The sequence below is a fragment of the Lentibacillus juripiscarius genome (assembly GCF_042685205.1).
Lineage (GTDB): Bacteria > Bacillota > Bacilli > Bacillales > Amphibacillaceae > Lentibacillus > Lentibacillus juripiscarius.
The window spans coordinates 57,672-141,377 of record NZ_JBHUNA010000030.1 but is presented as its reverse complement, the minus strand read 5'-3'; the positions used below and the strand labels follow the sequence as shown (position 1 = coordinate 141,377).

Genomic DNA, 83,706 nt, shown 5'->3' with positions numbered 1-83,706 from the left:
ACGAAGAAATCAGCCGATCACTTGGTTACGGAAGTGGCTTTGATTACTCACTTAACCTTGCGGATCGCAAAACCATTAACAAATTCAGGTCTGGCAGCGATAGTGGAGAGGACACACCTGTTCCCATGCCGAACACAGCAGTTAAGCTCTCCAGCGCCGATGGTAGTTGGGGCCTTGCCCCTGCGAGAGTAGGATGCCGCCAGGCAAACAAAAGCCAGTGTACGAAGATTTCGTGCACTGGCTTTTTTAGTATAACAATTTATTCCCCATATAATCTGACCCATAAAGTATTTCATGAACAGAAACTTTCTCTCGATAGGACGAAATATTTATTTTTACTGTAATAAATAGAATTGAAACCATATAAAAGCGCTCACCCATAAGATTCTGGAATCTTTGCTGCATAAAGACGAAACCCCGCCTTTCCAAGCTAATCGGCAAATCGGGGATGATATACCCTTATTTAAAGGCTGTTTTAGTAATCTTCGTTGTTTTTTCATCGTAGTTGATATAAGCTACGACACACTGAAAATTTCATTAGTGCTGTTCTGATTACCGTTAAGTGCTCAGAGACGCTCCGGCAGAATACTTGGTGCTCGTCGTGTTGCAAGTTTTTCGACGAAGCAGCACTCCTCGCAGGTTGAAGCGTACTCGGTGAAGCTTTGCTTTGTGCTCGTCGTGTTGCAAGTTTTTCGGTGAAGCAGCACTCCTTGCACAAGGGGGGGATTTTCATCCATTGATTTGGTGAAAAGTCTCCCATTTTTTCTTTGAATTAATCAACATTTGAAAAAAGGGGCACCTTTTCAGTGGCCTCGACTTTTAGTTTTAAGAAACCTTCTCTCGAACTTTTCGGCCTATTTTTGGGTGACTTTTGGCCTTGAGAAGCCTTCTCACGGACTTTTCGGCGCGCTTTTGGATGGCTTTTGGCCTTGAGAAGCCTTCTCACGGACTTTTCGGCTCGCTTTTAGGTGGCTTTTGGCCTTGAGAAGCCTTCTCACGGACATTTCGGCCCGCTTTTAGGTGGCTTTTGGCCTTGAGAAGCTCCCTCACGGACATTTCGGCCCGATTTTGGGTGGGTTTTGGCCTTGAGAAGCTCTCTCACGGACATTTCGGCTCGCTTTTAGGTGGCTTTTGGACTTGAGAAGCCTACTCTCGGACATTTCGGCTCGCTTTTAGGTGACTTTTGGTCTTGAGAAGCCTTCTCTTGGACTTTTTAGCCCGCTTTTGGATGACTTTTGGCCATGAGAAGCCTTCTCTCGGACTTTTAGCGGCGCCTTCCCGCGTAGGAGGCTGAAGCTGTGCCCGCGGTAAAGAAGACACTGCGAAAAGCGTGAGGTTGAGCAGGTGTCGCACTTATGCCTGTGGTGAAAGCGACTGCCCGGAGTGGAAATCAACGTAGGCAGTTACGTCGCAGTTTAGACAAATTGTTAAACAGGCATTCTTTAGAATGAACAAAAGGCAAAAAACGAAGGTCTATTTAAAAAATGCATGTATCTCGTTTGCTGGAAGGAGATGCCCGATATAGAAGCTTCCAAAAATGGCATACTTGGCGCTTACCTCGTCAAACCGTGTATCATAAATGAGCTTTTTAAACCGGAGCGGGTCGTCACAGAACAAGGAAACGCCCCATTCGTAATCATCAAGTCCGATTGACCCGGTAATGATCCTTTTAATATCTTGTGTATATGGCTTGCTTGTGGCAATATGCTCATACATCATCCGGCCACGTTCTTCTTTTGGAAGTGTGAACCAATTGTTTATCTCTCCACGGGATTTGCTCATAGGGTAAAAGCAAATATAATCTGATTTAGGAATCACGGGGTACAATTTCTCCAGCATTGCGGGATCCTTGTATGGATCTGTTTCCCGTTTGGAATAAGTGCTCTTTTCAATAATGGATACATATGAATAGACAGGCTGAGTGTAGTGAGCCATTGCTGTTTTGTTGAATTGATTCTCTAATATATTTATGTCCTTCATGCTTGGCCGAAGCACCATGAACATCAAATCAGCTTTTTGTCCGACAATGGAGTACAGTGCATGGCTGCCGTTTTTTGCGTCTTCAATGTCTTGCCATTGCTCCAGCAGTGTGCTGAATTCTTCTAATGCAGCTTGCTGTTCGCTTTCTGTTGCTAGCTGCCATTTTTCCCAATCCATATTTCTGAAATCATGAAGTGCATACCATCCATCAAATGTTTCAACAGATTCTGGCATAAAAAGCCCTCCTAAGTAAGATTATCATTCGATTCAATGGTACAGCTGTAAACAGGTTTCTGGTGTGATGAATATCACGTTTATTAACTGTCCATGTGACTAACATGTGATTTTTAAGTTAGAAAAACTGAGTTCTGAAAGTCATTCTTACCGGTTCATCATAAAAAAAGCGCACCAATAATTGGTACGCTTTTGGAAGCTGCAAACACCTGGCCTAATCATTAAAACGGCTGATTATTTTTGTTCATCTGGGAAACGACAGGAATCATTTGCTGCATGGCTTGTCCAAAGTTGTTGTTATTTCTCGTCATACTGTAGTACGTTGCCGCTCCGACACCGACAGAAGCAATCAGTGGCAGCCACATATTGTTATTTTGCTGCATTATTACATTCATTCCTTTCCGTTTGATGAAGTCCCCTCATTCCTAGCATTGCTGAAATAGCTTAAAAAATGCCCGGAATCAACTGCCAGCGGGACAAGCCTCTATTGCAGCGTTCATCCCAGCAATGCGGCCAGTGACTAATGCAGATGTGATGTTATACCCGCCAGTATAGCCATGAATATCGAGAATTTCGCCACAGAAATAAAGCCCATACATCATTTTTGACTGTAAGGTGTTTGGAACGACTTCTTTAATGGAAACTCCACCACCGGTAACAAATGCTTTACGCAATGGAAGTGAGCCATGGACGTTAAAATGGAATTTTTTCATTTGTTGGACGAGGCTGCGGATTACCTCGCGGGAGATATTGGCAGCTTTTTGATCTGTGCCAATATCATTGGATGTCAGCATGTAATCTAAAAATCTTTCCGGTATCATTCCTTTTAACACATTTCGAATTGATTTTTTAGGATTGTTGCTGATTTCAGCCAGGATGGACTGTATTACTTGTTCCACTGATTCGTCCGGGAACACATCGAGCTGCATTGGTACAGCTTCGCGTCCTTTCATAAGCTCTTTTACGGCAAATTGGGAACACCGCAATACAGCCGGTCCAGAAAAGCCAAAGTGTGTAAAAATCATATCCATCTGATGGGTAATGATCGGCTTATTTTTTTTATTTAAAACGGACAGGGCGACATTTCGTAATGATAATCCCTGCAGGCGTTTTTGCTGGATAAATGCTTCATTGGACGTAAGCGCCACTTCTGTCGGATATAATTCTGTGACCGTGTGACCGGCTTTTTTTGCCCATGCGTAGCCATCACCGGTAGAGCCGGTGTGTGGGACAGCTTTTCCCCCGACGGCGATGATCAATGATTTGGCCTGGATTTTTTGCCCGGAATCCAGAATGATGGTATGGTTGTTTTCGTCGTAATGAATTGCCTTTACCGGTGTATTCATTCGGACTTCGACATGAAGTTCGTCCAATTTACCGACAAGTGCATTCACTACTGATTTGGCTGAATTGGAAACAGGGAACATTCTTCCGTGGTCTTCTTCTTTCAAATGAACGCCCATGTTTTCAAAGAACGAAATGATATCGTAATTATTGAAAACAGAGAATGGACTGTACAGGAACTTTCCATTTCCGGGGATATGCCGAATGACTTCTTCTTCCGGAAGCCGGTTCGTCACGTTACAGCGTCCCCCACCGGAAATGGCCAGTTTTGTCCCGAGCTTTTTACCTTTTTCGAGTAGTATTGTGTTGGCTCCATATTCGGCGGCAGCTATGGATGCCATTAATCCGGAAGGCCCTCCGCCGATCACTGCTGTATCGTAAGACAATTCGCTTCATTCCTTTCCGTTTGTATTTTAGCATGGATTCTGTTAAAAAACGACCGGAGGAGTCTTTTGAATTTGTAGTGCTATATGATGTTTTCCGTATAATCTATGATAAAATAGCGTTATATGTAATTTACAAGTGATGCAGGTGAAAAAATGTCGAATATTGTCAAAGGAACGATGCTGCTTACAGCTGCAACATTTTTATCGAAATTTTTGGGAATGATTTATGTCATCCCGTTTCATGGGCTTGTTGGGGAAACGGGCGGAACGTTGTTTCAGTTTGCCTATACTCCTTATAATATTCTGATCAGCATTTCGACTATTGGTGTGCCATTGGCTGTTTCCAAGTTTGTCTCTAAATATAATGCACTTGGTGATTATGAAACAGGCATGCGCATGTTTAAAGCGGGCATGATGTTAATGGCTGTAACAGGTTTTATTGCTTTTCTGGCGCTTTTCTTCAGTGCAGGTTTGCTGGCTGATCAAATGATTACCAATGAGGAAACAGGTCATATTAGCACGGCCGATGTCACGCTGGTTATCCGAATGGTAAGTGTTGCGTTATTGATTATACCGGCGATGAGCATTGTCCGCGGGTTTTTCCAGGGGTATGAATCCATGGGGCCGACCGCCGTTTCACAGGTTGTGGAACAAATTGTCCGGATAAGTTTCATTTTAATCGCAACGTTTATTATTAAAGTGCTGCTGGACGGGGAAACAGTCACTGCGATAGGTTTTTCTACTTTCGCAGCATTTGTTGGTGCTTTGGCGTCGTGTATCGTTCTGTGGGTTTACTGGCGGCGGCGCAAACGGCATATTTACACACAAATAAACCAGCAGCAGTATACATACGATTTGCCGATGAAAAGCCTATTCGTTGAATTGTTCCAGTATGCCGGTCCGTTTGTGCTGATTGGGGTTGCTACACCACTGTACCAGCTGGTTGATCAGTTTACATTTGAGCGCGCAATGACAGCAATTGGAAAGAAAGACATATTTGAAACAGCGTATGCGGTGATCAATTTTTACGGCCATAAGCTAATTATTATTCCAGTGACGATTGCGACGGGCTTGTCAATGGCTATTATTCCCGCATTAACCAAAACATTTACACAAAATAATCAATCGATGCTGAATCAGCAAATCCATCAGGCATTGCAAATTGTGCTTGTTCTGGTCGTTCCGGCAGTGGCCGGGCTGTCCATGCTGTCTGATGTTGCGTATGGTTCTCTATATGGCATGGATAATATTAATATTACCGGGACATTGTTGGGGTGGTATGCACCGGCAGGCTTATTGTTTGCCATGTTTACAGTGACAGCGTCCATTCTACAGGGCATTAATGAACAGCGGTTTGCCCTGATCAGTTTAAGCGGTGGCTTGCTGATGAAAGTGCTGTTCAATATACAGCTAATTCATGTCTTCGGTGCGAAGGGATCCATTTTCGGCACGATGCTTGCTGTGGGAACCGCTGTTGCCTTGAATTTATGGCGCATACGAAAAGCTATCCAATTTCCATATAAGCAAACAATCAAGCGCTTTTTACTCATTGGCATTTTTACTGTGATTATGTGCGTCTCCATTTGGATTGTAAAAGCAGTATCCGGCCATTTTCTGGCTTATGAAGCGGACCGGCTGTCAGCAGTTCTGGTGCTCATAGCAGGTGTTGGTATCGGAGGCGGTGTTTATTTATGGTTCAGTTACCAGTCTACATTGCTTGAACGTGTGCTGGGGGACCGCGTGAAAATACTGGATCGTTTATTTCGTAAATAAAGGAGGCAGACAGCATGCGTCTGGATAAATTGCTGGCAAATATGGGCTATGGAAGCAGAAAAGACGTGAAAGCGCTGATTAAGAAAAAACAAGTAACTGTCAATGGAGAGATAGTAAAGAACACAGCCTTTCAGCTAGACCCGGAAAAAGACACGACTGCTGTGCATGGGGAAGTGGTTGAGTATCGGAAACACATCTATGTAATGATGAACAAACCACAAGGCTATGTTTCGGCTACGGTTGATGACCGCGATAGAACGGTCATTGACCTATTGCCATCTAAATATCAGGTTTTTAACCCGTTTCCTGCTGGCAGGCTTGATAAGGACACAGAGGGACTTCTGCTTATTACCAGTGATGGTGAGCTGGCCCATCAGCTGACCTCTCCAAGGAAAGATATAGAGAAAACGTATTACGCCAAAGTCCGGGGGCGGATGACAGAGGAAGATAAGCAAAGCTTTACAGATGGAATTGTATTGGATGATGGCTATCAGGCCAAACCGGCAGTACTGACTATTATGCAGAGAGGAGAACTGTCGGAAGTTGAGATAACAGTCACGGAGGGAAAGTACCACCAGGTGAAAAGAATGGTAGAGGCAGCAGGTAAAAAAGTAATTTTTTTAAAACGGATTCGGATGGGAACCCTAACACTTGATTCGGCTTTACAAACTGGTGAGTACCGCGAACTAACGGTTTCTGAAGTGGAAATGCTGCAAAATGGTGAAAACAAAGCTGACAGTTGACAGCCAGCCGTATTTTCACAACGGGGACGGCCGAACGTCCTGGAAAACATTCTAAAACACCCGCTGCTGTGGGAGAAAACATCCGATGGGACTACCCTCAGGACAAATTGACGGGTTTATCTGTGATTGTCCATTTTCCGCGAATGGGGCTTTCTACAAGTCCATTATAGGTCAGGATGTTCAAGTCACGCTGAATAGTCCGGTCGGTTGTCCCGAATTCATCCGCAATGTCCCTGGTTGAAACCGTCCCTTTCTCTCTAATGTAAAGGTAGACAGCTTTTACTCGCGTCAGCATACGTGATGTTGTCTGATTCAAAAAACCACTCCTTAATGATTTTCATTATCTTGTGGTGCTCGTGAATCTTTGCCGTAAGTTAATTTTACACCTGTTTTCATTTCAATAAAAGTGAAAAATCTTTTTGTTAAGAAAACTCTTTAACAAAGTATACGATATAATTAACAGAAAAATGAGGGGTGCCGATGAATTTACCGCATTATTTCGTTGCTGTCCCGTTGCCAGAAGAGCTTAAACAATTTTTTACTGAAAGGCAGTCCGTGTTGAAGGGACATTTGCCGTATAAACAGTGGACACACCGGGAGGATTTCCACGTGACACTGAAATTCCTTGGGGCGGCGGTAAAAAGTGATCTTGATATACTTTTGGGAGAACTTAAGCGAATCGAAACTATACCTGCTTTTGAGGTGCGAGCCGGGGAGCTGGGCACGTTTGGTAATCCAGACAAACCGCGTGTTTTATGGGGCGGTGTGGAAAGGAAACCAGAGTTGCTCCAATTACATCAGCTTGTCGAAACGGCTGCGGCCAAAGCAGGTTTTCAAAAGGAGAACCGCATGTTCAGACCGCATATCACACTGGCGAAGAAATGGAATGGCGGAAAGGTGGACCTGAAAAACTGGAAAGAACAATACAGCGGTCAGCATGCATTTTCCGTTAATCAGGTTATTGTATACCAAATTTTTCCGAGTCAATCACCCAAATATAAACCTGTCCGAACGTTTGAATTGGTGGAGGAGGGGAGTTAATTGGCGCAGCTGATAAAGCTGGAAGATGATGTTTCAAGGTATGAGTGGAATATGTACCGCTACCCAGGGCAGTTTATGCGGCTGAAACAGGATCAGTGGAGTAAACTCCATTGTCTTTGGACGACGAATTACCCGTTGATGAAATGGAAGTAGAGGAGCTGCTTCGGTGAAACGGCTGGAATGGGAAGAAGATGAAGATGCGTTTGCGATGGGGGACAAGGGAAAATAGATGCATCCAGGGGGAAAATGTTTTACTTGAAAATGAGACGGATTTTCGATAATCTGATTTTATGTGTCTGTTTACGATTGGAAAACTCGAATGATTTGAGGTATGTGCGGTGAATTGGCTTCAACAAGCAGTAGGAAAAGAATGGAATATTACTCCTGCCGGCGGACTGACAGGGGACGCTTATATTGCGGAAAAGAACGAGCAGCGTCTTTTCCTGAAAAGAAATTCATCACCCTTCCTTGCAGTTCTGTCTGCCGAGGGGATTGTTCCAAAGCTTGTATGGACAAAGCGTATGGAAAACTGCGATGTCATTACTGCTCAGGAGTGGCTTGAGGGAAGGGAACTGAAGCCGGAAGAAATGCAGCATTACCGGGTTGCCGCGCTGCTGCGGAAAATCCACAAGTCATCAGAATTGCTGCATATGCTCATGCGGCTTGGCAAAAAGCCGGTGACATCGGATGAACGTTTTGATGAAATAACCAGCCAATTAAAAAAGAATGAACTAATTGACCGTCATGAAGAAATCCGCGATGCAATTGACTATTTACAGCGCCTGCTTCCTGTCACTCGTAATCAGCAAAAAGTTGTCTGCCATTGCGATTTGAATCATCACAACGTTATTTTAACCGATAAAGGGCAGCTCTACCTTGTGGATTGGGATAATGCAATGATTGCTGACCCGGCGATGGACTTCGGGTTCGTATTAAAATGGTATATACCGCAGGAGGATTGGAATGAGTGGCTTTATCGATATGGAGCCACCCGTGACAGCCAATTGACCGAGCGAATCCACTGGTATTTAATTATGGATGCTCTTTTCTATTTTAATTGGCATTATGAGCGGGCTGAAATCAATAAAGCCTATGAACGACTGGCCGACTTGCGGAAGCTGAATGAGCATGTCAGCACGACTATTCTTGACTGAGTCCGCTGATTGCATTCACCCATGTGTCAATGTTCGTTTGGTTGGTACGGACATGTTCTTCATCATTATGGGCAATTTCACCCTGACGGCCATAATTGTATATTTCAGGAAGAAGCTGCAGCAATTGGTCATCTGAAATACTGTTGTCGGCCATCATGGACTGCACCAGCCGCTTAATCTGCTGGTATTCGGAAATGGCGCCACAGCAATCCTCTGTCTGTTCTGTCAAAATATCGTGCAGAAGCTGCAATTGATTGTGTACAGTCAATGTCATTGAACTCACCTCAGCAAATAGTTTGAACCAATACATGATATCTATGCTTATCGAAAAGGAGGTACTTAGGAAATGCGGGAGCGCCATCGAGCGTGGGCAGATGACTTTCTGCGGGACAACACCAGCCTGATTATTACGGATGCGGAAGAAAGGAAAGGCCGGTGGAAAGAATTATTTGGAAATGATCATCCAATTCATTTAGAAATTGGAACGGGAAAGGGTCAGTTTATCACCGGGATGGCCGAAAAAAATCCGGATGTTAATTTTATTGGAATTGAACTGGCTAAAAGCATTATTGTCATGGCTGGCGCAAAATTGAAAGAATCCGGAGTGACGAATGCACGTTTATTGCATGTGGATGCCGCTGACTTAAAAGAACTGTTTGCTCAAAATGAAATTTCGGCCATTTATTTGAACTTTTCCGACCCGTGGCCAAAGAAACGGCATGCTAAAAGGCGACTTACCTTTCATACATTTTTAGAGCAGTATGAGCATATTCTGCAGCCTGGCGGGGAAATCACCCTTAAAACGGATAACCAGGGACTGTTCGAATATTCGCTGGTTAGTTTTTCCGAGTTTGGGCTGAAACTGAAAGAAGTGCATCTGGACCTGCACAGTGCAGAAGTCCCGGAAAATGTCATGACCGAATACGAAGAAAAATTTTCAGCAAAAGGGCAGCCGATTTACCGGTGCCGAGCTGAATTCACCTAGAACCCCACATCCGGGTTCTTTTTTGATATGTGTTGCAATCGTTTACAATAAAACGTTAATCCGCTACACTTGAGATATAGGCAAAGGAGGAGTGACTAGTGGAATCACTGCAGATTGGACGGGCAAAACTGACATGGCTGAACGGCGGTGTGAACTTTCTGGACGGCGGAGCCATGTTTGGGGTTGTGCCGAAACCCCTTTGGGGAAAGAAATATCCGTATAATGAAAGAAATCAAATTGAGTTGCGTACAGATCCGATTTTAGTACAGCTTGATGGAAAGAATTATGTGATTGATTCCGGAATGGGCAATGGAAAACTGACGGACAAACAGATTCGCAATTTCGGTGTCCGCGAAGAATCGTCTATTGATCAGTCGCTTGCCGAATTGGGGCTGTCCACAGATGATATCGATGCCATGCTGATGACCCATTTGCATTTTGACCATGCATGCGGGCTGACGAAACCTGCTGGTGATGGCTATACATCCGTCTTTAAAAACGTAGCTATTTACGTTTCCCAGGTTGAATGGGATGAAATGCGCAATCCCAACATCCGCTCAGCCAATACATATTGGGAAATGAACTGGAAGCCGATCCAGCAGCAAGTCATTCCGTTTGAACAAGAACTTACCATCACGGACGGACTAAAAATGATTCACACTGGCGGGCATAGTGACGGACATTCCATACTGCTGTTTGAAGATGGCGATGACACATGGATTCATATGGCTGATATCATGCCGACCAACGCACACCAAAATAAATTGTGGGCCTTAGCCTATGACGACTATCCGGTTACATCGGTCCACCAGAAAGAAAAATGGATGGATTATGGATATAAGAACAAGGCGTGGTATACGTTTTATCATGACGCCTATTTCCGGGCGATTAAATTTGATGAAACCGGAAGCCGGATTGATCAAGTTGAGCGGGAGCGGTATGAATACGATTAAAGAAAAAAGCCATTTGCGCTGCAGATGGCTTTTTTCGTGGGAGTAGAAAGTGAATAAGTTGGATGGCCTTATAAGAAATATCGGCACCCGCTATAAGATGAGGCGGATGCCGAGTTTTCAATCGAACAATTTATTAAGCTGTTTCCGCTGAGTCAATAACGGTACCCGTATCAGCGTCAATATAGAACTCGTACTGCTTGTTCTCACCGTCCATATTTCGTGTGACACCACCGCGGTAGGCATGGTACAGCAGGCCATTTTTTTCATATTCTTCAGGCTTCATGTAAATCCATGAGCCACTGATTGGCCCTTGCTTTTTAAACGTTTCTTTTGCTTTTTTCAGTGCCTTCTCCGGTGTGACTGACTGATTGCGGTCAAGCTGCTGTTTTACGACATATCCTGCTGCAATCCCGGCCGCAGCGGCAATAACAATGTTTCTGGCTTTCATATTACGATCACCTCGGAAAAAATTTTTTAAACGCTTTCCTTATTATATCCTTAAGTATAACGGAAAAAAATCAAAATAGAAACCAATAAATGGCTGATGGTGGAAAGATGCAGTGTATTTCCGTTATACTTGTTTCAATACATACAAAAAACGGAGGAGGAACCATCATGGACCAGGAAACAAAAAATTTGTTCAAAAACCTGACAGAGTTACAGGGAGCCCCAGGAAATGAACACGCTATCCGAACGTTTATGCGTGGAGAGCTGGAAAAATATGCAGACGAGGTAATCCAGGACAATTTGGGCGGTGTATTTGGTGTCAAAAATGGCGACGGGCCGCGGGTCATGGTTGCGGGCCACATGGATGAAGTAGGCTGTATGGTCACCCAAATTACGAAAAATGGCATGATTCGTTTTCAGACACTGGGTGGCTGGTGGAGCCAGGTACTTTTGGCACAGCGCGTACAGATTATGACCGATGAGGGACCGGTTATCGGTGTCATTGGGTCGACACCACCACATAATTTAACACCTGAGCAGCGGAAAAAACCAATGGATACGAAAGATATGCTGATTGACATTGGAGCAGATGATCGTGCCGATGCTGAGAAGATTGGTATAAGGCCAGGCCAGTCGGTTGTTCCGATTTGTCCATTTACACCAATGGCGAACGAGAAAAAAATCCTGGCCAAAGCGTGGGACAACCGGTATGGCTGCGGACTGTCGGTTGAATTGTTGAAAGAACTGCAGGGAGAAACAGTTCCAAACAAATTGTATTCCGGTGCAACTGTGCAGGAAGAAGTGGGCTTACGCGGGGCCAAAGTTGCGGCCAACATGATTCAGCCGGATATCTTCTATGCGCTTGATGCATCTCCTGCGAATGACATGTCCGGTGATGATAAGGAATTCGGTCAGCTGGGCCAGGGTGCTTTATTGCGTATTTTTGACCGGACAATGATTACGCATCGTGGTATGCGGGAGTTTATTCTCGATACGGCTGAGTCGAATGACATTCCGTATCAGTATTTTGTTTCACAAGGCGGTACGGATGCAGGAAGTGTTCATATTGAGAATGATGGCATTCCATCAGCAGTTGTTGGCATATGCTCCCGCTATATTCACACGTCATCATCGATTATCCATGTGGATGATTATCAGGCGGCGAAAGAATTATTGGTGAAGCTTGTTAAATCGACGGATAAAAACACGGTTGAAACCATTCAAGCGAAGTAAGGTGTCATAATGGACATAATTGTTGGATCAAAAAGTCCCACCAAAATTGCTGCGGTTAAGGAAGTCTTTCTACAGGATAATGTGACAGCAAACGATACGCCTTCCCTTGTCAGTGATCAGCCGTTTTCTGATTCTGAAACAAGACAGGGTGCCATCAACCGAGCTTCAGGCAGTCTGGAAACAGCATTGCCCGGAACTGTTGGCATTGGACTGGAAGGCGGTGCAATGTACGTTGGTAATGAGTTATATTTATGCAACTGGGGTGCACTCGTAACAGCTGATAGTCACACTTTTACAGCAAGCGGGGCGCGGATTCTGCTGCCTGAAGAAATAAAGGATGCATTGATCGCCGGTGAAGAACTTGGCGATGTGATGGATAGGTATGCACAGCGGGAAAATGTACGAAAAAATGAAGGTGCTATTGGGATCTTTACGAATAAACATGTTTCACGGAAAATGATGTTCACACATGTTGTTAAGCTGTTATATGGGCAGTGGGAGTATTGGACGCGAGGGTAAAAACCTGCGGGAGGGGGTCGGCTTGTGCAGCCGCCCCCCTCTAAATCCGGATTTAGTACCCGGGTGCAGGACTGGAAGAATAATATGGATTATTCGTACAGGTAGTTCAGAACATCAAGTGCCTGGTCGATTGTTTCAACAGTGACATTCGCTTTATTGGATAATTCTTTTAACGGGTGGATCAATGATTCAGGTCGTACAAGAATTGTTGGTTTGTTCATGGTAATGGCTGCACTGGCATCCATTGCCGTGTTCCACTGTTTATATTTTTCCCCGAACAAGGCAATGACGACATCCGCTTTCTGAAGCAGTACTTCTGTACGGAAGTTGTTAATGGCGGATGCTGCATCATCCCTGTAAATATTCCCCGGCTGTTTGCCCAGTACGGCCTCACCGATGTCATCGGAACGTTCATGATTTGTCTGTGGAGCCACAAATGTCAGCGGGAGCTTTTTTTCCCTGACTTTTGCTTTGAGCTGTTCCCGCCAGTCATCGTGAATTTGTCCTGCCAGATAAACCGTCAATTCCATGAAAATCCCCTCCATTAGTAGTATCTATTTCCATCTTATCTGTTTTTACAGGCAACGCAAATGAAAAGGGTATAGCTGGAAAAATATTTCCTTGTCAAAATTTAAAATCGTAGTATGATGTAATGAGGAAAAAGTACTATGCTTGGAGGAAGAACGTTGCGAAGGATATATGTAGTAATGATTGTTTTATTCGGTATACTTGTGCTGACGGGCTGCAGCATGATTCAGTCAGAGGAGGAAGCAATTCAGCATGCCGGGGAGGCGGCTGAAAAGCAGTTTCATGCAGACGATGCCGCCGAAGCCAACCAGGAGCTGGATATATTGTCCATGTATGTACCTGCTGGATTAGAGGTGGACAAAGAAGAGGCGAGCAATATCATTCTGAAAGATGGAAGTCAGACTTATATCGTTTTTTATAATGAACTGGAAGGACCGAAAAGCAAACTGAGCTATAAGGCAGCCGCTGCAAAGGAAGACGAGGCCTTGCTCCTGGAAACCTTTGAAGATAAAGATAAATTTGGCTATATCCGGATTATGCCTGCTGATGAAGAAGACAAGTATGAATTGCAGTTGGGTGTGGGCGGGGTGAAAATCACTACCTACACACCAAAAAGCAGCATGGAAGATGATGCTGAGGCAATGATGAAAATGTCCCGATCCATTGCCTTTGAAAACAGGGAATCGGCAAGCGAATGAGGCAAAGAAAACAGCCTATCAGCAAAACGGCGGAATGAATGTTCATTCTGCCGTTTTTGCTGTGAGCCGGAGTTCTGCATCAAGATAATTGAATCAAACTGGAATGAAAGATATGATGGTAATGGACAATGGAGGTAGATAAGATGAAAGAACTTGAATCTGTGGAGCAATTCCATCATCATATTCATAATGGAAATGTTATTACTGTATTTTCAGCTGACTGGTGCCCGGACTGCAGGGTAATTGAGCCGGTATTGCCGGAAATAGAAGCAGCTTATCCCACTTGGACATTTCTTTCCATCGACCGGGATACGTTTATTGATCTCTGTCAAGAATATGGCGTATTTGGCATACCCAGCTTTATTGCATTTAAAAATGGTGAAGAAGCAGGCCGATTTGTAAGCAAGGACAGGAAAACGAAGGAAGAAATTATGACCTTTATAGAAGAAGTGAACGGCTAAAAGGGGGTGCCAGCAAATGGCAAAAATGACCAGCATTAAAATGAAAAAAATGATAGAAGGTCGGCTGGCCAAGCCGGAATTCCGAACATCGTACAACCGGGATAAAGATACATTCCGTATTGAGTGGAAAGATACGGGACAGGGGATGACGATTACGCTTCCTAACGTTGTTGCCAAATATAATGAGCGTGGAGAAGCTGCTTTAGACGATTTGGAGGAACATGTGCAGGAGGCTATGAAAATCATGCATGAACAGCATGATTTATCAGGCAAGGAAAAGCAAATTTATCCCGTTATCCGCGCCACATCATTCCCGACAGAAACGAATGCAGGATCGAAACTTGTTTTTAAAGAGCATACAGCCGAGACGCGTGTTTTTTATGCTTTGGACCTAGGAAAGTCTTATCGGCTTATTGATGAACCAATGCTGGAGCAGGAAGGCTGGTCGTACGGCTGGATTGATGAAATTGCGTCGTTCAATGTGCGGTCACTGTCAAATGATTATAAACAAGATACTGTAGCGGATAATGATTTTTACTTTGTAGCAAAACAGGATGGCTACGATGCCAGCAGGATTTTAAATGAAGCGTTCCTTGAGGAAATGCTGGCGAATGCGAAGGGGGAATTGGCTGTAGCTGTTCCCCACCAGGATGTGCTGATTTTTGCGGATATCCAGAACAAGGCCGGATACGATATACTGGCACAAATGACGATGAAGTTTTTTGCGGAAGGCCGGATACCAATCACATCCTTGCCATTCATCTATGAAGACAAAACATTGGAACCGGTTTTCATCCTTGCAAAAAACCGGCCGGAAAATAAATAGAATTGCAACAACCAGAAAGGATTGAATCGAATGGATATCTTTTACAACCCAAAAGCTGCCGGAGATGTACTCATTATTCCAATAAAAGATGGCGACCGTTACACCATCAGACATGAAAACTATGGCGATGTAACAAAAATAACCGATGAACAAGGTGATATACTGGGCTATAATCTATTTTCTGCTTCCACCTATGTTGATTTGAACGCTACCGGCAAAATAGCGATGAACGAATCATTGCTCCATCAGCTGAAAGAAGCTTTCACAAAAAATAATCTGCATGATTCGCTTGATTTTGACTTAAGTTCATCGTTTGTTGTTGGCTATGTTAAGGAAAAAGAACAGCATGAAAATGCCGATAAACTGAGTGTTTGCCAGGTGGATACAGGGGATGAACAGCTGCAGATTGTTTGCGGGGCACCAAATGTCGAAGCAGGACAGAAAGTCGTAGTTGCGAAGGTTGGAGCTGTCATGCCAGGCGGAATGAAAATCAAAGCAACAGAGCTCCGCGGTGTGCCTTCCAATGGTATGATATGCTCGCAGAAAGAACTCGGACTGCCCGGTGCCCCTGAGGAAAAAGGCATATATGTCCTAGACGAATCCTATGAAACAGGTCAGCCATTTGAATTTTAAACAAAAACAACCTGCGTCTTTTTGACAAGGGTTGTTTTTTTATGGCTCCTTTCGTAAACTTGGTTGTTTTTCCAGTACAGATGTAGATAGAAAGTGAAAATTCATTAAGTGGGGGGTTCGACGCATAGTACGTGCTAGTGCAGGCGTTGCGACAAGGACTTCGCGATTTTAGCCTGCCCCTTCCTCCCAGACTGAATGTTAGTTGAACGAATCAGGAATTTACGACGCACAGGACAGGGAAGGCTTTGACAGCAACACATCGCGCGAAGAAAAAGCGATTTTCTTTTTCAAGGACGTGCTAGTGCCGATAATGCGACAGGACGTCACGTTATTATCGGGCGGGCTTTTGGCCTTGAGAAGCCTTCTCACGGACTTTTCGGCCCGCTTTTGGATGGTTTATGGCCTTGAGAAGCCCTCTCACGGACTTTTCGGCCCGCTTTTGGGTGGTTTATGGCCTTGAGAAGCCCTCTCACGGACTTTTCGGCCCGCTTTTGGGTGGTTTATGGCCTTGAGAAGCCTTCTCACGGACTTTTCGGCCCGCTTTTGGGTGGTTTATGGCCTTGAGAAGCCCTCTCACGGACTTTTCGGCCCGCTTTTGGGTGGTTTATGGCCTTGAGAAGCTTTCTCTCGGACTTTTTGGCCCGCTTTTGGGTGGCTTTTGGCCTTGAGAAGCTTTCTCACGGACTTTTCGGCCCGCTTTTGGGTGGTTTATGGCCTTGAGAAGCCCTCTCACGGACTTTTCGGCCCGCTTTTGGGTGGTTTATGGCCTTGAGAAGCCCTCTCACGGACTTTTCGGCCCACTTTTGGGTGGTTTATGGCCTTGAGAAGCCCTCTCACGGACTTTTCGGCCCACTTTTGGGTGGTTTATGGCCTTGAGAAACCTTCTCACGGACTTTTCTGCAGCTTTTTCGCTTTTCCGCGAGGAGGCTGAAGCCGTGCCCGCGGTAAAGAAGACGCTGTGAAAAGGACGTCGGCTATATTCGTCAAGTCCTATGACAACGCCGACCCTGGAACATCCTGTTCGTCGGAGAAGACGTCGCGCTTATGCCCTATGGGTGAAAGCGACTGCCCGGAGTGGTCTGCTGTGTCGCAGTTTATACAAATTGTTCAGCAGGGCTTCATTCTCTGGATACAACAATCTTTTAGAAAACAGCCCTTTTTATCCTCCCATTCGACACAAAAAATTGGTAAACTGAAGACAGTGCTATTTTGATAGAAATGAGTGGATACATATGTGGGATCGATTGAAAAAGAAACTCAGCAACCTTTTTTTTGAGGAAATTGATGATAAAGAAGATGAAGCACCAGTGGAATGGAACGACAGCAAACAGGAATTGCGCACCAAAATGACATACCAATATCCGGCAAGGAAGCCATTCCGTTTTCCTGTCATCCCTGATGCTTCCTCTAAAGAATCAAATGATTCGGAGTCGGAAAAACCAGCATTTTCCCGAAAACAATCAGGAAGCAAGGAAAAGGCTAATCCGGAGCAGCAGCCGGAGCAAGAAACACAGCAGGACAGGAAAGTTTATAAACCGGATTATGGTGAGCCGTTCACCCCTAGTGATGTACCGTCACCGATTTACGGTTTTCAGAAGCGTGACAAATCGGAAGAAGAATATAACGAAATTCCAGCGTTTCAGCGAAAACAGGAGCGTGAGCGTTCATCATCAATGCTAGAAGAAGAGGTACCTTCAGAACCGGCGGTGGAACAACCACAAACGGAACCATCTGAAGCCGTTATAGAAAATACCGCCGTCTCGAGTGATGATTTGCCTTTTAAAACTAATCAGGAGGAGGAAGAACAAGCTAAACCGGAAACAGAAAAACGTGAGCCGGATAACCAAACAAGGCAGCCGAAGCCGCAACGGCAAAAAAACCGCAGACAGAAAGACGACCAGCCGAACAGTCAAAAACCACTGCCATTCAACGTTATGATGTCGGCAAACGATAAACGGAAACAGACACAAAGTCGGAGAAAGCCAGAGCCTGTCCGTTCACCTGTACCAAAAGATGAACCGGCAGAAGCAAGCACCATTCCATACCATTTACTGGATGATCCGGAGCCGAAAAATACCCAGGACCAAGCATGGATGAGCAATGAAAAAGAACTTCTCGAAAAGACGCTGAAGCATTTCCATGTCCGGGCAAAGGTGGTTCACACAACCCAGGGGCCATCGGTAACAAGGTTTGAAGTGCAGCCGGAACCGGGAGTAAAAGTGAGTAAAATTAAAAACCTGAGTGATGACCTGAAACTGAATATGGCGGCAAAAGACATTCGGATGGAAGCACCAATTCCAGGAAAAAGTACGATTGGGATTGAAATCCCTAACCAGCATGCACAAAAAGTGGGGCTGCAGGAGATTTTCGATTCGGAACCTTTTCAAGCGAGCACATCTTCGTTGACGGTCGGTCTTGGGTTAAGCATTGAGGGGGAGCCGCAAGTAACGGACATTCAAAAAATGCCGCACGGGCTAATCGCAGGCGCAACCGGATCAGGTAAAAGTGTCTGTATCAACGCTATTTTGATCAGCCTTTTGTATAAAGCAAACCATGACGAAGTGAAATTTTTAATGATTGACCCTAAAATGGTTGAACTGGCACCGTTCAATGGCATTCCGCACCTTTTATCACCTGTGATTACGGATGTCAAAGCGGCAACAGCTTCTCTGAAATGGGCGGTAGGCGAGATGGAAGAACGATATGATAAGTTTGTTCAGGAAGGTGTCCGGGACGTCAAACGATTCAACCAAAAAATGGCCCGGGAACATCGTCAAGAGGAAAGAATGCCGTTTATCGTCATTGTAATTGACGAACTTGCCGATTTGATGATGGCTGCACCACAGGACGTGGAAGATGCCATTAGCCGGATTGCCCAGAAAGCACGTGCTTGTGGCATACATTTGCTGCTTGCCACTCAGCGCCCGTCCGTTGACGTTATTACAGGCCTGATTAAAGCAAATATTCCGACTCGCATCGCCTTTAGTGTGTCGTCACAAGTCGATTCCAGAACGATTCTGGATGCCAGCGGTGCCGAAAAATTGCTTGGTAATGGCGATATGCTGTTCACGGAAAACGGTGCAGGCAAAAGTGTACGAATACAAGGCGCATTTGTTTCGGATGATGAAATTGATCGGGTGACCGACTATGCACGATCCATTGCTGAGCCGGAATACCAATTTGAGCAGGATCAGCTGCTGGCTCAGATAACGAAGGATGACGAAACAGATGACTTGCTTGAGGATGCGATTGATTTTGTTGTGCAGCATGACAGTGCGAGCACGTCGCTCCTGCAGCGGCAGTTCAAAATTGGCTACAACCGAGCTGCCAGACTGATGGATGCTATGGAAAACCAAGGCATTATCGCACAGCAAAACGGCAGCAAACCGCGCGAAGTTCTTGTGACTGCTGCGCAAATAGAAAACTAAAAAGCCACTTGTCTAGTTCCCCTTCTTTTTATATGATAAGGGAGAATGTATTTTTTAAAAATCTTTTTGTATACGAGGAGAAACGGTATGAAGGAAATCACCAAAAAATTGAATGGCGACATTAAGCGCTTGACGAATAAAACATTCAAGTTCGATGAACGGATTAAAGAAGGATGGTTTTCAGCTGTTTACTTTCTGAAAACGAAAGAAATAGCAGAAAAAAAGCAGCCAAATAATCATGTGACCATGCAGTTTTTTCAAAAAACCAGTGAAGCGGTGCTGTGTGGCACAGACGAAGCGATAGCACTCGTACATACCTTCGCTGATGAGCCGGAAAAGCTGGAAATTCACTCATTGAAAGATGGAGATAAAATCGGCCCGTATGAAACAGTACTGACCATCTCCGGCGCTTACCAGCAGTTCGGGTTTTTAGAAGGAATTATTGATGGAATTTTGGCAAGAAGAACATCAGTGGCTACGAATGTATATAATGTGGTAAAAGCGGCCAATTCATCAAGAAAACAGAAACCGGTTATTTTCATGGGTGACCGTGATGACCATTATACACAGCAGGCCGGTGATGGTTATGCAGCATTCATTGGCGGCTCAACTGCACAGGCAACCCATGCAATGAATGAGTGGTGGGGAAAAGAAGGGATGGGCACCATGCCGCATGCTATGATTCAGATGTTTCGCGGCGATGTCGTTGCAGCGTCAAAAGCCTATCATGAAATATACCCCGAAGATGAACTGGTTGCACTGGTGGACTATAACAATGATGTGATCACAGATTCGCTAAAAGTGGCCCACGCCTTTGGGGAGGAACTTGAAGCAGTACGTATCGATACATCCAGAACACTTGTTGATAAATACTTTTTGCGGAACCATCATTTAATGGGCACCTTTGATCCGAGAGGCACTAATCCCGAACTCGTTTTTGCCTTGAGGAAAGCACTGGATGATGAGGGTTTTTCCCATGTGAAGATTATGGTTAGCGGTGGATTTACGGAAAACCGGATCAGCTATTTTGAGGAAAAAGGTGTACCTGTCGACATGTATGGCGTCGGGGGCAGCCTGCTGAGAATCAACATAGGGTTCACCGGGGATAATGTGTTGTTCAATGGTGTTCCCGAGGCTAAAGAAGGACGGCGCTACAGGCCTAATCAGCGGATGGAAAAAGTCGAATACTTCCCGCAGGATGCTGACGAATGAATGACGGTATAAAATAAACCAGGCATTTGGTCCTGTTGCTCTGGCTGTTGTTTCATTCTTTGCGGCAATTTGCTATAATAGCTGAATAGCTGTTAGCGTCAACGCTAGTTGCGGAAATTGTTTCAGACATATTTTTGGAGGTTCTTTTTTATGACAACTTACCATTTTATTGGTATAAAGGGAACCGGAATGAGTGCACTTGCCCATATCCTTCATGATTCCGGGGAAAAAGTGCAGGGGTCTGATGTTGAGAAGCGATTTTTCACACAAAAAGCATTAGAGGAAAAAAACATTCCAATCTTCCCTTTTTCAGAAACAAACATCAAGAACGGCTGCACCATCATTGCGGGTAATGCTTTTTCAGATAATCATCCGGAAATAAAAGAAGCACAACGAAAAGGATTAACTTTTTATCGCTACCATGAATTTTTAGGGGAATGGCTGAAGCAATATACGAGTATTGCTGTCACAGGAGCACATGGAAAAACATCGACGACTGGTTTACTGGCCCATGTTCTTGATGCGTCCTATCCCATTTCCTATTTGATTGGTGATGGTACCGGCAAAGGTCATGTGGACAGTAAATATTTCGTGTTTGAGGCGTGTGAATACCGCCGCCACTTTCTCAGCTACAAACCGGATTATGCGATCATGACAAACATAGATTTTGATCATCCAGACTATTTCACAAGTATTGATGACGTTTTTCACGCCTTTCAGGAAATGGCGGATCAAGTTAAAAAAGGTATCATTGCCTGTGGGGATGACGAACAGCTGCAGCGAATACAGGCCAAAGTACCAGTGGTATACTACGGGTTTTCCAGTACGAATGATTTCCAGGCACAGCACGTAAGGGAAACAGCTGAAGGCACGGAGTTTGATGTATTCGTCCGCAATACGTATTATGATACATTTGAAATCCCGATGTATGGCGAGCATAATGTGCTGAATGCACTATCCGTGATTGCCATTTGCCACTATGAGGATATGAAAACCGAAACGATTAAAAAACTTAACAGCTTTGAGGGTGTTAAACGCAGGTTCACGGAAAAACAGATCGGCAGTCAGATTCTGGTTGATGATTATGCACATCATCCAAAGGAGATAACAGCGACGATTGATACAGCTCGTAAGAAATTTCCCGATAAACAAATTACTGCTATCTTTCAGCCGCATACATTCACCCGAACGAAAACCTTTCTGCAGGAATTCGCCGACAGTCTAGATCTGGCCGATCAGGTTTATCTATGTGATATATTCGGCTCCGCAAGAGAAGACAGCGGAAAACTGACGATTCACGATTTGCAGGAACGAATTGATGGAAGTGCTATTTTGGAGCTGTCTAATACAGAAGTGCTGCTGAATGCAGAAGACAGTGTACTGCTTTTTATGGGAGCAGGGGATATCCAGAAATTCCAGGAGGCTTACGAACAGGAGTTAGCATCACAGAGATTGGCATCTCAGAGAAATGATATAATGAACGCTTAAAGAAAGAGCCTGTACCCCAGGCTTTTTTTATAATGTCAGAAGTTATAAGTATGGATGACCTGATAAGTGCAGCTTGGCTTGTCGCCATTAAACCTGGCGACAAGCCAAGTTTTCTAATGTTTTTGAAAGGATTTTCCTGCATATTTGTCGAAATGAAAGAAATAATCCGTTATAGTAGGGATAAATGGGTGTATGGAATGCGTGGACGATCCGGGTGATGTTTTTAATCATTGGCAGTGGGGAATAGCTGAAAAGGTCTCTTTGCATGTGTCTGCCATTCCACCTACCGATTGCTGAAATGAAGGAGCTGATAGTGTAATGGAAATCATGTTGTACATTGCTGCATTAATTGCCGCAGTTGCTTTGGCAGTGCTTGTTATTTACACGGTTATAACGCTGAAAGCTATGCAGCGCACCATGACCAATGCGACCGATACGCTGGAGAATCTGGAAGTCCAGATGCAGGGGGTCACAACAGAAACAGCCGAACTGTTAAAGAAAACAAATAAATTGGCCGATGATGTAAATCAGAAATCGGAAAAATTGAATGGTTTATTTGATAGTGCTCAAGGGATTGGGGAAACAGCAAATAACCTGAATGGTTCATTACGGAGATGGTCAGACAGTGTTTCCAGAGCAGCTGCACACGATCAGGAGAAGGCCTCGGAAGTACTGAAATGGGGAAATGCAATTGTTGATTTCTGGAGAAAGAAAAAGAACAAATAGGCTACATTGATTATTTTTGAACGACCTTTAAAGAGGAGGAATTCGGATGGAAAACAACGAAGCAAAAAGTTTCAACGGGAAGGATTTTGTTCTTGGCTCTATCATTGGTGCCCTTGGCGGCGCTTTGACAGCGCTGCTGCTGGCACCAAAGACCGGTACTGAATTGCGCAGCGATCTTAACTCTGGAACAGTGGAATTGAAGCATCGTGCGAGTGACTGGAAAGACAAAGCATATGTGAAGGGATCTGAATGGAAAGAAACAGCCGTTGATAAAGGATCCGAATGGAAGGACAAGGCATATGTGAAAGGGTCTGAGTGGAAAGAGAAAGCTAATGACTCCACAACCAGACTTGTGCAAAAAGCACAAAAACTATCACCTGTACAGGATACAGAAACTGGCGGAGACGGACAGAGCGAATCTGCCGCAGCTAATGACATAGCAGATCAGTAGAAAGAAAAACCGGTGAATGATTCACCGGTTTTGTTATGTAAGAGCCCGTTTTGTTCTATAAAATAAAAAATAATGAATTTAGGGGTGACAAAGAAAAGACTTTACTATATAATGGTCTCTAATTATTCAAATGTGGTCTATTTTCAGAATAAAACCGTAGCAGGAGGGGTTTCCATGAGTAACGAATTAGAGCAGCTTCGAGAGCAGTTAGACAGCATCAACGAACAACTGCTGGGCTTAATCAATCAGCGTGCTGAAATTGCACAGGAGATAGGAAAGGTGAAAAATAAACAGAGCATCAATCGCTTTGATCCGGTCAGGGAGCGTAAGATGCTGGATGAATTGACAAAGCAAAATGAAGGTCCTTTTGAAAATTCAACGATCGAACATATCTTTAAAGAAATATTTAAAGCAAGTCTCGAATTGCAGGAAGATGACCACCGCAAAGCATTACTCGTTTCCCGCAAGAAAAAGCCGGAAAACACGATCATTGATATAAAAGGGGAAAAAATAGGCGACGGAAATGTACACCATGTGATGGGACCGTGTGCCGTTGAAAGCTATGACCAGGTGTCAGAAGTAGCTAAAGCAGTAAAAAGCAAGGGAGTCAATCTGCTTCGCGGTGGTGCATTTAAACCGAGGACGTCACCATACGATTTCCAGGGACTTGGACTGGAAGGGCTGAAAGTATTGAAAAAGGTTGCTGATGAATCCGGGCTTGCAGTTGTCAGTGAAATAGTTAATCCTGCAGATATCGAAAAGGCAGCCGACTATCTTGATGTTATCCAGATTGGTGCCCGGAACATGCAAAACTTTGAATTGCTGAAGGCTGCAGGTGAGGTAGATAAACCTGTTCTTTTGAAACGCGGTATGTCTGCAACCATTTCTGAGTTTCTGAATGCTGCCGAATATATTATCGCAAAAGGGAATGGCAATATCATTCTCTGTGAACGAGGAATAAGGACTTACGAGAAAGCTACCAGAAACACACTAGATATTTCAGCGGTTCCGATCTTGAAGCAGGAAACACATTTACCTGTCATGGTCGATGTTACGCACTCAACAGGCCGGCGTGATCTCCTGCTTCCAGCGGCAAGAGCAGCTCTGGCCATTGGTGCTGATGGAGTTATGGCAGAAGTTCACCCGGATCCGGCGGTAGCCTTGTCCGATGCTGCACAGCAAATGGACATTCCGACTTTCGAGAAATTCATGGATGAACTGCAAGCATTTTCCGAATCTGGACGCAGTGCTTCCATGGTATGAAATTAAATGACAATTTTATGTCTGCGGTATCTGCCCTCCAAAAAGCGGGACAGATACCGTTTTTTATTGTCCTCACAAGTGTACAGCCTTTAAATTTTTTGTGTTTTATGGCATTGTAGAGTATTATAATGGGAAAAGGAATCGAATTAGTAATCTGGCTAGGAGGTCAAGCATGACAGTAACAATATACGACGTAGCAAGAGAAGCGAATGTTTCTATGGCAACTGTTTCACGGGTTGTCAATGGTAATCCGAATGTAAAACCGGTAACACGCAAGAAGGTTCTGGCAACGATTCAGGAACTTGGGTACCGTCCAAATGCGGTTGCCCGCGGATTGGCAAGTAAAAAAACAACAACGGTAGGTGCCATTATTCCAGATATTTCCAGTATCTTTTTTGCTGAACTGGCGCGGGGCATTGAAGATATTGCGACGATGTATAAGTATAATATTATTTTGAGTAACTCTGATCAGAACAAAGATAAAGAATTGCGCCTTATTAATGCCATGCTGGAGAAGCAGGTAGATGGAATTTTGTTCATGGGTGGCGATATTTCAGAGGAACATGTGGAGCAGTTCCAAAGTTCATCCGTACCGGTTGTTCTGGCAGCAACCTATGATGAAACGGACAAAATTCCATCGGTGAATATTGACTATGAAGCTGCAGCATTTGAGGCAACTTCTTATTTGATTGAGAAAGGAAACACCAGAATTGCGTTCATCTCTGGTGTCGATGATACGCTAATCAATAAACAGAAATATAATGGCTATGTGCGGGCACATGAAGAAAAGTCTGTCACTCTTGATGATGCGTACATTCTTAAAGGTGATTATTCCTATGACTCAGGTCTGGAGGCGGCGGAACAGCTTTTAGCCAAAGACGAACAGCCTTCTTCCGTATTTGTTGCCTCAGATGAAATGGCATTGGGAGTCATTCATGGGGCCCAGGACAGGGGCTTTCGAGTACCGGAAGATCTTGAGGTCTTCGGGTTTGACAATACAAGACTGGCAACCATGGTACGCCCGACACTGTCTACCATCGTACAGCCAATGTATGATATTGGTGCTGTTGCCATGCGTCTATTGACCAAATATATGAATAAGGAAGAAGTGGAGGAGAAAAAAGTCATTCTTCCGCATCGGATTGTCGAAAGAAACTCAACAAACTGATCAATATGCCGATATAAGAAGTAACCTGTCTCATAGGTTTCAACAAGGTTCCGGGGAGCGAGACAATGCGAAAAACAGATATACTGACACCAATCGGCATTACACTTGGGTTTATTATGATAATGCTAGCAATCCTTTCCAAGGGAGGAACGGAAGGAGTCTCTTCCTTTTTGGATGTTGCTTCTATTTTTGTGGTTATCGGCGGATTGACTGCATCACTCCTGATTAATTTTAAAATGGAGCAAATTAAATTAACCGGTAACGTCATCAAGGAAACATTCCATAAGAACGATCAGCGGATGACGGAACTTGTTGAGAAGTTTATCCATTTGGCGGAACGTGCCCGCCGGCAAGGTATTTTAGCGTTGGAAAATGAAATGGACGAAGTGGATGATGAATTTCTGAAAAAAGGAATTCTGCTGGCTGTCGACGGAATAGAGCCCGAAGTGATTTCAGATATCATGAATGCGGAAATTACAGCCATGGAGGAGCGTCATTATCGTGGACGGGCGATTCTTGAAAAGGCAGGAGAATACGCACCGGCCTGGGGGATGATTGGAACGTTGGTCGGGCTCGTCCTCATGCTTAATAGCCTTACTGACCCAGCAACACTTGGGCCGAATATGGCGGTTGCCCTTTTAACGACATTGTATGGAACTGTCCTGGCCAATCTTGTCTTTATTCCGATGAAAAATAAGTTGGAGCAGAAGACGGAAGAGGAAATGTTTATCAGACAAATCATCATTGAAGGTGTTATTGGTGTTCAGTCCGGGCAAAATCCAAGGATCCTGGAGGAAAAATTGCGTGCATTCCTTTCCAATGAAACCGCGAAGGAACCGAATGAGGACACTAAAATGACTGGGGAACATGTCAATGAAACGTAGACGTCTGAAAAAACGGGACAATGGCAGGGCGCCAAAATGGATGGTCACGTATTCGGATATGGTGACACTGATTCTGGTCTTTTTTATCTTGCTCTTTTCCATGTCTCAAATCGACATGGTTAAATTTGATGCCCTTTCCGAATCGTTCAGGAATCGGATGATCTTTGACTTTCATCCATCTCCGGTACCGATGGAAAATCCGACTGAACATACAAGTGACGAGGAAAGTGGAAAAAACACCAATGAATTCGAAAAACCGGCGCAGCGTGAGCGTACCGGTCAGACAAAAGAAACGGAACAGGATTCATTGGACGACCTGATGGAAAGTGTAAAGCAATATTTGCACAACAACGAACTGAATAATGTCATTTCCGCGAGCAGGACCGACCGCGGTGTCGTTCTTGTTTTACAGGAAAGTATCTTGTTTGAAACAGGGGAAGCGGAAATACTTGATTCCGGTAAACCATTTTTGGATAAAATCGGCAACCTTCTAGCGAATATACCAAATAATGTGAGGGTGGAAGGGCATACGGACAATCGGCCGATTTCCAGTTACCGATACCCATCCAACTGGGAATTGTCAGGTGCGAGAGCCAGCACTGTCATTCGCTATCTGATTTCCCGGAATGATTTTGCCCCGTCACGTTTTACAGCAGCAGGTTTCGGGGATACCAGACCGATTGTCCCGAATACATCTGAGGCTAATTGGAAAAAGAATAGACGGGTGGAAATGGTTATTATGGAGAAGGATGGTCAATCCTCCCAATAACGATGTGAAATTCTGTGCAAAATGATGCTGAGCATAATAAAAGAAAAGCAAGTGCCATCCCTTAAGGGTAGCACTTGCTTTTTATATATTAGCCGATCGGTCCTGAGCATATTTCATTGCACTGAGCAGAGCTTTTTCATTCTTTTCCGTGATGTCAGCCTTTCTGGGAATATTCGGAACAATGTCTTTAGGGTCTTCCCATGTATCCGGCAGTTTAACAGGGGATTCAGCCTGCCATTTCGCCAGCCATTTATCCGGGAGGGATGTTCTTTGTATATCACCAGTTTTCATGACACTCCAAATTTGTGCCCAAGCACGTGGTACAGCTCGCCACATGTCATATCCGCCTCCACCGAGGGCAATCCAGCGTCCATTACAGTACTGGTGTGCCAGTTCATGGGCAATTTGCGGAATGCGCTCAAATGCTGCTGCAGTGGTACATAAATGTGTGAGTGGATCAAGCACATGTGCATCGGCCCCATTCTGTGTCAAAATAACTTCAGGTCGAAAGAAAGCTGCCACTTTTCTGATGGCCGACTCATAAACAGACAGAAATGATTCATCTTCAGTAAACGCATCAATAGGAATGTTGAAGGAATGGCCATGACCTTCTTTGATACCGCGTTCGCTGATACTACCGGTACCCGGGAACAGGTAGCGTCCAGTCTCATGAATGGAAAGGGTGCATACATTAGGGTCATCGTAGAAGGCCCATTGTACACCATCACCATGATGGGCATCCGTATCAACATACAATACTTTTAAATCGTATTTCTCTCGGATGTATTTGATGGCAATGGCTCCGTCATTATAAATACAGAACCCGCTCGCTTTCCGTTTGAAACCATGGTGAAGCCCACCTCCCAGGTTGAGGGCATGGTCTGACTTGCCTTGCAGCACCTCATCTACTGCAGTTAATGTGCCCCCGACAAGATGGCTTGATGCCTCATGCATATGGGCAAACATGGGTGTATCCTCGGTTCCCAGGCCATGCTCAAGCCCTTCCTCTTCCGACAAGTGCCCATGTCCCGCTCTTTTGACTGCTTGAATGTATTCGGGGGCATGAAACAGCGCGATTTCTTTGTCAGTTGCCGTCCGTGGCTCTTGTATATCTTGAGCCAACAAGAGATTGCTTGCTTCGAGCAGGTCTTTTGTCAACGAAACCCGCTGCTGATTGAACGGATGATCCGAATGAAAGTGATAGGTTAAGAAGTCATCAGCGTATATAAATGATGAACGGCATGTCATAGTTTAGGCTCCGCTATGTTATTCGGCCACATCAATTCATAGCCGGCATCCCGTAAGTCCTGAATCAGTGGCACAGGATTCATGGTCTGGATGCGAAAGACCAGTATTTTGTAATTCGGATCATCGTTGAACGGGTACATGAGAACAGATGTTATATTTGTTTTGCGCTGTCCGAAAACGGCTGCTACTTCCGGAAGTATTCCCGGCTTATGGGGCACTTTCACTTCGATCTGGGAACTTTGGACATTGGTTCCTGTCAATAGAATCATAGTGTAGAGCATCTCTTTTTCAGTAATTATTCCAGTTAAGGTGTTATTGCTGACAACAGGAAGGCAGGCGATTGTCTCATCGTAAAAAATCCGGGCAACTTCTTCCACAAAATCCAATGGATGAACCGTTAAAACTGGCTGGCTCATGATGGACTGTATTTCATTATTTAGCTGGTACTGATTGCTTCCATCATCAAATATAGAAGGGGACGCATCACGAACATCACGGTCAGAAACAATGCCGATAACCTGATTGCTCTCCCTCACGATGGGAATATGCCGAATATGATTTTCCCGCAGCAGCTTCAAGGCATCTGCAATTGTTGCTGTTGGGGGAAGTGTTAACACATTTGTCTTCATAATTTCTTCGACGAGCATTTATAGCCCCTCCCTCATGTTACGGTATTGGTGCCGCTGCAAAAAACGCAGTTCATCAAACTGTTTAACGGATGCTTCCGGAACGCTGCTGCCGGTCCGGACCATCAGGCAGTTTGCCGGATGGGAAATAATTTCTGGATCATCGGTCGGTGCAGGCAGCAACCCCCCTGCGGCCATCATTTTCTCCATGACTTTCCGGTAATCCCACACACTTAGTCTTGTGCCATCAAGGTCCCAGTGCCAGTAGTATTCAGTAGAGATGATGATATAGTTTTCCATGTAATCATCCATCATGGAAACTTCCAGCAGGCCTGAGGCTATTTTTGCACCGCGGTATTTTGGAATGACCTCAACCGCCCCCAGTTCAATCAGATCTTCCATATTGAATTTCGACCAGCGTTCCATTGGATCAGGGTGTAGGTACGTAACATAACCAATGATGGTATCTTCTGTCCTGGCAATGATAATCCTGCCCTCGGTAAAGTCAGCAATGCTGCGGATTGCTTCAAATTGTTTTGATGCAGGTCGGAATGCAGTCAGGTGTTCATGGAAATAGTATTTGGTCAATGCCCCTGATGAAAGTGGCCCTTCAATAACAATAGGACCGTCTGGAGTATCGCGTACATTGGAGTAGTAGGTTTTCACGTGCTCCATTTATTCACCGCCTTGTTATAGCTGCTCACTGGTGTTTCTTACATCTTATTATACAGGAAAATAGTCTTATTTTTTAGTGATAACAGAAATTAAAAGTGAAAAAACGAAGGGGGAATTAACCCCCTTCGTTCTCACTGTCCTTTTTTTTGTCTTTGTCTTTGCTGCTGTCATTTTGATCATTATTTTTGTGCTTATCGGCGTTACCATTGTCGCTGGAATTGTTTCCGCCTTCGTCTTGCTTATTGTCATTCTGTTTATCATTGCTATCACTGTTGTTATTGTCGGACTCTGTATTATCACCGTTCTCTTTATCTGATTCGGTTTTGGAAAAATTCCCGACAACTGCTTGTTTTGATGCTCTCGATTCGAGTCCAAAGTAATCCACTGCTTTGACTCGATAGACACCTTTCTTTTCGGAGAAGGTGAAACTTGTTCCTGTTGTACTACCGATAAGGCTGAATGAACCATCCGGATTTCCAGCACGATAAATGCGGTAACCGACAACATCGCTGCTGCCTGATGCATTCCAAGATAGTTTGCTGCCGGAAGCGGAAACCGAACCAGGTGCAGATGGACGTTCACCATCATCTTCAATTGTCTGATTACTGATGTCTGATTGCGGCAGACCTATTTTCTCCCATGCATCCCGGTTGGTGCGCGGGAATAGACTGGAAAGATCGCCGAGACGGTCAAATCCTTTTTGTTCCAGAAACTCCGGATTGAAGGTGATTCCGTCTCCTTCGATAAACTCATCAGGTGTATTGTCTCCTGCTATGACAGCTTTTCCGTCAACCATTACATAGGATCCTCTTATGAGACTGTCATCTTTCTCTGTCGGTACATATTTTGCATTGAAAATATCTGTTTTTACCAATCCTGCTTCTTGGCAAAGTTCCGATGGCAGCTTACCCGAGATGGCGCAATAACTGCGGGACACAATTCCGTCCGGCCGTTCAAAACTTTTCTCTGGTGCTACTAATTCCGGATTAATGTCGGATGCTGCATTGATTAGCTCCGCCCAAAGTGTCTGGTTCCGCTGGCTGTAGCTTAGCGAACAGGAAGGGCATTGGATGTTTTTCCCTTCCCTATATCCGATCCAGACTCCCATGGACACATTTGGATTCACACCGACGAACCAGGCATCTTTATAGTCATCTGATGTACCAGTCTTACCCGCCCAGTCAACATGATTGTATTTCAACTGCGACTGCAGGTAGGTTGCCGTTCCGCGGTCGAGCACATCGCGCATCACATCCAGAGTTAGATACGCTGTCTGCGGTGAAAATACGTCAACTGGATCCGGCTCATATTCAAAGATAACATTGCCTTCCTGGTCGGTAATCCTCTCGATTATATGGGCGTCAACAAATTTACCCTGATTGCCAAATGTCGCAAATGCATTCACGTTTTCCTCAACGGTGACCCCTTCCGTAAGACCGCCAATTCCTAGGGAAAGGTTGGCATATTCATTTTCTCCGATAGTTGTGATTCCCATTGGTTCCAAGAATTCACTGACTGGATCCTGTCCCCTAATCCGATCATAAATCTCAATGGCCGGAATGTTATATGAATTATACAGTGCTTTCCGGGCCGGTACGATTCCGTGATAACCACCACCATAGTTATGCGGTACATAGGGACCCTGTGGTGTTGAATAGCTTTTTCTGACGTCGGCAATTGGCGTCCCTGGTTGTATGACACCTTTTTCAAATGCAGGTGCATAGGTCAGGATAGGCTTCATGGTACTTCCGTTTTGTCTTGTTGCCGATGTGGCATAATTGAACTGGCTATCTATACTATTGTCCCGGCCACCGACAAAACTGATGATCCGGCCGGTTTTATTCTCAATCAGGATGCCGCCTGTCTGGATTTGCTGGGTGATTTTTTTCTTTTCGCCGGTTTCTTCATCTGTCTCATATCCTGTCCAGTCAGGCCCATAATGCTCGTAGTTTTTGGCAGTTTTTTTAAAGGCATCGTGCGTTTTTTTATCAATGGTTGTATGGATTTCGTACCCATTCTGCCTTAGAGCACGATCGGCGCGTATGGCGTATTCTTCCATTAGCTTTTCGTTGTTTTGAAGGTCTTCCATTGTATAGCCGTCTTCTTTAGCCAGGTGCTCCTTGATAATCCCCTTGGCACGTTTCTGGGCTAAAAATGTCAGGTCTGGGTATGTTTCAATCGGTGATGGTGATTCGTCAGTAAAGTCAGCTGCGATATCATAATTTCGTGCTTTCTCATATTCTTCCTTCGTGATATAACCCGCCTCATGCATTCTGTCCAATACTGTTTTCATCCGGTTGATGCCGGGCTGGATTCCTTCCTCGCTTTTCAGTCCGCCTGCATTTGTAAACGGTGTATAGTATGACGGGCTTTGCGGCATGCCGGCAAGATAAGCTGCTTGAGGAAGATTCACTTCTGATGCATCAATGCCAAATATCCCCTGTGCTGCGGTCTGAATGCCGGCGATGTTGCCGCCTGAAGCGTCACGTCCGTACGGGACAATATTCAGATACGCTTCCAGGATTTCATCTTTGTCAAAAAAACGCTCCAGTCGCATTGCGATTAAAATTTCCTTTGCCTTTCGTTCGAAGGATACTTCATTTGTCAGTATTTGATTTTTGACAAGCTGCTGGGTCAATGTACTTCCACCTGATTGTGTCGGGGCACTTGTTACTTGCTGCATAAGGGCCCGGACGATGGCTTTTGGCACAATCCCGTTATGTTCGTAAAAATATTCATCCTCTGTTGCAATAACAGCATTTTTCAACACGTCCGGGATATTATCCAGTGCTACTTCTTCGCGGTACAAATCGGAGCGCACGTCGCCAATGTATTTATCACCGGCAAAGTAGAGCGATGAGGTTTCCTCGTAGTTATAAACGTTTTGTTTCATACTTTCATACGCCCGTACCGGTTCATCTTTCACAAGTGATGCGAAATAGCCTGCACCTATACCTCCAGCAAAGAATGCCCCGATAACGCCAATGATCAGGAAAAATAAGATGATATTCCAAACAACATCATAGCTAATCCTTGAAGTTTGTTGGATTTTCCCTGTCTGCCATGCTGATTGCACTCTTTCCGCGTATCGATGTGAACGTAGCTTCCCCCAGGCTGTTTTTAGTTTGTGTATGTATTTTTCTAATGATTGCTTGAAATTCACTATAAAAACCTCCCCTGAATCAAGCCTATTATAGCATAGCAGCAGAAACTGTGGCATAGAAAATTCACGTTTGAATATTGCATTTGTGTTACAGTTGTGGTATGAATAGAGAATAATGTTATATCATACGCGCTGAAGGATCGGAGTAGCTACGCAAATCGCTGTTAACAGAGAGCTGACGGGCGGTGGGAGTCAGTACACATTTGCAGGCGAATTACAATCTGGAGCTATCTTCTTTTGGAAACAGCCAGATTTTGGCCGGGGTCGGATTGTTTCCGGGGGAAGACGGTGGCATCACCGTTAGAAACCCTGAAGTGGCACAGGTATACATGTGTAACAAGGGTGGTACCGCGAGTACATACTCGTCCCTTAGCTTTTGCGAGGGGCGTTTTTTTATTTTGCCTTTTCGTAAGCTTTGTTGTCTTTCAGTGCAGTAGATATAAACTGCGACATAGTGAAAATTCTCATTAGCGAGGCTATCTCCTGTTCTAATTACTGTTAAGTGCTCAAAGACGCTACGGCAATAGACTTCGCTTTCCATGGGCACGGCCTCAGCCTCCTCGGAAAGCAAAGACCGCTTTCCTGCGGGGTCTTCGGACACGTGCTGTTCCCATAGGAGTCTGCGTATATTGCCTCCGCTGGCAATGAAGTTCTGCATATTGAATGTTGAAACCAATGAAATTAGTTCTAAAGAGTTTTCTCTCGCTAGGAAAGAACACGACACTAAGCTGCGGAAAAATGCGAGACCCCTAGGGGAAGAGCAGCAAGTGAAGACCCCGCAGTGAGCGTTTTTTGCTCCGAGGAGGCTGAGCTGCTGCTCCAGGCAAAGAAGACACTGTGAATGCACCCAAAGGAAGCTTGAGCAGATGTCGCGCTTGTACCCGGAGTGGTGAAAGCGAGTGTTTTTCCGCAGCGACGAGCTAGCACTCAGTCCCGATAGAATTGGGGAAAGGCATTCAAAAGGTTATGTCGCATTTTATATAAATTGTTCAGCAGGGTTTTATTCACTAGAGTGAGGCAAAAAGCAACCAGTCTTTTAGAAAATAGCCTTTTATTTTTATGTAAAACACTAAAAATTGGAGTGAAAGCAATGGACATTTTACAGGATCTTGAAAAACGCGGTCTAGTACAGCAGACGACAGACAAAGAAGGATTACAAACGCATTTAAACGAAAATCAAGTGACTTTATACTGTGGCTTTGATCCGACGGCCGACAGCCTGCATATCGGGCACTTGCTGCCGATTATTATGCTGAAACGTTTCCAGCGAGCCGGCCATAGACCGATTGCTCTGATTGGCGGCGGAACAGGGATGATTGGCGATCCAAGCGGCCGCTCAGCAGAACGTTCCTTGAATGAGGCATCCGTTGTTCACGGTTATAGTGACAAAATACGGCAGCAGCTGGCCAGGCTGCTTAATTTCGATTCCGGCTCCAATGCAGCACGTGCCCGGAATAACCATGACTGGCTTGGGAACATGTCGGTCATTGATTTTCTCCGTGATGCCGGCAAACATTTTGGAATCAACTACATGCTGGGTAAGGAATCGGTATCAGCCCGGATTGAAGAGGGCATCTCCTATACCGAATTCAGCTACATGATTCTGCAGTCGCTTGATTTTCTAAAATTGCATGAGCAGGAGAACTGCACCCTGCAAATTGGCGGCAGTGACCAGTGGGGGAATATAACGGCAGGCATGGAACTTATCCGCCGCTCCCGGGAAAATGAAGAAGAGGAAGTTCATGTTTTCGGTTTGACTGTACCGCTGATTACGAAAGCGGATGGCAGCAAATTTGGCAAGACGGCAGGTGGTGCTGTCTGGCTGGATCCGAAAAAAACAACACCGTACGAATTTTACCAGTTCTGGATTAATACCGATGACCGAGATGTCATGAAGTTTTTACACTACTTTACATTTCTTGAGCAAGACGAGTTGGATGAACTTCAAAATGAACTGGAAAACCGTCCGGAACAACGGCTGGCACAGAAGCGGCTGGCTGAAGAAATGACAGCAATGGTTCACAGCAAGGAAGATTTGCAGCAGGCGCAGAAAATAACGGATGCACTGTTCAGCGGAGATTTGAAAGATCTTTCCGTAGGCGATATCGAGCAAGGGTTTAAAGATGTGCCAACATATGAAGCTTCCAAAGCGGAAATCGGTCTGATTGAATTGCTCGTTGAAGCGTCTATTTCATCTTCCAAGCGACAGGCAAGGGAAGATATCAAAAACGGCGCAATCTATATTAATGGTGAACGCCAGCAGGATCTGCAGTATGCTGTAGATGAAACAGACCGCATTGATGATCAATTTACTATTATCAGACGCGGGAAAAAGAAATACTTCCTCGTGCGTTTCGGTTAAACTGAGACTTCCTTTATAACTATAATCGAAAAGAAATTGGATTTGGGGGCATGAAATTTATTATTATTTCATGCCCCTTTTGTTGATTTTATTTCGATTATAGAGGTAGAAGAGGGGGCACTAAGGAGAAAGATCGAATCGAGAAGGAAATATTAATCATTCAAACAAAGATACGAATGATTGCTGCGATGGCAGCTACAGAACTGATCCCGGAAGCTACTATCCATTTTAATAGTTTAACCTGATAGGCGTGCAGCATTGCTTCCATTTTCTTTTGAAAGTTGTTTAATTCCGATTTGGTGATAAGCTCTTTTTCTTTAATCAAGTCATCGATTTTTAGGATAACATCTTTTGTATCTGCCTTTGATTCTAATGATTGTTCTAATACGTTCAGCCGAGCCTCTAATTCGTATAACCTTGACTCATGACTTCTCTGTTCATAGTTTGTATTCTCAATCGTTATCACTCCTTTCCCTAATGATTCTTTATGTTTACAATACATTATTCGAGATGAATGTAAAATGGAAAGGCAGTTAACTGAAAGTGTTTGTCTAATTTCGGCCGGTCTTCTTTCTAGTTCAAACCAGCATATTTTTGATAGTTTTCATCGTCCTTTGTGCCTGATTATGATAAAATTTGACTATAACGACTATTTGAGGTGAAAGACGATGCCTGCCAAAGCAGATATTAATTTTCAAAAAGACTTGTTCGATGCCGCTACGAATATGCGTGGCAGTGTGGCACCGGCTGATTATAAACATTATGTGTTGCCTTTAATTTTCCTGCGCTATTTATCGAATCGTTTTGAACTCCGCAGGGATGAAATTGATAGTTTAGTAAAGGATCCGAAGAGTGACTGGTATGTACCTGATGAGGATACACAGCAATTTATGAAAGAGGATCCGGATATGTACATGGCGGAAAATGTGTATGTCGTACCGGAAGAATCGCATTGGTCCTACATATTAAAGAATGCCAAACAGCCGAATATCAAAGAAATTCTTGATAATGCGATGAACCGTTTAGAGGAGGAAAACCCAGATCTGGATGGTATGTTGCCGCGTATTTTTCAGGGGAGTAATTTGCCTGCTGAAAATGTCTCCGGCTTGATTGAAATCTTCTCCCGTGATGTGTTCAGTGCCCAGGATGAACGCAGTGTCGATGTGCTTGGAAGGGTCTATGAATATTTCATCTCGGAATTTGCCTCGACGGAAGGTCAGCGTGGGGGCGAGTTCTATACGCCATATTCCGTCGTTAGCCTGCTTGTGCGTATGCTTGAGCCGATTAAAGGGACGGTGCTCGACCCAGCGTGCGGATCCGGGGGTATGTTCATCCAGTCTGAAGAATATTCACCGAGGCGGCACGAGCTGTCTTTTTACGGGCAGGAAAACGTCACAACCACCGCCCGCCTTGGTAAAATGAATGTGCTCCTGCATGGAATGAACGCCGATATACGCCTTGGCAATTCGCTTCTGGATGATCAGTTCGCGGATGTTAAAGCAGACTATGTCATTGCTAATCCGCCGTTTAATCAGGACGGCTGGGGAGCAGATCGGGTTTCCAATGATGACCCGCGTTTAATCGGCCCTGTTACGGATTCGAATGCCAACTATATGTGGATGCAGCACTTCTTCCATCATTTGAATGAGGAAGGTTCAGCCGGCTATGTGATGGCAAATGGCGCGATGACAACGAATGCTAAGGGAGAAAAACCTGTTCGCGAATGGTTTGTGGACAATGGCCATATTGATTGTATCGTTGCTTTGCCGGAAAAATTATTTTTATCAACCGGCATTCCGTGCTGTCTCTTTTTCCTGAGTAAAAACCGTGATGGCAAAAGTGAGTACCGCGAACGGAAAAATGACATTCTGTTTATTGACGCCCGGCAGAAAGGATCACTGGTAAGCCGGAAGCAAAAAGCCTTGTCGGAAGAGGAAATCGATGAAATTGCCAACGTTTATCGTACGTTTAAGTATGACGAGAAAAAAGTTGAGGATGTCCCCGGTTTCTGCAAAGTCGCAACAATAGATGATGTGAAAGAAAACGACTATAAACTGACACCGGGAATCTATGTCGGTACAGAAGAAGTAGAAGAAGATGGTGTGCCATTTGAAGAAAAAATGGAAGAATTAAGGACGAAGCTGTTCGAGCAGTTTGAAGAATCCAACCGCCTCCAGGGGAAGATTAAGAAGGATTTGGAGGGGGTGTTGTGAGTGAGTGGAGAGATTTCAAATTGGATGAAGTTTGTGATGAGATAGTAGATTGTGTGAATAAAACGGCCCCAAAAGTAAACTATGAAACACCTTATAAAATGGTTCGTACAACTAATGTAAGAGATGGAAGAATAAATCTTTCGAATGTTAACCATGTAACAAAAGAGACATACCAAAAATGGACAAGAAGATCGATTCCGCAAAAAGATGATGTGATTTTAACCAGAGAGGCACCTTTAGGAGAAGTCGGAATAATAACTACAGATGAAAAGGTTTTTTTGGGACAAAGGTTGATGCAATATAGGGCAAATAACAGGAAAGTTGATCCCAAATTTTTATATTATTCCTTAAGGGGCCCATTTTTACAAAATCAGATGAAAGCACATGAAGGATCTGGCTCGACAGTAAGTCATATTCGTGTACCAGATGCAAAAAGATTTAAAATCAAATTACCTCCTATGGATATACAAAACAAAATCACTTCAATTCTTTGGTCGATTGACAAAAAAATTGAAACTAATACTAAAATCAACCATACACTTGAACAAATAGCCATGACGCTTTACAAACACTGGTTGTTGATTTTGGATCATTCCAGGACAGTGAGTTTGTAGAGTCAGAGTTAGGAATGATTCCAAAAGGGTGGGAAGTTGTATCCCTTAATCAATTTGCTGATATAAATATGGGACAGTCACCTAAATCTGAGTATTATAACAACCAAGGTAACGGATTACCTTTTCACCAAGGCATAAAGGATTTTGGCTTTAGATTTCCATCACACCAAACTTTTTCCACGATTGAAAAGAAAGTGGCTAATAGTGGGGATATTTTGTTAAGTGTCAGGGCTCCGGTTGGAAGAATGAATGTTGCTGATCAATCAATAGTCATTGGTCGTGGTTTATGTGGACTTAGATCCAAGTCCGGTCACCAGGCCTTTTTATATTATAAACTAAGAGATGTGTTTAAAGTAATAGATAGTATGGGTTCGGGAACTGTATTTAACTCTATAAATAAAAAAGATGTGGAGAATTTAAAAGTTCTTGTTCCTGAGGATAGTACTCTTCAGAAATTCGAGGAACTAGCCAGTAAGTGGGATAAACAAATAAAATGTAATACCGAAGAAAGTTTAATACTACAACAAACCCGCGACTACCTTCTGCCAAAACTCCTATCCGGCGAAATAGACGTATCCGAAGCCAAGGAAACGGTAGAAAGCGCGTTGCAGTAAAGAGAGGGGGATGAACATGGGGCGGTTAATGGAATCGGATTTTGAGGAAACGACGATCGAGCGGCTGGAGAATCTGGGCTATACGTATGCACATGGTCAGGAACTGTACCAGCGTGGGGAACGCGAGCGGAATCAGGAAGTTGTTTTGAGGGGGCGACTGGAATCCTTTTTGCAAAAGACGTATTCCATGATTCCCGACAGCGAGATCAGCGGACTGGCAAATATGTTTATTTTAAATGAAGGCGTTGGCTGGCAAGAGCGGAATTTTAACTTCCACCAAAAGAGCGTTAAAGGTGTCGAGTTTGTTTACGAAGACAAGAACGGAGAGGAAAAGGTGCAGCACGTCTATCCGATTGATTGGGAAACGCCGGAAAACAATGATTTTCTCGTCGTCAATCAGTTGGCCATCGAAGGGCGTATGCCGCGAAGACCTGATGTGATTATTTATGTGAATGGCTTGCCGCTCATTGTTTTTGAACTGAAGAATCCAAATATCGAAAATGTAACGGTCTATGATGCCTACAGGCAAATCCGCAATTATACGCATGACATCTCCCAGCTGTTTGAATACAACGCGTTCACGGTCATTTCCGATGGTATCGAAACGATGCACGGCATGCCGGATGCAGCCTATGATTTCTTTGCTTCATGGAAGACGATTGATGGGGTCAACGTCGATAATAACGTTGCCAATACGATGCGGACGTTAATCCAAGGACTGTTTCAAAAGGAGCGGCTGCTGGACTATATTCGCAACTTCATTGTTTACTTGGATAAAGGCGAATCTAAGGTGAAAATCGGCGCCAAATACCACCAGTATTTCGGGGTTAATTTTGCCGTGAAGGAAACTGTCCGTGCAACAAATCCAGATGGTGACCGGAAAATCGGGGTCATGTACCATACAACCGGTTCCGGGAAAAGTATCAGCATGCTGTTTTATGCGACGATTTTATCGAAACATCGGGATTTGGGTAATCCGACGATTGTGGTACAGGTGGATCGGAATGACCTCGATGAACAGCTGCATGACACATTTTCGGAAGGATATAGCCTGATCGGGCACATTCATCATGCACAAAAGGCGGATGAACTGCGTGATATTTTGAAAGGGGAGGGCGGCCAGATCGTTTTCTCGACGATTGAAAAGTTCCGCTTGAAAGAAGGCGAGGCCAAACACCCAGTCCTGTCTGACAGAAGCAATATTATTGTGATTTCTGACGAGGCGCATCGGACACAGAGCGGTTTTGACGGCGGCTATGCAGCCCAGCTTCGTTACGCACTGCCCAACGCTTCATTCGTCGGCTTCACCGGAACACCGGTTAATTTGCTAGGCAACAACACCGAAGCAATCTTCGGCCATGTGATCCACCAGTATGATATGGCACAGGCTGTTGAAGATAAAGCTGTTTTGCCCCTGTATTATGAAAGCCGGATGATCCCGCTTGATTTTGACGGAGCAGATATTGACAGCGAATACGCCAATTTAGTCGATGAAGTGGGCATGGAAGATGAAGAATCCCAGTCGTATAAGGTGAAATGGGCAGCACTTGAGAAAGTTGTAGGGACACCGAAACGGTTGAACAGACTGTCGCGAAGCATTGTGGATCATTTTAATCAGGCCGCAGATCCAGTTCAAAAAGGCATGATTGTCTGCATGAGCCGTTCCATTGCTGTTCGTTTATATGATGAGTTGAAAAGCCACGATGACTGTCCGGAAGTGGAAATTATCATGACCGGTAATGTTTCCAAGGATCCGGTATCATGGCGGGAGCAAAATCCGGGCAGCAACTATGCCCATATTAAAACGAAAGAAGAACAAGAAGAAGTCAAAAGCCGTCTGAGAGACACAGAGGATCCGCTGAAATTGGTCATCGTCGTCTCCATGTGGCTGACCGGTTTTGATGTGCCGAACTTATCGTTTTTATATGTCGATAAACCGATGAAAGGACACAACCTGATTCAGGCGATTGCACGGGTTAACCGTGTTTTTCCAGGCAAAGAAGGCGGGCTGATTGTTGACTTTATCGGAATCGCCACGTCCCTGAAAGAAGCTACCAATCAATATACCGGCGACGGCTCCGCTAATGATATGGACATTGATATTGATCAGGCAATCGGAATTTTCCATGAGAAGCTGGAAGAAGTACGAACCTATTTCGGCGAGCTTGAGCATCGTGATGACTGGCGGTCGCTTTCCAAGGTGAATCGGGATGATTTAATCGGGGATCTCGTCAACCAGCAGTTAAACGGTGAATCGGAAAATTTTGTGGAAGCGTGTACGAAGCTGGAAAAAGCCTATAAACTAGTGAAACATACTGACGGCGTTCTGCCTTTTGCCGATGAGGTGACACTCTATCAGATGGTGCGGATTCAAGTGAAAAAGTATCTGACCTCCCAACAAAGCAGTCCCAAAGCCAGTCAGACGGTGGAAGAGCGTCTCAATGCCATGATCGATCAGCACCTGGAAACGAAAGCCCCGGTGGATATTTATCAGGTGGCGGGCATTGAGAAACCTGATATCAGCATTTTGGATGAAGATTTCTTAAAAGATATGGAAGAGAAGGAGCAGCACGAAGATTTAAGGCTGAAACTGTTGAAGAAACTGCTGGAAGACCATATCCAGGTAAATTTTAAAAAGAACAGCCCGAAAGAAAAAGAAATGCGGGAATTGCTCGAGAAAACACTCTCCGATTATCATAACCGGATCATTCAGGCTGCTGATGTGCTCCGGGTAATGGTGGATATGAAAAAAGGTGTCGACACCGAAGCGGATTTTCGTAAAGAGCTTGGACTGTCTGACGAAGAAGCGGAATTCTATAAAGCTGTCACATCACTGGAAATGGACGCTTTTGACAATAAGTTTCTGGCTGACTTGATCCATAAAGTAGTCAAAGAGCTCAAAAAGAATCTAAGCCAGGATTGGACCAGTGAACATCGAAAAAGTATCTATGCGAAAGTGAGTATGTCGGTCAAGCACGTGCTGATGCGGGAAGGTATAAAGGGTCAGCAGCTGCAGTTTATTACAAAGGCAATCATGAAGGAAGCAGAAGAACAGTATAAAGACTGGCCACAACAGGCATGAGTCAGGTAGAGTTTACGAAAGCGGCTCCCATTTCACATCTTTTGCATTGGCTCTTTTCGCATATGTTGTTGTTTTTCGCAGTTGATATAAATTGCGACACAACTTTTTAGATGTCTCTCCCTAATTCTATCAGGACTGAGTGCTAGTTCATCGCTGCGGAAAAATACTCGCTTTCACCACTCCGGGTACAAGCGCGACATCTGCTCAAGCTTCCTTTGGTCGCATTCGCAGTGTCTTCTTTGCCGCGGGGAACGCTTCAGCCTCCTCGTTCGTCCCTCACTGCGGGGTCTTCAGACTGTTCGACGCACAGGACGTGCTAATGCAGGCGTTGCGACAGGACGTCGCGGTTTTAGCCTGCCTTTCCCGCAGGAGTCGCATTTTTCTGCAGCTTGGTGTTGTGTTCTGTCCAAGTGAGAGAAAAGACTGCTGAATTCTTTTTTCTTGGGCTTCATCTTTTCAATATGCAGAATTTCAGTGCCAGCGGAGGCAATATACGCAGACTCCTATGGGAACAGCACGTGTCTGAAGACCCCACAGGAAAGCGGTCTTTGCTTTCCGAGGAGGCTGAGGCCGTGCCCATGGAAAGCGAAGTATATTGCCGGAGCATCGCTGAGAACTTAATGGTAATCAGAACAGGAGATAGCCTCGCTAATGAGAGTTTTCAATACGTCGCAGTTTATATAGAATGTTAAGTAAGGTTCATCCTAACCTCTTGATGCGAATAGCAACAATCTTTTCGAAAACAACCTTTGCATGAAAAAGCTCCCAAACCTTTTATATAGTAAAGGTTTGGGAGCTTTATAAGTGCTGACCTTAACGAGAGTAGAACTCAACGATAAGCGGTTCGTTAATTTCGGCTGGAAGCTCGGAACGTTCAGGGTAACGTGCATACGTTCCTTCTTTTTTATCCTCATCAAACGTCAGGTATTCCGGTACGAAGTTGTTTACTTCGATTGCTTCCTGAATGGTGTCGAGGTTTTGGGAACGTTCACGCAATCCAATGACTTGACCTGGCTTCGTGCGGTAGGACGGTATATCAACGCGTCCGCCGTCAACCGTTACGTGACCATGGTTGACCAGCTGGCGTGCCTGACGGCGTGTGCGCGCAAGACCAAGGCGATAAACGATGTTGTCCAGGCGGGATTCAAGCAAAATCATGAAGTTCTCGCCATGAACACCTTTCATTTTGCCGGCTTCATTAAACAAACTGAGAAATTGACGTTCGTTCAGTCCATACATGAAGCGAAGTTTTTGTTTTTCCTGTAGCTGCAGACCATATTCAGACATTTTTTTGCGCTGATTAGGTCCGTGCTCTCCCGGGGCGTAAGGACGTTTATCAAGTTCCTTGCCTGTTCCGGTTAATGAAATGCCAAGGCGGCGTGATTTTTTCCAGTCTGATCCGGTAAATCGTGCCATAGGACATTTCCTCCTTTATAGTTTATTTGCATAAAATAAACGACCGTGTTCCTGATCATTGTCCATTTTGTTTTCATGTACCATCGCTCCAGCAGCAGAGAGTTACGTGATACACCTCTTCAGAAATTCTTCTGTTAGCTTGTCAAATAGAGTGTCGGATTGATTCATTGTTTCGTTTTGTCATTGCATCGTTGTAAGAGGAACAAAATGGGTGCAATGCCGGTTCACATAGGCTACCTTTTTATTTTACACAACCAATAGTATATAGGCTATGAAACAGGAAGTCAATAATCGATTGTTTACCTAATGAATCGTTTCAATTCCGCTGCAAACTTCTCAAGATAGATTTGATCTGTTTCATCAAAGCGGTTGGTGCTTGGGCTGTCAATGTCAAGGACACCAAAGATTTCCCCATCTTTGAGTAAAGGGACGACAATCTCAGATCTGCTTGCACTGTCACAGGCAATGTGCCCAGGGAATTCGAATACATCCGGAACCCGCTGTGTTGCATTCTCCTTAATTGCAGCACCGCAGACGCCTTTTCCGTAAGCGATCCGGATGCAGGCAGGGAGTCCCTGGAAGGGCCCGAGCACTAATTCATCATCTTTCCATAAATAGAATCCGACCCAGTTCACATTATCGAGAAATTGGTTTAATAATGCCGATGCATTCGATAAAATGGCAATGGTATCTGTTTCCTCTTCAGACAGTGCCACTAATTGTTTTATCAGCAATTCGTAATCGTTTGTTTTGTTACCTGAATAGGCGGTTGCTTGAAACATAATCATTTCCTTTCTTTCATAAAAATAGTCATCTGTTCGACAATAGCTGTGATATTTGTCGAGCGAAAATGGGAGGATTCTTGCTCATTTCGTCGTAAGAAGTAGGTAAGGAGTTGAATATGAATGAAAAAGAATCCAACGAAACAAAGAGTTATAGATGCGGCTTCATCGTTATTTTTTCAAAACGGTTTCCACGGAACGTCTGTAAGGGATATTGCGGCTAAAGCTACTGTCAACGTATCCCTGATAAGTTATTACTTCAAAGGCAAACAAGGACTGCTTGAATATGCTGTCACGCAATATTATGAAGCCTACCTGGAAACCATCGAAGCATGTATCGAAGAAAATGAATCATTGACACCGCTCGAAAAATTGAAGAAAATTGTTGAAGTCATTATACAGTATAAACAGGACAACTATCAATTATCATGTTTCATACATCGGGAGCTTTCGCTTGATTCTGTCTTTGTCAGGGAAATGACCGTTACCTATCTGGCTAAAGAAAACTATCTTATTAGCAATGCGTTCTATCAGATTCTTCCGGAGCAGACCAAAAGGAACCAGGAAAAACAGTTTTTCCTAATGCAATTTAAAGGGATGCTGACAACGCCATATCTAATGCAGAACGAATGGAAGGACAAGGTCGTGGGGGACTTTTCACATGATCAGTTTGTAAAAAATTACACCCGTACTGTGGAAAAATGGCTTGATTTTGTCGTTTGGGAAAGTGCACATGGGGTAAAGTGAAGGTTTTTTTGGATAGAGTAATAAAAAAAGTGTCGAATCGTATATTTATTTGAATTTTTTTAGCCAAAAATGCCAATAACATGGTATCATAGCATTATTACATACATCTGATTTACTAATGGAAAATCCTCTTTACTTTGGATTATGTTCAGGAGGCATTTTATGGCATACGTAATTGGAATTATATTGGCTGTGATTGCACTTATCATTATTGGTCTAATTTTGCGCAAACGTGTTTATGATGTCGTCGACCGTCTTGAAACGTGGAAAATGGATATCATGAACCGGAATGTGGCATCTGAACTGGGCCGGATTAAGCAGCTGAACCTATCAGGGGAGACACAGGATAAATTTGAATCCTGGAAAGCCCGCTGGGAGCAGATTATTGCCAAAGAGCTGCCGGATATTGAAGAGTACTTGTTGGATGCAGAAGAAGCAGCGGACAGATACCGTTTCTCGAATTCCAAAAAAATATTGCGGCATGCAGAGCAGACCATGCAAATGATTGAAAAGGACATTGAAAACATGCTGGGTGAACTTGAACAGCTGATGAGCTCCGAAGAATCCGCCCGCAAAGAAGTGGAAAAGATTGGGCCTGATATAAAAGCATTGCGGAAATACTTGGTTCATAATCGGTTTTCGTATGGAAAAGCGGACGTCCGGTTTGAGGTTGAACTTGACGAACTTGAGGAAGAGCTCAGTCAATACCACGAACTTGCTGAATCTGGTAATTATTCAGAGGCGAGAGAGCTGGCCGATAATGTAAAAGAGAAGCTTGACGCCCTCCAGACGGAGATGGAAGAGTTCCCAGCCATTTATAAAAAATGCAAAAATGAACTTCCGGAGCAGCTTGATGAACTTTTCAGAGGTCTGCGGGAAATGAAACAGGATGGCTATCGGATTGATCATCTTGGATTTGAAAAAGAAGTACACGATTACCAGCGCCGCTTGGTTGACTGTATGAATTCATTGGAAAAAGGCAATGTGGCACAAGCAAAAGAGATTATCCCGGAGATAGAGGAACGTGTTGAAGAAATGTATCAGCTCCTCGAAAAGGAAGCACTCGCAAAGAATTACGTCGAAACAAAAATAACGAATTATCGGGAACAGCTGCAATCATTGGAAGATAATTTCAATATGACAAAAGAAGAAATGGAAACATTAAAGCAAAGTTATTACGTTGAAGACAGTGATATGGAGAAGTACTTGTATCTGGACAAGGCTGTCGCTCATTTGAGAAATCAGATGGAAGAAATGATACACGGACTGGAAAAGGATAACACGGCACACTCAGAATTGCGAAATGAGCTGGAGCAAGGTTTTCAAGAGCTTGATGTGCTTCAGGGGCAACATGAAGTATTCAAGGAGCGTATTCAAAATCTGCGAAAAGACGAGACGGAAGCCAGGGCAAGGCTGGCGGAAATGAAAGATGAATTGTATAATGTGAAACGGAAATTAAAGAAAAGTAATATTCCCGGAGTTCCGAATCATATTTGGAATAGGATGGAGTCTGCTACTGAAAAAAATGCGCGGGTGTTTGAAACACTTGAAAAGCAGCCACTTGATATTACAGAGGTCCAGCAGGTGCTGTCGGAGGCAAAAGCAGCTGTCAATGAGGTAACTGAACAGACGGACGCCATGCTTGACCAGGCCCGCTTGACAGAACAAGTTATTCAGTATGCCAATCGGTACCGGAGCCAAGACCCAGCCCTCGCTGCTAAATTGGGTGAAGCGGAGCGGCTGTTTCGGTCGTATGATTATGAGCTGGCCCTTGAACAGGCAGCAAAGGCTGTAGAAGAGGTGGAGCCGGGTTCCTTGAAACGAATCGAAACATTCCAGGAGGCAGTTAACTGACTGAGTGAAAAAAGGAAAGTTTCAACCGAAGTTCTGCTCAAAAAACTGGAATTATATGAACAGTGACGGAAAAGGATGCCTTCTTGGAAAGAATAACAATACATTTTTTCACCTTGTAACGTCAGAAAGTATATAAATAGGATGACCTTATAATAAAAACGCCGGCATTCACTATAAGACGAAAGGTGAATGCCGAGTTTTTCTAGAAGTGCATGTTCAAAAAGGAGGATAAAAAGGACCAAGAAGTTCAAGGCGGCGATGCTTTTAGTAGTGGATAATACATGAGCACAAGGGAAGCCGCATCACACGCAGGAAGAGCGCTTTTCTTTTCCAAGGAACGGAAAAGAAAGCCAACGAAGAAATTCGAAGTGTCATTTTTACCGGACTTTTTGAACAACCTTTAAAGCCAGCCTTCTTGTTTTGGTGACCTTTATTAGCCAAAATATGACAACAGGGAGTTATGCGTATGATTTATTTGGATAACAGTGCAACGACAAAGCCGAACCCCGCGGTACTGAACAGTTTTCAGCAGGTCTCTGAACGCTTTTTTGCCAACCCTTCCAGCATTCATCAGTTAGGCGGGGAGGCAGAAAAATTGCTGCAGCGGTCAAAGGAACAAGCGGCACAGTTGCTGCAAGTGGAAACCGATGAAATTGTTTTTACGGCTGGTGGAACAGAGGGAAATAATCTTGCTATTAAAGGTATAGCACTGGAACATCAGAAGCGGGGAAGCCATATTATCACAACACAAGTGGAGCACCCTTCCGTTCATGAAGCTTTCCGCGGCTTGGAGCGGCTGGGTTTTTCAGTAACGTATTTGCCGGTGAATGAGAACGGTGTGGTGGCTGTTGAGGAATTACGGGAAGCAATTACGGATGATACAATTTTGATTAGTATCATGCACGTCAATAATGAGCTTGGGTCCGTACAGCCTGTAGAGGCAATCGGAGAGATTGCCAAAGAACACCCGAAATTATTTTTCCATGTGGATCATGTACAGGGGATGGGCAAGGTACCAATGAAGCTTGCGGACAGTGGGATTGATTTGTGTACGATTTCCGGTCACAAGTTGCATGGTTTAAAAGGAACGGGCATTCTTTATGTAAAAAAAGGTACAACCCTTTTTCCACTCTTCCACGGCGGCGGTCAAGAGAAGTCGTTACGATCTGGAACTGAAAATCTGGCAGGTGCTGTGTCGTTGGTTAAAGCTTTGCGTTTAATCAAAGAACGGGAAATAGCCGGAATCAGGCATATGTATCATCTGCAGACAATTATCAGGCAAAAACTCCGTACGATGGATGGTGTTTTTATCAATACACCGGAGCAGGCAGCACCGCATATAATCAATATCTCTGTGCCCGGATTGAAACCTGAAGTATTGATTCATATGCTCGGAGAGAAGGAGATTTACATCTCAACAAAATCAGCCTGTTCATCAAAGCAGACCGATGAGAGCAAGATACTAGCAGCATGCGGCCATGGCAGAGACCGGTCAACGTCGGCTTTAAGAATCAGCCTGTCGTATGACAGCACGGAAAATGATATTCATGTTTTCCTGCAGGAACTGCAAGAAGCCATCAACAGACTAAAAGCAGTAATGGAGTAGATAGGTATGCAATATGATCATATATTAATCCGTTATGGAGAAATGGCGTTAAAAGGCAAAAACAGAAAAAGTTTTATTCTTCAGCTGCAGAACAATCTGAAACTACAGCTACAAGATTTTCCAAATGCAACCGTGAAACGGACACAAGGAAGAATGTTTGTCCTTTTGAATGGCCATGATCCGGAAGCTATTATAGATAAATGCAAGAATGTTTTTGGAATCCAAAGCCTCAGTCCAGCCATTAAAGTTCACAACGATGAGGAGGAAATAAAAGCAGCTGTATTATGGGCATTACAAAATGAATATAGCGCCCGTACGTTTAAAGTTTCCGTAAAGCGAATTGACAAAAAATTTCCAATACGGTCACAGCAGATGAACCAGGTACTTGGCAGTCATTTGTTAAACCATACAACTGGATTTTCAGTCGATGTTCATAAACCAGATCTGGAGATAAAGGTTGAAATCAGGAAAGAAGCGACCTATATAACTTCCAGTGTCATTCCAGGGCTGGGCGGACTTCCGGTTGGAACATCCGGCAAAACGCTGCTCCTTTTGTCAGGGGGAATCGACAGCCCGGTTGCAGGATTTCAGGCGATGAAACGCGGAGTAGAAGTGGAAGCAATCCATTTTCATTCCCCGCCATTTACAAGTGAACGGGCTAGGCAAAAGGTACTGGATCTTGCGGAGAAACTGACACACTATGGCAATAAGGTGAATGTGCACATTGTACCATTTACGAATGTACAGCAGCATATTTTCCGTGAGATGCCTGAAAACTACGCGATGACGATTATGCGCCGGATGATGATGCGAATCAGTGAACAGGTCTGCAAAAAAGAATCGATTTTATCGATGACAACCGGTGAGAGTCTTGGGCAGGTGGCAAGCCAGACGATGGAAAGCATGAATGCAATTAATGAGGTGACGAATTATCCCATTTTACGTCCATTGGTTGCCATGGATAAAGATGACATCGTCAAGATTTCAAGAACAATTGATACGTATGATATTTCCATCCGGCCATACGAAGATTGCTGCACGATTTTTGTTCCAAAGTCGCCAAAAACAAGACCATCGAGAGAAAAGGTCAACCAATTCGAGTCACAAGCTGATTTTTCCGAGCTGATTGAGGAAGCTGTCAATGGTATTGAAGTCGTCACATTAACCGGCAAGGCAGAGGCTGAAGAAGAGTTTAATGATTTATTTTGAACCAATATGGGTAATTTACAACAAATACCAGTTTTAAAAAACCCTCCTCGTACACAATATATGGGTACAAGGAGGTGATTGAGAATGCCAAGCAACAACAGTTCAAACCAATTAGTCGTACCTGGTGCTGAACAGGCACTTGACCAAATGAAAACAGAAATTGCACAGGAGTTTGGTGTTCAACTTGGTGCTGACACAACTTCCCGCGCGAACGGGTCTGTTGGCGGGGAAATCACAAAACGCCTTGTAAACACTGCTGAACAGCAATTTGGTGGTAACACACCGCTGTAATTAACAACAATATATGAATGGCTGCGGGCTGCCCTGGATAGGGTAGCCCGCTTATTTTTTACGTTAGGTAAGTGTAAAACTTTAGCAAAAAAGATTACCCGGTGAAGTGAAAATGTAAGTGCAACTAAGGCAATAGTTAAAGGGGGATTCTAGGTAAGAATCGCCTTCTAAGAATCCCTTTAAGTGCATGTTCAAAAAGGAGGACAACCTTTTTACCTTATAAGAATGTTCTTTTTACGCGGTCCCAGTAGGAGTTGTTTTTAAGCTTGACTGTTTTGATTACGCTGTCACTTAAGGTAACGGTGAGATTCTGAATGTTGCGGATGGAATAGGCTTCATTATCCATACCAATAATCGGGTAATCATTCCCATCCTGAACGACTTCCAATGTCAGTGTCCGGTCCTTGTTCAATACGAACGACGAGCCTAGCGTCCGGTACCGGTTATTGTTAAGGGATGCAATTTCGGACACTTGATAGCAAGGAAGTTTCGGGTCGATGACAGCACCACGTGTAGATTTATTGTAACCGGTGCTTCCGGTTGGGGTGGCCACAATCAGGCCGTCACCCCGAAATGTTTCGAAATGCATATCGTCGATGTACACGTCCACGACCATTGTTTTTATAATGGTTGACCGTATGCTTACTTCATTCAAGCACTGAAATTCCGATTCCCCATTCACCTTAACATCAATAACCGGAAATCGGCGGACTTCCATTTCTTCATGCTGCATCGTGTGCAGCATTTCATCAAAATTATCTATATTAAAGTCACAATATAACCCGGATTCATCCGATCTGGTAATGCCAGTATATAAGCAATCTTGTCGGAATCCGGTCGTACGCACTGCCTGCAGAAAGGCACCATCACCACCGACACTTACAATAATATTTGCCTGCTCAGGATTGTCCACAATATGGAAATCATTCTCTCGGGCCAATTTGAACAACGGTTGCAGCTTTTTATCGAGATTATCATCATGTCTGTAGAAAAAATGAATGTTATTTCTTGTCTGCATTACAATCACCTCCGATTTTGTTTATGCCCACTTAAAGTGTAGCACGTTTCCATTTATTGTCCCAATTGTGCATACTTCTGACGTTGTAAAAAGCCAAAAAAACAAAGAGGATGACATTCATAAAAAAGGAAATTTGCGGAAACATAGACAAAAAGAGGTGAGGCCATGGTCATTGGATTGGTCATCGTGTTGATTGTGATTGGTATTGCCATCATATTGTTGTGTTCAAGGCTTAAAGCAGTTTGTACAATCAAGCTCAACCAAAAAGAGCAGACCCTTTATCTGGCGATTTATTTATACCGTCTGCCCCTTCTGCGGCGATCGGTTGATCTGACGGAAAGACCAGCTCCGGAACAATCATTTCAGGAAACCCTTTCGCTATTGCACCAATTCAGCAATGGTGCTGTGCAAAGGATGAGAGATATGCGTGTGATAACGTCGCTTATATTCGAGCGGATTCGTTTTCATAAAATCACCTGGAACACCGAGGCAGGTACTGGCAAGGCTGACACGACTGGGATGATTACCGGCGGAATATGGGGGATAAAAGGCATGGTAATGGGGGTGCTTGCTTCCAATAGCACATTCACCAGTGAACCTTCTATTTCAGTTACCCCATTCTTTAATCAGCAGAGAATAAGCTCTGTCTTTGATTGCATGATATCCATCCGATTCGGGCAAGCTATCTATGCATTTCTGAAAATGATTCGGAAACTTTCTGCCAAACGAGAAGTGACTACATGACAAGGAGGATTATACATGGATGAACATCCGATACAAGGCCTAATGACGACAGCAATGGAAAATCTGAAAGACATGATTGAGGTCAATACAATTATTGGTGATCCAGTCGAATCCCCGGATGGGAGTGTGATTATCCCAGTTTCCAAGCTTGGATTCGGATTTGCCGCTGGGGGCAGCGAGTTTACTTCTGGCAGTGACCAGGGTGATTCAGGCGGATCGATGCCCTTTGGAGGTGGCAGTGGCGGTGGTGTATCCATTACACCTGTTGCGTTTCTAGTTGTCAGTCAAAAAGGCATGAAGATGATTCACCTCGATGAGAATACGCACATATATGAAAAAATGATGGATGTTGCTCCTAAGGCTGTAGAAAAAATCCAGCAGCTGTTAAAAGAATCGGGACTGCAGGATAAAATGAAGCAGCAGTCCAAACAATCGGAAAATGGTGATGGACAGGAAAAAAAACAAGAGAAACAGGAACAAAAAAAGCAGGATTCCCAGCAGTCTAATGAAGATTCCGGTGAGCAAAACGACAGTTAGTTCGAAAAACTGTAACAAGTTTAGAGGGCGCTATTGTTGGACATATACTACAAGCCGATTCATAATAAAGATAGAGTCAAAAAATGGGAGGATGATTTATTATGGCAAATGTCACATTTAATCAGGATCCAGTGACACTTCTGGGAAATGAAATCAGTGCTGGTGATCAGGCACCGAATTTCACCGTGTTATCCAACGATCTTAAGGAAGTATCCTTGGACGACTATAAGGGTAAAGTAAAACTGATTGCTGCTGTTCCATCTGTCGACACGGGTGTCTGTGCCGAGGAGACAAGACGCTTTAATGAAGAAGCTGATAAACTTGACAATGTCCAAGTGCTGACAATCAGTATGGATCTTCCTTTCGCCCAGTCACGCTGGTGTGCAGCCAACGGAATTAAAAAGCTGGATACATTATCAGACCATCGTGATGCTGATTTCGGTGAAAAATACGGTGTGCTGATGAAGGAACTCCGCTTGCTGGCCCGGGCTATTTTCGTAGTCGATTCAAATGACAAAGTCACATACGTGGAATACGTAAGTGAGGTAACCAATCATCCCAACTATGACCGTGCACTAGAAGAAGCACAGAAAGCAGAATAACGGCTTTTCGTTCTCTCCTGTCCCGAGTATGACAGGGGAGATTTTTTGTGAGAACCCATTCTTCAACCTTTTGCCCGGACTTTTAAATGAATCCCAAACTTTTGACAGATGGCTGGCAACCTGTGCTCCCAGCCTCTTCCGATGTACAATGGAGCTGGTATTTTGGTACAATAGAGGCGCTTTTAGACAACGGATCGGAGGATTGGCACGATGGAAAAAACAGACGTAGAAATATTGTTTGAACAAATTGATAATATAACAGAAACTGTCCAACAATATAGTAACGAAACGTATTTGGACAGCCTTGCAGTAACACTTGAAGTAATCTTTTATCAACATCCGCCTGAAGGAATGGACGAGAAATTACAGGAACAACTCCAAAATTTCATTCCTCAGCTGGATGTTTCGAAATATAAAACCACTGAAATACGGAAGGCACTTCAGCTGGCCATGCTGAAAGGGATGAAAGGTGCAACACAGCAGCAGCATCTCATGACTCCGGAAACAGTTGCCCTGTTTGTTGGCTATCTGGCGGGGAAAGTGACTGCCGGGAAGAAGAACCTCCGTATGTTTGACCCGGCGAGCGGAACGGGAAATTTGGTTATGGCTGTTCTTGATCAGCTGGAGACTGCCGGATCTGTATTTGCAAGTGAAGTGGATCCGACACTTATTAACCTTGCCGTTCTTAACGCTAACCTGCAGAAAAAAGAAATTGAGTATTTCCACCAGGACAGTCTCCGCCCGTTTCTTCTGGATCCGGTCGATTTGGTAATCAGTGATCTTCCTGTTGGCTACTATCCAGATGACATCCGGGCGAATGATTTTGAACTGAAAGCAGATGAGGGACATTCCTATTCCCATCATTTATTTATAGAGCAAAGCATGAAATATACGACGCCGGGCGGCTATCTGATTTTTGTCATTCCGGAATTCCTGTTCGACAGTGATCAGTCAGACAAGCTGCATGCTTATCTTCAGGAAAATGCACATATTGTCGGAGTACTGCAGCTTCCGGAGACAGCATTTAAGTCAGAGAAGAACAGAAAGAGTATTCTTATTCTGCAAAAGAAAGGTCCCAATACGACGGCATTCAATCAGCCATTGCTTGTACAGGTCCCATCTTTTAAAGAAACAAAAGCGATGGACGATATTCTGGCGCAAATGAACGCTTGGTTTGCAGAGAACATGAATAGTTAACACCATGGAGGGAGACGACAAGAATGTCTAATATTTTGGCAATAAATGCCGGAAGTTCTTCTTTGAAGTTTCAGCTGATCCGTATGCCAGAAGAACAAGTGCTGGCAAAGGGGCTGCTGGAGCGAATTGGCCTTTCTGAATCGGTTTTTACTATGGAAGTAAATGGAGAAAAAGATAAGATGGTATTAGATATACCGGATCATGAAATAGCGGTAAAACATTTGCTGGAGAAGCTAACATCATCAGGCGTTATTCAATCGATGGACGAAATTGATGCTGTCGGGCATAGAATTGTTCATGGCGGCGAACGTTTCAGCGATTCCGTGCTTATCACGGATGATGTTATCCAGAATATCGAGGATGTGTCTGATCTGGCACCGCTACACAATCCAGCCAATTTGACTGGCATCCGCGCATTTCGGAGGTTGCTCCCGAATGTTCCGATGGTTGCTGTGTTTGATACCGCATTTCATCAGACGATGCCTGAGAAATCGTACTTGTACAGTCTGCCATACGAATATTATGAAAAATATGGAATTCGTAAATATGGATTTCACGGGACCTCTCATAAATATGTATCCCAGCGCGCCGCTGATCTGATGGGCGTGCCGCTTGAGCAACTTCGTCTTATTTCCTGCCATCTGGGAAATGGCGCGAGCATTGCTGCGATTGATAAAGGGCAGTCGATAGATACGTCCATGGGGTTCACGCCCCTAGCTGGGGTGACGATGGGAACCAGATCGGGTAATATTGACCCCGCTCTTATTCCATTTATAATGGAGAAAACAGGAAAAAATGCGGATGAAGTGGTTCACGTCTTAAACAAGAAAAGCGGAATGCTCGCTTTATCCGGCTTTTCCAGTGATTTGCGTGATATCGAGCAGAAAACAGATGAAAACGAACGGGCAGAACTGGCCCTGGAAGTTTTCGCGGCACGCATACACAAATACCTAGGTTCCTATGCTGCCAGAATGTCAGGTGTTGATGCCATTATCTTTACAGCGGGTGTCGGGGAAAACAGCGAGGTCGTCCGGAAAAAAGTTTTAACGGGACTCGAATTTATGGGAGTGTATTGGGACCCTTCCCGAAATCATGTCCGCGGGAAAGAAGCATTTATTAACTATCCACATTCACCGGTTAAAGTAATGGTCATTCCAACAAATGAGGAAGTCATGATTGCCAGGGATACGGTCCGGCTTACTGGCAAATAGGGGGAGATTGGTTTGTCAGTTGAAGAACATAAGCACAAACATGAACAGGTTCATTGCATGGTCGTGACTGTCAGCGATACAAGGACAGCAGAAACAGATAAAAGCGGCAGCTTGATGGTACAACTGCTGGAAGAGGCGGGTCATTATGTCACAGCCAAGGAGATTGTGTCGGATGAAAGCAGTGCCATTGCAAATAAAATGAAAGCCGGCTGTGAAAACACTGCGGTTGACGTTATTCTGTTAAACGGTGGTACGGGTATCGCGCATCGTGACGTAACGATAGAGACACTGGCGCCAATGCTTGATAAAGAAATAACCGGTTTTGGTGAACTTTTCCGTATGCTCAGTTACCAGGAGGACATCGGCTCGGCAGCCATACTCTCAAGGGCGATTGGCGGAGTTATTGGTGATACGGCTGTTTTCGCTGCACCGGGGTCGTCTGGTGCGGTGAAATTGGCGATGAATAAATTAATTGTGCCAGAACTGTCCCATGTTGTCCGTGAATTGAAAAAAGACATTCCTGGCTCTCCTCCGAAATGATAGCACTGGCGCTACGGAGTTCAATCGCGCCACTGCCATTTGTATTAAGGTAATGTAGGGAAATAATTTTCATTTTTATGTGGAGGATCTTCTCGCAATTGTTTTTCCATTACAGTTGATATAAACTGCGACGTAGTGAACAATTTGTGTGCTATGACCCAGCTACGGAAATACATTTGGTGCTCGTCGTGTTGCAAGCTTTTCAGTGAAGCGGCATTCCTCGCAGGTTGAGGCGTACTCAATGGGGCTTTTGCATGGTCTCGTCGTGTTGCAAAGCTTTCCAGTGAAACAGCACTCCTCGCAGAAGGGGGGATTTTCATCCATCGATTTGGTGAAAAGTCTCCCATTTTTTCTTTGAATTAATCAACATTTGAAAAAAGGGGCACCTTTTCAGTGGCCTCGACTTTTGGTCTTGAGAAGGCTTCTCTCGGACTTTTTGGCTCGCTTTTAGGTGGCTTTTGGCCTTGAGAAGCTTTCTCACGGACATTTCGTCCCGCATTTGGATGGCTTTTGGCCTTGAGAAGGCTTCTCTCGGACATTTCGTCCCGCTTTTGGGTGGCTTTTGGTCTTGAGAAGGCTTCTCTCGGACTTTTTGGCCCGCTTTTAGGTGGCTTTTGGTCTCGAGAAGCCTTCTCTCGGACATTTCGTCCCGCATTTGGATGGCTTTTGGCCTTGAGAAGCTCTCTCTCGGGCTTTTCAGCGGCGCTTTCCCCCGAGGAGGCTGAAGCCGTGCCTGCGGTAAAGAAGACACTGCGAAAAGGACGTCAGCTAAATTCGTCACGCACTGTGACAACGCCGACCCTAGAACATCCTGTTCGTGGGAGCAGACGTCGCGCTTATGCCCTGTGGAAAACAGCCTATGTGAAAATCAAATGAATCAAATGGCCGGGAGTTAATTTTGATTAACGGACAACTAAAACATCACAGCTGGCGTGGCGGGTGATGCTTTCCGATACACTGCCGATAAGGAACCGTTCGACAGCACCCATTCCGGTTGCGCCGCATATAATCAGATCTGCTTCAAAGGTTCCGGCGATATCTTTTGCAATTTTGACTTTTGGAGATCCGTATTCTACACACCTAACCAAGTTTGTTACTCCTGCAGCTTTAGCATTTTCTGCATAACTGTCCAGTAAATCCTTTGCATACTCCTCTGCACGTTCCGCGAGCGTCCGGTCATATGCCTCTGCAGTGGCAAATGTACGTGAATCGACGACATGGGCAAGAATGAGGCGGGCATCGTTCCGCTGGGCTATATCCATGGCCTTATTAAATGCCTTTTCAGACGCTTCCGATCCATCTACCGCCACAACAATTTGTTTGTATTCGAAGTCCATTGTCAATCCCCCTTTTTTTCTTACTATTCTAATACCCTTTTTAGCCTGCTTACAATCAAATTTACCGAAATTGGAAAGGGGAAAATGGATTTGATGACGTTCTTGTGAACATACTACAAATGGAGGTGGTAGCAATGGCAAAGAAGAAAAATAAGTTCACTGAAGACAAAAAGGGTATTGCAGCCGTTCAGAATCAACTGTTTGAAAGCTACCAGAGCGGTGTGATTGATGATAAAGAAAACCTCTCCAATAACAGGGGCATCCACCATTACAACAACCAGAAAAATTAATGCTTCATGTAATCCATCCTTTTCAGGGTGGATTTTTTTGCGCGGATTGGTGTCGAGGATTCCTTTAAATACCATCCTGTCAACATTGTATGTTATAATTTCATTCATAATAACCGTTCACCTTAGGATTTTGAAAGGGGAGGGACGATTCATGGGACATGCATTGATTACAGCGGGAACATCCGGGCTGGGGAGACAAGTGACGGAAAAATTTCTGGAAGCAGGGCACCGGGTGACAGCAACCTATTACCGTAATACGGAAAAAGCCCAGACAGTTGAACAGGAACTTGCCCAATATGGACAGATGTTACTTATTGAACAGGCTGATGTGACAAATAAACAGGATATCAAAACGTTACACGATAAAGCAGTGGCTGTCCACGGTGGGATTGATTATCTGATTAATAATGCTGGTCCGTTTGTTTTTGAACGGAAAAAACTTCTGGATTACTCCGAGGATGAATGGCATGATTTGATGAATGGTAACCTTGACGCTGTTTTTTATTTGCTGAAATTAACAGTACCACATATGAGGAACCAGCATTTCGGACGAATTGTCAACTACGGCTTTCAGGGGGCGAATAATGCTTCTGGATGGCTGTACCGATCTGCGTTTGCTGCAGCAAAAAGCGGGCTTGTTTCACTGACAAAAACAGTAGCCTTTGAGGAAGCACCGTATCAGATTACGTCCAATATGGTGTGTCCGGGTAATATTACGGGTAACATGAAAGAAGCCGGCATTGCTGATAGCAGGCGTGTGCATGATGAGACAACACCAATTGGCAGGCCGGGAACAGGGGAAGATATTGCCCGCACTATTATGTATTTGTGTGAACAGGATTCCGATATGATAACCGGTGCGATTATGGAGATCACTGGCGGACTTGATGTGATTAACCGGTATCGGTGAATGGCAGAAATCATCTCCACGAAAACAGCTATTTTTGACAATGACTGTTCTCCAACATTAAACATGATCGATTTAAGGAAAATGCCTCTCATTAATTGGGAGGCATTTTTTCATGTTGACTTTTGTCTGGAAGGCACCTATACTGAAAATTAATAATCCACTACATTACACAACTAATGCACTACACCTCTATGGAAAGAAGGGAGCGCATGCCCGATGTTTGAAATGGATGGGGCCAAACCAATTTACATCCAAATTGCCGAGTGGCTGGAAAATCAAATTCTGAACGGGTATTTCCGACCTCATGATAAAGTCCATTCACAATATACCCTGGCTGACATGTTCAATATTAACCCGGCCACGGCGGCCAAAGGGTTAAATGTGCTTTACGATGAACAGATTCTGTACAACAAACGTGGATTAGGAAAATTTGTGACAGACGCCGCGGTAACTACCATTCTTGAAAAAAGAAAAAATGATACATTGAAACGGATGCTTCGGGATGTGGTAATAGAAGCCAGACATTTGCATATTGAGGACGAGGAATTACTCGCTATGCTTAAAACCACCATTGATGAACAGAAGGGGGACCAAACATGAACGTCATAGAAACGACAGGCCTAACGAAGACATACAAAGGACTGAATGCTGTAGATGAATTGACGCTGCAGATTAAACCAGAAACCATTACCGGTGTGATTGGCCGAAACGGGGCTGGCAAAACAACGTTATTGAAAATGCTGGTGGGTTTTCTAAAAGAAACATCAGGTGAAGTGAAGGTGTTTTCCGAACGTCCGTTTAACAGCTTGAATGTTTCGGCTAATAGTATTGTCATTGATGACCAAATGGTGTTTCCTGATTCGCTGACACTGGAGGAACTGCTGAAAGAGGGGGAACGTTTTTATGATGGTTGGGATATGACGTTTGCGCGAAAGCTGTTCGAGTATTTTTCCTTTCGTCCGCACCAGCTTCTTAAGCAACTATCCAAAGGAAAAAAGACAACATTCAACGTGCTATTTGGCCTGGCCAGCCGTTGTGCACTGACGATTTTTGATGAGCCAACGACTGGGATGGACGCCGCGGTGCGGAAAGATTTCTACCGGGTCCTGTTAAAAGATTACTTGGCTCATCCGCGTACGATTATCATTTCAAGCCATTATCTGGACGAGATGGAACATATTCTCGAAGATGTGCTCTTGATTGATGAAGGACAGAAAGTAATGCATAAGCCGATAGACGATTTGAAAGAATATGCCGTCAGTCTGACCGGACCTGCAGCCGTTATGGAGCAATGGCTGTATGATAAAACGGTGCTTGCTAGAAAGCTGTCCGCTCCAGGGACGATGCAGGCCGTAGTCAAGAACGATTTCCCGATGGAGCACGCCGAGAAAATGGGGATACACGTGGCCCCAGTCGCTCCTGCTGATGTGTGTATTTACCTGACCGCTAAGTCGGAAGGAGGGATTGATGATGTCCTTGAATAAGGTGACGATGCCCCAAGTTGTTTTCAAACAATACCGTTATAAGCTGACGGCGTATCATCAAGTATTTACTTCACTTGTCGTGCTGCAGTTGCTCGCGCTATTCTTTTCGTTTGGTGGAGTCATGACAAACGGGGGTGGTGGCTATGGTGTGGATGCTAACCTAACTACGTACTCTGGCGATATTATCGTTATTTTTACTTTTCTGTGGGGATTGATTAATGCAATGGTCGTTACGACGAGAGCCTATAGGGAGGATGATTTTATATTTGTGACAAACCGGCAGAGTCAGCTTTTTTCCAATATACTGTTTCTGGTAACCGCGAGTGTCATCGGCGGGCTGACCGCAACCTTAGCAGGCTATTTGCTCCGGGTTATTCTTTTTTGGTCATCGGACCAAGGGACGTTTGCCGGTATGGTCGGTGAATCATCAACCGTTATGTCTCCAGTGATCAGCATTATCGCAATCGCATGTTACATGCTGATGTTTTGTGCGCTGGGTTACTTAATCGGCAGCCTCATTCAGCTGCACCGGCTGTTTATCGCGATTTTGCCTGTCTTGGCAGTTGGGGGTCTGTTCGTTGACAACTGGATGAATGGTGGCCCGCCAGCGATCATCTCGCTATTCCTATTTTTTGTCGGGGAAACGAATATGCTGCTCTTTCTGTTGAAAACACTGGTTACAGCTGTGGTACTGTTCGCCGGTTCGTTTGTCCTGCTTCCGCAAAAGGAGGTTAGACCATGAGTAACGTTCTGTTTAGCATTGTTCCCATTTTGCTCTTGTTGGCTGTAATAGTCTTGTTTCTGGTTATAGGCATGCGTCTTGCTAAATCTGATAAGCTATCAGGGGCAGTCAGGCGCTGGTTATTCCCGGTTTATTTGCTTATCCTTGTTATTGCGTTTGGACTCTCATTTATTTTGCCGCTGGAAGCTGGCTCTGATGCGTCGAACGCCCGGACGTTTGATAAGGAAAGACTGCCAGACTTGTACATGGTCCCGGAAATCACCGGACCGACGGACAAGATTGATGACTATCTTGTGGACACATGGACGCTGGAAACCGGGGAGGAAAAGCTGCATCTAGTCATTCGGGGCGAAGCTGACTTAAACAATATCGCAGTTGAGCGAAAAAAAGCGACTGATGGTGTTGTGGAAGCAGCACTTTATGTCACCCCAAAAGTAATTAATGGCATCGATATGATGACCGGGTTTGTTCCAAGGACACATATGGAAGTGGATGGACGTACGTTAGCCGTGTCAACACCGGATCGGAAACGGGTGAATGTATCGGTATTTCAAGAGGCATTTCCTGTCCAGCAGTTCACACAAAAGGAGTGGCTGGATTCTTTTGACGAAGGAGCAGGATTTGGTGTTTCCACTAGCGAGATTACCGGGGAAAGGAAATCCTCCCCTTGGATGTATAAAGACGAGGGACGTTTGTTTAGTACAGAATTGCTTTATCTGCAAATACCGGCTGATGTTGAGATTGAAGGGACAAACGATATGAACATCTTTATGGTGGGAGACGGGCAAATGCAATAGCGTTTGCATGAATGGCGGAAAGCGTTGCTATCTTCTTTCGTTATAAGCTCGACCCCTGCATAGATTGGTATGAAAAGGAAGGGGAATTATCCCCTTCCTTTCCCCGTTTAATCCACAATCTGCAAGTCTTTCGGAAACTTGGTTAATGTTTCGGCTCCGTTGTCTGTCATGAATACCATATCTTCTATCCGTACGCCACCTTTTCCGGGGACGTAGATGCCTGGTTCGATTGTGTAGCACATTCCCGGAGTCAGCGGCAGTTTATTTTGACCGTGCATGGACGGGAATTCATGTGTTTCAATTCCCAGCCCGTGTCCAATCCGGTGCGTGAAATAATCGCCATAACCGGCTTTCTCAATATGGCTGCGGGCTGCCTTGTCGATGTCACCGACAGCTGTACTTTTTTTAGAGGCCTCAACGGCTTTTGTTTCTGCTTCCAGAACTGTATTATAAATTGTTTTTTGCTCAGGTGTTATCGACTTATAGGCGACCGTCCGGGTGGTATCGGAGCAGTATCCTTCATAGACAACCCCAAGATCAAATAGCACCATATCCCCTTTTTCAATCTTTTTCATGGATGGTGTCCCGTGTGGTGAAGAAGTCTTTGTTCCCGACAGCGCCATAGTGGAAAAGGACATTTGCTGGATACCTTGTTTCTTCAATTCATATTCAATAGTTGCAATGATTTCAAGTTCGCTGACGCCTTCTTTTATCGCTTTTACACCTGTTTCGACACCGAAGTCGGCCAGTTTCGCGGCTTCTTTAAGCAGGGTATATTCCTGCTTGCTTTTGACAACCCTTAAATTGGCTAGTATTTCCTGCGCATCACTGATGACAGCATCAGGAAATACCGTCTTTACCTGTTCAAAGCGTTCCAATGTTAAATGGTTGCGTTCGACTGCAACAGATTTTGGCATACGGTCATTGCCCTTAAGAAATTGCTTTAATAACTGCCATGGATTTTCATGATCACTGTAAGCAATCATTTCATACTTCCAGCCTGCATTTTTGGCGTCTTCTTTTTCCATTGCCGGCAGGATTAATAGCGGGTCGTGGAGCTGACTGATATAGACAGCAATCACGCGCTCATGCGGGTCTGTATAGTAATTGCTCAAATAGTAAAAATTGGCTGTGGATGTAACAAGCATGCTGTCAAGGTCATTTTCTTTCAGTTTGCTAAGTAAAGTGTCCAATCGGTCTGTCATGACTAGTCCCCCATTTATCATAATTAGAGGTTGTTCAAAAAGTCCGGTAAAAAGGACGCTTCGAATTTCTTCGTGGCTTGCTTTTTCGTTACTCATGTACTAATTTGCATACACCCCGTTACTCAAAGCTACGCCGCCTCGGACTTCTCGGTCCTTTCTATCTTCCTTTTTGAACACACGCAATTAGTACCTATTATAACAAATATAGCCCAGACCGCACCATTTTACGTCTGACAGTGCCGGATTTTTAGACGAATGCATAAGAAAACTGCAAAACGGGTAAAGGATTCAGAAGGGTCTGTATCGAATGTATACAGTGCAGATAATAAATAAAAGGAGCGATATACATGAAAGTATCTTATCATGGACATTCTGTCGTTCGAGTTGAAACAGACAGTCATACGATTTTAATTGATCCGTTTATTTCCGGAAATGAAGCATGTGACCTTGACGCGGGGTCCGTTAAAACCGATGTCATCCTCTTGACACACGGCCACAATGACCATGTCGGGGACACCGAAGAAATTGCTAAACGTAATGAGGCGCTGGTGGTTGCTCCGAATGAACTGGCGGGTTACTTAGAGGGGAAAGGTTTGAACACCCATCCAATGCATATCGGCGGTGCCCATGAATTTGACTTTGGGAAAGTGAAATACACCCAGGCATTTCATGGTTCGTCGTTTACAGAAGACGATGGTACCATCATCTATACCGGCATGCCCGGTGGTATCCTGCTGACGATAAATGGCAAAACGATTTATCATGTTGGTGATACCGGGCTGTTCAGCGACTTGAAACTGATTGGCGAGATGAATGACATTGACCTTGCGTTTGTGCCGATTGGTGATAACTTCACCATGGGGCCGGAAGATGCACTGGTTGCAGCTGATTGGATAAATGCGGACACCGTTGTTCCGGTACATTACAATACCTTCCCTGTCATTGAGCAGGATCCAGAGGCCTTTGCATCTAAAGTAAAAACTGGTAAGGGACTGGCGATGAATATCGGGGATTCAGTCGACTTGTAGGAAAAACAACGTGAGCGATGTGCTCACGTTGTTTTTATCAGTCGATGAAAAAATATTTTAATGCAATATTTCTAACGTTGGATTTCTTTTTGAAACGAACCGGTGCACCGCAATGGATTTTTGTACCAGTTCCTATTATAATATTATTCAATTCCACTCTCATTTTTTAATAAGGTGCTAAGGAGTTGTACAATGAACAACCTTCTACTATTATTTTTCTTCCTGCTCGGGTTAATTTTCGGTTCTTTCTTTAATGTTGCCGGGTTGCGTATCCCCTTGAAACACCCTTTCGTCAATGACCGTTCCGCCTGTCCCCAATGTGGTCACTTGCTTTCATGGCATGAACTTATCCCATTTTTATCATACATAATGCAGCGCGGGAAATGCCGTCACTGTGGGAAAGCAATATCTTTTATGTATCCTGCCGTTGAGTTGGCTACTGGTTTATTATTTGCCATTAGTTATGTGATGCTTGGTCTCAATGCAGAATTCCTGACCGCGCTATTGCTGATGGCTATGCTTATGATTCTATTTGTGTCAGATATCGTCTATATGGTGATACCAAATAACATTCTATTATTCTTTCTTCCGCTTTTCATATTAATGCGCATAGTTGTACCGCTTGAACCGTGGTGGTCTTCGGTTGTTGGGGCTTTGGCGGGAGTGGGGCTGCTTGCATTGATCATTCTCATTAGTCAGGGCGGAATGGGTGCAGGGGACATGAAATTGTTTGGTGTGCTTGGTATTGTGCTGGGACTGAAGAAAACACTTCTTACTTTTTTTCTGGCAACCATAATTGGAGCGGTTGTCGGGATACTTCTCCTCTCGTTCAAAGTCATCCACCGGAAGCAGGCTGTTCCATTTGGACCATACATTGTTTTAGCGGCAGTGATTGCTTATTTTTATGGTGATAGCCTCGCAGACTGGTATGTTGCCATCTTGAATAAGAGCGGATGATTCTGCTTGGTCGTAAACAGACACCATTTTCGTGTTCATTCAGTTCTTATGGACTGCTTTTTGTCATAGATTATGGACAAAGGGGGAGATGTACTTGCGTCATTATGCAATATTACGATTATTATTAGCCGGATTTTTCCTTTATATGGCATGGCCAGTTATTCCGGAAGCTGTGACTGCGGAAGCATCCTTGTTCTGGGGCTTATGGCTTGGCTTTTTCCTGCTGGTGGCCGGTTCAAACTTTGCTGCCCTTTTACAGATGATTTCGCCGCCGGTAATGGAACAGGAAAATGCACAACGCCGTCAAAGCGCTTAATCATTGAGGCTAAAGCGTTTCAACTGTATAATAAATGATGAAGATATTGATTAGTAGTGCGTGTTTAAAAAGGAGGATAAAAAGGACCGAGAATTTCGAGGCGGCGTAGTTTCGAGCAGCGGAGAAACAAGCCAACGAAGAAATTCGATGTGTCATTTTTACCGGACTGTTTAAACAACGTCTAGTACAGTTGAAAGTCGGTGAAGGAATTGGCGACCAAACATGAACAGATACTGCAGCATATTCTATCATTGGAAATTGGCCATAAAATTTCAGTCAGGCAAATAGCGAAGGCATTGAATGTCAGTGAGGGAACCGCATACCGTGCCATCAAGGATGCTGAAAATCAAGGGATTGTCAGCACGATTGAGCGTGTAGGAACAGTGCGCATTGAAGAAAAAAAGAAAGATAACTTCGAGCGGCTGACGTTTGCCGAAGTTATAAAAATTGTTGACGGACAAGTTCTGGGTGGCCGGGCTGGTCTGCATAAGACGCTGAGCAAATTTGTCATCGGGGCAATGCAGCTGAATGCTATGATGCGCTATACAGAAGCTGGTTCATTGCTGATTGTCGGCAATCGGGTGGAAGCGCATGAGCTAGCTTTGCAGGAAGGGGCAGCTGTCCTCATTACCGGCGGGTTTGACACGGATGATTCAATTAAACAGCTGGCTGATGAGATGCAGCTGCCTGTTATGTCAACAAGTTATGACACATTTACGGTAGCAGCAATGATCAACAGGGCAATTTATGACCAGCTGATTAAAAAGGAAATTGTCTTTGTCGGGGATATCTATACGCCATATGACAGATCCTATTACCTGTATTCCAAAGATAAACTCGAACGATGGTATGAGCTGAATGAACAGTCGGCACACTCGCGTTATCCGGTTGTGGATGCGAAAGAGCGTGTTGTAGGGATGATTACGGCCAGAGACGTCCTGGACAAAAATAAAGATATTCCAGTCGAAAAGCTGATGACGAAAAACCCGATTGTCGTTCAGGATAAAACATCGCTTGCTTATGTTGCTCATATGATGGTCTGGGAAGGAATTGAGCTTGTTCCTGTTGCTGATGCGTCCAATCGGCTCAAAGGTGTTGTATCCCGTCAGGATGTACTGAAAGCACTGCAGGAAAGGCAGCGGCAGCCACAAATGGGTCAGACGATTGACGATATTGTTGCCAGCAGTCTGGTCTCTGCTGAAGATGACCAGAACACATTCCAAGCACACGTAACACCGCAAATGACGAACCAGCTTGGAACATTGTCCAATGGGGTGTATACGGCCTTGATGACAGAGGCTGGCAGCCGGCTGCTTCGCGATTATAAAAAAGGCGATCTTGTTGTTGAGAACTTGACTGTTTATTTTTTAAAGCCCGTACAAATTGACAGCAACCTCACTATTAAGCCGGAGGTACTAGAGGCGGGACGTATTTATGCGAAAATGGATGTGGAAGTGTTCAATGGGAAGAAAATGGTAGGAAAAGGGCTTCTGATGGCCCAGTTAATTGACAGGTGATGCGAGGCGATGAAGTTCGACTGTTAGTAAGCCGGCGCCCGCTGTCTTCCACGGCCGCCGGTCCCTTCTTATAAGGCTAATGCTCACGCATAAAGCCGCTTCCACTCTTTCCGGTAGTGTTTGGTTTCTTTCCATCCGACATAAAGGTTGATACCCCCAAAGAAAAGGAAAACTATTCCTACAAACAGGGAAAGCTGTGTTTCGTAAAATATATATTGATTAATGCCGAAGAAGAGGATAAGCGAACCAAGACAGACTCGGGATTTTGCGTTAAAATAAGCCTGTGTCAGTCCGTCTTTAGTTTTAAGGATCGCGACTTTATAATAGACCCAGAAAACCGCGGAAAGTACGATAATAATTGGAAAAATAATCATAGTTATCGGCCCCTAAACTTATGAATTAGAATGGATTGGCTTAATGGACTTGCAACTGTTCCATCGTTTTTTGAAATATGGATGACACAGTTGCATACATAAACGCCTGTATCCTATCCAATTGTAGCTTGTTTTGCTTCATCAGGAAAGTAAAAAATGTGACAAAGTAGGGAGAATACTATGCAGCATATACAATCCATTATCCAGGCAATTAAAGAATACGATACCATTATCATTCATCGGCATGTACGGCCAGATCCCGATGCATACGGTTCCCAAGCAGGATTGAAAGAAATGATTACCCATTCTTTTCCGTCTAAACAAGTGTACATCACCGGGGAGGAAGATCCGTCCTTGCTTTTTTTGGCTGACATGGATGACGTCACAGATGATACCTATCAAAACGCACTGGTTATCGTCTGTGATACAGCAAATGCCGGGCGCATCAGCGATCAGCGCTACCACCTGGGCGAAAAGCTGATTAAAATTGACCATCATCCGAATGTGGATGAATATGGGGATGTCATGTGGGTCGATACGGCAGCAAGTTCAACAAGTGAAATGATTTATGACTTATACCTCGATGCCAGGGATGAGGACTTTGTTATAAATGATGAAGCCGCTCGTCTCCTTTATGCCGGTATTGTAGGTGACACGGGCAGATTTTTGTTCCCTAGCAGTACGAAAAAAACATTCCAGCATGCAGCAGAACTCGTCACCTATAATTTTGACCGTCCAAGTCTTTATGATGGAATTTACCGTATTAAAGACAATATTGCCAGGCTGCGTGGCTATATTCTGCAAAACTTTAAACGCTTGGATTCAGGCATGAGCACTGTAGTACTGACTAAGGAGATGCTGGAAAAATTTGGTGTCAACCCAATGGAGACTGGGCAGCTGGTCGGAGTACTCGGTGATATTGAAGGTATGAAGGCTTGGGCTTTCTTTATTGAAGAGGAAGAGCTGATACGTGTTCGTCTGCGTTCGAAGGGACCAGTCATCAATGGGATTGCCGCAAAATATGATGGTGGCGGACATCCGATGGCGGCAGGTGCATCCATCCGCACATGGGAACAAATGGAGCACGTTGTTCAGGACTTGGATGAAGCTTGCCGGGGCTTTACTGACTAATGCAGTGCATAAAAAAAGAGCTATGACCTCTTCAACAGGTGAGGGGACATAGTTCTTTTCATTTAACTGAATTGATTGTCAGGAACTTTTTGCTTCGTTCAGCGGAATAAACCAGCATCCTGTGTTTGTTTGGTCATAGTGTACAAGCAGATTTTCACGTTGAATGCCACGTTTGATAAGTCGGATTAATTCTGCAGATTCAGCATATGCAATCTTGCCTTCCTTTAGCTGTGCAACCTTTTCATCCCGTAACCGGCTCTGATGGATTACCAGCATTTAATCCAACTCCTTTCTGCAAGGTATGTGAAAAATGTAAGCTTACCCTTTATATTATATCGTACAGAAGAATTTGTGACCACTATTAATTGTTTTTTTCATAAAATTTTCACAACGGACAAGGCGTTCAGATGCCACTGGAAACCTCAGCTTTCACGGATAATTTCACGGTTTTGGTAATGACAAGTTTCCGGACTTTGAACTTGAATTTAAAGTCATCAATCGAAAATTCCTTGTTTTCGACAGTTGCCTCAAGCAGTCCATCACTTTCAGCAATGATGGAAACCTCTTTACCTTTAATGTGATTGATTTCGTTCTTTATTAAATCTTCCAGTTGATGTATAATAAGTCTATCCGGCAGATCGTCTGGATTGGTGATTGTTATTCCAATTGACTCCACCTTGGCTGATGTTTTTGTTTTTTCATCAAGATCTTTATTGTCGTCAAGCAAAGCTTCGTTCTCGTTCTTCAGTTCGGTTACCTCTGATTTTAGTTCACGGTTTTCCTCAAGCATCTGGCCATACATCGAACCATACATATAGACGAAAATTAAATAGCCGATGATGGATCCTGCAAAGACCCCTACCAGAAATCGCTGCCATGTTGATTTTTTATAATACGGGGGAATATGCATTATCCGACATCCTCCTGTATCAGCCACCCAATGATTAACAGCGCTGTTTTCACACCACCCATTGCGGATAGTATCAACATAATTTGTTTGAACAGGTCGTATGTTGAACCATCCAAAATTCCCTTTTCAAAATTGGCAATAGCGTCGAAGGTTCCGCCGATTGCAGCCACGATTGCCCAAATCCGCAGACTTTTTGCAATACGGTTCATTTGGGTGAACGGGGCATCCCCAGTTGCAAAACTGCCGATGCTGCCGATAACGGTGCCACCTATAACCACACCGAAAGCGATAAAAAAACAATGAATGAATTGGGCAATAAACCGTTCTTCCATGATTTAGACTCCTTATGTGCGTACTGGTTCATTTTATGATAGATGTGGACAGGATATGTCAGGATGCTTGATTAGATGGATTCGTGCTGCATGCAGCAACAAAGCATATTCGGTATAATGGTTACGTGTGAGATGTCTCGGGGTATCCAGTTTGAGATGTTGTTCTTTTGAACATGCGATTTAAAGGACGGACTGGATATCCTACATTCTAAAAAAAGGTGGGGTAGTATGTCATTTACGCATTTGCAAGTGCGGAGCGGGTACAGTTTCATGAAAAGCACCATCGTGGTTGACAAACTGGCTGAGAAGGCGTGGGATATGCAGTTTGACGCTTTGGCACTGACGGATGAGGCAGTCTTATATGGCGCTATCCCTTTTTATAAAGCTTGCAAACGAAATGGGATAAAACCGATTATCGGCATGAGTGTTTCTGTCGTAAATGCACATGACGGAATGGATACATGCCTTCTTTTAGCTAAGAATAACAGCGGATATAAGAATCTGGTCAGAATAAGCACCAACCTTCAGACAGAAGGCGGAAACAGTATTAGCAAAGAACGTCTTGAACCACTATGCAGCGACTTGATCTGTATTGTTGTTACATCTGTATCTGAAACGGGGACACTGCTATTGAATGAAACCTATGACCGGGTGAAAGACTATTTGGATAACGAGTGGAATATTTTTAGCCCAGAAGACTTGTATTTAGGCGTACAGGACCACGGGATGGATAAGGAGCGGAAGGTGAATCAGTCCGTGAAGGCATTCCAAGAGCTGTATCAGATACCGGCTGTACTTTTGAATGATGTCCGCTACCTTGATGAAAATGATGATATAGCCTACGATTGTCTGCAAGCCATGAAGGATGGCAGAAAATGGCCAATGAAAATAACGGATGCGACTGTTAGGAACAGACACTTGCGAACGCAGGAGGAGATGGAGCAGCTGTTCGCGCGTGATTGGCCGGAAGTGATTCGGGAAACGGAACGAATTAAGGAACAATGTGATGTCACATTTGATTTCAGCAAGCGAATGCTTCCATCTTATCCGGTACCGGCACAGATGGATCCACATACATATTTGGAGAAAATCTGCTGGGAAAATGCAAACAAAATCTATGATGCTGTTACCGATGTGATAACACAGCGCCTGGCGTATGAGCTTGAAATTATTCAATCTATGCAGTTCAGTGACTATTTTTTAATTGTCTGGGATTTTATCGCTTATGCCAAAAAGGAAGGAATTCTGGTTGGGCCGGGCCGTGGATCGGCAGCAGGCTCTCTCGTTGCTTATGTGCTTGGAATTACAGAAATCGATCCACTTCAGTATGACTTATTGTTTGAGCGTTTCCTGAATCCTGAACGCACGTCTATGCCTGATATTGATATTGACTTTTCGGATCACCGGCGGGACGAAGTGATTGATTATGTGCGCATGAAATACGGCAGTGATCATGTCGCACAAATTATAACATTTGGCACGTTTGCAGCGCGATCCCTCATGCGGGAATTAATGAAAACCATGGAAGTCGAACAGCAGGATGCCCGTTTTATCCTGCAGGCAATCCCTGCCCAGGCACAACAAACGATAGTGGAATATGTGACGGGGTCAAAGGATTTACAGCAGTATATTAAGCAATCGGAAAAGTTGAAAGCCTTATTTACTGTTGCTGCAAAACTGGAAGGGATTCCAAAACATATGTCCACCCATGCGGCGGGTATTGTGATTAGCGATAATCCGCTAGTCGAATCAGTTCCGCTGACAGCCGGCACACATGATACAAAGCTGACGCAATATGCGATGAATGACCTGGAAGCAATCGGGCTTTTGAAAATGGATTTTCTCGGCCTGCGGAATTTGACACTGATGGAACGGATTCTAAAAACTATCCGTTATACAACCGGTGAGAAAATGGCATTGGCGTACATACCTGATAAAGATCCGGAGACATATAAATTACTGCAGCAAGGCCGGACCAATGGCGTGTTCCAACTGGAATCCCAGGGGATGAAGCAGGTGCTGATGCGCCTGAGGCCGACTATGTTTGAGGACATTGTGGCGGTCAATGCTCTGTACCGCCCCGGACCGATGGAACAGATCCCGGTTTATATCAGCCGCAAACATGGCACAGAACAAGTGGAATACCCGCACCCGGATCTGGAGCCGATTCTCAGTAAAACTTATGGTGTACTGATCTATCAGGAACAAATTATGCAAATAGCACATAAAATTGCTGGATTTTCAATGGGACAGGCTGATCTTCTCCGGCGGGCTGTCAGCAAGAAAAAACAGCAGCTAATGGACGAGCAGCGTGCAGCGTTTATCCAGGGCTGTCTGGATAACGGTTATTCGGAACAAATCGCGAAGAAAATTTTCCAGTGGATTGTCCAGTTTTCTAATTATGGATTCAACAGGAGTCATGCTGTCGCTTATAGTAAACTATCCTACCAGCTTGCCTATTTGAAAGCTCATTATCCTGCCAGTTTCTTTGCTGAATTATTAACCAGTGCAGCTGGCCAGCAGGATAAGGCGGATTTATACAGGAAAGAAATGAAAGTAGAGGGGATATCATTACTGCCGCCCTCCATCAATCGAAGCTTTGGCAAATACGCTGTGGAAGGCTCTGATATTCGAATGGGTTTTTTATCTATTAAGGGAATTGGCAATCAGGCGGTCAAAGAAGTGATTCAGGTCAGGAAAAATGGCAGGTTCAAGAGCCTTTTCGATTTTTGCATGCGAGTATCGCAGAAGGCCGTAAGCAGACAGACACTGGAGACATTGGTTATGGCGGGAGCGTTTGATGAGTTATATGGTAACCGGGCTAGTTTATTAGCGTCCATTGACCATGCACTGGAACAGGGCGAGTTATTCAAAGAATTCAGCGATCAGTCAAGTCTTTTCCAGGACGGGATTCATTTAGAAGAAACATATGTTGCAATGGAAGATTTCAGCCTGATGAAAAAACTGCAGGATGAAAAAGAACTGATGGGATTTTATATTTCCAGCCATCCATTGAAAAAGTTCCGGAATGCATTTCGGAGGGAAGGCTATGTTTCACTTGCAAGGGCGAAACAAATGACTGGTGTACGCGGCCTTTACGGTGCAGCGATTGTGCAGGCTGTTAAAGTCATCCGCACCAAACGCGGCGACCCGATGGCGTTCATGACGGTCGGGGATGAAACAGATGATATGGAAGCGGTCGTTTTTCCGGATGTGTACCGTCAAATTAACCGCTGGCTGTCGGAAGAGAAGATGATTACGTTTAGCGGTAAGGTGGAAAACCGGAATAATCGGCTGCAGTGGATCATGGATGATGTGCAGGAGCTTAGACAGACGGAATGGGAACAGAAACAGAACCAGCGACTGTTTCTTAAATTAACGGCAGATAATCGCGGCAATGCACTGGAAGCAATCAGAGATATTGCAGGTGAGCACCCTGGGAGTACACCAATCATTACGTATCACCAAGAGGAAAAAACGGCCTATCAGCTGGCGGAAGAATATGGGGTTGACCCTCAGGAACAGTGCCTGGAGAAGCTCCGGAACCGTTTTGGAAAGCAAAATGTTGTGCTGGAAGAACCGGGGAGCTTTGAAAAGGGAGACTAAGCAAAAATTCTTTCCCTTCGAAATGCAGCTTTATTTTATTCTTTACACGAAAACTCCATCTGTTATAATGAAACCGTTAAGTGGTCAGACCACCCGGCTGTTTTTTGCAATTCCTACTACATAAAGGAGTGAGCGTTTTGTCAAATTTGCGGGACGAAGCATTGCATATGCATAAAGCGAACAAAGGAAAACTTTCGACTGAATCAAAAGTGAAGGTACGTAATGCCAAGGATTTAAGCCTTGCCTATTCACCGGGTGTTGCAGAGCCTTGTAAAGAAATTCACGATCGTAAAGAAACGGTGTATGACTACACGATGAAAGGGAACATGGTGGCTGTTGTCAGCAATGGTTCAGCGGTGCTTGGTCTCGGGAATATCGGGCCGGAAGCTGCATTGCCTGTCATGGAAGGAAAGGCAGTACTGTTTAAGAATTTTTCCGGTGTCGATTCTTTTCCAATTTGTTTGGAGTCGCATGATACAGAGGCGATTGTACAGACAGTTAAGATGCTGGAGCCGACATTTGGCGGTGTTAATCTGGAGGATATCGCGGCCCCTGATTGCTTTGTCATAGAAGAACGGCTGAAGAAGGAAACCAGTATCCCGATTTTTCACGATGACCAGCATGGAACAGCTATTGTAACCGTCGCTGGATTGATTAACGCTTTGAAATTGTCCGGCAAATCGTTTTCGGACATTAAAGTGGTGGCAAATGGTGCAGGCGCAGCAGGAATTGCAATTATTAAATTACTGTACAATTTTGGTGTCCGTGACATCATCATGTGTGACTCGAAAGGTGCAATCTTTGAGGGCAGACCGTATGGCATGAATGAAGTAAAAGACGAAGTAGCCAAGATGACGAACAAGGATAAGCAAGAAGGCGACCTGGAAGATATGCTGGCAGACGCAGACGTATTTATCGGTGTTTCTGTGGGTGGCCTATTGAGTAAAGAAATGGTGCAAAAAATGAATGATGATCCGATTATCTTTGCGATGGCAAACCCGGATCCCGAAATCTTGCCAGGTGATGCCAAAGAAGTTGGTGTGAAAGTGATTGGAACCGGACGCTCGGACTTTCCGAATCAGGTTAATAATGTACTGGCATTCCCGGGCATTTTTAGAGGGGCTTTGGATGTACGGGCTACCCGTATTAACGAGCGAATGAAAATTGCTGCAGCGGAAGCAATCGCGTCACTGATCACCGAAGATGAACTGAATGAGGATTATGTCATCCCAGCTCCGTTTGACCCAAGAGTCGCTCCCCTTGTTGCATCGAGTGTTGCCAGGGCGGCGATGGAATCCGGTGTCGCCAGAATCGACGTCGATCCAGAAGAGGTAGCCGAGAAAACAAGAAAGCTGACACGGATTGATGAAGACTACTGATAGTCTGGGAAGCTTCATGTCCAAAAGGTGCCGGCTGATATAGAGCTTGTCTCTTCATTGCCGGCATCATTACCGTTAGTGTGCTGGTATAACCTATAAAAGTGTGTGTTTAAAAAGAAGGACCGATTTACCGGACTTTTTGAACAACCTCTAAAAGGAGTGACTCCGGCTGTGTCCATGTCACCAAGGCAAAAAGTATACCATGGGATTTTACAGGAACTGCGGAAGTATATTGAGGTGAACAATCTGCAGCCAGGGGATAAACTTCCATCGGAACGTGTGCTTTCAGAGAAGCTGCAGGCAGGACGATCCTCTATCCGTGAAGCTTTGCGCGCAATGGAACTGCTGGGACTGATTGAGACGCGGCATGGGGAAGGTACATTTTTAAGTGCGTACCGGCCCTACCATTCCGTGGAAGTGCTTTCCTCATTCATTCTGCAGGGAAATAACACAAGGAACGACTTGCTATTTGCGAAGAGAATTATTGAAAAAGAAGCGGCAAAGATTGCGTACGATTACATGCAGGATGAGGATATCAGCCAATTGCTCGAAATCGTTCGGGATCCATCACTGAATGAAAATGCGAAACATGTGGCCTTTTTCCAATATTTATTTCATAAAACGGAGAATTTATTGCTTGCGAAAGTCTGGCAGCTGATGGATGAATTTTCGTATACTATTTCCAGCCTGTCGTATGATCAGTTATTTTACCTCGAACTCATCAGCCTTTATCAATCTGAAGATTACGCGAAAATAGAGGAACTTTTTCATGACTTGCCGGTGGAAAAATAATTTGTCCTATCGACAGATTGTGACACCTTTTTTGCAACGTCAGAAAGTATAATTATGGATGACCTTGTAAGTAAAACTAAGGCATTCACTATAAAGGCTTGGTGAAAGCCAAGTTTTTCTAACAACGGGTTGTTTATAGTATACAGCAGTTTCGTGATTGTTCCGGGTTTGTAAGAAAAAGGAGGAATTCCCTTGCTTAAGGATTTTTTTGGCAAGAAGAGGAAATACGCTACCATTCCGAATGAGGAAAGCAAGCTTGATATTCCTGAGGGATTAATGAAAAAATGTGATAACTGCCATAAGATTTATTACCGGAAAGAATTGAACAAAAACATTAATGTGTGCCCAAATTGTGACTACCACCATACGCTTACTGCCTGGGACCGGATAGACAGCTTGTTCGATGAAGGAACATTTGAGGAATGGGACAGGCAACTTACGACGACGAATCCCCTGGATTTTCCCGGGTACGAGGAAAAAGTGGACAAAGACCGTAATAAAACGGGCCTTAATGAAGGAGTTGTCACCGGCAAAGGAATGATTGACGGACAGGAAACTGCTTTCAGTGTTATGGATTCCAGTTTCAGAATGGGAAGTATGGGCTCGGTTGTTGGCGAAAAAATCAGTCGTGCTCTGGAAAACGCAAAAGATGAATCACTTCCATTTATCATTTTCACTGCGTCCGGCGGTGCCAGAATGCAGGAAGGTGTACTAAGCCTGATGCAAATGACAAAAACTTCCGTTGCCGTAAAGCGGTTTTCAGAAGCGGGTGGTTTAATGATCTCCGTCATGACCCATCCGACAACCGGTGGTGTTTCTGCCAGTTTTGCATCTATTGGGGATTATAATTTAGCCGAACCAGGTGCAATGATCGGTTTTGCCGGACGCCGGATTATCGAACAGACTATCCGTGAAGAACTTCCCGATGATTTTCAGACAGCGGAATTCCTGCTTAAACACGGCCAGCTTGATAAAGTCGTGCATCGCCATGACATGAAATCCTTCCTGAGAGTTCTGCTTTCCATGCATGCGCAAGGGAGGGAGAAAGCATGAAACAAGTGCTGGATTTCGAAAAACCAATTGTGGACTTGAAAGAAAAGATTGCTGAATTAAAATCGTTTACAAATGACAGTGATATTGACCTGGAAACGGAAATCACGACGCTGGAAAACCGGCTGGAAAGATTGGAGAATGATATTTACGGAAATCTGCAGCCGTGGCATCGTGTGCAAATGGCTCGGCACCAGGAACGTCCAACCACATTGGATTATATTCAGGAATTGTTTACTGATTTTATTGAATTCCATGGGGATCGCTCATATGGTGATGATGAAGCGATTGTTGCTGGCATTGCTTTTTATGAGGACAAACCGGTAACCGTGATTGGTCATCAGCGTGGGAAAGATACGAAGGAAAATATTCGCCGTAACTTTGGCATGCCACATCCGGAAGGGTATCGGAAAGCTTTGCGGCATATGCGCCAGGCGGAAAAATTTAACCGCCCGATTGTTTGTTTTATCGACACCAAAGGAGCATATCCGGGTAAGGCTGCTGAAGAACGGGGGCAAAGTGAAGCTATTGCCAGGAACCTGATGGAGATGGCCGGTCTATCCGTGCCCATTATCTGTATTGTCATTGGTGAAGGCGGCAGTGGCGGAGCACTCGGATTAGGGGTTGGAGACCATATTCATATGCTGGAGAATTCCACCTATTCGGTTATTTCCCCGGAAGGAGCAGCCGCGTTGCTTTGGAAAGATTCTGGACTTGCCAGGCAAGCAGCAGAGACGATGAAAATCACCTCCTATGATTTGAAAGAGCTTGATATTATTGATCAGGTTATCCCAGAGCCAAGAGGTGGTGCCCATCGCGATCTGAAAGCACAGGCAGCGCATATTGATGCTGTATTGGCAGCGTCGCTGGAGGAATTAGCAAATCTATCGGCGAATGAATTGCTTGAAAATAGATGGGAAAAATATAAGCAAATTGGTGATTATCAGGAAATGTGACGATCTGTTCACGTGTCTTTTCACCAGGGAAGAGGTTGACAGCTGTCAGCCTCTTTCCTGTTTGGTAAACAGGAAGATAACGGAAACAATTGATTACATGCTGGTGATAGCTCTGTGCCGCCAGCTAAAATGATTGATATTTTCCAGGTTTACATTTATCTTGGAAGAAGACAACAACGTTAGAAGAGGTGACAGAATGAAGAAAATAGGCGTTTTAACAAGTGGTGGTGATGCGCCTGGCATGAACGCAGCGATTCGTGCTGTTGTACGGAAATCAATCTACCATGGAATTGAAATATATGGCATAAAAAACGGGTTCCAAGGGCTGATTGATGGATATATAGAGAAAATGAACACCGGTTCTGTCGGTGATATTATTCAGCGCGGCGGCACCATTCTGCACTCGGCCAGAAGTGAAGAATTCAAATATGATGAAGGACAGCAAAAAGGCATTGAACAAATGAAAAAGCATGGAATTGAAGGGCTGATTGTTATTGGTGGGGACGGAAGCTTCCGCGGTGCCCAAAAACTGACGGAAAAAGGGTACCCGTGCATCGGAATCCCTGGTACCATCGATAATGATATTGCCGGAACAGACTTTACAATCGGTTTTGATACCGCATTGAATACAGTCATCGAAGCAATTGACAAAATTCGTGATACAGCATCATCACATGAACGAACATTTATCATTGAGGTGATGGGCCGCGATGCAGGTGATTTGGCACTATGGGCTGGTTTGGCCGATGGTGCCGAAAGTATTTTGATACCAGAGAAAAAGGACGAGTTTGAGGAAGTGATTGACCGGCTGAAACGAGGACAGGAGCGCGGTAAAAAGCATAGCATTATTATTCTGGCAGAGGGCGTTGGTGATGCGTTTGACTATGCAGACAAAATCAAGGAAAAGGCAGATTTGGAAACGCGTGTAACCGTATTGGGCCACATTCAGCGCGGCGGTTCGCCATCGGCTGCAGACCGGGTGCTTGCCAGCCGGCTTGGTGCACAAGCTGTTGAACTGCTTCTCAGCGATGAAGCAGGAAAAATGGCAGGGATTCAGAACAATAAACTGGTTCGCCATAATATAGCAGATGTGCTGGAAGAAAAACATACAATTGATTTCAATATGTACCAACTATCGAAAGAACTATCGATTTAATGCACCAGAGGAGGATGGAAAATGCGGAAGACGAAAATTGTGTGTACAATTGGACCATCATCGGAATCCATTGATACACTAACACAACTAATCGACGCTGGGATGAACGTTGCTCGGCTGAATTTTTCCCATGGGGATTTTGACGAACATAGAGCACGCATTGAAAACATTCGGGAAGCTGCGACTAAAACCGGAAAAACGGTTGCCATTCTTTTGGATACAAAAGGACCCGAAATCAGGACAGGCTCCTTTGCCGGCGGGGAAGCAGAGATCCTCAAGGACAGCATTGTGTATGTGACAATGGATGAAGTAGAAGGGACAGCGGAGCGGTTTTCTATCACGTACAGCGGGCTGATTGATGATGTCCATCCAGGATCAAAGATTTTACTGGATGATGGACTGATTGAGTTGGAAGTGCTGGAAATCGATCATGAAAACCGTGAGCTAAAAACAAGAGCGCAGAATTCCGGCACCATTAAGAACAAAAAGGGCGTCAATGTGCCAAACGTCCGTGTTAATTTGCCTGGAATCACTGCGAAGGATGCGGAAGATATTAAATTCGGCATTGAACAGGAAGTAGACTTCATTGCAGCATCATTTGTCCGCCGAACGTCAGATGTGCTGGAAATTCAGGAATTACTTGAAAAATATGATGCTACCCATTTAAACATCATACCAAAAATCGAAAATCAGGAAGGCATTGACAATATTGAGTCCATTCTGGAAGTCAGTGACGGCTTAATGGTAGCCCGTGGTGACCTGGGGGTGGAAACGCCGGCTGAGGATGTGCCACTCGTCCAGAAGGAACTGATTGCCAAGTGCAACACAGCTGGAAAACCGGTCATTACTGCCACACAAATGCTTGATTCCATGCAGCGTAACCCGAGACCGACAAGAGCCGAAGCATCGGATGTGGCCAATGCAATCTTTGACGGTACCGACGCGATTATGCTTTCCGGTGAAACGGCAGCAGGTGATTACCCGGTTGAGTCAGTACAGACGATGAGCGACATTGCTATGAAAGCAGAAACAGCGCTGGACCATAAACTCATATTGGATAATCGTTCAAGGTCTTCCCATATGACGATAACCGACGCAATCAGTCAGTCGGTGACCCATACTGCTATGAACCTTTCCGTCAGTGCAATCATCACACCGACAGAAAGCGGCCATACAGCCAGGATGATTTCCAAGTATCGTCCAAAAGCACCGATTGTCGCCGTCACATTTTCCGAGGTTGTCAACCGGCAATTAGGCCTGGTTTGGGGTGTGCACGCTGTTATGGGCGGCAAAGCACATTCAACTGATGAAATGCTCGATATTGCTATTGATCAGGGACTGAGTACGAAACTCTTTGATCGGGGCAGCCGAGTAATTATAACAGCGGGTGTTCCAGTCGGTGAAAGCGGAACAACGAATCTGATGAAAGTTCATGTGATAGGTGATGTGATGGCGAAAGGGCAAGGGATTGGCCGCGGCAGTGCATACGGCAGAGCAGTGATTGCCAGGAATGCTGAGGAAGCACTCGAAAAGGTCCAGGAAAATGATATACTTGTGACGTATGGAACAGACCGCGATATGATGGAAGCTGTTGAAAAAGCAGCTGGGGTTGTTACAGAAGAAGGCGGACTGACATCCCACGCGGCTGTAGTGGGATTGAGTCTTGGCATTCCGGTGATTGTTGGAGTAAAAGACGTATTCAATCATATAGAAGATGGAACGGATATTACCATTGACGGTGCTAAAGGTGATATCTATCAAGGGCATGCAAGTGTCCTATAAGCCAGGATATAGAACGAATTAAACTTACCGGATCTTTTGCAGTCGGGCCGTATTACAATTGCTAGAGAAATGAGTGGTCCAAGATACCAACCGGTTCGTGAAAAGCAATGTAGCTTCTTGCTTTCATTAGAGCCGGGGAAAACTAAGGGTGATAATGTGCGTTGGCTATTACTAGCTTTATTGATTGTACCCGCAATGGAAATAGGTGTCTTTATCTGGGCAGGGAACATTATTGGTCCCTGGTGGGTTGTTGCACTAATCATTCTAACCGGGATTGTTGGTGTTTCCCTTGCGAAAAGACAAGGGATGGAGGCTTGGCAAAGGGCACAGCTGTCCATGAATCACGGACAGCCCCCGGCCGATGCAATAATAGATGGGATTTGTATTTTTATCGGGGGTGTATTTTTATTCTCTCCCGGTTTCATAACGGATGCGGTTGGTTTTGCACTTGTGCTCCCGTATACAAGGGGGCCTTTCAAACGAATGTTGCAGCAATTGTTGCGGCACTGGATGGATAACGGGAAAATTATATATCGGAGATGGTAGTCTAGGCCCCTTTGATAAATTGGCCAATCCAGTGGAATGCGCCTGCCTGATAAAGGCTTTTGCCGGCGATAGCAATAAATGGTCCCGCCAGCAGTCCGCCTGCTCCCCACAGCTGAAAGCCGGCAAACAGGGCTGTCAGTGAGGCAAGCGGGCTTAAACCTATCTGGTCCGATAATAGTTTTGGTTCAAGCAATTGCCGCTGAACAATTACAATTGCGTACAGGATGGCAAGAGTTGTCGTCATGGAATAACTGCCTGTCAGAAATGAATAGGCAATCCATGGAATGAAAATAGCACCTGTTCCTATGACAGGCAATATATCCAGAATAGCGGCGAACATAGATATAGTTAATGCATGGTTAATGCCGGCTGCTGCAAGCCCTATAAATATGGTCACCGCTGTTATGGTTATCAGTAGAAACTGTGCTTTAATAAAACCGCAAATAGCTGTTTTAAAATGGAACTGCAGCGTACGGCTGGCTGTTAAGACGTTTTCCGGCATCATTTTCTTCCATGTTTGGATGAGGGAAGGCCAGTCGCTTGTCATAAAGAAAGCAGCCATAATAATAAAAAGAAAAATGGCAGCATACCCTGGAAGCTGTGCCAGTGTGCCGGGTATTTGCATCAGAACGTTCTGCAGGACTGCCGTAGCGTTATTCGCCCATTGATTGATAAGGTGGTTTGCGTGTTCATGAATCCTTGTTTGCTGATCAGAGCTCAATGAATGAAAAAAAGAACTGAACTTTTCATATAATGGCAGCAGGTGCTTATCTAAAAGATTTCTGAAAATGTGCATCAGCTGCTGGAAATAAGATGGGACATGCTCAGCCAAATATGCCGTCCCCTGGATTAGTTCTGAAACGACTAGGATGAGAAATCCCACAGCAATAACAATGGCGGTTAAAATAACGAAAAAAGCAGCCAGTCCGCGCGGCAGTCTGACCTTTTTTTGCATTAGTGCAACGAAAGGATTAAGAATTATGGATAGCAGCAAGGCAATCAAAAAAGGATATATGTATGGAAGTGTCTGTTGCAGCAGAAAATAACCAATAACAACGGTAATGAGAACGATGCAAGCTCGCAGTAATTGAAACAGCTTTTCTTTGTACAATGCCGCCCCTCCAGGTGAACATAAGACTTGTACTATTTTACATATGATAAAAAACGGGAAAATAGACATGAACCAGCATATTTACGTAACAAAAGCGAATGTTTCCGTGAGAAAGTTTCCTTTGCAAGGAAAAAGATTGCCGGTTTTCATCGGTTTCAATTCACATTAACCGTCTAATACTTTATAATTGGGCATGGGGATGGCAATGTTATTGTAAAAATATTGTCAAATGTAATAACCATTTATTTTAACCTGATGAACGAACAATTCATAGAAAAGGAGAGGGTTTGATATGACATCAGCAAAAGGGTTGGAAGGAATTGTCGCAACACAGTCTTCAATCAGTTCCATTATTGATGATCAGCTCACATATGTCGGTTATACGATTGATGATCTGGCGGAGAACTCAAGTTTTGAAGAGGTCGTTTTTCTATTGTGGAATTTACGATTGCCAACTAAATCAGAGCTTGATCAATTCAAAACTGATCTGGCATCTAATATGGAACTTCCAGAAGCAATTATTGATCATTTGCGTTCGTATGATTTGTCAACGGTACATCCAATGGCTGCCCTCCGTTCCGCAGTATCGATTCTTGGCTTATATGATGATGAAGCCGATGTGATGGAAGAAGCGGCTAATAAGCGGAAAGCGGTCCGCCTGCAGGCTAAAATCGCAACGATCGTCACTGCTTTTGCCCGCATCCGTCAAGGGAAAGACCCTGTCAAGCCGAAGAAGGATCTGGGTTTTGCAGCAAACTTCCTTTTTATGCTAAACGGGGAAGAGCCGAAAGATATTGAAGAAGAAGCAATCAACAAGGCCTTGGTGCTTCATGCCGATCATGAGCTGAATGCATCCACATTTACTGCACGTGTCTGTGTTGCCACCCTGTCTGATATTTATTCAGGCGTGACCGCAGCTATTGGTGCATTGAAAGGACCTCTGCATGGTGGTGCCAATGAGCGTGTCATGGAGATGCTTACAGAAATCGGCGAAGAAGAGAATGCGATCCCTTACATTAAGGAAAAGATGGCTAACAAAGAAAAAATTATGGGAATGGGGCACCGTGTATATGAACAGGGCGACCCACGCGCTAAATACTTGAAACAAATGTCGAAAGAATTGACAAAAATCACTGGCCAGCCAAAATGGTATAACATGTCCGTTAAAATTGAAGACTACATCAAAGAAGAAAAAGGACTACCGGCAAATGTTGACTTCTATTCTGCGTCCGTTTATCACAGTTTAGGCATTGATCATGACTTATTCACTCCAATCTTTGCAACAAGCCGTGTATCTGGATGGCTCGCTCATATCCTTGAGCAATATGACAATAACCGGCTGATTCGTCCACGTGCTGAATATGTTGGACCAGAAACACAACAATACGTGGCAATAGAGAATCGCTAAAGCTTTTGAGTGCAGTGCCGGGCTTACAGTTTAAAGCGAAAGCCCGGCCGGCTCAAGCTGCTATTCCGCAGCAGACAAAGCCATTAGTTATTACCATGATTCGCGACAGTATGATAAAATAGTAATGTATGCATGAACATGAATAGGAGGTAATCTTTATGACACAAGGTGAAAAAATCACTGTAAACAACGGTAAAATGAATGTACCAAACCATCCGATTGTTCCTTTCATTGAAGGTGACGGAACTGGACCGGATATTTGGGCTGCGGCACGCCGTGTAATTGAGGCTGCTGTTGAGAAAGCTTATAATGGCGAAAAACAGATTGAATGGACAGAAGTGTATGCGGGGCAAAAAGCATATGATAAAACTGGTGAATGGCTGCCGGATGACACACTTAAAACAATTGATGAATATAAAATAGCGATCAAAGGACCGCTCACAACTCCAATCGGCGGCGGCATCCGTTCATTGAACGTTGCGCTGCGCCAGGAACTGGACTTGTTCACTTGCTTGCGTCCTGTCCGCTATTTTAGTGGCGTGCCATCTCCTGTCAAGCATCCAGAAGATGTGGACATGGCCATTTTCCGTGAGAACACAGAAGATATTTATGCTGGAATCGAGTGGCAAAAAGGTTCCGATGAAGTGAATAAAGTAATCAGCTTCCTGCAGGATGAAATGGGAGTCAACAATATCCGTTTCCCTGAAACATCCGGAATCGGTGTCAAGCCTGTTTCTGAAGAAGGAACAAAGCGCCTGGTTCGGGCTGCAATTGAGTATGCACTGAATGAAGGCCGCCGAAATGTCACATTAGTACATAAGGGCAACATTATGAAGTTTACAGAAGGATCTTTTAAATCCTGGGGATATGAAGTTGCCGAACAAGAATATGGTGACAAAGTATTCACATGGG

The 83,706-nt window shown here is 44.4% G+C and carries 83 protein-coding genes, 1 rRNA gene and 1 other annotated feature (1 of these 85 cut by a window edge); of the genes, 62 read left to right on the top strand and 22 right to left on the bottom strand.

Translation table 11 applies throughout. From position 1 onward, the window contains the following. Nucleotides 1-89 precede the first annotated feature (89 nt). Nucleotides 90-205: ribosomal RNA gene (rrf, locus tag ACFSUO_RS13285) — 5S ribosomal RNA — on the top strand. A gap of 1,268 nt (nucleotides 206-1,473) precedes the next feature. On the opposite strand, the gene hemQ is transcribed toward rrf, so the two are convergent. The 3 genes from hemQ to ACFSUO_RS13270 form a co-directional block, all read right to left on the bottom strand. Next, on the bottom strand, nucleotides 1,474-2,214 hold the full coding sequence (hemQ, locus tag ACFSUO_RS13280) for a hydrogen peroxide-dependent heme synthase (RefSeq protein ID WP_382394865.1): 741 nt from the start codon (nucleotides 2,212-2,214) through the stop codon (nucleotides 1,474-1,476). A 221-nt stretch (nucleotides 2,215-2,435) separates the two neighbouring features. Continuing rightward, nucleotides 2,436-2,609, bottom strand: a complete 174-nt coding sequence (locus ACFSUO_RS13275) for a hypothetical protein (RefSeq protein WP_382394863.1) — start codon at nucleotides 2,607-2,609, stop codon at nucleotides 2,436-2,438. Between the two features lie 66 nt (nucleotides 2,610-2,675). Continuing rightward, a complete protein-coding gene (locus ACFSUO_RS13270) occupies nucleotides 2,676-3,944 on the bottom strand; it encodes a BaiN/RdsA family NAD(P)/FAD-dependent oxidoreductase (RefSeq protein WP_382394861.1) in 1,269 nt (422 codons plus the stop codon). Between the two features lie 153 nt (nucleotides 3,945-4,097). Between ACFSUO_RS13270 and ACFSUO_RS13265 the strand changes: the two genes are divergently transcribed. Beyond that, nucleotides 4,098-5,717 carry a putative polysaccharide biosynthesis protein gene (locus ACFSUO_RS13265; protein ID WP_382394859.1) on the top strand — a complete coding sequence of 540 codons (1,620 nt, stop codon included), beginning with the start codon at nucleotides 4,098-4,100 and terminating at the stop codon, nucleotides 5,715-5,717. Between the two features lie 14 nt (nucleotides 5,718-5,731). Further along, nucleotides 5,732-6,460, top strand: coding sequence for a pseudouridine synthase (locus ACFSUO_RS13260; RefSeq protein WP_382394857.1), 729 nt, complete (start codon nucleotides 5,732-5,734; stop codon nucleotides 6,458-6,460). Between the two features lie 97 nt (nucleotides 6,461-6,557). Here the strand turns inward: ACFSUO_RS13260 and ACFSUO_RS13255 are convergent, their stop codons facing one another. Continuing rightward, a complete protein-coding gene (locus ACFSUO_RS13255; protein ID WP_382394855.1) occupies nucleotides 6,558-6,776 on the bottom strand; it encodes a DeoR family transcriptional regulator in 219 nt (72 codons plus the stop codon). A 164-nt stretch (nucleotides 6,777-6,940) separates the two neighbouring features. Between ACFSUO_RS13255 and thpR the strand changes: the two genes are divergently transcribed. From thpR to ACFSUO_RS13240, 3 genes are all read left to right on the top strand, one after another. Continuing rightward, complete coding sequence (thpR, locus tag ACFSUO_RS13250; protein WP_382394853.1) at nucleotides 6,941-7,501, top strand: RNA 2',3'-cyclic phosphodiesterase; 561 nt, start codon at nucleotides 6,941-6,943, stop codon at nucleotides 7,499-7,501. After that, entirely contained in the window at nucleotides 7,502-7,654 is a 153-nt protein-coding gene (locus tag ACFSUO_RS13245; RefSeq protein ID WP_382394851.1) for a hypothetical protein, read from the top strand. It abuts the gene before it with no gap. Nucleotides 7,655-7,839: 185 nt separating this feature from the next. Further along, nucleotides 7,840-8,655, top strand: a complete 816-nt coding sequence (locus ACFSUO_RS13240; RefSeq protein ID WP_382394849.1) for a phosphotransferase — start codon at nucleotides 7,840-7,842, stop codon at nucleotides 8,653-8,655. Here the strand turns inward: ACFSUO_RS13240 and ACFSUO_RS13235 are convergent. Beyond that, entirely contained in the window at nucleotides 8,642-8,929 is a 288-nt protein-coding gene (locus ACFSUO_RS13235; RefSeq protein WP_382394847.1) for a YtzH-like family protein, read from the bottom strand. The two genes, ACFSUO_RS13240 and ACFSUO_RS13235, sit on opposite strands and share 14 nt — an antisense overlap. A 72-nt stretch (nucleotides 8,930-9,001) precedes the next feature. On the opposite strand from ACFSUO_RS13235, the gene trmB reads away from it, so the two are divergent. Both trmB and ACFSUO_RS13225 read left to right on the top strand, forming a co-directional pair. Next, nucleotides 9,002-9,640 (top strand): tRNA (guanosine(46)-N7)-methyltransferase TrmB, encoded by a 639-nt coding sequence (gene trmB, locus ACFSUO_RS13230; protein ID WP_382394845.1) that lies wholly within the window; start codon nucleotides 9,002-9,004, stop codon nucleotides 9,638-9,640. A gap of 98 nt (nucleotides 9,641-9,738) precedes the next feature. Then, nucleotides 9,739-10,593, top strand: coding sequence for a YtnP family quorum-quenching lactonase (locus ACFSUO_RS13225; RefSeq protein WP_382394843.1), 855 nt, complete (start codon nucleotides 9,739-9,741; stop codon nucleotides 10,591-10,593). A gap of 133 nt (nucleotides 10,594-10,726) precedes the next feature. Here ACFSUO_RS13225 and ACFSUO_RS13220 read toward each other — a convergent pair whose 3' ends face one another. Continuing rightward, the gene (locus ACFSUO_RS13220) at nucleotides 10,727-11,041 is read right to left on the bottom strand and encodes a PepSY domain-containing protein (protein ID WP_382394841.1); all 315 of its coding nucleotides are present in this window, start codon (nucleotides 11,039-11,041) and stop codon (nucleotides 10,727-10,729) included. A gap of 167 nt (nucleotides 11,042-11,208) precedes the next feature. Here ACFSUO_RS13220 and ACFSUO_RS13215 point away from each other — a divergent pair, with 167 nt between their 5' ends. Beyond that, nucleotides 11,209-12,273, top strand: a complete 1,065-nt coding sequence (locus ACFSUO_RS13215) for a M42 family metallopeptidase (RefSeq protein WP_382394839.1) — start codon at nucleotides 11,209-11,211, stop codon at nucleotides 12,271-12,273. A 9-nt stretch (nucleotides 12,274-12,282) separates the two neighbouring features. Continuing rightward, on the top strand, nucleotides 12,283-12,792 hold the full coding sequence (locus ACFSUO_RS13210) for a DUF84 family protein (protein WP_382394837.1): 510 nt from the start codon (nucleotides 12,283-12,285) through the stop codon (nucleotides 12,790-12,792). 89 nt (nucleotides 12,793-12,881) lie between these two features. On the opposite strand, the gene ACFSUO_RS13205 is transcribed toward ACFSUO_RS13210, so the two are convergent. Then, complete coding sequence (locus ACFSUO_RS13205; RefSeq protein ID WP_382394835.1) at nucleotides 12,882-13,322, bottom strand: YtoQ family protein; 441 nt, start codon at nucleotides 13,320-13,322, stop codon at nucleotides 12,882-12,884. Nucleotides 13,323-13,478: 156 nt separating this feature from the next. Between ACFSUO_RS13205 and ACFSUO_RS13200 the strand changes: the two genes are divergently transcribed. The 15 genes from ACFSUO_RS13200 to motS all read left to right on the top strand — a co-directional run bounded on the left by ACFSUO_RS13200 (nucleotide 13,479) and on the right by motS (nucleotide 27,327). Then, nucleotides 13,479-14,018, top strand: a complete 540-nt coding sequence (locus tag ACFSUO_RS13200) for a hypothetical protein (RefSeq protein WP_382394833.1) — start codon at nucleotides 13,479-13,481, stop codon at nucleotides 14,016-14,018. Nucleotides 14,019-14,161: 143 nt separating this feature from the next. Further along, nucleotides 14,162-14,479, top strand: a complete 318-nt coding sequence (locus tag ACFSUO_RS13195) for a thioredoxin family protein (protein WP_382394831.1) — start codon at nucleotides 14,162-14,164, stop codon at nucleotides 14,477-14,479. A 16-nt stretch (nucleotides 14,480-14,495) separates the two neighbouring features. Further along, nucleotides 14,496-15,305, top strand: a complete 810-nt coding sequence (locus ACFSUO_RS13190; RefSeq protein WP_382394829.1) for a DUF1444 domain-containing protein — start codon at nucleotides 14,496-14,498, stop codon at nucleotides 15,303-15,305. Nucleotides 15,306-15,335: 30 nt separating this feature from the next. Further along, complete coding sequence (ytpR, locus tag ACFSUO_RS13185) at nucleotides 15,336-15,938, top strand: YtpR family tRNA-binding protein (protein WP_382394827.1); 603 nt, start codon at nucleotides 15,336-15,338, stop codon at nucleotides 15,936-15,938. 202 nt (nucleotides 15,939-16,140) lie between these two features. Further along, nucleotides 16,141-16,398, top strand: a complete 258-nt coding sequence (locus ACFSUO_RS13180; protein ID WP_382394825.1) for a hypothetical protein — start codon at nucleotides 16,141-16,143, stop codon at nucleotides 16,396-16,398. Between the two features lie 772 nt (nucleotides 16,399-17,170). After that, nucleotides 17,171-19,366, top strand: a complete 2,196-nt coding sequence (locus ACFSUO_RS13175; protein WP_382394823.1) for a DNA translocase FtsK — start codon at nucleotides 17,171-17,173, stop codon at nucleotides 19,364-19,366. 87 nt (nucleotides 19,367-19,453) lie between these two features. Then, the gene (locus ACFSUO_RS13170) at nucleotides 19,454-20,578 is read left to right on the top strand and encodes a nicotinate phosphoribosyltransferase (RefSeq protein ID WP_382394821.1); all 1,125 of its coding nucleotides are present in this window, start codon (nucleotides 19,454-19,456) and stop codon (nucleotides 20,576-20,578) included. 150 nt (nucleotides 20,579-20,728) lie between these two features. After that, complete coding sequence (gene murC / locus ACFSUO_RS13165; RefSeq protein ID WP_382394819.1) at nucleotides 20,729-22,066, top strand: UDP-N-acetylmuramate--L-alanine ligase; 1,338 nt, start codon at nucleotides 20,729-20,731, stop codon at nucleotides 22,064-22,066. Between the two features lie 32 nt (nucleotides 22,067-22,098). Continuing rightward, on the top strand, nucleotides 22,099-22,284 hold the full coding sequence (locus ACFSUO_RS13160; protein WP_382394817.1) for a hypothetical protein: 186 nt from the start codon (nucleotides 22,099-22,101) through the stop codon (nucleotides 22,282-22,284). 100 nt (nucleotides 22,285-22,384) lie between these two features. Beyond that, nucleotides 22,385-22,792, top strand: coding sequence for a DUF948 domain-containing protein (locus ACFSUO_RS13155; protein ID WP_382394815.1), 408 nt, complete (start codon nucleotides 22,385-22,387; stop codon nucleotides 22,790-22,792). Between the two features lie 46 nt (nucleotides 22,793-22,838). Further along, nucleotides 22,839-23,243, top strand: a complete 405-nt coding sequence (locus ACFSUO_RS13150; protein WP_382394813.1) for a YtxH domain-containing protein — start codon at nucleotides 22,839-22,841, stop codon at nucleotides 23,241-23,243. A 174-nt stretch (nucleotides 23,244-23,417) separates the two neighbouring features. Next, entirely contained in the window at nucleotides 23,418-24,506 is a 1,089-nt protein-coding gene (locus tag ACFSUO_RS13145) for a bifunctional 3-deoxy-7-phosphoheptulonate synthase/chorismate mutase (RefSeq protein WP_382394811.1), read from the top strand. Between the two features lie 172 nt (nucleotides 24,507-24,678). Next, nucleotides 24,679-25,674, top strand: a complete 996-nt coding sequence (ccpA, locus tag ACFSUO_RS13140; protein WP_382394809.1) for a catabolite control protein A — start codon at nucleotides 24,679-24,681, stop codon at nucleotides 25,672-25,674. Nucleotides 25,675-25,739: 65 nt separating this feature from the next. Continuing rightward, entirely contained in the window at nucleotides 25,740-26,558 is an 819-nt protein-coding gene (motP, locus tag ACFSUO_RS13135) for a flagellar motor protein MotP (RefSeq protein ID WP_382394807.1), read from the top strand. Then, the gene (gene motS / locus ACFSUO_RS13130) at nucleotides 26,548-27,327 is read left to right on the top strand and encodes a flagellar motor protein MotS (protein WP_382394805.1); all 780 of its coding nucleotides are present in this window, start codon (nucleotides 26,548-26,550) and stop codon (nucleotides 27,325-27,327) included. Before motP ends, motS begins: the two co-directional genes overlap by 11 nt. A gap of 81 nt (nucleotides 27,328-27,408) precedes the next feature. On the opposite strand, the gene ACFSUO_RS13125 is transcribed toward motS, so the two are convergent. From ACFSUO_RS13125 to ACFSUO_RS13110, 4 genes are all read right to left on the bottom strand, one after another. Continuing rightward, nucleotides 27,409-28,575, bottom strand: coding sequence for an acetoin utilization protein AcuC (locus ACFSUO_RS13125; RefSeq protein ID WP_382394803.1), 1,167 nt, complete (start codon nucleotides 28,573-28,575; stop codon nucleotides 27,409-27,411). After that, nucleotides 28,572-29,222 (bottom strand): acetoin utilization AcuB family protein, encoded by a 651-nt coding sequence (locus tag ACFSUO_RS13120; RefSeq protein WP_382394801.1) that lies wholly within the window; start codon nucleotides 29,220-29,222, stop codon nucleotides 28,572-28,574. The genes ACFSUO_RS13125 and ACFSUO_RS13120 overlap by 4 nt, the downstream gene beginning before the upstream one ends. Beyond that, nucleotides 29,223-29,876 carry a GNAT family N-acetyltransferase gene (locus ACFSUO_RS13115; RefSeq protein WP_382394799.1) on the bottom strand — a complete coding sequence of 218 codons (654 nt, stop codon included), beginning with the start codon at nucleotides 29,874-29,876 and terminating at the stop codon, nucleotides 29,223-29,225. Between the two features lie 115 nt (nucleotides 29,877-29,991). Next, on the bottom strand, nucleotides 29,992-33,039 hold the full coding sequence (locus ACFSUO_RS13110) for a transglycosylase domain-containing protein (protein ID WP_382394797.1): 3,048 nt from the start codon (nucleotides 33,037-33,039) through the stop codon (nucleotides 29,992-29,994). Nucleotides 33,040-33,162: 123 nt separating this feature from the next. Beyond that, nucleotides 33,163-33,412 (top strand) — a binding site (T-box leader). A gap of 717 nt (nucleotides 33,413-34,129) precedes the next feature. Here ACFSUO_RS13110 and tyrS point away from each other — a divergent pair. Next, a complete protein-coding gene (tyrS, locus tag ACFSUO_RS13105) occupies nucleotides 34,130-35,401 on the top strand; it encodes a tyrosine--tRNA ligase (RefSeq protein ID WP_382394795.1) in 1,272 nt (423 codons plus the stop codon). A 160-nt stretch (nucleotides 35,402-35,561) separates the two neighbouring features. On the opposite strand, the gene ACFSUO_RS13100 is transcribed toward tyrS, so the two are convergent. Then, nucleotides 35,562-35,903 carry a hypothetical protein gene (locus ACFSUO_RS13100; protein ID WP_382394793.1) on the bottom strand — a complete coding sequence of 114 codons (342 nt, stop codon included), beginning with the start codon at nucleotides 35,901-35,903 and terminating at the stop codon, nucleotides 35,562-35,564. A gap of 166 nt (nucleotides 35,904-36,069) precedes the next feature. Here ACFSUO_RS13100 and ACFSUO_RS13095 point away from each other — a divergent pair, with 166 nt between their 5' ends. Genes ACFSUO_RS13095 through ACFSUO_RS13080 form a run of 4 tightly spaced genes read left to right on the top strand, consistent with a single transcriptional unit; the run spans nucleotide 36,070 to nucleotide 41,924 of the window. After that, nucleotides 36,070-37,614: a type I restriction-modification system subunit M gene (locus ACFSUO_RS13095; RefSeq protein WP_382394791.1), complete on the top strand. Its 1,545-nt coding sequence runs from the start codon at nucleotides 36,070-36,072 to the stop codon at nucleotides 37,612-37,614. Continuing rightward, the gene (locus ACFSUO_RS13090; RefSeq protein WP_382394789.1) at nucleotides 37,611-38,228 is read left to right on the top strand and encodes a restriction endonuclease subunit S; all 618 of its coding nucleotides are present in this window, start codon (nucleotides 37,611-37,613) and stop codon (nucleotides 38,226-38,228) included. Before ACFSUO_RS13095 ends, ACFSUO_RS13090 begins: the two co-directional genes overlap by 4 nt. Before the next feature lie 14 nt (nucleotides 38,229-38,242). After that, nucleotides 38,243-38,842, top strand: a complete 600-nt coding sequence (locus ACFSUO_RS13085; RefSeq protein WP_382394787.1) for a restriction endonuclease subunit S — start codon at nucleotides 38,243-38,245, stop codon at nucleotides 38,840-38,842. Between the two features lie 16 nt (nucleotides 38,843-38,858). Then, nucleotides 38,859-41,924 (top strand): type I restriction endonuclease subunit R, encoded by a 3,066-nt coding sequence (locus ACFSUO_RS13080; RefSeq protein WP_382394785.1) that lies wholly within the window; start codon nucleotides 38,859-38,861, stop codon nucleotides 41,922-41,924. An 813-nt stretch (nucleotides 41,925-42,737) separates the two neighbouring features. Here ACFSUO_RS13080 and rpsD read toward each other — a convergent pair. Both rpsD and ACFSUO_RS13070 read right to left on the bottom strand, forming a co-directional pair. Continuing rightward, on the bottom strand, nucleotides 42,738-43,340 hold the full coding sequence (gene rpsD, locus ACFSUO_RS13075; protein ID WP_382394783.1) for a 30S ribosomal protein S4: 603 nt from the start codon (nucleotides 43,338-43,340) through the stop codon (nucleotides 42,738-42,740). 299 nt (nucleotides 43,341-43,639) lie between these two features. Continuing rightward, a complete protein-coding gene (locus ACFSUO_RS13070) occupies nucleotides 43,640-44,122 on the bottom strand; it encodes a GAF domain-containing protein (RefSeq protein ID WP_382394875.1) in 483 nt (160 codons plus the stop codon). Nucleotides 44,123-44,245: 123 nt separating this feature from the next. Between ACFSUO_RS13070 and refZ the strand changes: the two genes are divergently transcribed. The 5 genes from refZ (at nucleotide 44,246) to ACFSUO_RS13045 (ending at nucleotide 49,829) form a co-directional block, all read left to right on the top strand. After that, the gene (refZ, locus tag ACFSUO_RS13065) at nucleotides 44,246-44,869 is read left to right on the top strand and encodes a forespore capture DNA-binding protein RefZ (RefSeq protein ID WP_382394781.1); all 624 of its coding nucleotides are present in this window, start codon (nucleotides 44,246-44,248) and stop codon (nucleotides 44,867-44,869) included. 162 nt (nucleotides 44,870-45,031) lie between these two features. Beyond that, the gene (ezrA, locus tag ACFSUO_RS13060; RefSeq protein ID WP_382394779.1) at nucleotides 45,032-46,723 is read left to right on the top strand and encodes a septation ring formation regulator EzrA; all 1,692 of its coding nucleotides are present in this window, start codon (nucleotides 45,032-45,034) and stop codon (nucleotides 46,721-46,723) included. Nucleotides 46,724-47,189: 466 nt separating this feature from the next. Then, on the top strand, nucleotides 47,190-48,329 hold the full coding sequence (locus ACFSUO_RS13055; RefSeq protein WP_382394777.1) for a cysteine desulfurase family protein: 1,140 nt from the start codon (nucleotides 47,190-47,192) through the stop codon (nucleotides 48,327-48,329). A gap of 6 nt (nucleotides 48,330-48,335) precedes the next feature. Beyond that, nucleotides 48,336-49,538 carry a tRNA uracil 4-sulfurtransferase ThiI gene (gene thiI / locus ACFSUO_RS13050; RefSeq protein WP_382394775.1) on the top strand — a complete coding sequence of 401 codons (1,203 nt, stop codon included), beginning with the start codon at nucleotides 48,336-48,338 and terminating at the stop codon, nucleotides 49,536-49,538. Between the two features lie 84 nt (nucleotides 49,539-49,622). After that, complete coding sequence (locus ACFSUO_RS13045) at nucleotides 49,623-49,829, top strand: small, acid-soluble spore protein, alpha/beta type (RefSeq protein WP_382394773.1); 207 nt, start codon at nucleotides 49,623-49,625, stop codon at nucleotides 49,827-49,829. A gap of 217 nt (nucleotides 49,830-50,046) precedes the next feature. On the opposite strand, the gene ACFSUO_RS13040 is transcribed toward ACFSUO_RS13045, so the two are convergent. Next, nucleotides 50,047-50,847, bottom strand: a complete 801-nt coding sequence (locus tag ACFSUO_RS13040; protein ID WP_382394771.1) for an NAD kinase — start codon at nucleotides 50,845-50,847, stop codon at nucleotides 50,047-50,049. Nucleotides 50,848-51,012: 165 nt separating this feature from the next. Between ACFSUO_RS13040 and ACFSUO_RS13035 the strand changes: the two genes are divergently transcribed. From ACFSUO_RS13035 to ACFSUO_RS13010, 6 genes are all read left to right on the top strand, one after another. Continuing rightward, the gene (locus ACFSUO_RS13035; protein WP_382394769.1) at nucleotides 51,013-51,591 is read left to right on the top strand and encodes a DUF2953 domain-containing protein; all 579 of its coding nucleotides are present in this window, start codon (nucleotides 51,013-51,015) and stop codon (nucleotides 51,589-51,591) included. Between the two features lie 15 nt (nucleotides 51,592-51,606). After that, nucleotides 51,607-52,128, top strand: a complete 522-nt coding sequence (ytfJ, locus tag ACFSUO_RS13030; protein ID WP_382394767.1) for a GerW family sporulation protein — start codon at nucleotides 51,607-51,609, stop codon at nucleotides 52,126-52,128. A gap of 101 nt (nucleotides 52,129-52,229) precedes the next feature. Next, nucleotides 52,230-52,730 carry a thiol peroxidase gene (gene tpx, locus ACFSUO_RS13025; protein WP_382394765.1) on the top strand — a complete coding sequence of 167 codons (501 nt, stop codon included), beginning with the start codon at nucleotides 52,230-52,232 and terminating at the stop codon, nucleotides 52,728-52,730. A gap of 210 nt (nucleotides 52,731-52,940) precedes the next feature. Beyond that, on the top strand, nucleotides 52,941-53,927 hold the full coding sequence (locus ACFSUO_RS13020) for a class I SAM-dependent methyltransferase (RefSeq protein ID WP_382394763.1): 987 nt from the start codon (nucleotides 52,941-52,943) through the stop codon (nucleotides 53,925-53,927). Nucleotides 53,928-53,950: 23 nt separating this feature from the next. Further along, nucleotides 53,951-55,138 (top strand): acetate kinase, encoded by a 1,188-nt coding sequence (locus ACFSUO_RS13015; RefSeq protein ID WP_382394761.1) that lies wholly within the window; start codon nucleotides 53,951-53,953, stop codon nucleotides 55,136-55,138. Nucleotides 55,139-55,150: 12 nt separating this feature from the next. Next, a complete protein-coding gene (locus ACFSUO_RS13010) occupies nucleotides 55,151-55,678 on the top strand; it encodes a MogA/MoaB family molybdenum cofactor biosynthesis protein (RefSeq protein ID WP_382394759.1) in 528 nt (175 codons plus the stop codon). Nucleotides 55,679-56,580: 902 nt separating this feature from the next. Here the strand turns inward: ACFSUO_RS13010 and ACFSUO_RS13005 are convergent. After that, nucleotides 56,581-57,015 carry a universal stress protein gene (locus tag ACFSUO_RS13005; protein WP_382394757.1) on the bottom strand — a complete coding sequence of 145 codons (435 nt, stop codon included), beginning with the start codon at nucleotides 57,013-57,015 and terminating at the stop codon, nucleotides 56,581-56,583. A 134-nt stretch (nucleotides 57,016-57,149) separates the two neighbouring features. On the opposite strand from ACFSUO_RS13005, the gene ACFSUO_RS13000 reads away from it, so the two are divergent. The 6 genes from ACFSUO_RS13000 to ACFSUO_RS12975 all read left to right on the top strand — a co-directional run bounded on the left by ACFSUO_RS13000 (nucleotide 57,150) and on the right by ACFSUO_RS12975 (nucleotide 61,238). Continuing rightward, nucleotides 57,150-57,305, top strand: coding sequence for a hypothetical protein (locus ACFSUO_RS13000; protein ID WP_382394755.1), 156 nt, complete (start codon nucleotides 57,150-57,152; stop codon nucleotides 57,303-57,305). A gap of 151 nt (nucleotides 57,306-57,456) precedes the next feature. Continuing rightward, nucleotides 57,457-58,215, top strand: coding sequence for an SDR family oxidoreductase (locus tag ACFSUO_RS12995; protein ID WP_382394753.1), 759 nt, complete (start codon nucleotides 57,457-57,459; stop codon nucleotides 58,213-58,215). 216 nt (nucleotides 58,216-58,431) lie between these two features. After that, nucleotides 58,432-58,815 carry a GntR family transcriptional regulator gene (locus ACFSUO_RS12990; RefSeq protein WP_382394751.1) on the top strand — a complete coding sequence of 128 codons (384 nt, stop codon included), beginning with the start codon at nucleotides 58,432-58,434 and terminating at the stop codon, nucleotides 58,813-58,815. Further along, nucleotides 58,812-59,699: an ATP-binding cassette domain-containing protein gene (locus tag ACFSUO_RS12985; protein ID WP_382394749.1), complete on the top strand. Its 888-nt coding sequence runs from the start codon at nucleotides 58,812-58,814 to the stop codon at nucleotides 59,697-59,699. Before ACFSUO_RS12990 ends, ACFSUO_RS12985 begins: the two co-directional genes overlap by 4 nt. After that, nucleotides 59,686-60,441, top strand: a complete 756-nt coding sequence (locus ACFSUO_RS12980) for a hypothetical protein (RefSeq protein ID WP_382394747.1) — start codon at nucleotides 59,686-59,688, stop codon at nucleotides 60,439-60,441. Before ACFSUO_RS12985 ends, ACFSUO_RS12980 begins: the two co-directional genes overlap by 14 nt. After that, a complete protein-coding gene (locus ACFSUO_RS12975) occupies nucleotides 60,438-61,238 on the top strand; it encodes a hypothetical protein (RefSeq protein WP_382394745.1) in 801 nt (266 codons plus the stop codon). The genes ACFSUO_RS12980 and ACFSUO_RS12975 overlap by 4 nt, the downstream gene beginning before the upstream one ends. Before the next feature lie 107 nt (nucleotides 61,239-61,345). Here the strand turns inward: ACFSUO_RS12975 and ACFSUO_RS12970 are convergent, their stop codons facing one another. After that, nucleotides 61,346-62,443, bottom strand: coding sequence for a M24 family metallopeptidase (locus tag ACFSUO_RS12970; RefSeq protein ID WP_382394743.1), 1,098 nt, complete (start codon nucleotides 62,441-62,443; stop codon nucleotides 61,346-61,348). A 347-nt stretch (nucleotides 62,444-62,790) separates the two neighbouring features. Between ACFSUO_RS12970 and ACFSUO_RS12965 the strand changes: the two genes are divergently transcribed. The 4 genes from ACFSUO_RS12965 (at nucleotide 62,791) to ACFSUO_RS12950 (ending at nucleotide 66,261) form a co-directional block, all read left to right on the top strand. Beyond that, nucleotides 62,791-63,471, top strand: coding sequence for a metal-dependent hydrolase (locus ACFSUO_RS12965; protein ID WP_382394741.1), 681 nt, complete (start codon nucleotides 62,791-62,793; stop codon nucleotides 63,469-63,471). 192 nt (nucleotides 63,472-63,663) lie between these two features. Further along, entirely contained in the window at nucleotides 63,664-64,428 is a 765-nt protein-coding gene (locus ACFSUO_RS12960) for a prepilin peptidase (protein WP_382394739.1), read from the top strand. Nucleotides 64,429-64,516: 88 nt separating this feature from the next. Further along, nucleotides 64,517-64,744 (top strand): hypothetical protein, encoded by a 228-nt coding sequence (locus ACFSUO_RS12955; protein WP_382394737.1) that lies wholly within the window; start codon nucleotides 64,517-64,519, stop codon nucleotides 64,742-64,744. Nucleotides 64,745-64,953: 209 nt separating this feature from the next. Next, on the top strand, nucleotides 64,954-66,261 hold the full coding sequence (locus tag ACFSUO_RS12950; protein ID WP_382394873.1) for a DRTGG domain-containing protein: 1,308 nt from the start codon (nucleotides 64,954-64,956) through the stop codon (nucleotides 66,259-66,261). A gap of 83 nt (nucleotides 66,262-66,344) precedes the next feature. Here ACFSUO_RS12950 and ACFSUO_RS12945 read toward each other — a convergent pair whose 3' ends face one another. After that, the gene (locus tag ACFSUO_RS12945) at nucleotides 66,345-66,635 is read right to left on the bottom strand and encodes a YtpI family protein (RefSeq protein ID WP_382394735.1); all 291 of its coding nucleotides are present in this window, start codon (nucleotides 66,633-66,635) and stop codon (nucleotides 66,345-66,347) included. A 180-nt stretch (nucleotides 66,636-66,815) separates the two neighbouring features. On the opposite strand from ACFSUO_RS12945, the gene ACFSUO_RS12940 reads away from it, so the two are divergent. Continuing rightward, a complete protein-coding gene (locus ACFSUO_RS12940) occupies nucleotides 66,816-67,766 on the top strand; it encodes a DHH family phosphoesterase (protein WP_382394733.1) in 951 nt (316 codons plus the stop codon). 78 nt (nucleotides 67,767-67,844) lie between these two features. Here ACFSUO_RS12940 and ACFSUO_RS12935 read toward each other — a convergent pair whose 3' ends face one another. The 3 genes from ACFSUO_RS12935 to ACFSUO_RS12925 form a co-directional block, all read right to left on the bottom strand. Then, complete coding sequence (locus tag ACFSUO_RS12935; RefSeq protein WP_382394731.1) at nucleotides 67,845-68,042, bottom strand: hypothetical protein; 198 nt, start codon at nucleotides 68,040-68,042, stop codon at nucleotides 67,845-67,847. Between the two features lie 127 nt (nucleotides 68,043-68,169). Then, nucleotides 68,170-68,676 (bottom strand): sporulation membrane protein YtrI, encoded by a 507-nt coding sequence (gene ytrI, locus ACFSUO_RS12930; protein WP_382394729.1) that lies wholly within the window; start codon nucleotides 68,674-68,676, stop codon nucleotides 68,170-68,172. Continuing rightward, nucleotides 68,676-69,008 carry a YtrH family sporulation protein gene (locus ACFSUO_RS12925; protein WP_382394727.1) on the bottom strand — a complete coding sequence of 111 codons (333 nt, stop codon included), beginning with the start codon at nucleotides 69,006-69,008 and terminating at the stop codon, nucleotides 68,676-68,678. The genes ytrI and ACFSUO_RS12925 overlap by 1 nt, the downstream gene beginning before the upstream one ends. Before the next feature lie 228 nt (nucleotides 69,009-69,236). Here ACFSUO_RS12925 and dnaE point away from each other — a divergent pair, with 228 nt between their 5' ends. From dnaE to ACFSUO_RS12885, 8 genes are all read left to right on the top strand, one after another. Continuing rightward, nucleotides 69,237-72,614: a DNA polymerase III subunit alpha gene (gene dnaE, locus ACFSUO_RS12920; RefSeq protein WP_382394725.1), complete on the top strand. Its 3,378-nt coding sequence runs from the start codon at nucleotides 69,237-69,239 to the stop codon at nucleotides 72,612-72,614. A gap of 167 nt (nucleotides 72,615-72,781) precedes the next feature. Next, nucleotides 72,782-73,993, top strand: coding sequence for an NAD(P)-dependent malic enzyme (locus ACFSUO_RS12915; RefSeq protein ID WP_382394871.1), 1,212 nt, complete (start codon nucleotides 72,782-72,784; stop codon nucleotides 73,991-73,993). A gap of 159 nt (nucleotides 73,994-74,152) precedes the next feature. Beyond that, nucleotides 74,153-74,785 (top strand): FadR/GntR family transcriptional regulator, encoded by a 633-nt coding sequence (locus tag ACFSUO_RS12910; protein ID WP_382394723.1) that lies wholly within the window; start codon nucleotides 74,153-74,155, stop codon nucleotides 74,783-74,785. A 192-nt stretch (nucleotides 74,786-74,977) separates the two neighbouring features. Beyond that, nucleotides 74,978-75,838 carry an acetyl-CoA carboxylase, carboxyltransferase subunit beta gene (gene accD / locus ACFSUO_RS12905; RefSeq protein ID WP_382394721.1) on the top strand — a complete coding sequence of 287 codons (861 nt, stop codon included), beginning with the start codon at nucleotides 74,978-74,980 and terminating at the stop codon, nucleotides 75,836-75,838. Next, nucleotides 75,835-76,791 carry an acetyl-CoA carboxylase carboxyl transferase subunit alpha gene (gene accA / locus ACFSUO_RS12900; protein WP_382394719.1) on the top strand — a complete coding sequence of 319 codons (957 nt, stop codon included), beginning with the start codon at nucleotides 75,835-75,837 and terminating at the stop codon, nucleotides 76,789-76,791. Before accD ends, accA begins: the two co-directional genes overlap by 4 nt. 196 nt (nucleotides 76,792-76,987) lie before the next feature. Next, entirely contained in the window at nucleotides 76,988-77,947 is a 960-nt protein-coding gene (pfkA, locus tag ACFSUO_RS12895) for a 6-phosphofructokinase (protein ID WP_382394717.1), read from the top strand. Between the two features lie 21 nt (nucleotides 77,948-77,968). After that, on the top strand, nucleotides 77,969-79,729 hold the full coding sequence (pyk, locus tag ACFSUO_RS12890) for a pyruvate kinase (protein WP_382394715.1): 1,761 nt from the start codon (nucleotides 77,969-77,971) through the stop codon (nucleotides 79,727-79,729). Nucleotides 79,730-79,885: 156 nt separating this feature from the next. Then, on the top strand, nucleotides 79,886-80,275 hold the full coding sequence (locus ACFSUO_RS12885) for an FxsA family protein (RefSeq protein ID WP_382394713.1): 390 nt from the start codon (nucleotides 79,886-79,888) through the stop codon (nucleotides 80,273-80,275). Nucleotide 80,276: 1 nt separating this feature from the next. Here ACFSUO_RS12885 and ytvI read toward each other — a convergent pair whose 3' ends face one another. Beyond that, nucleotides 80,277-81,386, bottom strand: a complete 1,110-nt coding sequence (gene ytvI / locus ACFSUO_RS12880; protein ID WP_382394711.1) for a sporulation integral membrane protein YtvI — start codon at nucleotides 81,384-81,386, stop codon at nucleotides 80,277-80,279. Nucleotides 81,387-81,678: 292 nt separating this feature from the next. On the opposite strand from ytvI, the gene citZ reads away from it, so the two are divergent. After that, nucleotides 81,679-82,794: a citrate synthase gene (citZ, locus tag ACFSUO_RS12875; RefSeq protein ID WP_382394709.1), complete on the top strand. Its 1,116-nt coding sequence runs from the start codon at nucleotides 81,679-81,681 to the stop codon at nucleotides 82,792-82,794. A gap of 158 nt (nucleotides 82,795-82,952) precedes the next feature. Further along, nucleotides 82,953-83,706 carry the 5' portion of an NADP-dependent isocitrate dehydrogenase gene (gene icd / locus ACFSUO_RS12870; RefSeq protein WP_382394707.1) on the top strand. Its footprint extends 518 nt past the window's final position, so 754 of the gene's 1,272 nt are visible here — the first part of the coding sequence; its start codon is at nucleotides 82,953-82,955; the stop codon falls past the right edge of the window.

Bases quoted from the DNA above. Each gene is read 5' to 3' on its own strand.
- hemQ (WP_382394865.1), bottom strand. From the start codon at position 2,214: ATGCCAGAATCTGTTGAAACATTTGATGGATGGTATGCACTTCATGAT.
- ACFSUO_RS13275 (WP_382394863.1), bottom strand. From the start codon at position 2,609: ATGAATGTAATAATGCAGCAAAATAACAATATGTGGCTGCCACTGATT.
- ACFSUO_RS13265 (WP_382394859.1), top strand. From the start codon at position 4,098: ATGTCGAATATTGTCAAAGGAACGATGCTGCTTACAGCTGCAACATTT.
- ACFSUO_RS13260 (WP_382394857.1), top strand. From the start codon at position 5,732: ATGCGTCTGGATAAATTGCTGGCAAATATGGGCTATGGAAGCAGAAAA.
- thpR (WP_382394853.1), top strand. From the start codon at position 6,941: ATGAATTTACCGCATTATTTCGTTGCTGTCCCGTTGCCAGAAGAGCTT.
- ACFSUO_RS13235 (WP_382394847.1), bottom strand. From the start codon at position 8,929: ATGACATTGACTGTACACAATCAATTGCAGCTTCTGCACGATATTTTG.
- trmB (WP_382394845.1), top strand. From the start codon at position 9,002: ATGCGGGAGCGCCATCGAGCGTGGGCAGATGACTTTCTGCGGGACAAC.
- ACFSUO_RS13220 (WP_382394841.1), bottom strand. From the start codon at position 11,041: ATGAAAGCCAGAAACATTGTTATTGCCGCTGCGGCCGGGATTGCAGCA.
- ACFSUO_RS13215 (WP_382394839.1), top strand. From the start codon at position 11,209: ATGGACCAGGAAACAAAAAATTTGTTCAAAAACCTGACAGAGTTACAG.
- ACFSUO_RS13210 (WP_382394837.1), top strand. From the start codon at position 12,283: ATGGACATAATTGTTGGATCAAAAAGTCCCACCAAAATTGCTGCGGTT.
- ACFSUO_RS13205 (WP_382394835.1), bottom strand. From the start codon at position 13,322: ATGGAATTGACGGTTTATCTGGCAGGACAAATTCACGATGACTGGCGG.
- ACFSUO_RS13195 (WP_382394831.1), top strand. From the start codon at position 14,162: ATGAAAGAACTTGAATCTGTGGAGCAATTCCATCATCATATTCATAAT.
- ACFSUO_RS13190 (WP_382394829.1), top strand. From the start codon at position 14,496: ATGGCAAAAATGACCAGCATTAAAATGAAAAAAATGATAGAAGGTCGG.
- ytpR (WP_382394827.1), top strand. From the start codon at position 15,336: ATGGATATCTTTTACAACCCAAAAGCTGCCGGAGATGTACTCATTATT.
- ACFSUO_RS13175 (WP_382394823.1), top strand. From the start codon at position 17,171: ATGTGGGATCGATTGAAAAAGAAACTCAGCAACCTTTTTTTTGAGGAA.
- ACFSUO_RS13170 (WP_382394821.1), top strand. From the start codon at position 19,454: ATGAAGGAAATCACCAAAAAATTGAATGGCGACATTAAGCGCTTGACG.
- murC (WP_382394819.1), top strand. From the start codon at position 20,729: ATGACAACTTACCATTTTATTGGTATAAAGGGAACCGGAATGAGTGCA.
- ACFSUO_RS13160 (WP_382394817.1), top strand. From the start codon at position 22,099: ATGTCAGAAGTTATAAGTATGGATGACCTGATAAGTGCAGCTTGGCTT.
- ACFSUO_RS13155 (WP_382394815.1), top strand. From the start codon at position 22,385: ATGGAAATCATGTTGTACATTGCTGCATTAATTGCCGCAGTTGCTTTG.
- ACFSUO_RS13150 (WP_382394813.1), top strand. From the start codon at position 22,839: ATGGAAAACAACGAAGCAAAAAGTTTCAACGGGAAGGATTTTGTTCTT.
- ACFSUO_RS13145 (WP_382394811.1), top strand. From the start codon at position 23,418: ATGAGTAACGAATTAGAGCAGCTTCGAGAGCAGTTAGACAGCATCAAC.
- ccpA (WP_382394809.1), top strand. From the start codon at position 24,679: ATGACAGTAACAATATACGACGTAGCAAGAGAAGCGAATGTTTCTATG.
- motP (WP_382394807.1), top strand. From the start codon at position 25,740: ATGCGAAAAACAGATATACTGACACCAATCGGCATTACACTTGGGTTT.
- motS (WP_382394805.1), top strand. From the start codon at position 26,548: ATGAAACGTAGACGTCTGAAAAAACGGGACAATGGCAGGGCGCCAAAA.
- ACFSUO_RS13125 (WP_382394803.1), bottom strand. From the start codon at position 28,575: ATGACATGCCGTTCATCATTTATATACGCTGATGACTTCTTAACCTAT.
- ACFSUO_RS13120 (WP_382394801.1), bottom strand. From the start codon at position 29,222: ATGCTCGTCGAAGAAATTATGAAGACAAATGTGTTAACACTTCCCCCA.
- ACFSUO_RS13115 (WP_382394799.1), bottom strand. From the start codon at position 29,876: ATGGAGCACGTGAAAACCTACTACTCCAATGTACGCGATACTCCAGAC.
- tyrS (WP_382394795.1), top strand. From the start codon at position 34,130: ATGGACATTTTACAGGATCTTGAAAAACGCGGTCTAGTACAGCAGACG.
- ACFSUO_RS13100 (WP_382394793.1), bottom strand. From the start codon at position 35,903: ATGTATTGTAAACATAAAGAATCATTAGGGAAAGGAGTGATAACGATT.
- ACFSUO_RS13095 (WP_382394791.1), top strand. From the start codon at position 36,070: ATGCCTGCCAAAGCAGATATTAATTTTCAAAAAGACTTGTTCGATGCC.
- ACFSUO_RS13085 (WP_382394787.1), top strand. From the start codon at position 38,243: ATGATTCCAAAAGGGTGGGAAGTTGTATCCCTTAATCAATTTGCTGAT.
- ACFSUO_RS13080 (WP_382394785.1), top strand. From the start codon at position 38,859: ATGGGGCGGTTAATGGAATCGGATTTTGAGGAAACGACGATCGAGCGG.
- rpsD (WP_382394783.1), bottom strand. From the start codon at position 43,340: ATGGCACGATTTACCGGATCAGACTGGAAAAAATCACGCCGCCTTGGC.
- ACFSUO_RS13070 (WP_382394875.1), bottom strand. From the start codon at position 44,122: ATGTTTCAAGCAACCGCCTATTCAGGTAACAAAACAAACGATTACGAA.
- refZ (WP_382394781.1), top strand. From the start codon at position 44,246: ATGAAAAAGAATCCAACGAAACAAAGAGTTATAGATGCGGCTTCATCG.
- ezrA (WP_382394779.1), top strand. From the start codon at position 45,032: ATGGCATACGTAATTGGAATTATATTGGCTGTGATTGCACTTATCATT.
- ACFSUO_RS13055 (WP_382394777.1), top strand. From the start codon at position 47,190: ATGATTTATTTGGATAACAGTGCAACGACAAAGCCGAACCCCGCGGTA.
- thiI (WP_382394775.1), top strand. From the start codon at position 48,336: ATGCAATATGATCATATATTAATCCGTTATGGAGAAATGGCGTTAAAA.
- ACFSUO_RS13045 (WP_382394773.1), top strand. From the start codon at position 49,623: ATGCCAAGCAACAACAGTTCAAACCAATTAGTCGTACCTGGTGCTGAA.
- ACFSUO_RS13040 (WP_382394771.1), bottom strand. From the start codon at position 50,847: ATGCAGACAAGAAATAACATTCATTTTTTCTACAGACATGATGATAAT.
- ACFSUO_RS13035 (WP_382394769.1), top strand. From the start codon at position 51,013: ATGGTCATTGGATTGGTCATCGTGTTGATTGTGATTGGTATTGCCATC.
- ytfJ (WP_382394767.1), top strand. From the start codon at position 51,607: ATGGATGAACATCCGATACAAGGCCTAATGACGACAGCAATGGAAAAT.
- tpx (WP_382394765.1), top strand. From the start codon at position 52,230: ATGGCAAATGTCACATTTAATCAGGATCCAGTGACACTTCTGGGAAAT.
- ACFSUO_RS13020 (WP_382394763.1), top strand. From the start codon at position 52,941: ATGGAAAAAACAGACGTAGAAATATTGTTTGAACAAATTGATAATATA.
- ACFSUO_RS13015 (WP_382394761.1), top strand. From the start codon at position 53,951: ATGTCTAATATTTTGGCAATAAATGCCGGAAGTTCTTCTTTGAAGTTT.
- ACFSUO_RS13005 (WP_382394757.1), bottom strand. From the start codon at position 57,015: ATGGACTTCGAATACAAACAAATTGTTGTGGCGGTAGATGGATCGGAA.
- ACFSUO_RS13000 (WP_382394755.1), top strand. From the start codon at position 57,150: ATGGCAAAGAAGAAAAATAAGTTCACTGAAGACAAAAAGGGTATTGCA.
- ACFSUO_RS12995 (WP_382394753.1), top strand. From the start codon at position 57,457: ATGGGACATGCATTGATTACAGCGGGAACATCCGGGCTGGGGAGACAA.
- ACFSUO_RS12990 (WP_382394751.1), top strand. From the start codon at position 58,432: ATGTTTGAAATGGATGGGGCCAAACCAATTTACATCCAAATTGCCGAG.
- ACFSUO_RS12985 (WP_382394749.1), top strand. From the start codon at position 58,812: ATGAACGTCATAGAAACGACAGGCCTAACGAAGACATACAAAGGACTG.
- ACFSUO_RS12980 (WP_382394747.1), top strand. From the start codon at position 59,686: ATGTCCTTGAATAAGGTGACGATGCCCCAAGTTGTTTTCAAACAATAC.
- ACFSUO_RS12975 (WP_382394745.1), top strand. From the start codon at position 60,438: ATGAGTAACGTTCTGTTTAGCATTGTTCCCATTTTGCTCTTGTTGGCT.
- ACFSUO_RS12970 (WP_382394743.1), bottom strand. From the start codon at position 62,443: ATGACAGACCGATTGGACACTTTACTTAGCAAACTGAAAGAAAATGAC.
- ACFSUO_RS12965 (WP_382394741.1), top strand. From the start codon at position 62,791: ATGAAAGTATCTTATCATGGACATTCTGTCGTTCGAGTTGAAACAGAC.
- ACFSUO_RS12960 (WP_382394739.1), top strand. From the start codon at position 63,664: ATGAACAACCTTCTACTATTATTTTTCTTCCTGCTCGGGTTAATTTTC.
- ACFSUO_RS12955 (WP_382394737.1), top strand. From the start codon at position 64,517: ATGTACTTGCGTCATTATGCAATATTACGATTATTATTAGCCGGATTT.
- ACFSUO_RS12945 (WP_382394735.1), bottom strand. From the start codon at position 66,635: ATGATTATTTTTCCAATTATTATCGTACTTTCCGCGGTTTTCTGGGTC.
- ACFSUO_RS12940 (WP_382394733.1), top strand. From the start codon at position 66,816: ATGCAGCATATACAATCCATTATCCAGGCAATTAAAGAATACGATACC.
- ACFSUO_RS12935 (WP_382394731.1), bottom strand. From the start codon at position 68,042: ATGCTGGTAATCCATCAGAGCCGGTTACGGGATGAAAAGGTTGCACAG.
- ytrI (WP_382394729.1), bottom strand. From the start codon at position 68,676: ATGCATATTCCCCCGTATTATAAAAAATCAACATGGCAGCGATTTCTG.
- ACFSUO_RS12925 (WP_382394727.1), bottom strand. From the start codon at position 69,008: ATGGAAGAACGGTTTATTGCCCAATTCATTCATTGTTTTTTTATCGCT.
- dnaE (WP_382394725.1), top strand. From the start codon at position 69,237: ATGTCATTTACGCATTTGCAAGTGCGGAGCGGGTACAGTTTCATGAAA.
- ACFSUO_RS12915 (WP_382394871.1), top strand. From the start codon at position 72,782: ATGCATAAAGCGAACAAAGGAAAACTTTCGACTGAATCAAAAGTGAAG.
- accA (WP_382394719.1), top strand. From the start codon at position 75,835: ATGAAACAAGTGCTGGATTTCGAAAAACCAATTGTGGACTTGAAAGAA.
- pfkA (WP_382394717.1), top strand. From the start codon at position 76,988: ATGAAGAAAATAGGCGTTTTAACAAGTGGTGGTGATGCGCCTGGCATG.
- pyk (WP_382394715.1), top strand. From the start codon at position 77,969: ATGCGGAAGACGAAAATTGTGTGTACAATTGGACCATCATCGGAATCC.
- citZ (WP_382394709.1), top strand. From the start codon at position 81,679: ATGACATCAGCAAAAGGGTTGGAAGGAATTGTCGCAACACAGTCTTCA.